Source organism: Pseudomonas sp. 22490, from assembly GCF_052044465.1.
Taxonomy (GTDB): Bacteria; Pseudomonadota; Gammaproteobacteria; order Pseudomonadales; family Pseudomonadaceae; genus Pseudomonas; species Pseudomonas aeruginosa.
This window is the reverse complement of the sequence record NZ_JBQENS010000027.1, coordinates 1-106166: the sequence shown is the minus strand read 5'-3', so window position 1 is coordinate 106166 and position 106166 is coordinate 1. Positions and strand designations below refer to the sequence as shown.

The following is a 106166-nucleotide window of genomic DNA, read 5'->3' as shown; positions in this document are numbered from 1 at the left end:
TGCGGATTCCACACCATCCGGCCACCCAGTCCACGCTCATCTGGCCAGGCATTCCACGGCCATCTGGCCACCTGTTCCACGGCCATCCGGCCGGGCAGTCGGAGCGCAGCGACGCAGGGGTGGCATTGTTAGTCTGAGGTGCCCGGCGTCGTCAATTTCTGCGTCCGTTTGCGCATTGATTCACCCTTCAGATTGATCCGATAAGCGTTGTGCACCAGGCGGTCGAGGATGGCGTCGGCCAGGGTCGGGTCGCCGATCAGCTCGTGCCAGTTGTCCACCGGCATCTGGCTGGTGACGATGGTCGAGCGCTGGCCGTAGCGGTCGTCCAGTAGCTCCAGCATGTCGCGCCGCTGTTCGGCGGTGAACGGGGCCAGGCCCCAGTCGTCGAGGATCAGCAGGTCGGTCTTGGCGTAGCTGCTCATCAGCTTGGCGAAGCGGCCGTCGCCATGGGCCAGACCCAGTTCTTCCAGCAAACGTGGCAGGCGCAGGTAGCGCACGCTGTAGCCCTCCCGGCAGGCCTGGTGGGCCAGGGCACAGGCCAGCCAGGTTTTACCGACACCGGTGGGGCCGCCGATGATCAGGTTGAGGCCGTCGCGCAGCCACTGGCCACTGCTCAGTTGCAGGATCAGCGCCTTATCCAGTCCGCGCGGGCTGCGGTAGTCGATGTCTTCGAGGCAGGCGTTGTGCTTGAGCCGGGCCTGGCGCAGGCGGCTGCTCAGGCGCTTGTCATCGCGTTCGGTCAGCTCGCGGTCGACCAGCAGGCCGAGGCGTTCTTCGAAGCTCAGGCTGTCGATGTCCGGGGTTTTCAGTTGTTCATTCAGCGCCTTGAGCATGCCGTGCAGGCGCAGGGTTTGCAGCTTGTCCAGGGTCGGATGGGGCAGCATGGTGGGATTCCTTGGGGTCAGTGGTAGTAGGCGGATCCGCGCAGGTTGGCGTGGTCGTCCGGCAGCAGCGGCAGGTTGGTTTGAGCTAGCGGCAGGTTTTCCAGCCCCTGGCGCAGGATCGATTCGAGGCTCTTGTAGCTGCACGTGCCGAGGCTGATGGCGCGACGGCAGGCCAACTCCAGACGCGCCTCACCGTGGGTTTTACCCAGGCGCAGGATGCCCAGGCAGGCCCGGTAGCCCTGCTGCGGATGGATGCGCCGTTCGAGGATGTGCCGGATCACGCCGGCGGTGTTCGGCCCGGTCTGCTCGGCCCAGCGGATCAGCCGTTGCGGCGTCCACTCGGCATGCTCGCGATGGCTCTTGGGCATGTGCTCGGCCTGCGTGCTGTGCCTGCCCTTGTGCATTGAGCGCAGGTGGCTGGCCACTCGCTGGTTGGCGTGGAAAAACTCGACGGTGCGCGCCGTCAGGCGCACCTCCAGCTGCTTCTTCACCAGTTGATACGGCACCGAGTAGTAATGCCCATCGACCTCGACGTGGTAGTCGATGTGCACCCGCGCCTTCTTCCACTCGGCGTAGACGTAGGGTTGCTCCGGCAGGGGGCGCAGCGCCGGACGATCCAGGCTGTCGAAGGCCGACTGCCGGGAGCCCGGCAGCTTCTTGAACGGGCGTTGGTTGAGCCGCTCCAGCAGCCCGGCGATGGCCGTGTTGAGTTCATCCAGGGAGAAGAACTGCCGATTCCTCAGTGCGGCGAGGATCCAACGCTCGACCACCTGCACGCCGACTTCGGCCTTGGCCTTGTCGCGCGGTTTGCGTGCCCGCGCCGGCACCACCGCCACGCCATAGTGCTCGGCCAGATCGCGGTAGCTGGGGTTGATGTCCGGCTCGTAGCGGTGACTCTTGCTCACCGCGCTGCGCAGGTTGTCCGGCACCACGATCTCCGGCACGCCGCCGAGGAAGGCGAAGCAGCGGGCATGGGAGCCTAGCCAGTCCGGCAGCTGCTGCGACCAGGTGGCTTCGGCGAAGGTGTAGCTGGACGCGCCGAGCACCGCGACGAACACCTGCGCCTGGCGGATCTCGCCGCTGTGGCGATCGATAACCGGCACCGTCTGGCCGGCATAGTCGACGAACAGCTTCTCGCCGACGCGGTGCTCCTGACGCATCACCACGTCCAACTTGCCCTGCCAGGCTCGGTAGTGCTCACAGAACCAGCTGTACTGAAAGCCCTGAGGCTGGCTCAGGCGGTACTCCTGCCAGAGCAGCGCCAGGGTCACCCCGGGGCGGCGCAGTTCGGCATGCACCCATGCCCAATCGGGTAAAGGCCGCTTCTCACTGGCAACCGCCGGGGCCGGCGGGAACAGTTGCTGCTCCAACTCGGCATCGGACAACGAACAGGGCCAACTGAGACCGCTGGCGGCAAAACGATTGAGGTAGTCGCCGACGGTGACACGACCGACCTGCACGCTGACCGCAATCTGGCGAGCCGATAGTCCGACCTCGAACTTGAGACGTAGTACTTCGCGAATCTTACGCATGGATAAACGCTCCACGACGACCTCTCTGCTTCGAAAAAGAGGTCGATGGTAGTGAAGAAATCCTGCGTTACTGCCTGCCCGGTTGAGTGGCCGGATGGCCGTGGAATCAGTGGCCGGATGCGCGTGGAATGGGTGGCCGGATCACCGTGGAATCGGTGGTCAGATGCTCATGGAATGGGTGGCCAGATGACCGTGGAATCCGCAATCGGCGATGACCAGGCCGCGCTCCTTGCCGGTGAACGCCGCGACGGCGTATTGCAGCGGCTGGCGCGAGCCGCAGTAGGCGTGCACGCATTCGGCGGGGATGCCGTTCTGCTTGGCGAACAGGCCGACCAGGGCGTCCTGCGCGTCGTAGTCGTAGCGACCGCAGAGCGCGGCCGCCCGCTGCATGGCGGCCCTGGCCTTGGCGGAGGGGCCGTAGGGGCTTTCGTTGAAATCCAGGAAGGTCTCTTGCGGCTTGCCGGCGGCGCTTGTCGCGCCGCTCCCGGCGAAGGCTCGCGGGCTCAGCAGGATGCTGCTGGAGGCCAGGGCGGTCAGGGTCACGAACGAACGACGACTCAAAGCGGGCATAGCTTCACCTCCGTGTACCGAATGGGATATGCGTGCGGTGGGTTCCTCTCGGGCGTGTGTCACCAGAGTGGATAACGAGGAGGGAGTCGGTCCGTTTATGGTGGCGTGATAATGGCGCCGGAATATCGGCGGTCGTTCTTCGGATTGCGCACGCGGCGCTCCCGGGCGGCGAACCGCCGGGGAGCGCCGTGTGGATTCAGAGCGTGAGGGTGAAGCGCCCGGTCAGCGCGCCCGGCAGGTGCATCGAGTCGGTCTGGCGTTCGCCGTAGGTATTGCTGGACAGGCGCAGTTCGCGCTCGTGGCTGAGGTCTTCCAGGTGGGCGCCGAGGAAGCTGTACAGGCTGTCGTCGAAGCGCATGGTGCTGACCGGCGCCCGGATCTGGCCGTTCTCCACCCAGAAGGTGGCGAAGCGGGTCATTCCGGTCAGGCGTGCGGCGGGCATGTCCGAGTAGTTCAGGTACCACAGGTTGCCGATGTACAGGCCGGTATCCAGGGCCTCGAGGATGCGCGCCTGTTCCAGGCTGCCGCCGGCCATGTCCAGCGCCGTGGGCGCCTCGTTGGCGCCGGCGCCATTGGCTACCAGGCCGTATTCGCGGGCGCTGCGCGAACTCACCAGGCGTCCGCTCAGGCGGCCGTTGCCGACCAGTTCGACCTCGGCGCGCGGCGAGCCTTCCGCGCTGAATGCCGGGGAGGGCGAGGTGGCAGGGCGCTCGGCGAGGTTCAGCAGCGGGCTGAGCAGGGCGTCGCCGTTCTGCAGGCGTTGCAGGGGGCTTTCGCCGGTAGCCAGGGCGCGCGCGGAGAAACCGCCCCAGCAGAGCATCTGCATGACTTCCTCGAGCGCCGCCGGCGCCAGGTAGGCGCGATAGTCGCCGGGGCGCAACTGGCGCAGCGGCTTGCCCAGGTGGCCGAGCTGCTCCCGGGCCTGTTCGAAGCGCCGGGCGAAGGCTTCGTCGTCCCAGCGCTGGCCGGCGTAGTCGGCCTTCACCGCCTGGCCGTTGCCATGGAACAGGCTCCAGTCGAAGTTGAAGCTGCTGCCGGCATGCCAGCCGAAGGCGCCCCAGGAGTTGGCGAAGCCACGGAACAGCGGTCCGGCGGCATAGATGCCGACCAGGTCGAGGTCGCGCGCCCGGCGTTCGAGGCTGGCCAGCAGCGCGCCGCTGTCGGGCGCTGCGCCGAGGTCCTGGTTCTCTCGCTGCCAGGCCGAGGTGTCGAGCAGCAGATAGGGATCGGCGGGAATCCAGGCCAGGCTCTGGCGCAGTTGCCGAAGGCCTTCGGCCAGACGCTGGCGGTCTTCTTCCGGCGCGCCGGAGAGCGTCAGGTCGAGGCTCGCCTGGCGTTCGTCGCGGATCAGCCGGAGCAGCGCGCTGGCCTGGCGCACCCGGCCGGCCTGGCGCACCCGCGCCCGGTTGAAGCGGATGAACTCGGAGTCCTCGGCGCTGTACCAGAGGGTGAAGTCCTCGCCCTCGGCCAGATGCCGGCGCAGGTCCTCGGCGAGGGCTTCGAAATGCTGTCTCTGGTGCATCAGGTATCTCCCCCGAATACGTCCACATCGCTGAATACGCAGGCCGGCGAGGCGTGGCCGACACGGATCACCTGGTTCGGCTCGCCCTTGCCGCAGTAGGGCGTGCCGAGCACCTCGAAGGTGCCGGCGTCGCCCACCGCGCTGAGGTTGCGCCAGAACTGCGCGGAGATGCCCCGGTAGTTGGGGTTCTTCACCACGCCCTTGAGTTCGCCGTCCTCGATCAACTGGCCCCATTCGCAGCCGAACTGGAACTTGTTGCGTGCGTCGTCGATCGACCAGGAGCGGTTGTAGGACATCAGCACCCCGCGCTCGATACCGGCCACCAGCTGCGCGAAGCTCTTGTCGCCGGGCTCCAGGTTGAGATTGGCCATGCGGTCGATGGGCGCGCGGTTCCAACTGCTGGCGCGGCTGCTGGCGACGCCCTCCAGGCCGCTGCGGTGTTGCGACAGGGCGCCGCCGAGCGGACGCAGCAGGCGGCCTTCGCGGATCAGGTATTCCTTGCGCGCGGGGCTGCCGTCGTCGTCCTGGCGGTAGCTGGCCAGCTCCTCGGGGATTTCCGGGTCGAAGCTGACGTTGAGCAGGCTGGAGCCGTACTGGTAGCGACCGAAGTCCTCGGTCTTGATGAAGCTGGTACCGGCGTAGTTGCGCTCGTCGCCGAGGATGCGATCCAGCTCCAGCGGGTGGCCGATCGACTCGTGGATCTGCAGGATCATCTGGTCCGGCATCAGCAGCAGGTCGCAGCGGCCGCTCGGGGTGTTCGGCGCCGCCAGCAGTTGCAGGGCCTGGTCGGCGATGCGCGGCGCGGCGCCGACCAGGCCGAGGCGCTCGATCACTTCGGCGCCGCCCTGCTGGCCGGCATGGTGGCCGCCGAAACTGCGGGTCTGGCTGTCATGGCCGTCGTAGGCGGTGACGCTGGCGCCGGGATAGACGAAGCGCTGCTCGTGGTATTGCTCGGCGCCGGCGCTGTTCAGGTAGAGCTGTTCCTGGCGGCTGACTTCGAGGAATACGCTCCAGTTCACCAGACGCTCGTCGCGCGGCACCTTGGCGGATTCCTCGGCGAGCAGTTCGTAGCACTCGGCGAGGGAGGGGAAAGGGGCGTCCTGGTTCGGCGAGCGATACTGCGAGCGGCCGCTTGCCGGCGGCAATCCGCGGACGTCGAACAGGGCGTGCCGGGCGATCCGCTCGGCTTGCCGCTCGGCCTGCTCCAGGGCGGCCTGCAGGCCGGCCGCGGAGAGATCGTTGGTGGCGGCGTAGGCTTCCACGCCGTTCAGCCGTACGCAGAGCATGGCGCCGCGGTCCTGGCTGAAGTGCGGCGGTTCGCTGACGTTGCGGCGCACCGAGAGGTACTCGCCGCTACGCTGGACGTAGCGCAAGGAGTGGAATTCGGCGCGGCTGCGGAGCGCCGCGAAGCGGTGTTTCAACGGGTCGATCATCTGTGCGTCCCTGGCCGATTGCGGAGTGGGCGAGTGCAGGACGCTCTATTTCAAGCCTTCGCCCGTAACGGAGCAAGCCGTTTGTTGTCATAGCCTGGTGCCAGGCTGCGGGTGGCTCGCCGAAGCATGCGGGCGGAATGCCTAACTATCGGTAAAGCAAGGGTAAATAGCGGGTAAAGAGGCTTTGCCTGGGCCCCCGCAATGCTTATCGTGCAGCCTGGAAAAAGCGCCTCCGTTCTAAGCCTGAAGAAGAACCATGACTCCAACGACCGGTAAATCCAAGTTCCGTACCCTGCGCCCGTGGCTGATCACCGCCCTGGCCTTCGCCGCCGTGATCGGCCTGGTGATGTGGCTGGCGGCGCCCGCCTCGGCACCGTCCTCCGACGGGCGACCCGGTCGCGGCGGCAAGCCGGGCGCCGCGCTGCCCAAGGCCAACGCGCTCACCGTCGGCGTGGCCAGGGTGGAGCAGGGCGACCTGGCGCTGCATTTCAACGCGCTTGGCACCGTCACCGCCTTCAACACGGTGAACGTCAAGCCGCGGGTCAACGGCGAGCTGGTCAAGGTGCTGTTCCAGGAGGGGCAGGAGGTCAAGGCCGGCGACCTGCTGGCGGTGGTCGACCCGCGTACCTACAAGGCGGCGCTGGCCCAGGCCGAGGGCACGCTGATGCAGAACCAGGCGCAACTGAAGAACGCCGAGATCGACCTGCAGCGCTACAAGGGGCTGTACGCCGAGGACTCGATCGCCAAGCAGACCCTGGATACCCAGGAAGCCCAGGTCCGCCAGTTGCAGGGCACCATCCGTACCAACCAGGGCCAGGTCGACGACGCCCGCCTCAACCTGACCTTCACCGAGGTCCGCGCACCGATTTCCGGGCGCCTCGGCCTGCGCCAGGTGGACATCGGCAACCTGGTCACCAGCGGCGATACCACGCCGCTGGTGGTGATCACCCAGGTCAAGCCGATCTCGGTGGTGTTCAGCCTGCCGCAGCAGCAGATCGGCACCGTCGTCGAGCAGATGAACGGCCCCGGCAAGCTGACGGTCACCGCGCTGGACCGCAACCAGGACAAGGTTCTCGCCGAAGGCACCCTGACCACCCTGGACAACCAGATCGACACCACCACCGGCACGGTCAAGCTCAAGGCGCGCTTCGAGAACGCCGACGGCAAGCTGTTCCCCAACCAGTTCGTCAACGTGCGCCTGCTGGCGCAGACCCTCAAGGGCGTGCTGACCATTCCGGCCAACGCCGTGCAGCGCGGCACCAACGGTATCTATGTCTACGTGGTCGGCGCCGACAACAAGGTCAGCCAGCGCAGCGTCGCCATCGGCACCAGCGAGAACGAGCGGGTGGTGGTGGAAAGCGGCCTGAAGGCCGGCGAGCAGGTGGTGGTGGAAGGCACCGACCGCCTGCGCGACGGTATGGAAGTGCGTGTCGCCGAGGCCTCCCCGCAGGTCCTCGAGGGCGAGCCGCAGAAACCGCAGACTGGCCGCCCCAGCGGCCTCCAGGGCGACTCGGTGGGTAGCGGGAGCGCTGAATGAACCCGTCCCGCCCGTTCATCCTGCGGCCGGTCGCGACCACCCTGCTGATGGTGGCGATCCTGCTCTCGGGCCTGATCGCCTACCGCTTCCTGCCGATCTCGGCGTTGCCGGAAGTGGACTACCCGACCATCCAGGTGGTCACCCTGTACCCCGGCGCCAGCCCGGAGATCATGACCTCGTCGATCACCGCGCCGCTGGAGAACCAGCTCGGGCAGATTCCGGGGCTCAACGAGATGTCTTCCAGCAGTTCCGGCGGCGCCTCGGTGATCACCCTGCAATTCAGCCTGCAGAGCAACCTCGATGTCGCCGAGCAGGAAGTCCAGGCGGCGATCAACGCCGCGCAGAGCCTGCTGCCCAACGACCTGCCGAACCAGCCGGTGTTCAGCAAGGTGAATCCGGCGGACGCACCGATCCTGACCCTGGCGGTGATGTCCGACGGCATGCCGCTGCCGCAGATCCAGGACCTGGTGGATACCCGCCTGGCACAGAAGATCTCGCAGATCTCCGGGGTCGGCCTGGTCAGCATCAGCGGCGGCCAGCGCCCGGCGGTGCGGGTGCGCGCCAACCCGACGGCGCTGGCGGCGGCGGGGCTGAGCCTGGAGGACCTGCGCAGCACGGTGACCAGCAACAACCTCAACGGCCCCAAGGGCAGCTTCGACGGCCCGACCCGTGCCTCGACCCTGGACGCCAACGACCAGTTGCGCTCGGCCGACGCCTACCGCGACCTGATCATCGCCTACAAGAACGGCTCGCCGCTGCGCATCCGCGACGTCGCCAGCGTCGAGGACGACGCCGAGAACGTGCGCCTGGCCGCCTGGGCCAACAACCTGCCGGCGGTGGTGCTGAACATCCAGCGCCAGCCGGGGGCCAACGTGATCGAGGTGGTCGACCGGATCAAGGCGCTGCTGCCGCAGCTGCAATCGACCCTGCCGGGCAATCTCGACGTGCAGGTGCTGACCGACCGCACCACCACCATCCGCGCCTCGGTCAAGGACGTGCAGTTCGAGCTGGCGCTGGCGGTGGCGCTGGTGGTGATGGTCACCTTCCTGTTCCTGCGCAACGTCTACGCCACCCTGATTCCCAGCTTCGCCGTGCCGCTGTCGCTGATCGGCACCTTCGGCGTGATGTACCTGTCCGGCTTCTCGATCAACAACCTGACCCTGATGGCGCTGACCATCGCCACCGGCTTCGTGGTCGACGACGCGATCGTCATGGTGGAGAACATCGCCCGCTACCTGGAGCAGGGCGACTCGCCGCTGGAAGCGGCGCTCAAGGGCTCGAAGCAGATCGGCTTCACCATCATCTCGCTGACCTTCTCGCTGATCGCCGTGCTGATCCCGCTGCTGTTCATGGGCGACGTCGCCGGGCGGCTGTTCCGCGAGTTCGCCATCACCCTGGCGGTGGCGATCCTGATTTCCGGCTTCGTCTCCCTGACCCTTACGCCGATGCTCAGCGCCAAGCTGCTGCGCCACATCGACGAGGACCAGCAGGGCCGCTTCGCGCGCGCCGCGGGGCGGGTCATCGATGGCCTGATCGCACAATACGCCAAGGCCCTGCGGGTGGTCCTGCGGCACCAGCCGCTGACCCTGCTGGTGGCCATCGCCACCCTGGCGCTGACCGCGCTGCTCTACCTGGCCATGCCCAAGGGCTTCTTCCCGGTGCAGGACACCGGGGTGATCCAGGGCGTCGCCGAAGCGCCGCAGTCGATCTCCTTCCAGGCCATGTCCGAGCGCCAGCGCGCCCTTGCCGAGGTGGTGCTGAAGGACCCGGCGGTGGCCAGCCTGTCCTCCTACATCGGCGTCGACGGCAGCAACCCGACCCTCAACACCGGCCGCCTGCTGATCAACCTCAAGCCGCACAGCGAGCGCGACGTCACCGCCAGCGAAGTGATCCAGCGCCTGCAGCCCGAACTCGACCACCTGCCCGGGATCAAGCTGTACATGCAGCCGGTGCAGGACCTGACCATCGAGGACCGGGTCGCCCGCACCCAGTACCAGTTCACCTTGCAGGACGCCGACCCGGACGTGCTCGCCGAGTGGGTGCCGAAGCTGGTGGCGCGGCTGCAGGAGTTGCCGCAGCTCGCCGACGTCGCCAGCGACTGGCAGGACAAGGGCTTGCAGGCCTACCTGAACATCGACCGCGACACCGCCTCGCGCCTCGGCGTGAAGCTCTCCGACATCGACAGCGTGCTCTACAACGCCTTCGGCCAGCGGCTGATCTCGACCATCTTCACCCAGGCCACCCAGTACCGCGTGGTGCTGGAGGTGGCGCCGCAGTTCCAGCTCGGCCCGCAGGCCCTGGAGCAGCTCTACGTGCCGTCCAGCGACGGCACCCAGGTGCGCCTGTCGAGCCTGGCGAAGGTGGAGGAGCGGCATACCCTGCTGGCGATCAACCATATCGCCCAGTTCCCCTCGGCGACCCTGTCGTTCAACCTGGCCAAGGGTTACTCCCTGGGCGAGGCGGTCGAGGCGATCCGTGGCGTCGAGGCCAGCCTGGAGCTGCCGCTGAGCATGCAGGGCAGCTTCCGCGGCGCGGCGCTGGCCTTCGAGGCCTCGCTGTCGAACACGCTGCTGCTGATCCTCGCCTCGGTGGTGACCATGTACATCGTCCTGGGCATCCTCTACGAGAGCTTCATCCATCCGGTGACCATCCTCTCGACCCTGCCCTCGGCCGGGGTCGGCGCGCTGCTGGCGCTGATGCTGGCGGGGCAGGAGATCGGCATCGTGGCGATCATCGGCATCATCCTGCTGATCGGCATCGTCAAGAAGAACGCGATCATGATGATCGACTTCGCCCTCGACGCCGAGCGCAACGAAGGCAAGCCGCCCCATGAGGCGATCTACCAGGCCTGCCTGCTGCGCTTCCGGCCGATCCTGATGACCACCATGGCCGCGCTGCTCGGCGCGCTGCCGCTGATGCTCGCCGGCGGCGCCGGCGCCGAGCTGCGCCAGCCGCTGGGCATCACCATGGTCGGTGGCCTGCTGCTGAGCCAGGTCCTGACCCTGTTCACCACCCCGGTGATCTATCTCTACTTCGACCGCCTGGCCCGTCGCTGGGCGGCCTGGCGCAAGCAGCGCGGGCTGGACCTGAACACCGAGGCCGGGTTCGACGGGGACGCCGGGCGATGAGTCTGTCCACGCCCTTCATCCGCCGCCCGGTCGCCACCACGCTGCTGACCCTGGCGTTGCTGCTGGCCGGCACCCTGTCGTTCGGCCTGCTGCCGGTGGCGCCGCTGCCCAACGTCGATTTTCCGGCCATCGTGGTCAGCGCCAGCCTGCCGGGCGCCAGCCCGGAAACCATGGCCTCGTCGGTGGCCACGCCGCTGGAGCGCTCGCTGGGACGGATCGCCGGGATCAGCGAGATGACCTCCAGCAGTTCGCTGGGCTCGACCACCGTGGTGCTCGTGTTCGACCTGGAGAAGGACATCGACGGCGCCGCCCGCGAGGTGCAGGCGGCGATCAACGGCGCGATGAGCCTGCTGCCCAGCGGTATGCCGAACAATCCCAGCTACCGCAAGGCCAACCCCTCGGACATGCCGATCATGGTCCTCACCCTGACCTCGGAGACCCAGAGTCGCGGCGAGATGTACGACCTCGCCTCGACCGTGCTGGCGCCGAAGCTGTCGCAGGTGCAGGGGGTAGGGCAGGTGAGCATCGGCGGCAGCTCGCTGCCGGCGGTGCGGGTCGACCTCAACCCGGATGCCATGAGCCAGTACGGGCTGTCCCTGGACAGCGTGCGCACGGCCATCGCCGCGGCCAACAGCAACGGCCCCAAGGGCGCCGTCGAGAAGGACGACAAGCACTGGCAGGTGGACGCCAACGACCAGTTGCGCAAGGCCCGCGAGTACGAGCCGCTGGTGATCCACTACAACGCCGACAACGGCGCCGCGGTGCGCCTCGGCGACGTGGCCAAGGTCAGCGACTCGGTGGAGGACGTGCGCAACGCCGGCTTTTCCGACGACCTGCCGGCGGTGCTGCTGATCGTCACCCGCCAGCCCGGCGCCAACATCATCGAGGCCACCGACGCCATCCACGCGCAACTGCCGGTGTTGCAGGAACTGCTCGGGCCGCAGGTCAAGCTGAACGTGATGGACGATCGCAGCCCGTCGATCCGTGCGTCGCTGGAAGAGGCCGAGCTGACCCTGCTGATCTCGGTGGCGCTGGTGATCCTGGTGGTCTTCCTGTTCCTGCGCAACGGCCGCGCCACGCTGATCCCCAGCCTGGCGGTGCCGGTCTCGCTGATCGGCACCTTCGCGGTCATGTACCTGTGCGACTTCAGCCTGAACAACCTGTCGCTGATGGCGCTGATCATCGCCACCGGCTTCGTGGTGGACGACGCCATCGTGGTGGTGGAGAACATCGCCCGACGCATCGAGGAGGGCGATCCGCCGATCCAGGCGGCGATCACCGGCGCCCGCCAGGTCGGTTTCACCGTGCTGTCGATGACGCTCTCGCTGGTCGCGGTGTTCATCCCGCTGCTGCTCATGGGCGGCCTCACCGGACGGCTGTTCCGCGAGTTCGCGGTGACTCTCTCGGCGGCGATCCTGGTGTCCCTGGTGGTATCCCTGACCCTCACGCCGATGCTCTGCGCGCGTCTGCTGCGTCCGCTGAAACGGCCCGAAGGCGCTTCCCTGGCGCGGCGCAGCGATCGCTTCTTCGCCGCCTTCATGCTGCGCTACCGCGCCAGCCTGGGCTGGGCGCTGGAGCACTCGCGGCTGATGGTGGTGATCATGCTGGCCTGCATCGCCATGAACCTCTGGTTGTTCGTGGTGGTGCCCAAGGGCTTCCTCCCGCAGCAGGACTCCGGGCGCCTGCGCGGCTACGCGGTGGCCGACCAGAGCATCTCGTTCCAGTCCCTGAGCGCGAAGATGGGCGAGTACCGCAAGATCCTCTCTTCCGATCCGGCGGTGGAAAACGTAGTCGGCTTCATCGGTGGCGGCCGTTGGCAGTCGAGCAACACCGGTTCGTTCTTCGTCACTCTCAAGCCGATCGGCGAGCGCGACCCGGTGGAGAAAGTCCTCACCCGGCTGCGCGAGCGGATCGCCAAGGTGCCCGGCGCGGCGCTCTATCTCAACGCCGGCCAGGACGTGCGCCTGGGCGGCCGCGACAGCAACGCGCAGTACGAATTCACCCTGCGCAGCGACGACCTGACCCTGCTCCGCGAATGGGCGCCGAAGGTCGAGGCGGCGATGCGCAAGCTGCCGCAGCTGGTGGACGTCAACAGCGACTCCCAGGACAAGGGCGTGCAGACCCGCCTGGTGATCGACCGCGACCGCGCGGCGACCCTGGGGATCAACGTGGAAATGGTCGACGCGGTGCTCAACGACTCTTTCGGCCAGCGCCAGGTGTCGACCATCTTCAACCCGCTGAACCAGTACCGGGTGGTGATGGAGGTCGACCAGCAGTACCAGCAGAGCCCGGAAATCCTCCGCCAGGTCCAGGTGATCGGCAACGACGGCCAGCGCGTGCCGCTGTCCGCGTTCAGCCACTACGAACCGAGCCGGGCACCGCTGGAGGTCAACCACCAGGGCCAGTTCGCCGCCACCACGCTGTCCTTCAACCTGGCACCGGGCGCGCAGATCGGCCCGACCCGCGAGGCCATCATGCAGGCCCTGGAGCCGCTGCACATCCCGGTGGACGTGCAGACCAGCTTCGAGGGCAACGCCGGCGCGGTGCAGGACACGCAGAACCAGATGCCCTGGCTGATCCTCCTGGCGCTGCTGGCGGTGTACATCGTCCTCGGCATCCTCTACGAGAGCTACGTGCACCCGCTGACCATCCTCTCGACCCTGCCTTCGGCCGGGGTCGGCGCGCTGCTCGCGCTGATCCTCTGCCGCAGCGAGCTGAGCCTGATCGCGCTGATCGGCATCATCCTGCTGATCGGCATCGTCAAGAAGAACGCGATCATGATGATCGACTTCGCCCTGGAGGCCGAGCGCAACCACGGCCTGAGCCCGCGCGAGGCGATCCTCGAGGCCTGCATGATGCGCTTCCGGCCGATCATGATGACCACCCTGGCCGCCTTGCTCGGCGCCTTGCCGCTGATCTTCGGCATCGGCGGCGACGCCGCGCTGCGCCGGCCGCTGGGCATCACCATCGTCGGCGGGCTGATCGGCAGCCAGTTGCTGACCCTGTACACCACCCCGGTGGTCTACCTCTATCTCGACCGCCTGCGCCACTGGGTCAACCAGAAACGCGGCGTACGCACGGACGGTGCGCTGGAGACACCCCTATGAAACACACCCCCTCGTTGCTTGCCCTGGCCCTGGTCGCCGCCCTCGGCGGCTGCGCCATCGGCCCCGACTACCAGCGACCGGACCTGGCGGTGCCCGCCGAATTCAAGGAAGCCGAAGGCTGGCGCCGCGCCGAGCCGCGCGACGTGTTCCAGCGCGGCGCCTGGTGGGAGCTGTACGGCGACCAGACCCTGAACGACCTGCAGATGCACCTGGAACGTTCCAACCAGACCCTGGCCCAGTCGGTGGCGCAGTTCCGCCAGGCCGAGGCGCTGGTGCGCGGCGCGCGGGCGGCGTTCTTCCCGTCGATCACCGGCAACGTGGGCAAGACCCGCAGCGGCCAGGGCGGCGGCGACAGCACCGTGTTGCTGCCGGGAGGCTCGACGGTGAGCAGCGGCGGCTCTGGCGCGATCAGCACCAGCTACTCGACCAACCTCAGTGTCAGCTGGGAGGTCGACCTCTGGGGCAAGCTGCGCCGGCAACTGGAGGCCAACCAGGCGAGCCTGCATGCCAGCGCCGCCGACCTCGCCGCGGTGCGCCTCAGCCAGCAGTCGCAACTGGCGCAGAACTACCTGCAACTGCGGGTGATGGACGAACAGATCCGCCTGCTCAACGACACGGTGACGGCCTACGAGCGTTCGCTGAAGGTGGCCGAGAACAAATACCGCGCCGGCATCGTCACCAGGGCCGACGTGGCCCAGGCCCGCACCCAGCTGAAAAGCACCCAGGCCCAGGCCATCGACCTGAAGTACCAGCGTGCCCAGCTGGAGCACGCCATCGCCGTGCTGGTCGGCCTGCCGCCGGCGCAATTCAACCTGCCGCCGGTGGCGAGCGTGCCGAAGCTGCCGGACCTGCCGGCAGTGGTGCCGTCGCAATTGCTCGAACGACGGCCGGACATCGCCTCGGCGGAACGCAAGGTGATTTCCGCCAACGCCCAGATCGGCGTGGCCAAGGCCGCCTATTTCCCCGACCTCACCCTGAGCGCCGCCGGCGGCTACCGCAGCGGCAGCCTGAGCAACTGGATCAGCACGCCGAACCGCTTCTGGTCGATCGGCCCGCAGTTCGCCATGACCCTGTTCGACGGCGGCCTGATCGGCTCCCAGGTGGACCAGGCCGAGGCGACCTACGACCAGACCGTGGCGACCTACCGGCAGACCGTGCTCGACGGTTTCCGCGAGGTGGAGGACTACCTGGTGCAATTGAGCGTCCTCGACGAGGAGAGCGGGGTGCAGCGCGAAGCCCTGGAGTCGGCCCGCGAGGCACTGCGCCTGGCCGAGAACCAGTACAAGGCCGGCACCGTCGACTACACCGACGTGGTCACCAACCAGGCCACCGCGCTGAGCAACGAACGCACCGTGCTGACCCTGCTCGGCAGCCGCCTGACCGCCAGCGTCCAGTTGATCGCGGCAATGGGCGGCGGCTGGGACAGCGCCGACATCGAGCGGACCGACGAGCGGCTCGGCCGGGTCGAAGAGGGCCTGCCGCCTTCGCCCTGAGTTCTTCTCGCTGCCTGTTCCTGACGAATGCCTTTCCCCGCTATTGCGCTTGCATGACACACCGCCGTCCGCGTCTCGGCTAGAGTACGGCGGCGGATGTGGAGGTGAATACGTGTCGGGGAAGTTTCCGGAAATGCCCTCGCGCCGAGGCTACTGGCTCGGCTGGTTGTGCCGCCTGGCCATGCTTGGCGGCGTCGCCGCGATGTTCTGGGCGCTGCTGCAATGCTTCGTCCTGCTGCACGGCGATCCGCCGCTCCAGCGCGCCCCGCTGCGGACGCCCTGGACCCTGCTGGCGCTCGGCCTGGCGCTGTTCCTCGCCGGTTTCTGCGGCGAGTACCGGCTGTGGCGGCGCCGCGCCGGTTGCTGAAACCGGCGTCAGGCAGCGCCCGTCGAAGGGAACAGCAGGCGCAGGTGGGTCTTCTGCTGCGGTACGCTTTCCGCTTCGGCGCGGCCGCCGTGGTAGGCCATGATCGATTGCACGATGGCCAGTCCCAGGCCGGTGCCGGCCTGGGCTCCAGTCTGGCGTCCGGCGCGGCGGTAGAAGCGCTCGAACAGGTGCGGCAGGTACTCCGGCGGGATGCCCGGGCCGTCGTTGCTGACCCTCACCTCGGTGTGCCCCGCGCGCTCCCCGATCCGCACGTCGATGCGCCCGCCTTGCGGGGTGTGGCGCACGGCGTTGGACACCAGGTTGGAAATGGCGCGCTGGATCATCAGGTTGTCGCCGTGGGCGAAGCCGCTGCCGGACAGGCGCAGTTCGACGCCCTTGTCCTCGGCGACCATCTCGTACAGGTCGATGACCTTGGCCGCCTGCTCGTGCAGGGCGACGCAGCCGAACTGGGCCTGGATCGCCGGGTTGTCCACCTGCACCAGGAACAGCATGTCGGTGACGATCCGCGACAGCCGCTCCAGTTCCTCGGCATTGGACTCCAGGGCTTCGCGGTATGCCGCGCTGTCGCGATGCTGGCTGAGCAGCACCTGGTTGCGCACCAGCAGGTTGCAGATCGGCGCGCGCAGTTCGTGGGCCAGGTCGTCGGAAAACTGCGAGAGCTGGCGTACGCCATCCTCGAGGCGGCCGAGCATGTGGTTGAAGCTGCGGGCCAGGCTGTCCAGCTCGCGCGGCAGGTTCTGCTCGGGGATGCGGTAGGAGAGATCCTGCGGGCTGACCTGGGCGGCCACCCGGCGGAAGCGGTTCAACGGTTCGAGGCCGGCACGCACCACCCACCAGGCGGCCAGGGCGATCAATGGCAGGAGGAAGGGCAGGGCCAGCAGGGTGGCGCGGAGGAAACCGTCGAGCAGGCGCTCGTCGGCGTTGCGCTCGCTGCTCAGCAACACCTGTACCGGGGTGCCGTTCTTCATGCGCATGGAAGCGCCGATGCTCAGCAGGCGCTGGTCGTTGCCGGTGCTCCAGCTCTGGAACACCGGCTGGCGGGCATCCGCCTGCAAGCGGGCGAGAAGCGCGCGGTTGGCCGCGACGCTGGCCGCGGCCTGGTCGCCGAAGCTCATCAGCGGCTGGCCGCTGCGGCTGTCGAGAATGCTCAGGTGCAGGCCGCTGTGGGCCACCAGTTGGTCCTGCAGGGCATGCGCCTGTACGGCCGGGTCGCTGCGCAGGTCGAGATCGTCTTCCAGGCTGTGGCGGATCTGCTCCAGCTTCAATTGCAGGTTTTCCCGCTCGCGGGCTTCCAGCTCGCGGCCGAGGTTCCAGTGCGCCATTGCGCCGAGCGCCAGGGCCAGCAGCGCGCCGAGGGCGCCGACCAGCAGGGCCAGGCGCAGCGACAGTCGGCCTGGTGGCGTCATCGGCGCGCTTCCAGGACGTAGCCGACGCCGCGAATGGTATGGATCAGCTTGAGGTCGAAGCCGTCGTCGATCTTCGCCCGCAGGCGGCAGATGGCGACTTCCACCACGTTGGAGTCGTTGTCGAAGTTCATGTCCCAGATCAGCGAGATGATCTGCGTCCGGGTGATGACGTCGCCGTTGCGCCGCATCAGCAGGTGCAGCAGGGCGAACTCCTTGGTCGTCAGGTTGATCCGCACCCGGCCGCGGAAGGCCCGGTGGCGGCTGGCGTCCAGCTCCAGGTCGGCGACCCGCAGGACGTCCTGCATCGGTGCCTGGTCGTGGCGGCGCAGCAGCGAGCGGACCCGCGCCAGCAGTTCGGGGAACTGGAACGGCTTGACCATGAAGTCGTCGGCGCCGAGATCGAGGCCGCGCACCTTGTCGGTCAGCCTGCCATGCCCGGTGAGCATCATCACCCGCGCGCTGCTGCGTTCGCGCAGGCGGCGGAGCAGGTCCCAGCCGTCGATGCCGGGCAGGTTGACGTCGAGGATCACCAGTTCGTAAGGGTGTTGCAAGGCCATGTGCAGGCCGTCGATGCCATCGTTGGCGCGGTCGACGATGTAGCCGCTTTCGGTCAGGCCCTGGTGCAGGTAGTCGGCAGTCTTGACTTCATCTTCGATAATAAGGATGCGCATGTTCGCCCCTATATAAAGTATGGATTCATTTGCAAGTAAATGTTTAAGTGCATTGCTATAAAGTTACATTGCGGGCGTTGCCTGGATAGAATCCTGGAAATGTAATTTCATATCGTTGCGCTGCTTCGATGATAATTATCGAATGACCGGGTAGTTCTCCCGGGAGTCCGCCTGAGAACTTTGGAAATGTCCGCGGCGCAAGCACCGCTGGGCGTGATGGGCAATGCCTTTTGTAAGCGCATGTTGCTTTTGTCCCTATGTTTCATCCAACTATTGCCAGTCTCTTCGAAGGTTGCCGAAGTGTAACCGCTAATTGTCCGTGGAGAATATTCATTACCGACTTGTAATTCTTCCGTCACCTTGCCGATAAGCCCCGCTACCTAACATCTGCCGCATCCCGGAAGTGCAACTTCGAATATCGCCGGCGAGATATCGCCGATGAACGGTTGCGTGGTTCCGGGCCGGTAATGGATCGCCGTCGCCGACGACGATCAGCAGACGAGGAGCGGAACATGCCGATACTTCGGCCACTGGCCAGCGCGGGGAAACGCGCCTGCTGGCTACTGATGGGACTCTGCCTGGGCCTGCCGGCCCTGGCGAACGAGGCGCCGGTGAGTTTCAACGGCACTTCGATCAGCCTCGAGCAGGCGTTGGAGCGGGCCCTGCGGAGCAACCCCGAGCTGGCGGCGGTGGGGCGCGAGACCGAGATTGCCAGCGGTGCGCGGCAGCAGGCCGGGCTGATCCCCAACCCGGATCTGTCCTGGAGCGTCGAGGACACCCGCCAGGGCAATCGCCAGACCAGCGTCAGCATCGCCCAGCCGCTGGAGCTGGGCGGCAAGCGCGGTGCGCGGGTGGAGGTGGCGAAACGCGGCAGCGAGATCGCCTGGACCCAACTGGAAGTCCGTCGCGCCGAACTGCGCGCCCAGGTCCGCGGCGCCTACTACGCGGCGCTGACCGCGCAGGAGCGGGTGCGCCTGGCGAAGACCTCCCTGGACCTGGCCAGGCGCGCGCTGCAGGCCGCCGACCGACGGGTCAAGGCCGGCAGCATCTCCTCGGTGGAACGGGTTCGCGCCCAGGTCCTGGCGGACAACGCCCAGCTCGACCTGAGCCAGGCGGAGCTGGAGCAGCAGCGCACCTATGTGCAGCTGTCGAGCACCTGGGACGAGCCGCAGCCAGGCTTCGCCAGGGTCGGCGGCGCGCTCGACGCGGTGCCGGCGAGCATCACCCGTGGCGCCTTGCTGCGCCATCTCGACGAGTCGCCGACCCTGCGCCTGGCGGCCCAGGAGGTAGCGCGCGGCGAGGCCCAGGTCGACCTGGAGAAGCGCCAGCGCATCCCCAACCTGACGGTCAGCATCGGCAGCAAGTACGACCAGACCGCCCGCGACGGACGTGGCGAACGGGTCAACCTGATCGGCCTGTCGATGCCGCTGCCGCTGTTCGACCGCAACCAGGGCAACATCTATGCCGCCCAGAGCCGCGCCGACCAGGCCCGCGACCTGCAGCGCGCGACCCTGCTGCGCCTGCGCAGCGAAGCGGTACAGGCCTACGACCAGTTGCGCACCTCGGAACAGGAGCTGGCGCTGGTCCGTCGCGACCTGCTGCCCGGCGCACAGAGCGCGCTGGACTCGATGACCCGCGGCTTCGAGATGGGCAAGTTCAACTTCCTCGACGTGCTCGATGCCCAGCGCACCCTGGTCGGCGTCCGTGCCCAGTACGTGCGCGCGCTGGACGCCGCGGCACAGGCGCGGGTGAGCATGGAGCGCCTGCTCGGCGAAGACATCGGCCACCTCGGCCAGTGAGATTTCCGGGGCGGGCCGCCGGCGCGCCCCCCGAACGGTTCGGGAGAACAGAATGGGCAAGAAGACGATTATCGCGGTGACCGCACTGGCACTGCTCGGCCTGGGCGGCGGCGCCTACCTGGAGCTGGGCGGGAAGGCGCCGGCCGGCGCCGGCGAAGCGGCCGCCGAGGGCGAGGGCAGCGGACCGCGCGGCGGCATGTTGTTGCGCCAGGGCGACCTGACCCTGGAACTGCTGGTGCCGGAGGACGGCAGCCCGCTCAAGGCCTGGGTCGAGCGCGGCGGCAAGGCGCTGGCGCCGCAGGAGGTGGTCCTCGGCGCCGACGTCGAGCGTGCCACCGGCGAGGTCGAGGACCTGCTGTTCAAGGCCAGCGGCGATGGCCTGGTGGCCAATGCCGGGATCGCCGAGCCGCATGCCTTCACCGCGCGCCTCAAGCTGATGGCCGGCAAGCAGGGTTACGACTTCGCCTTCACCCGCGAGGAGGGTAAGCTGGAGCTGGATGCCGAGCAGATCGAGGCCGCCGGCATCACCCTCGATACGGCGCGGACGATCAGCCTGGCCCAGGTGGTCTCGCTGCCCGGCGAGATCCGCTTCAACGAGGACCGCACCGCGCATATCGTCCCGCGCCTGCCGGGGATCGTCGACAGCGTGCCGGCCAATCTTGGCCAGGCGGTGAAGCAGGGCGAGCTGCTGGCGGTGATCAGCAGCCCGCAGTTGTCCGACCAGCGCAGCGAATTCGCCGCCGCCCAGCGCCGCCTGAGCCTGGCGCAGAGCACCTACAAGCGCGAGCAGCAGCTGTGGAAGGAGGGCATTTCCGCCGAGCAGGAATTCCTGCTCGCCCGCCAGGGTTTGCAGGAAGCCGAGATCGCGCTGAACAACGCGCGGGCGAAGATCGCCGCGCTCGGCGGCAATCCCAGCCTGCAGGGCGGCAACCGCTACGAGCTGCGCGCGCCGTTCGCCGGGGTGCTGGTGGAAAAGCACCTGACCCAGGGCGAGCCGGTGGACGGCACCGCCAACGTCTTCACCCTGTCCGACCTGTCCTCGGTCTGGGCCACCTTCAACGTGCCCGCGCAACTGCTCGGCCAGGTCCGCGTCGGCAGCAAGGTCAAGCTGCTCGCCCAGGCGCTGGATAGCGAGGTGGAGGGCACCGTGTCCTACATCGGCGACCTGCTCGGCGAGCAGACCCGCGCGGCCACCGCCCGGGTCACCCTGAGCAACCCCGAGAGCACCTGGCGCCCGGGCCTGTTCGTTTCCGTGCAGGTGGCCGAGGCGACCCGCAAGGAAGTCCTGACGGTCGCCGACGGCGCGGTGCAGAACGTCGACGGCGAGGACGTGGTGTTCGTCCGCGTGGCCGATGGCTTCGTGGTCCAGCCGGTCAAGCTGGGCATCAGCGACGGCCAGCGCGTCGAGGTCCTCGAGGGCCTGCGCGCCGGCAGCCAGGTCGCCGCCAGCGGCAGCTTCATCCTCAAATCCGAACTGGGCAAGGGCTCGGCGGAACACGGTCACTGAGTCCCGCTCCAGGAGTCTTCGCATGTTCGAACGCATCATCCAATTCGCCATCGAGCAACGCTGGCTGGTCCTGCTGGCGGTGCTGGGGATGGCCGGGGTCGGCATCGGCAGCTACCAGAAGCTGTCCATCGACGCGGTCCCGGACATCACCAACGTCCAGGTGCAGATCAATACCGCCGCCCCCGGCTACTCGCCGCTGGAAGTGGAGCAGCGGATCACCTACCCGGTGGAGACCGTCATGGCCGGCCTGCCGGGTTTGCAGGAAACCCGTTCGCTGTCGCGGCCGGGGATTTCCCAGGTGACGGTGATCTTCGAGGAGGGCACCGACATCTACTTCGCCCGCCAGCAGGTCAACGAACGCCTGAGCACGGCGCGCGAGCAACTGCCGGAAGACATCTCGCCGACCCTCGGGCCGATCTCCACCGGTCTCGGCGAGATCTACCTGTGGACGGTGGAGGCCGAGGAGGGCGCGACCAAGGAGGACGGCAGCGCCTACACGCCCACCGACCTGCGCACCATCCAGGACTGGATCATCCGTCCGCAGTTGCGCAACGTGAAGGGCGTGGCCGAGATCAACACCATCGGCGGCTACGCCAAGCAATTCCTCATCGCCCCGGATCCGAAGAAGCTCGCGGCCTACAAGCTGACCCTCGGCGACCTGCAGAACGCCGTGCTGCGCAACAACGAGAACGTCGGCGCCGGCTACATCGAGCGGCGCGGCGAGCAGTTGCTGATCCGCGCGCCGGGCCAGGTCAAGGACATGGACGATATCCGCGGGATCATCGTTTCCAACGTCGACGGCGTGCCGATCCGTATCCGCGACGTCGCCGAGGTCGGCCTGGGCAAGGAGCTGCGCACCGGCGCGGCCACCGAGAACGGCCGCGAAGTGGTGCTCGGCACGGTGTTCATGCTGATCGGCGAGAACAGCCGGGAAGTGGCCCAGGCGGTCGGCCAGCGCCTGGAGGAGATCAACCGGACCCTGCCCAAGGGGGTCAAGGCGATCACCGTCTACGACCGCACCACCCTGGTGGACAAGGCCGTGGCCACGGTGAAGAAGAACCTGGTGGAAGGCGCGGCGCTGGTGATCGCGGTGCTCTTCCTGTTCCTCGGCAACATCCGCGCGGCGTTGATCACCGCCACCATCATCCCGCTGTCGATGCTGTTCACCTTCACCGGGATGGTCGGCAACAGGGTCAGCGCCAACCTGATGAGCCTCGGCGCGCTGGACTTCGGCATCATCGTCGACGGCGCCGTGGTGATCGTCGAGAACGCCATCCGCCGCCTGGCCCACGCCCAGGCCCACCACGGCCGCCAGCTGACCCGCGCGGAACGTTTCCACGAGGTCTTCGCCGCGTCCAGGGAGGCGCGCCGGGCGCTGGTCTTCGGCCAGATCATCATCATGGTGGTGTACCTGCCGATCTTCGCCCTCACCGGGGTCGAGGGGAAGATGTTCCACCCGATGGCGTTCACCGTGGTCACCGCGCTGCTCGGCGCGATGATCCTCTCGGTGACCTTCGTCCCGGCGGCGATCGCGCTGTTCATCACCGGCAAGGTCAAGGAGGAGGAGAACTTCGTCATGCGCCGCGCGCGTCTGGCCTACGAACCGGCGCTGCGCTGGGTGCTCGGGCACCGCGCGCTGGTGGTCGGCGGCGCCCTCGGCGCGATCCTGCTCACCGGGCTGGTGGCCTCGCGGATGGGCAGCGAGTTCATTCCCAGCCTCAGCGAGGGCGACTTCGCCATGCAGGGCCTGCGGGTGCCGGGCACCAGCCTGACCCAGTCGGTCGAGATGCAGCAGACCCTGGAGAGGAAGCTGATGGGCAAGTTCCCGGAGATCGAGCGGGTCTTCGCCCGCACCGGGACCGCCGAGATCGCCTCCGACCTGATGCCGCCGAACGCCTCCGACAGCTACGTGATGCTCAAGCCGCAGAGCCAGTGGCCGGACCCGAAGAAGTCGCGGGAGGCGCTGCTGGAAGAATTGCAGGCCGCGGCCCTTGAGGTGCCGGGCAGCGTCTACGAGTTCTCCCAGCCGATCCAGTTGCGCTTCAACGAGCTGATCTCCGGGGTGCGCAGCGACGTCGCGGTGAAGGTCTTCGGCGACGACATGCAGGTGCTCAACGACACCGCGGAGAAGATCTCCAAGGTGCTGCAAGGCATCGACGGCGCCTCCGAGGTGAAGGTCGAGCAGACCACCGGCCTGCCGGTGCTGACGGTGGACATCGACCGCGACAAGGCGGCACGCTTCGGCCTCAATGTCGGCGACATCCAGGACACCGTGGCCACCGCCCTCGGCGGACGCAACGCCGGTACCCTGTTCGAGGGCGACCGCCGCTTCGACATCGTCATCCGCCTGCCGGAAACCCTGCGCGCCGACCTGCCGGCACTGTCCAACCTGCTGATCCCGCTGCCGCCGAACAACCTGGCGCGGATCGACTTCATCCCGCTGTCGGACGTGGCGCGCCTCGACCTCTCGCCGGGACCGAACCAGATCAGCCGGGAGAACGGCAAGCGGCGCATCGTGGTCAGCGCCAACGTGCGCGGCCGCGACATCGGCTCGTTCGTGCTGGAAGCGCAACAGAAGCTGCAGGACGGGGTGAAGATCCCGGCCGGCTACTGGACCACCTGGGGCGGCCAGTTCGAACAGTTGCAGTCCGCCGCCAAGCGCTTGCAGGTAGTGGTGCCGGTGGCGCTGCTGCTGGTGTTCACCTTGCTCTTCGCCATGTTCAACAACGTCAAGGACGGCCTGCTGGTGTTCACCGGCATCCCCTTCGCCCTCACCGGCGGGGTGCTGGCCCTGTGGCTGCGCGGGATACCGCTGTCGATCTCGGCGGCGGTGGGTTTCATCGCCCTGTCCGGGGTGGCGGTGCTCAACGGCCTGGTGATGATCTCCTTCATCCGCAACCTGTTGCAGGAAGGACGCAGCCTCGACCAGGCGGTGTGGGAGGGCGCCATCACCCGCCTGCGTCCGGTGCTGATGACCGCCCTGGTGGCGTCCCTCGGTTTCGTGCCGATGGCCCTGGCCACCGGCACCGGCGCCGAGGTGCAGCGGCCGCTGGCGACGGTGGTGATCGGCGGCATCCTGTCCTCGACCATGCTGACCCTGCTGGTGCTGCCGGTGCTCTATCGCTGGACCCACGGGCGCGACGCCGGACCGCGCGAGGAGACGCCGGCGGCCGGCTGAAGCGGGCGCGCAAGCGGGCCGGCAGGGGAAACCCTGGCGGCCCTTTTTCGTTGGCCGTTGGACGGATTCCGTTCGATTACCGCACGCGATTGCCGGCCCGGATTGTCGCCGGCGGAGGGCTTGCGTAGTGTGGGTGGACGTTCCGCGCCCGGCGCTTGGCGCCGCGCGGCGATAACAACAACGATAGCAGCCTGAGTGTCCTGCCCATGAATGCCTCCTTGCTCAGCGAGCGCAGCCGGGTGTTCGAACGTGCCGACCCCTATGCGGTGTCCGGCTATGTCAACCGGCACGTCGGTACGCACTGCATACGCCTGCCGGCCGCCGGCAGGCCGCAAGCCAGCCTCGACCACCGCACCTTCGCCAGCCTCGACCTGTGCCGGATCAGCTACGGCGCGGCGGTACGGGTCACCTCGCCGGCGCTGGAGAGCATCTTCCACCTGCAGATCCTCCTGCGCGGCCACTGCCTGTGGCGCGGCGGCGGGCAGGAACACGCCCTGGCGCCGGGCGAGCTGTTGCTGATCAACCCGGACGATCCGGTCGACCTGACCTATTCGGCGGACTGCGAGAAATTCATCGTCAAGCTGCCCTGCGCGCTGCTCGAAGCGATCTGCGCCGAGCAGCGCTGGAGCCATCCGGCGCGCGGCGTGCGTTTCCTCGAACATCGCTATCGCCTGGACCAGCTGGAAGGCTTCGTCGGCCTGCTCGCCCTGGTCTGCCGCGAGGCCGAGTCCGGCGAGCGGCTGGCGCGGGTCGACAGCCACTTCGAGCAGATCCTCGGCAGCAAGCTGCTGACCCTGCTGAAGACCAACGTCAGCCGCGAGGACCCCGGCGATGCGCAGGTCGTCTTCGCCCGCCTCGATGCCTACATCCGCCGCCATCTGCAGAGCGAGATCGAGGTCGCGGCGCTGGCCGAGCAGGCGCACATGAGCACCCGTTCGCTGTACGCGCTGTTCGAGCGCCAGCTTGGCGAGAGCCCTCGGCAATACATTCGCCGGCTGCGCCTGGAGCGCATCCGCGCCTGCCTGGAAGACCCCGGCTGCCGGGTACGCAACCTCACCGAACTGGCCCTGGACTTCGGTTTCGCCCACCTCGGCCGCTTCGCCGAGCAATATCGCCGGCAGTTCGGCGAGCTGCCTTCGGAAACCCTGCGCCGGCGCGCCTAGCGCCGACCGCCACGGCGTGCAGGAATCGGCCAGCGATCCGCAGGCAACGGATATCCCCAGCAGTACGCGCTACCTAACCTGACCGGGCCTGAACAATAACAACGGAGGCCCCGGCCATGTCCCTGGGTAGCGATTACTTGCGTTCTCTGCTCGAGGAAGACCCCGAGCGCGGCGTCTACCGCTGCAAGCGGGAGATGTTCACCGACCCACGCCTGTTCGAGCTGGAGATGAAGCACATCTTCGAGGGCAACTGGGTCTATCTCGCCCACGAAAGCCAGGTTGCCGGAATCAACGACTACCTGACCACCCAGATCGGCCGCCAGTCGATCGTCATCGCGCGCAACCGCGACGGCCAGCTCAACGCCTTCATCAACGCCTGCAGCCACCGTGGCGCGATGCTCTGCCGGCACAAGAGCGGCAATCGCAGCAGCTATACCTGTCCGTTCCACGGCTGGACCTTCAACAACTCCGGCAAGCTGCTCAAGGTCAAGGACCCGGCCGAGGCCGGCTACCCGCAGGGCTTCAACTGCGAGGGCTCGCACGACCTGACCCGGGTGGCGCGCTTCGAGTCCTACCGTGGCTTCCTGTTCGGCAGCCTCAACCCCGATGTCAGGCCGCTGGCCGAGCATCTGGGCGAGTCGGCGAAGATCATCGACATGATCGTCGACCAGTCGCCGGAAGGCCTCGAAGTGCTGCGCGGCTCTTCCAGCTATGTCTACGAAGGCAACTGGAAGCTTACCGCCGAGAACGGCGCCGACGGCTACCACGTCAGTTCGGTGCACTGGAACTACGCGGCGACCCAGAGCCAGCGCCAGCAACGCGACGCCGCGGACCCGCTGCGGACCATGAGCGCCGCCGGCTGGGCCCGGCAGGGCGGCGGCTTCTACTCGTTCGAGCATGGCCACATGCTGCTCTGGAGTCGCTGGGCCAACCCCGAGGACCGGCCGGCCTTCGAGCGCCGCGCCGAGCTTGCCCGCGACTTCGGCGAGGCCCGCGCCGACTGGATGATCGAGAACTCGCGCAACCTCTGCCTGTACCCCAATGTCTACCTGATGGACCAGTTCAGCTCGCAGATCCGCATCGCCCGGCCGCTGTCGGTGGACCGCACGGAAATCACCATCTACTGCATCGCGCCGAAAGGCGAGAGCGCCGAGGCGCGCGCCCGGCGCATCCGCCAGTACGAGGACTTCTTCAACGTCAGCGGCATGGCCACCCCGGACGACCTGGAGGAGTTCCGTTCCTGCCAGCAGGGCTACCAGGGCAGCGTGGTCGGCTGGAACGACCTGTCGCGCGGCGCCGAACACTGGATAGAGGGCGCCGACGCGGCGGCCGCGGCCATCGACCTGCGGCCGCGCCTGAGCGGCGTGCGCACCGAGGACGAAGGGCTGTTCGTATTGCAGCATCGCTACTGGCAGGAGGCGCTGCTCGCCGCCCTGGAGCGCGAACGGACGCAGCGCGTGGCGCTGCGGGAGGTGGCGTCATGAGCCTGGGCTACGACGCCCTGCGCGATTTCCTCTACCGCGAGGCGCGCTATCTCGACGACAAGGATTGGGACGCCTGGCTGGCGTTGTACGCCGCGGACGCCAGTTTCTGGATGCCGTCCTGGGACGACCGCGACCAGCTCACCGAGGACCCGCAGCGGGAAATCTCGCTGATCTGGTACGGCAACCGCGGCGGTCTGGAGGACCGGGTATTCCGCATCCGCACCGAGCGCTCCAGCGCGACCCTGCCGGACACCCGCACCTCGCACAACCTGAGCAACATCGAACTGCTCGGCGAGGACGACGGCATCTGCCGCGCGCGCTGCAACTGGCACACCCTGAGCTATCGCTACAAGACCGTGGACAGCTACTTCGGCACCACCTTCTACGACCTCGACGTACGCGGCGAGAGTCCGCTGATCAAGGCCAAGAAAGTGATCCTGAAGAACGACTACGTTCGCCAGCTGATCGACGTCTACCACGTCTGACGCCCGCGCCGGCGGGCTGTCGAGGGACATGCCATGAACCATCGGATCGCACTCAACTTCGAAGACGGGGTGACCCGCTTCATCCATGCCGCGCCCGGCGAGACCGTGGCCGACGCGGCCTACCGCCAGGGCATCAACATCCCCCTGGACTGCCGCGACGGCGCCTGCGGCACCTGCAAGTGCCTGGCCGAGGCCGGGCGCTATGCGCTGGGCCAGGACTACATCGACGATGCCCTCAGCGCCGAGGAAGCCGCCCGCGGCTACGTGCTGACCTGCCAGATGCGCGCCGAAAGCGACTGCGTGCTGCGCGTGCCGGCGTCCTCGACCCTGTGCAGGACCGGCCAGGCGCGCTACGAGGCGCGCATCAGCGAAGTCCGGCAACTGTCGCCGAGCACCATCGGCCTGTCGCTGCGCGGCGAGGCGCTGGCCAGCCTGGCGTTCCTGCCCGGGCAGTACGTCAACCTCCAGGTACCCGGCAGCGAGCAGCGCCGCGCCTACTCCTTCAGCTCGCTGGCGAAGGACGGCGAGGTCAGCTTCCTGATCCGCAACGTCCCCGGCGGGCTGATGAGCGGCTTCCTCAGTGGCACGGCCAGGGCCGGCGACAGCCTGGCGATGGACGGCCCGCTGGGCAGTTTCTACCTGCGCGAGATTCACCGGCCACTGCTGATGCTGGCCGGCGGCACCGGCCTGGCGCCGTTCACCGCGATGCTCGAACGGATCGCCGAGCAGGGCAGCGCGCACCCGCTGCACCTGGTCTACGGGGTGACCCACGACGTCGACCTGGTCGGGCTCGAGCGCCTGGAGGCGTTCGCCGAACGGATTCCCGGCTTCACCTGGAGCGCCTGCGTGGCCAGCGCCGACAGCGACTATCCGCGCAAGGGCTACGTGACCGAGCACATCGCCGCGCAGCACCTGCACGAGGGCGACGTCGACATCTACCTGTGCGGGCCGCCGCCGATGGTCGAGGCGGTCGAGCGCTACCTGCGCGAGCAGGGCGTGCGCCCGGCGAATTTCTACTACGAAAAGTTCGCTGCCAGCGCGGCCTGAACCCGAGCAGCCAAGGAGATTCCCATGAACGACAGATTCCGCGACAAGGTCGCCCTGGTCAGCGGCGCCGCCCAGGGCATCGGCCTGGGGGTGGCCCGGCGCCTGCTGGAGGAAGGCGCGCGGGTGGTGGCGGTGGACCGCTCCGAGCTGGTCCACGAACTGGCCGGCGACGCCTGCCTGTGCCTGACCGCCGACCTGGAGCGCTACGCCGAATGCCAGCGGGTACTGGAGCGGACCCTGGAGCGTTTCGGCCGGCTGGACATCCTGGTCAACAACGTCGGCGGCACCCTCTGGGCGAAGCCCTACCAACACTACGCCGAGGACGAGATCGAGGCCGAGCTGCGGCGTTCGCTGCTGCCCACCTTGTGGTGTTGCCGAGCGGCGCTGCCGGCGATGCTGGGGCAGGGCAGCGGGGCGATCGTCAACGTCTCGTCGGTTGCCACCCGCGGGGTCAACCGGGTGCCCTATGGCGCCGCCAAGGGCGGAGTGAACGCGCTGACCGCCTGCCTGGCGTTCGAGACCGCCGACCAGGGCATCCGCGTCAACGCGGTGGCGCCGGGCGGCACCGACGCGCCGCCGCGAAGGATTCCGCGCAACGCCGCGGCGCAGAGCGAGGAGGAGCGGCGCTGGTATCGACAGATCGTCGAGCAGACCCTCGACAGCAGCCTGATGAAGCGCTACGGCAGCATCGACGAGCAGGTCGCGGCGATCCTCTTCCTCGCCTCCGACGAGGCGTCCTACATTACCGGCGTGACCCTGCCGGTAGCTGGCGGCGACCTCGGCTGAGCGCTTCAGTCGCCGCTTTCGGTGAACTTCTCCAGGTACAGCCGCAGATGCTCCAGGGAGTGCTCGCGCAGCCACTGGCGGACCGCCTCGACCATCGGCGGAGGCCCGCACAGGTAGAGGTCGAAAGCTTCGTCGCGCAAGCGGGCGGCGTCGAAATGCTCGTGCAGGTAGCCGCGCCGGCCATCCCAGTCGGCGTCCGCCTCGCTGAGCACCGGGATGAAGCGGAAGCCGGGAAGCCGCTCGGCGTAGCCGGCGATCCGTTGCAATTCGCAGAGATCGGCGGCGCGGCGTACCCCGTAGTAGAGATGCACCGGCCGCTCGCAACCGCGCTCGGCCAGTTCGTCGAGCATGCCGAGGAACGCCGACAGGCCGGTGCCGCCGGCCACCAGCAGCAACGGGCGCTCCACCTGGCGCAGGTAGAAGGTGCCCAGCGGCGCCTCGAAGCGGATCTCGTCGCCGACCCGGCACCCTTGGCGCAGGTAGTCGCTCATGGCGCCGCCCGGGAGCAGGCGGATGAGGAATTGCAGGTGGTTCTGCGGATTCGGCCGGTTGGCGAAGGAGTAGGCGCGCCGGCAGTCGCTGCCGGGTACTTGCAGGCGCGCGTACTGGCCGGGCAGGAAGTCCAGCTGGCGGCCCGCGGCGCCGGCGTCGAGGCGGAGCAGCGCGGTGTCCTCGGAGAGCAGGCGCAGTTCGCGCACCACGCCGCTGTGCGCCTGGGCCGCGGCGGCATGGCAGAGGGTCGAGGCGAAGTCGAAGTAGAAGGCCGCGTCGGAGCGCACCCGGGTCTGGCAGGCGAGCACCTTGCGCTGCTCCAGGTCGGCGGCGGAGAGGGTGTCCTCGTCGGCGTAGTCCAGGCTGTAGCTGCCCGCCTCGCAGCGGCCCATGCAGGTGCCGCAGACCCCTTCGCGGCAGTCCAGCGGCAGGTTGATGCCGTGGCGCAGGGCGGCGTCGAGGAGCAGGTCGTCGTGGCCGACGGGCAGGAACAGGGTCTTGCCGTCGGCGAAGCTGAGGGCGACTTTGTGATTCATCGTGACGGGTCCCGCCGTTCAGAGGTGGTAGAAGTCGAGGACCGAGTCGATCCGGTCGTTGAGCAGGACGATGTGCTTGCGCGCGATCAGCCAGGCCTCTCCATGGGGTTTCAGGCGGTAGGTGGCATGGCCGAAGAAGCTGCCGGTCTGGTCCAGGCGCTGGAACAGGGTCTGCCAGTTGACCCGCACTCGCAGCAGGCCTTCGCCTTCCTCGGCGATGCGCACGTTGCCGATCTGGTGCAGGGTGCGCGGCATCGGCACGGTGGACGCGGCCTTGCCGGTGCGGATACGGAACACCCGGTCTTCCAGGCCGGCACGGCTGGGGTAGTAGATCAGCGACATCTCGCGCTTCGGATCGCGGGTGTAGCGCTGCTCGGACTCCCACTGCGGCAGGTGGAACTCGCACTGTTCGTCGAACTGCGCGAGGTAGCCGTCCCAGTCCTGGGCATCGCAGAGTTCGGCGTGGCGGTAGAGGAACTGTTCGACGCGGTACTGCAGTCCGGCGTTCATGGGGTCACCTCCTTCGCGCGCAGGGCCAGGCGCTCCAGGCCGTTGAGGAGGAAGCGCCGCCAATGCGCGTGCTGGTTGACGTAGAGGCCTTCGTGGGTGATCTCGGTGCCGGTCAGCAGCGGCGCGATACCCAGCGCCTGGCTGTTCGGCGTCGCGCCTTCGAGCCACTTGCCGTGGCCGCGGGAGATGTCGCTCCAGCGCTCCAGGCGGGCCTGGAAGCCACGCTGGGCTTCGCGGAACTCCACCAGGTCGTCGGGCGTGCCCATCCCGGAGACGTTGAAGAAGTCCTCGAACTGGCGGATCCGGTTCTCCCGGTCGGCGTCCGACTCGCCCTTGACGCCGATGCACTGGCTGACGATCTCGGTACGGTTCCAGGCCAGCGGGCGGACGATGCGCAGCTGCGAGCTGATCTGGTCGATGACGAACAGGCTGGGGTAGAGATTGAGGTTGCGCAGGCGATGCATCATCCACTCGGCGCGGGCCTGGCCGTATTCCGCCACCAGCCGCGGCATCACGCTGGCGTAGCCGGGGCGTACGGCGGGGTTGGGCATCTCGCTGAAGAGCACGCTGTGGCCGTTGGCGAAGGAGAACCAGCCGTCGTCGGTGGCCGCGTCGCCGGCGCCGAGCTTGCTGTAGTCGAGGGTGGCGGCCACGCCGCCGCGCTCGGCCTCGACCTGCTGGCGGTGCTGCACGGTGGCTACGTAGTTGTAGTGCACTGTGCTGACGTGATAGCCGTCCAGGCCATTCTCGTTCTGCAGCTTCCAGTTGCCTTCGTAGGTGTAGGTGGAGGTGCCGGGCAACACTTCCAGCTCGCCGCTGGGAGACTGCGCCACCAGCATGTCGAGGAACACCCGGGCGTCGCCGAGGAAGTCCACCAGGTCGTCCTCGCCGGCGACGTCCAGGCTGACGAAGACGAAGCCCCTGTAGCTCTGGATGCGCGCTTTCTTCAGGCCGCGGGTGGCCTTGTCGAAGCCTTCCGGGTATTCGCCCGGCGCCTTGACCTTCACCAGCCGGCCGTCGTTCTTGTAGCACCAGGCATGGAACGGACAGGTGAAGGTCGACTGGTTGCCCTTGCCGACCCGCACCAGGGTCGCGCCGCGATGCTGGCAGGCGTTGACCAGCGCGTGCAACTGGCCGTTGCCGTCGCGGGTGACGATCAGCGGCTGGCGTCCGGCGCGCAGGGTGACGAAGTCATGGGGCCTGGCCAGTTCGCTCTCGTGGCAGGCGTAGATCCAGTTCTTCTCGAAGATCAGCTCCATCTCCAGGTCGAACAGCTCCGGTTCGGTGAACATGTCCCGGGCGATGCGGAAGATGCCTTCCTCGGGACGGAAGTCGAGACAGCCGCCGACATAGTCGCGCCACTGTTCCAGGCTTCTGCGGGTAGCGTTCATGCGTTCTCACCCTTGTGCGTTGTCGTTATGGGTGAGCCATTCAACGGCCACGAGCGGGGGCGGGCTATCCGCTTAGTCGACGATGCGCATCCCGAAAATGTGCGGCCGCCGAGGAGCGGCCGAGGGCCTCGCGGAGGGCTCGTTCCGGGTTCGAGCGGCGCTTGCGGCGGACGCTTTGTCCGGAAAGTCGGCGAACGCTATCCGGATAGTGGAGGATGCGGGGAGCCGGCCTTGCGCCGGCATATGCCTTGCATTTTGCTGAAAACAGAGCGCCAGCAGAGCGCACCCCCAGCCTTGCCGTGTCGAGTGCCGAACCATGATGAGGACCCATCCCGTCGCCGATCGTGGCGATCTCCATGCCGACCACCTGGACCTGGCCGCCGCCCGTTCCTGGATGTCGAAGGTCTGCGGGCCGCACCGGCTCGAAGCGGCGAGCCCGGGACTGGTGCAGTTCGAGCACCACGGCAACGTGCTGAAGTCGATGTGCACCACCCTTGGCTACATCGGCTACGGTACCGACGTCACCATCACCGTCGAGGATGCCGCGGCGTTCAACGCCTACAGCCTGAGCCTGCCGCTCAGCGGCGAGCAGGAGCTGTGCCGGGGCGGGCTGCGCCTGCTCTCCGACGTCCGCCGCGGGGTGATCATCGCGCCCAACGAGCGCCAGGAGCTGAGCATCGCCGGGGACTGCCGCAAGCTGCAGGTGGTGATCGGCCGCACGGCGATGCGCAAGGTCCTGGAGGAGATGTTGCAGCGGCCGATCGATACGCCCTTGCGCTTCGATCCGGAGATGGATGCCCTGGATGGCGCCTCCGCGTCCTGGTGGCGCACCGTGCGGCACATCAGCGAGGAGATGGCGCGCAGCGAACTCTACGCCCAGGCGTTTTTCAGCAGCGACCTGGAACGCGCGCTGATCAAGGGACTGATCCTGGCCCAGCCGAACAACTACAGCGAGGCCCTGCAGCAGGGCCTTGGCGGGCGCCCGCCGCACTACCTGCTGCGCGCCCGCGAGTTTCTCCAGGCCAACGCCCGCGAGACCCTGAGCCTGGAGGACGTGGAACGCGCCGCCGGGGTCTCGCGGTTCAAGCTGTTCGAGGGCTTCCGTCGCTACTTCGGGGTGTCGCCGATGAGCTACCTGAAGCACTACCGGCTCGCCGCGGTGCGCGAGGAAATCCTCGCCAGCGGCGGCGCCCGCAGCATCTCGACGATCGCCCTGGGCTGGGGCTTCAGCCACCTCGGACGCTTCTCCGTGGACTACCGCAAGCGCTTCGAGGAAACCCCGAGCATGACCCAGCGCCGCGCTGCGCGGCGCTCCTGAGAGGGCGTTCAGGCGTCCTCGCGGCCGATCAGCGCCAGGCAGCGCCGCAGGTGCGGGGAGCCGTCGCCCTGGCGCCGGCTGACGATGATCGGCGAGGTCAGGGAGGCGTCGGCCAGGGCCTGGTAGGCGACGTCGTCGCGGTGCTGCAACTGCACCGAGGCCGGCACCAGGGTCGCGCCGAGTCCGGCGGCGACCAGGCCGATGGCGGTCTGCATCTCGTTGGCCCATTGCGTCACGCGCAGGCTCAGGCCGTGGGTGGCGAACAGCGCCAGCACGTGGTCGGCGTAGCTCGGCCGCGGCTGGCCGGGGTAGAGCACGAACGGCTCGCGCGACAGGCGCTCCAGGCTCAGCGGCTGGCCGAGCAACGTGTGCCCGGCGGGCAGGGCGGCGACCAGCGGCTCTTCGCTGAGCACGCTCTGGCGGATCGCCGGGTCGTCGATGCGGATGCGTCCGAAACCGATGTCGATACGCCCGCTCTTCAGCGCCTCGACCTGTTGCAGGGTGGTCATCTCCAGCAGGCCCAGCTCCAGCTCCGGGTCGCCGCGCAGGTGGCGGATCAGCTCCGGCAGCACGCCATACAGCGCCGAGGGCACGAAGCCGATGCCGAACCACTGGCGCTGGCCCTGGCCGATCCGCCGGGTGCTGTCGCAGATGCTTTCCAGTTGGTCCAGGAGCGTCGCGCTCTGTTCGTGGAAGAAGCGCCCGGCTTCGGTCAGGCGCAGCGGCCGGCCGCGCTCCAGCAGGGCCACCCCGAGCATTTCCTCGAGTTGCTGGATCTGCCGGCTCAGCGGTGGCTGGGCGATGTGCAACTGCTCGGCGGCGCGGGTGAAGTTGAGGGTCCGGGCCAGCGCCTGGAAGTAGCGCAGGTGACGAAGCTCCATGATACCTCCAGGGTATGGTTCGAGAGGAAGATGATATTGGACCCCAGTGAAGAAGGCGATGGATGCTTGGCCGAAACGACGGCGAAACCCGCTCGGTATCGAGCGAGCCTTGAGCAGCGAACCGTCGAAAACCCGACCGCAACCCTGGTGGACCCCCGAGAATGAGCCAAGCCGTGATCCAAAGCCTCGAGTCGATCATCGTCGACCTGCCGACCATCCGCCCGCACAAGCTGGCCATGCACACCATGAACCGGCAGACCCTGGTGATCCTCCGCCTGCGTTGCAGCGACGGCATCGAGGGCCTCGGCGAAGCCACCACCATCGGTGGCCTGGCCTACGGCAGCGAGAGCCCGGAGAGCATCAAGAGCAATCTCGACGCGCATTTCGCCCCGTTGCTGCTGGGCCAGCCGGCGGACAACGTGAATGCCGCGATGCAGCGCCTGGACCGACACATCAGGGGCAACACCTTCGCCCGCTCGGCGGTCGAGACCGCCTTGCTCGACGCCCATGGCAAGCGCCTCGGCCTGGCCGTCAGCGAACTGCTCGGCGGCCGCCTGCACGACAGCCTGGAGGTGGCCTGGACCCTGGCCAGCGGCGACACCGGCCGCGACATCGAGGAAGCCGAGCGGATGCTCGACCTGCGCCGCCACCGGCATTTCAAGCTGAAGATCGGCGCCGGTGAGGTGGATGCCGACGTGGCCCACGCGATCGCCATCAAGCGCGCCCTCGGCGAGCGCGCCAGCGTGCGGGTGGACGTCAACCAGGCCTGGGACGAAGGCGTTGCCCAGCGTGCCTGCGCGACGCTCGGCGACAACGGCATCGCCCTGATCGAACAGCCCATCGCCCGCCACAACCGCGTCGGCCTGGCGCGCCTGAGCAGCCGCGGCGGCGCGCCGATCATGGCCGACGAGGCCATCGAGAGCGTCGAGGATGCCTTCCACCTGGCTCGCGAGGGCGCCGCCCCGGTGTTCGCTCTGAAGATCGCCAAGAACGGCGGACCGCGCGCGGTGCTGCGTAGCGCGGCGATCGCCGAGGCGGCCGGGATTGGCCTGTACGGCGGGACCATGCTCGAGGGCGGCATCGGCACCCTGGCCGCCGCCCACGCCTTCGTCACCCTCGACCGCCTGGCCTGGCACAGCGAACTGTTCGGCCCGTTGCTGCTGACCGAGGACATCCTCCTCGAGTCGCCGCGCTACCAGGATTTCAACTTGCACGTGCCGCGTGCGCCGGGTCTCGGCCTGGCGCTCGACGAGGAGCGCCTGGCGCGCTTCCGCCGGCGCTGAAGCCGTCCCGCAGACAGAGGAGAAACGACCGATGCTGTTCCACGTGAAGATGACCGTGAAGTTGCCCGTCGACATGGACCCGCAACAGGCCGAGCGGCTCAAGGCCGAGGAGAAGGAAATGGCCCAGCGCCTCCAGCGCGAGGGCAGCTGGCGGCACCTCTGGCGGATCGCCGGGCACTACGCCAACTACAGCCTGTTCGACCTGCCCAGCGTCGAGGCGCTGCACGACACCCTGACCCGGTTGCCGCTGTTTCCCTACATGGACATCGAGATCGACGGGCTTTGCCGGCATCCCTCGTCGATCCATGCCGACGACCGCTGAGATTCCCTTCCCACGCCCGACAACAACAAGCAGAGGCAAACGCCATGACCGTGAAGATTTCCCAGACTGCCGATGTCCAGCGCTTCTTCGAAGAGGCCAGCGGCCAGCTCAACGAACGCGGCGATCCGCGCACCAAGGCCCTGGTGCGGCGCATCCTCGACGACACGGCGAAGCTGATCGAAGAGATGCAGGTCACGCCCGACGAATTCTGGAAAGCGGTGGACTACCTGAACCGCCTGGGCAGCCGCCAGGAAGCCGGCCTGCTGGCCGCCGGGCTGGGCCTGGAGCATTACCTGGACCTGCTGCTCGACGCCCAGGACGCCGAGGCCGGCCTCACCGGCGGCACGCCGCGCACCATCGAAGGGCCGCTGTACGTCGCCGGCGCGCCGCTGAGCGATGGCGAGGCACGGATGGACGACGGCCGCGACGCCGGCACCGTGATGTTCCTCCAGGGCCGCGTCAGCGGTCCCGACGGCCAGCCGCTGGCCGGGGCCATCGTCGATGTCTGGCACGCCAATACCCAAGGCACCTATTCCTACTTCGACAGCAGCCAGTCCGAATACAACCTGCGCCGGCGCATCCGCACCGACGCCGACGGCCGCTACCGTGCGCGCAGCGTCGTGCCGTCCGGCTACGGTTGCCCGAGCGACGGCCCGACCCAGGAACTGCTCGACCGCCTCGGCCGCCACGGCCAGCGGCCGGCGCACATTCACTTCTTCGTCTCGGCGCCCGGCCATCGCCACCTGACCACCCAGATCAACCTGGCGGGCGACCGCTACCTGTGGGACGACTTCGCCTATGCCACCCGCGATGGGCTGATCGGCGACCTGCGCTTCAACGACGACCCCGCCGCGGCCCGCGACCGCGGCGTGGAGGGCGGACGCTTCGCCGAACTGGATTTCGACTTCCAGCTCCAGTCCAGCCCGGCGCCCGCCGCCGAGCGCCGCAGCCAGCGGCCGCGGGCATTGCAGGAGTAAGGCGGGAAACGGGGAGGGCGGCTGGTCGCTGGCGACCATGCCGCCTTCTTCCGCCAGGCGCGACGGCGGATAAAAAAAGGCGCCATGACTGGCGCCTCAGGACTTGTCCAAAGGAGCAACCCAAAAAGGACAAGTGTATTGCTCGGTGAAAGGCTGCTCAGCCGTTGCCGTTCTTGCGCTCGGCGCATTTGCTGCGGTCGGTCTTCTGCGCTTGCGCTTCCAGTTGTTGCTTCTGCAGGCGCTTTTCGCGCAGTTCTTTCTGCGCGGCGCGGAATTCGGCGTTGTACTGCCAGGAGCGTTCGCTGCCGTCCTGGGCCTGGGCAGTGGCGGCGCCGGTCGCCAGCAGGGCGGCCAGCAGCATCGGGATGATCTTCATGGCAAACCTCTCGGGTTGGCTCGTCGCCGGGGCGAGGTATTCGTCCCGTTTGAGCAAAGAGTAAGAGCGGACGGATTACCCGAGGGTGAGTGGAAAATTACGTTTCCGATAACTTCGGCGATGCTCCGTTGCATGGCGGAGGAGTCTGCGCGAAGCGCATTAAGTGCGAATTAAGATTGCGGAAAAGTAATCCCCGCCTCATGTCTGCGTCATTTCCCCGGTTCCAGAATCAGCCCCACGGTCAATGCCGGTTGCGGCAGGACTGCGCGGGGGCGCGATCGACCAGAAGTTCACGCACAGCCAGCGCCGCAAGGCATGGCCGCAGAAGAAAAACAGACATGAACCGATCTGGAGCAATCGCCATGCAAGGGGATGGAAAGAAACGACTGTGGACGCTTCCACTGCTGCTGGGCGCCGGACTGATGGCCTCGGCCGTCGCCGAGGAGAACGCCGAGCGGAGCAAGGAAGGTTTCATCGAGGGCAGCGAGGTCAACCTGCTGCTGCGCAACTTCTACTTCAACCGCGACTTCCGCAAGGGCCAATCGAGCCCGGCGGGCGGCGGCTACACCGAGGAGTGGGTGCAGGGCTTCATGGCCAACTTTTCCTCGGGCTTCACCCAGGGCACGCTGGGCGTCGGCATCGACGCCTTCGCCCAGCTCGGCGTGCGCCTGGACAGCGGCGGCGGGCGTTCCGGCGCCGGCGGTAGCGTCGACCTGCTGCCCTATGACGACCAGGGGAGGCCGCAGGTCGACTATTCGCGAGCCGGCGGCGCGGTCAAGCTGCGCTGGTATGGCACCGTGCTGCGGGTCGGCGACGTGTTCCCGGAAACCCCGGTAATCCAGTACGGCAACAGCCGGCTGTTCCCCTCCAGCTTCCGTGGCTTCACCCTGGTCAACGACAGCCTGGCGAAGGGCCTGACCCTGCAGGCCGGCAAGCTGAACTCGATGACCCAACCGAACAGCACCAGCGGCAGCGACGACTTCTACAGCTTCTACACCGGCCGGCGCATCGACTCGCCGTGGGTCGCCTACGCCGGCGGCGACTACCAGGCCACCGAACACTGGAGCGTCAGCCTCTACGGCAGCCGCCAGAAGGACGCCTGGGACCAGTACTACGCCGGCACCAGCTTCAACTATCCGCTGGACGACAAGCTGTCCCTGCTCGGCGGCGCCAACTACTACAAGGTCAAGGACCAGGGCAGGCAGGTGATGGGCGAACTCGACAACGACATCTGGAGCGTGCGCGGCGGCTTCGCCTACGGTCCGCACCAGGTGCTGCTGTCGTACCAGCGCAACAACGGCGACGACGACTTCGACTACCTGCGCCAGACCGACTCCATCTACCTGGACAACTCGATCCAGTACAGCGACTTCAACTCGCCCAAGGAACGCTCGCTGATGCTCCGCTACGACCTCGACATGGCCGCCTTCGGCGTGCCGGGGCTGAGCTTCATGACCCGCTATGGCAAGGGCTGGGACGCCGATTATTCGAATGCCAACAGCGTCTACATGCGCACCGACGCCAACGGCAACCCGCTGACCAACCAGGGCCGCTGGGAACGCGACGTGGAGGTCAAGTACGTGGTGCAGGGTGGCGCGGCCAAGGACCTGGCGTTCCGCGTGCGCCAGGCCACCGTGCGCTCCGACAGCTTCGAGTCGGACCTCGACGAAGTCCGCCTGATCGTCGAATACCCGCTGCAAGTCCTCTGAAGGCGCGCCGCCGCCCCGTCCGGGGCGGCGCTCTGCGACAGCCCGTTGCTGGCGGCTGCGCGGCGGCGCTGCTACTTTCCTCTGGGTAGGCGGGCCGAAGGGCGGTTCCTGGCCGGGCATGGCTTCGACCTGCCGGTGGGCGCCGCGACCCGAACCTCGGCCACGCCATTCCACCCATGCCGCCCGGGCACCGGCGTGCCCGTGGCAGCCCAGGCTACGGGCGCCGCGTAGCCAGCCAAGCGGGAGTCGACATGGCCTCGTGGACCTTGGTGGACGCCAGTGCGATCGCTGTCCGCCATCCCTACACCTTCTACAAACCGGACGCGGAGACCATCGACCGGGTCGCCGCCGGGGAAAGCGTCAAGCTGATCTTCGCCTTCGATACCGACAACCCCGATGCGCCGCGCGCCGAGCGGCTCTGGGTGACGGTCGAGGGCATCGAGGCGGATGGCGCCTTCAGCGGCCGCCTGGACAACTATCCGCAATACATCCGCGACCTGTCGCTGGGCGAGCGCATCGTCTTCGAGGCGCGGCACATCATCAACACCGAGCACGACCCGCGGGAAACGCCGATCTCGCGCTATGCCCGGCGCTGCTTCGTGACGCGCCGGGTGATAGACGAGGGGAAGGCGGTCGGCTACCTCTACCGCGAGGCGCCGGAAGAGGAAAACGACAGCGGCTGGCGACTGATGGCCGGCGACGAGTCGGACGACTACATGAATACCGCCGGGACCACCGCCTACGTCAGCCTGGGCTCGGTGCTGAACGCCGACGACAGCATCCTGCCGCTGCTCGACGCGCCGCCGGGACGGGCGTTCGAGCGGCTGGCCGACGGTTCCTTCATCGAGGTGCAGGGACCGGAGGGTTGAGCCTCAGCCTGGCAGCTCGGCGAGGAAGCGCTCCAGGCGCTCGGCCAGGGCCAGGTAGTCGTCGGGACTGCGGTTGCTGCCCATCTTTCCCGACCTGACCCGCCTGGCGTCGCTGCGCTCGCGCTCGGCGCGGCTGGCGAGGGCCAGACGCAGGGCGCTGGCCCTCGCCGGCGACTCCTCCAGCAGCGGTCGCGCCATGATCCGCGCGGCGTCGGCGTCGCCGTATTGCAGGGCGAGGAGCACCGTATTCGGGTCGGAGATCGCGCCGAGCCGCAACAGGCGTTCGGCCAGGACCGCATCGAGGTGCGCGGCGCCAATCTGCAGGCTGTCCTGGTGCACCGCGACGCCCTGGTCGAGCAGCCATCCGGCGGCCTCCAGGCGCCCGCGGGCGAGGCAGGCCTCCAGCACACCGCCGCGTCCGCGCAAGGTTTCGGCGAAGTCGCAGCCGGCATCGCGCAGGCGTTGCAGCAGGTCGATGTCGCCGTCTTGCGCAGCTTCGGCCAGGGCCAGTTGACGCAGCCTTGGCTCGGCGGCCAGGCTGCCGTCGGCGAGGGCCGGCCGCCAGTCGAGGATGCGCTGGCGCAGCAGGACTTCCAGGCGGCCCTTCAGCGCCTTGCCGGGCTCCCCGGCGGCCTCCAGGGCGTCCAGCGCTTCCAGTAGCTCGTCGGCCACGCCGCAGGCGTTCTCGGCATCGAACGGATCCTGTTCGAAGGACAGCAGGCGGAACAGCCCGCCGACGTCGTCGGCCAGGCGCGTCACCGAATCCTGGTGCAGGCGTCCGGCCCAGGCCGGCGGCAGGCCGTGGCTCCAGGCGATTACCGCGCCATGCTCGGGGCCGGGTTCGACGCAGACGTAGAGCCGCTCCAGGTACTCGAAGCCACCGAACGGCAGGTAGGCCAGCTTGCCGTTCCAGTCGCGGCCTTCTTCTGCCGCGGCTTCCGCCGCCAGCTCGCGCTCGTGTTCGATCCAGCCCCAGAGGTCGTGGTAGCCGTCGCTGTCCGGATAGAACAGTTCGCTGAAAGAGAACGGGTGGCGGTGGCCGTCGTAGTCGACTTCCAGGTCATAGCCGAGGCGCCCGCCGAAACAGGTGCGCCAGAGGCGCAGCAGGTCTTCTGGAATCGGTCCGGCCAGGCCTTCGGCAAGACGCTGGACGTGTTCGGCGGACACCGGCGGTTGGGCGTCGTACACCACGCAGCCGTCGAACACGGCCAGGCGATGGGCCAGCAGGAGTTGGCGTTCGGCGGGGGAGAGTTCCATTCTCTGTGGTCCTGTCGATTCGGGGCGGCCACTCTAGCACGGCGAGGGTGCGCGTTCCGCAACGCCTTGGCTATCATGCGCGGCTTTCCATCCGCCCTGGCCGGAGTCCGTCGAACCATGCACACCTTGCAGCAACTGCGCAGCGGCGAACTGGCCGGCGCCACGCGCCTGGACCTGTCCTGCGGCCTGCGCGAGTTCCCCCGGGAAATCTTCGAGCTGGCCGACTCCCTGGAGGTGCTCAACCTCAGCGGCAACGCCCTGGACAGTCTGCCGGACGACCTCGGGCGGCTGCATCGTCTCAAGGTGCTGTTCTGTTCCGCCAACGACTTCGACGAATTGCCGGCGGCGGTGGGGGACTGTCCGGCGCTGAGCATGGTCGGCTTCAAGTCCAACCGCATCGAGCGGGTGCCGGCCGCGGCCCTGCCGCCAGCGCTGCGCTGGCTGATCCTCACCGACAACCGGATTGCCACGCTGCCCGAGGAATTGGGCCGCCGGCCGTTGCAGAAGCTGATGCTGGCCGGCAACCGCCTGGAGGCCTTGCCCGAGAGCATGGCCGCTTGCGAAGGCCTGGAACTGCTGCGGATCGCCGCCAACCGTTTCCAGCGCCTGCCGGCCTGGCTGGCGACGCTGCCGCGCCTGGCCTGGCTGGCCTACGCCGGCAACCCGTTGTGCCGTCTGCCGGCGCTGGCCGACAGCGGCATCGCTGCGCTGGACTGGAGCGAGCTGAGCCTGGACGGTTTGATCGGCGAAGGAGCCTCCGGGGTCATCCATCGCGCCGGCTGGCACCAGCCGGACGGCTCGACGCGCACGGTGGCGCTGAAGCTGTTCAAGGGCGAAGTGACCAGCGATGGCACCCCCGCCAGCGAGATGGCCGCCTGCCTGACGGCGGGGCGCCATGCGCAATTGATCGAGGTGCTCGGCCAGCTCGCCGGGCATCCGCAAGGGCGCGACGGGCTGGTGCTGGAGCTGCTCGACGACGCCTATCGCAACCTGGCGGGGCCGCCGAGCCTGGAGTCCTGTACCCGCGACGTCTATCCGCCGGGACTGCGCTTCGAGCTGGCCACGGCGCTGCACCTGGCGGCCTCGCTCGCCGCGTTGATGGCCCATCTGCATGGACGCGGCATCAGCCATGGCGACTTCTATGCGCATAACATCCTCTGGCGCGAGGATGGCGCCTGCCTGCTGGGCGATTTCGGCGCCGCGTCCTTTCTCCCGGACGACGCCGTGCTCGCCGGCGCCCTGCGGCGCCTGGAAGTACGTGCCTTCGCCTGCCTGCTGGAAGAGTTGCTCGAGCGCAGCGAGGCGCCGCCGGGGCAGGCCTCGCTACGTGCGGCGCTGGTCGAGTTGCAGCGACGTTGCGCGCTGCCACGGGTGAGCGAGCGGCCGGACTTCGGCGAGATCCAGGCGATCTTGCGCGACCTTGCCGCTCGCAGCCAGGCGTTTCCTCAAGTTCGATGAATTTGTCCGAAATTGACCGCAGGCTGATAAATATCAACGTAGTTCTAGCGGGCTTGGAGCTAGACTGACAAGTATGTCAGGAACGCGGCCAACGAGGGTAAACATGGATTCCTACGGCGTCACTTTCGCAATCATCGTGCTGGGCATGCTCTTCATCGGCACGGGTTTCACCAAGCGCGACACGCCGTTTGGCCTGTTCCTCATGTGGGTCGGGGTGATCTGCATGCTGGCCATCATCAGCTACCGCATCTATATCGCCACCCATTACTGAAGCGCCACCCGCGCCTGCAATGGCGGGCGCGGAGGTCCGCCGCTCAGTCGCGCGTCTCGCCCATGGCCCGGGCATAGCCGGACGGGGCGAAGCGCAGGGTCACCAGCAACATCGCCACCACGCTCGCCGCGAGCAGCAGCCAGGAGGCCTGGAAGCTGCCGGTGGCGTCGCGCAGCCAGCCGGTCAGGTAGGGCACGATGCCGGTGATGATGAAGCCGATGCCCTGCACGAAGGCCGCCAGGCTTCCCGCCGCACGCGGCTCGTGGAGGTGGTCGAGGGTCAGGGTCAGGCTGAGGGCGAAGCAGGCGCCCAGGCCGTAGCCGATCAACGCCACCCACAGCGCCGCGTGCTGCAGCGGCATCGACAGCAGGCCGCAGAAGCCGCCGAGCTGGACCAGCAGCGCGGCCAGCAGCCAGGGCCGGCGGTCGAGGCGGCGGCGAATCAGCAGCGGCACGCTGAGCGCGGCGAGCACCTGGAAGATGGTCATGATCCCGACCAGCCCGCCGCTGTCCTGGGCGCTCCAGCCGAGCTGGCGGTAGTACACCGGCAACCAGGCCACCATGCTGGTGTAGCCGCCGTTGATCAGCCCGAAATACACCGCCAGCAGCCAGCCACGGCGATTGCCGAAGAAGTGCCGGACCGGCCCCTCGCCAGCGCTCGGCAGCACCTCCCTTGGCCGCGCGAACATCCACAGCAGCAGCGCCAGCAGGGCCGGTACGGCCCAGGCGCCGAGGCCGGCCTGCCAGTTGGAGAAGTGTTCGGCGATCCGCGGGCTGAGCACCGCCGCGGTTCCGCCGCCGGCCATCAGCGAGGCCGAGTAGAGGCCCATCGCCGCCGGGACCCGCCTCGGGAACCAGCGCTTGACCACGCCCGGTACCAGCGCCTGGATGATCGCCACGCCGCTGCCGGCCAGCGCGGCGCTGGCGATCAGCGCCAGCCCGCTATCCAGTTCCAGGCGCCAGAGGCAGGCTGCGGCGATGGCCAGCAGTCCGCAGACGATGCCGCGGTGCTCGGCCAGCCAGCGCCCGAGCCAGGGCAGGAACAGCGCCACCAGGCCCATGCAGAGCACCGGCAACACCGTCAGCAGCGACGCGCCCTGGAAGCCGAGACCGGTGCCGGCGGTGATTTCCTCGAGCAGCGGGCCGATGCCGGTGAGGATCGGTCGCAGGTTGATGCCGAGGCAGAAGATCACCAGCAGGCCGACCCAACTGACCTCCGCCGCGCCGACGCCGGTGGCGGCCTGGCCGCCGGAAGGGATTCGCGCGCTCATGCCTGGCGTTGCCGCCATTGCCGGTACAGACCCTCTTCGCCGGCAGGACGCAGGGCGCGTAGCGGCAGGCTTTGCCGCTGTGGCGGGCGCGCCATCTCGGCGTAGAGCGTGGCCGTGGACAGGCCGAACGGTTCGCCGTCCTCGTTGGAATAGGCGAACCAGGCCGCCTGGATGCCGCAGAGATGCATGGCGGCCAGACACATCGGGCAGGGATGGCCGCTGGCGTAGATCACACAACCGTCCAGACGCGGGCTGCCGAGCGCCTGACTGGCCTGGCGGATCGCCTGCAGTTCGGCGTGGGCGCTGGGATCGTGGGTCTCGTGGATCTGGTTGACGCCGCGGGCCAGGACCCGCCCGTCGCGCACCAGCACGGCGCCGAACGGGCGGCCGCCGGCCTCGACGTTGGCGCGGGCGAGGGCGATGGCCTCGCGCATGAAGGTTTCATCGGACATGTCTTTCTCCTTCGCTTTCATTGGGCGCCGGCGGCCAGCAGCAGCCGCTCGATCCCGCCCTGGCCGCGCTGGCGGGCGTGGGCCAGCGGGCTGACGCCGTCGGCATCGGCCAGGTTGACGTCGGCGCCGGCGTCGATCAGCAGGCGCACGATCTCCTGGTGGCGCGGACCACCGTCACTCAGCAGGATCGCCTCGAGCAGCCCGGTCCAGCCGAGCTTGTTGACATGGTTGGGATCGACCCCGGCTTGCAGCAGCGTCTTCACCACTTCCACATGGCCGCGTTCGCAGGCCGGGATCAGCGCGGTGCCGCCATAGCGGTTGGTACTCTTCAGGTCGGCGCCGTGGAGCAGGGTCAGGCGCAGGATTTCCAGGCGGCCCTCGGCGCCGGCCAGCAGATACGGGCTGTCGAGCCGGCTGTTCTGCCGGTTGACGTCGGCGCCGGCCTCGATCAACTGGCGCGCCACCGCCAGGTGGTCGTTGGCGGTGGCCAGCAGCAGCGGGGTGCTACCGTCGGCGCTGGGCGCGTCGACCTCGACCTTGCGTTCGAGCAGGCTGGCGACCTGCGCGGTATCGCCGCGACGCGCGGCTTCGAGCAATGCTCCGGCGTCGCTCGCGCCGGCGCCTCCGCTGAATGCTGCGCAGACCAGCATGGCTCCGCTCCTGCATAGATTGGCCAGGGACATGTCGATGGGCTCCGATAGGCGTTGGCGAAAAGTATGGCGTCGATGTCATGTATGCTGAAATTAAATGATGTAATGCCTTTCAGTGGGAGTGTGCATGCTCGATCTGGTCCTGCTCCGTACCTTCGTCAGCGTTGTCGACACCGGCAACTTCACCCGCGCCGGCGAACACCTGCACCTGACCCAGTCCACCGTCAGCCAGCAGGTCATCCGCCTCGAACAGAACCTCGGTTGCCGCCTGCTCGACCGCAGCCAGCGGCAGGTTTTGCCGACCGAGGAAGGCGAGCGTCTGCTTGGCTACGCGCGGCGCCTGCTGCGGCTCTCGGACGAGGCCAGCGAGGCCCTCAGCCCGGCCCATGGCGACGGCGTGCTGCGCCTCGGCGTGCCGGAAGACCTCGCCGGCGAAGTGCTGATGCCGGTGCTGACGCGCTTCACCGAAGAGCGTCCGCGACTGCGCCTGGAGGTCGAGAGCGGTCTCAGCCATCACCTGCTGCGCCTCTATCGCAGCGGCGAGCTGGACCTGCTGCTGGTCAAGCAGTGGGGGGCCGACAGCGACTGCCATGCACGCTGGGCCGAGCCGCTGGGCTGGTTCGGCAGCGCCACGCGGCCGTTCGGCGAGGGTTCGCCGGAGGAGCCGGTGCCGCTGGTGGTGTTCCCGGTCGGCGCGCTGTATCGCCAGGAGATGATCCATGCCCTGGAGAGCATCGGGCGTCGCTGGCGCATCGGCTATTCCAGCGCCAGCCTGGCCAGCCTGGTGGCCGCGGTCGGCGCCGGACTGGGGGTCAGCCTGCTGCCGCTGGGCTGCGTCGGGCCCGAGCATCGCCTGCTTGGCGCGCAGGCCGGCTTCCCGCCCATTGCTGGCCTGGAGCTGGCGCTCTACGCGCGGCCCGAGCTGGACAGCGCCGGGCGCACCCTCCGCGACCGCCTGCGCGACCTCTGCGATGCACGCCTGGAAGGGTTGCAGGGCGAGCGCTGAGCGCTGTCTCCGGGCTATGATCCGGCTCCCTCAGCGAATGGACACGGAAGCCCGCCACATGTCCCGACCCACCCTGCAAGTCGACCTGCTGGTCGAGTCCTTCAATTACAAGGCCTGGTCCGACCGCCGCACCCTCGATGCCATCGCCCGGATCGACGCCGAGGCGTTCCCGGCCTCGCTGGCCTTCGCCTTGCAACAGCTCAATCACATGGCGATCGTCGAGGAACTGTTCAGGGCGCGCCTGCTGGGCGAGCCGGCGCCCCACCAACAGACCAACAGCGAGGTGGTGCCTGGCTACGACGTCCTGCGTCGCCGGCTGGAGGATTCGGCCGCCTGGTTCGCCGGCTATGTCGCCGAGCTGCCGCTGGAGCGTCGCGGCGAATGGCTGCGCTTCCGCTTCGCCGATGGCCGCGACGGCGGCATGACGCGCCAGGAGATCCTCTTCCATATCGTCAACCATGGCACCTACCATCGCGGCGCCATCGGTCATGCCCTCGACCTGGCGGGCGCGCCCCGGCCGGCGGATACCTACACCCTGTATATCCACTCCGCGCAGCCGGAGCGGCGGGAATAGCCCGCGGCAATGGCCGCCGAGCCTCTACGCCATCGCCGAGAAACGACGTGGGGCTCGACCGAGCCCCCGCGCTGCGCATAAAAAATGTCCGCTGTCAAGCCTATTGTGCGCCCGGACAGCAACGCTAAAGGCTATATAGGGCAATGAGTTAGGCTAAATCCCAGCCGTCACGCGCACTTGGTGCCTTGCGTGCCAAGTGCCACATAGGTGCATCGCGACAGCAAGCCTGAGAGCACTGCAGCGGAGGGGTGAGGTCATAACCCACTCACTTTTCGCCCGCTATCATATGCCCACATCCCTTCGTTGGTCGCCAAATGCGAAAGCGCAGCCATCGGCTGCGCTTTCGGGTGCGGCGGGCGAACTTTGTGCCGCTACTAGCTTGGTTTCTGAGGTGGCGACTTTGGGAAGCCTTTACTCCTGAATCCTCAATTCCCGCCATGAAGGCTTCCAGCATGCGCGGAATCAGCGTTGCCGCATCGACCATCTCACCATAGGTCTACGCATGCAGCTCAGTGTTGCAATCCGGTCTCAGGCTTTGATCGTCTGGCGAGTGGATGCGCCCTGAGCCGCATTCGACACTATTTCCCACTGCTCCCATTCAGCCAGACGCGCAGCGTAGGCTGCACGGGCACGGGACATCCCCTCGGTGCCGAGGAAGAAGCGCAGCGGTGGCTGGGCTGCATCGACGATTTGCAGCACGGCTTGTGCTGTCGCCTGTGGTTCGCCGAAGTCGATGTGAGCGCTCTGCGCAAATATCTGCTGACGCAGCGCTGTGTAGTCTTCCAGCTCTTCGGATATCTGCAATGACATTGGGCTTGAAAAGTCAGTCGCATAGGCGCCAGGCTCGATCAGAGTTACCTTAATTCCGAAGGCGGCAACTTCCTGTGCCAAGCTGTCATGTAGCGCTTCCAACGCCCACTTGGAGGCGTTGTAAAAACCTGTCATAGCGCCAGCCACGATGCCCGCGACGCTGGAGACGCCGAGAATGTGCCCGCTTTTCTGATTACGCAGGATCGGCAATGCCGCCTGGATGACCCGCAGTGCTCCGAAGAAGTTGGTCTCGAACTCGGCCTTCACGTCCTCCGGCCGGGCTTCTTCAATCGCACCGACGAGAGCATAACCGGCATTGTTCAGCACCACGTCGAGTTGACCGAAATGCCGGTGCGCTTGGGCGACTGCATCTCTGACCTGCTGTACATCGGTCACGTCCAAAACAAGAGGCAGAACCCGATCGCCATGGCGTTCGACGAGCCCATTCAGCGCATTCGTCTTCCTGGCCGTCGCGACGACCTTGTCACCTCGATCCAGGGCTGCCTCGGCCCACACACGCCCGAATCCGCGCGCAGCACCCGTGATGAACCACACTTTTGATGTCATCTTTGATACCTCTATGTTGTTTGGAAAAAATGCCTCGTTGGCAAGTCAGCGGGTCTGGCTAAGAATGATTCGGTCGAACATTCGGTCACCGAGCCACACGCGCATACGGATCAGCATCTTGGCGAACTTGCCGACCGCATAGCGCGTTCGTGGATTGCTGCTGGCGACAGCCTTGGCGACAACGTCTGCAATCACGCTTGGATCACTGCCCGTGCCGTGGCCGTAGGTCTGCTTGATCGACTTGGCGACCATTTTCACCATCCGGCCATAGGGGCCATCGACCGAACGCTTGACGATGCTTTCGGTGGCTCCATCGCCGAAACCCGTTTCGATCACGCCCGGCTCAACAATCACGACCTTGATGCCGAACTCCACAAGTTCCAGGCGTAGACAGTCCGACCAACCTTCCAGCGCATGCTTAGTCGCGTGATACCAGGCGCCCAGGGCGCTATACATCTTCCCGCCCATCGAAGTGATGTTGACGATGTACCCGGAACGTTTGGCGCGCATTGCCGGTAGCAGCAACTGGGTGAGTCGCGCCGCGCCGAATACATTCACTTCGAACTGGTAGCGCGCTTCGTCGATGCCGATTTCTTCCACCGGTCCGTACAGACCAAAGCCCGCGTTGTTGACCAGCACGTCCACACCACCCGTCTGGGCAAGGATGGTGTCAACGCCTGCGACAATCTCCTGATCGTTCGAGACGTCTATGCGCAAGGGCTGGGCACCCAGCTTGGCCAGATCAGACATCTTGTCGACGCTACGCGCAGCTACGTAGACTTGATAGCCATCCTGGATCAGTCGCTTGGCGATAGCCTTGCCCATGCCCGATGATGCGCCGGTGACCAGGGCGGTTTTCTTTCCTTTAATGAACATGGTGAACCTCGTCTGTTTGGATGGAGCCTATTTTCCGGATACAGCAGATAAGCTCACATGCAATACGCGCCAGAAGCCCCTCCTTTTGCGCCACCGGTTACAACCTTGACATTCGAGTCCCACGCTCCGCTATGTGCCACTGCACTGCATACCGTTATCCCCTGAAATGGAAGCAGGTCCTGCCTTCTCCCTCTGCTCGCGGGGACGGTGCCGGTTTCAATGGGCTCCCTGTAGATAGCCTCTCAGCGCCTTGAGCGTTCCGTAGGGTGTGTCCACCACGGTCTGGTTGGCCAGCCAGTTGGGAATGGAGCCGCCGGGGGACGCATGCATCTGGTAAGTAACGCTCACGCCGTCAGCACTGGGCACCAGCTTCCACTGGCCGTTCGCCTGAGGAATGCGCACCTTGCCTTCACGCAACGGCACGTAGTTGGGAACAGCCTCTACCCTGATGGTGACCGTGCCATCTCCAGCCTTCGAATAGGTGAAGTGGTAGACGCCGTCGCGATTGGATACCGGCCAGGGGGCCTTGTTGTCCAGATAGTGAAATTGCTCGGTGTCGGTAGCCTTAAGCAGTTCCGAGGCAGCCACATCCGGCATCCACTTGCGGAAGGCGTCAGCGTCCCGCAACACTTTGACCACGTCGTCAGGAGTCGCCTTCAGTTGAGTCTCGCCTCGGAATTCGCGCAGGGGCGAGCCCTCGACATTGCGCACATAGACCTTGATGCCTTCGGCATCCTTGGCTAGCGACCATGCCTCCTGTGCGAACGATGATTGACCCATGAGCAGGCCGACCGCCACGGTGGCGGAAAATACGTAGTGTTGGATATTCATGCAGAGCCTCGTCGTGTAGTGATAACACGATGACTTTAGAGGCGAGACTGCAGCAGTCCACTAGCATTACGCGCCACTGATGCGACGATCGGCGCCAACAAGTTTTGGGGCGTCAAGGCGCCGTGAAAGAAACCTGTCTCAGCGCTCGCCGCCGATTCTGGCGAGCACGTTGGAAGCCAGCACGACTACCCCGTTGGCGGTGGGCACGGTCTTGACCAGCGACTGGGCGACGGCCCTTGCACGCACCGGCCGATAGGTGCCGGGCAGGATGGGCGCCAGCAGTTTTGCAATCGGGATCGCGATCAACTCACCGATGCGTGTAGGCTGCTGCAGGCCGTCGCGGTAGTCCAGCAACAGCGAGGGCTGTGCGATCACCAACGCCGTCAGATTCATCGCCTTGAGGGCATCCTCCAACTCACCCTTGACGCGGTTGTAGAACACGGAGGACTTCGCATTCGCCGCCGCCGCGCTCACCAACCCGACCCGCCGGGCTCCCGCTGCATATGCAGCTTGAGCGACCGCCAAGTTGGCCTCCAGATCGGCGGCGCGAAACGCAGCTTGACTGCCCGCCACCTTGATCGTCGTGCCGATCGCCAGATAAACCTCGTCGACCTGCGGTAACACGGGCAAGCACCTGAAATCGACGATGTGAACCTGAAGCTTAGGGTGGCTGACACCCAAGGGCCGACGACTCACGACATGCACTTCCGAGACCGTCCGGTCTGCCAGCAGGGCCTGAAGCATCAGGCCTCCCACCAGTCCCGTGGCGCCGGCCAGCAGCACTTTTCGTTGATCTACCAGTATGGACAAGGTGTGCTCCTCCTCAATTCAGGCGCATGGCTTGACGGGCGCTGTCAGGCGTCTGCCCGGTCCAATCTAGGAATGCGCGATAAAAGGAATTGGGGTCTTCAAAGCCGAGCAAGAAGGCAATCTCTCCACCCGACATCGTGGTGTTTCCCAAATAGTGGCGCGCTAGGCTCTCGCGGGTAGCATTGACCAGGGTGCGAAAGTTCTCCCCCTCTTCTTCAAGACGACGCTGCAAAGTTCGCTTGCTCATGCCCAAGCGCTCAGCCGTCTTCTCAATGGTGGCCGAATTGCTTGGTAGTAGCTCCAGTAAGACGGCTCGCACGCGTTCCGCCGTCGTCGCAGCCGCATCGAGTTCGCTGAGCCTGCGGCGAAGATCAAGTTCGAACACGCGCCACATGCCTTCGTTGGCCGTAAGAAAGGGACGCAAGATGTCCGCTGCGGCGAACGTTATGCTTGGGTTCTCCCCGTGTTGCACGGGGGCGCCGAAGAAGTTCTCGTAACGCCTGGCATAGGCGCTGGGCGGAAGTTTCGGGAGTACAACCCGAAGCGCCTTGATGGGCTCGCGGGTCGCGAGTCTGGCTAATCGCAAAAAAAACGCGATCTCGGCAACTTGCAGCGAAAACGGCACATCGGTCTGTACCGACAGCCAGCGAGGTGACACGGTCAGTTCACCCGCCTTACCCACATCCACCTCCAGGCTCATGGGAGCCACGAGTTGCTTGTACTTGGCGAGGCGTTGTACCGCCTGCATCAAATTTGCACTGCACAAGGCTGCGAACAGGGGCGGATCAAAAGACTCGGCCGAGACCGTTTCGACGATGCGCAAGGGAAACATGACATCACCGGCCTCAGCCTCCAAGGCGCGCCAGAAACGGAAATAGTCTTCTGTGGAGAGTCCATGTCTTCCGCGGGAAAGCAAGTCTTCAGGAAGCCCGGCCCGACGCAACACATGACTAGGCTGAAGGCCAAAGTCCTTCAGCAAAGCTTGCCAGCCGATATCCACCGGAAAAGTTTTGTTTTGCATCACTTGAACTCCATCGTCATTCAAGGGAGCGCTATACCTCCCCATTCAAACCACACTCGGAGTATAGAGAGGTTGGGCGATTTTGTTAATTCAAAATGCGCCACAGCATCTGCAAACAGCGCCATTGTCGATGGTTGCGTTAGGCAGCAACGAGCAACCGAAAAATTGAGGTCAGCTACGTACTAATTTTCGCTGGCGCGGTTTGCATTATTGATGACGCCCATGGCTGGCTCATGTCTTGGTCTCGAACCATAAGCTTCCAGCAGTGGCCCAGGTACAGCGCATGCCTGGTGATGAGAAGCAGGCATTTTGAGATCTGAGGCAGACATGACTGATATCGATTTTCAATGCACCAAATGCGGTGAATGCTGCCGTGGATTCAGACTTCCGCTATCCGTCGAGGAAGCGGTGCATTGGCTACAAGACGGAAACTCAGTTGATATTCTTTGCGAAGCCATACCGTGGGTTGATGAACCTCCACCCTCAAATCTTGTTGCGGCATTCAAACGCGAACGATCATTCTCTGCGACTTCAGGAACGATGCCGATTCGCGTCATCGTGACGCTAGCGGCCCCGTTGGGAAGCGGCTGTCCTAATCTTTCCGAGGACAATCGGTGCAGAATCTATGAAAGACGCCCTGGAACTTGTCGAACGTACCCCGCCGAAGTTAACCCGTTCATCGAACTTGCGCCAAAGCAGCGCCGCTGCCCGCCAGAGGCTTGGCAACATGGGGGAGAGCCACTGATTCGAGAAGGCGCCTACGTCAACCCAGAACTAATTGCCCTCATCAGAAGCAAATTGACTCAGCCGATCCTCAATGCGCCAATACTTGAAGAACTATGTAGAAAGCTAGGGGTGGGTGTAGCGGCAATGGCGAATGAGGGATATGCGGCACATTCGCCTACCATCGCTGATCTACTGATGGCTTTGGCGTCTGAAAAGGTGCCACCATCTTCAGAATCAGATTGGACTTTCATTTCAAACAATGCCGAAACCGTTGAGGCAATAATTTCGTGCGGTGCCAGATGCATTTGCGAACCCAATTTCGACTCAGCGGGATTCACGTACCTAAGCCTATTTGATAAACCGACAACTTGAACCCAACTTCGCCAGCGGTAAGGGAGCCAAACGGGAGATTCCCCGTTGCCGCCCAACTTCACCCCAAGTAATTTGACTACCTCGTATCGTCACAGCGAGTTGTCGCTCCTACCGTTGCTACTTCTGTCTAAATCCCCGGTCTCGTGCCATGAAAGCCTCCAGCATGTACGGGATCAGCGTTGCCGCATCGACCGTCTCGCCATAGGTCTGCGCGTGTAGCGCGGCATAGCGGTCGAGGTCGGCCTTGAGTTCGACCGGGCACACGAAGGTCAGCTTGACGCTCTCGGTCTTGGGCAGCGGCCCCAGCCGCAGCTTGCGTGTCGCGCTCATTGTGAAGTCCCCCGATTGAAGAACAACGGCTGATAAGGGCGCAGCACCAGATCCCGGTTGACAATGATGCGTACCGGCAGGCCGGGCCGTTCCGTCAACGTAGGCTGGATATTGAGGTTTCGTCGGGTCATTTCTTGGCCGACCTGATTCACGCTGTCCTGTAAGCTGTTGCGCCCAGCGTTGATGACTCGATCACCGTTCTGGCGGTTCTCCGGCGCGGCCAGCTCCGCGCCCACGCCCAGCAGCGTCGTCAGCGCCGCTCCGGCAAAGATGCGATCCCAATGCCAATCGACGCCATCCTCCAGACCGGAGTTGCCAGCCGGGTCGGCGCCGGCCAGGTTGTCCAACGTCAGCGAGGACGTATCGGGCAGGATGACCCGGTTCCACACCACCTGCACCCGGCTTTGCCCGTAGCTCACTTGGCTGTTGTAGCGGCCGAGGATGCGCGAACCCTGCGGGATCAGTACAAACTTGCCCGTGGCCGTGTCGTAGACCGGCTCCGTCACCGTGGCGATCACGTCGCCCGGCAGGTCGGACTTAATGCCTGTGACTAGCGCGCCGGCGATTACTGTCCCGGCCATGACCTGATAGGGAGAAGCTGGCATTTTCAGATTCCCGGAATTGCGGGTTTCCGTAGGTCCGGCTTTCAGGAACGCCTCTTTCTGGTCCTGCCGGTTCTGCACGGCGGTCGGATCGGCCGGCTGCGCCGCAGTCGAGGCTGGCCCGGCAGCCATCGGATCGAAGCCCGCAAGACCAGACGCCGGAGTGGCAGTAGCCACCTGCGTCGGCACGGCAGCGGCGCGCTGGTTGCTGGAACGGAAGAACACCGACGCCCCCGCCGCCGCTTCCGCTTCTTTGCGCTGCGCATCGTGCTCGGCGTTAGCTGGAGCGTGGCCCGGCGGCGTATAGGTGGGTGTCGTCGGCTGCTGCGACTTCACGATGGCTGGTCCCAAGTCACCGGGCAGCGGCGGCCCCAGCTCGGGCACTTGGGGAGGCAAAGCCCGCGGCAGCTTGGAATAGTCGGTCGGAAGCTGGTCCAGTCCTTCCGAGCGTGAAACGCGATCCACGTTGTAAAGCTCGGCCTGTTCGCTTGTATTGCGCTTGCGCGGCTGCAGCGACCACATCGTGGCACCCAATACGGCTACGGCGAGGCCACCCGCCAGGATCGCCAATGTGCGCCGGTTCAGGCGCGTCACCGGACGCGGCTGGGCGCGCAGCGCCACGTTCTCTGGCGCGACTTTCGGGGCAGCGTCGGGAACGGGTATGTCCGGGATATCGTTCTGGCTCATGGTCAGTTCCTCCGCGTTGCGCCCACGACCCCATCCGTGCGCTCGATACGCACCACGTCGCCCCCATCGCTTCCTTTGCCGCCCAGGCGCAACTCCGCCGCGCCGAACAGCCGGTCGACGATGTAGTACGGCGAACGGAAACGGTAGTTCACCAGTTGCCCGTCACCCTGCGCGCCGATCACGAATAGCGGCGGCAGCTCGCCCTGCGCGATGCTCGGCGGGAACTGGATATAGACCTTCTCGCCGTCATCGAAGGCGCGCAGCGGCTTCCATGGCGGCGTGCTGCCGCTGATGGCGTAGCGGAAGCGAATCTTGTCCAGCGACAGGCCGGTATCCACCGGCGCCGTCGCCTGCGCGGCCTGGGCCTGGCGTTGCAGGGCCAGCATCCGATCCTTCGGGTATTCCCACGACACAGAAGCCATCCAGGCGCGTTCGGTCGAGGTCAGCTCGATCAGGTAGGTGCGGCGGCTGGTGGTGATGACCAGATTGGTCTTGAGACCTGAGCGGATCGGCTTGACCAGCACGCTGACGTGCAGCGCATCGCCCGTGCCGCTGGAGGTGTCACCAACAATCCAGCGCACCGTATCGCCAGCGGCCACCGTCACCAGCTCCTCGCCGGGTTGCAGAGAAATCACCGTCACCCGTCCCGGCGCCGCATAGACCTGATACAGCGCGCCATCGGTGAAGGGCCAGACCTGGATGGCGTTGACGTAGCCTTCACGCGTGGGCGCGATGCGCGCCTCGGCATTGGCACGCGATACCCGGAGCTTTTCGTCTGCGGGTTCCGGTGCAGCCTTGGCCTCAATGCTCTCGGGCAGAGGTTTCATCTGCGCTGGCATCGGCAGCACCTTCGGCACCTCGACCACTTCAACCGGCTTGGGCGGTTCGGGCAGCGGCTGGGCCTGTACCGGCTCATCGAGTGAGATGGTCGGCGGCGGCGCACCCTTCGTGGCGCAGCCCTGCAACGACAATGCAGATGCTGCAAGCATCAACACAAAAGCGTAAAAACGGAAAGGCTGGTTCATGGCTTGGCTCCTTCGGCAGCATCGAGTTCGCGGCTCCACGACAGACCGTTGACGTAGATGCCCAATGGGTTCTTGCGCAACCGCTGCTCGGTGCGCGGGGTTTGCAGGACGGTGGAAATCACAGCGTTCCAGCGCTCGGTGCCAGCCGGCGCACCGTTGACGAAGCGCTGCTCGGTCCAGCGCACGTTGAAAGACGCATCGCTGGCACGCACGACGCTGGTGATCTGCACCGTGACCGACTCCTTGCCGACGCGCGCGAACGGGTCATGGGTACGCGCGTACTCGTTGAGCACACCCGCACCCCGGTCGGTGGTGTAGTCGTAGGCATCGAGCCAGTTCTGCCGCACGACGATGGGATCGATGGACAGCGAACGAACCAGCACGACGAAGTGCGCCAAGTGGTAGGCGATCTGCGCATCGTTGGGCCGGTACGGCGTGGCGGCCTCGCCAACCGTCCGAACCTGACCAGCCTGATCCACTTCCACCACGTAGGGCGTGACGATGGACTGCGCCGAGCGCCAGACCAGGCCGCCCGCCATCAGCAACGCGAGCACTAGGCAGCCGAAGGCCATCAGCCGCCAGTTCTTGGCCTGCACGCGGGCCGAGCCAATGCGCTCGTCCCACACCTGGGCGGCCGATTGGTAGGGCGTGGCAGGCTGAGGCGTATCGGCATAGCGCACCTGCGGTCGTTTGAATCGCATGGTTTGTTCTCCTTATGAGTTGGAATCGTTCAAGCTCGGGCCGCTGCTTGAACCACCACCGTCACCCCCGCGCAACGTGTGAGCGGCTGTGGAAGCGGCATGACTGATCTGCTGGCGGCGGTGCAGGCGCTTGGCCCAGGCGGGTTGCGCCTGTTGCTGCGGGTCGGCAGCAGTGGAATTGGCTTCGTTGGTGGTGGATTGGCCTGATGCGGCGGCGGCGCCAGATGCCGGCCCCGCCTCGTCGGAGCGGAAGGCGGATGCCACTCGCTCCTTCATCGAGCGCATGCCATCTGCAGCCTTCTGGCCAACAGCCTGCGCGCCGGTCTTGGCGACGTTGCCCAAGCCTGCGGCAGCGCCCTTGATACCACCGCCTGCCGCTGCGGAACCCGCTTGATAAGCCGAGCGCGCGCTGCCCGCGGTCGAGGCCGCGGCACGCGCACCACTGGCGGCCATCTTGGCGGCGGCAGGAGCCATGCGCGCCCCAGCCGCCACCGCGCTACCCACGCCGGTTGCGGCAGCACCGACCGCGGCGGCGGTACCGGCTGCGCCCATCGCTGCACCCGCCATTGCACCCGCGCCAAGCTGCGGCGCACCGGACACCAGACCGGTGGCGATACCGGGGCCGAAGATGCCGAGTGCCAGCATGGCGAGCGAAGCCAGCATCACCACCAACGCATGGTCGATGGACGGCTCACTGGGCGAGACCTGGAATTCGGCGAACAGCCCCGTGCCAATGCCAACGATCACCGCCAGCACCAGCACCTTGATGCCCGAGGACACCACGTTTCCGAGCACTTTTTCGGCGAGGAAGGCGGTTTTGTTCCAGAGTGCGAACGGCACCAGCACGAAGCCGGCGAGCGTGGTCAGCTTGAATTCAATCAGCGTGACGAAGAGCTGCACCGCCAGCACGAAGAAGCTGATGATGACGATCAACCAGGCGAGGAACATCACCACGATGGGCGCGATGTTGATGAACACCTCCGGGAACCCGGCCATCTCGCTGATCTGTTGCAGGATGGGCGCCGCCGCGTCAATGCCGGTCTTGGCGAGGCGCCCCGGTTGCAGGAAGGTCGCCATGGTCAACGTCGAACCGGAAGCCGTCAGGCCAAGGCCGGCAAAGGACCGGAATACGATGCTCGCCAGCCAGTTGAAGTTGCCGATGATGTAGGCGAAGGCGCCGACGTAGAGCACCTTGCGCAGGAGCTTGGCCATCACGTCTTCGCCCTGGCCGGTGGCATGGCCCAGCGCCCAATAGAGCCCGGCCAGGGTCATGTCGATGGCTACCAGCGTCGCGGTCAGGAACGCGACTTCACCGTGCAGCAGACCGAACCCCGAATCGATGTACGTGGAGAAGACGTTGAGGAAGCGGTCGATGACGGAGACGTCGTTCATGGCCGTGCCCGTCAGTTGCCGTAGAAGTTCACGGACTGCGGCGTGTACGCCGTGCCGTTTCCGATGAAGCGGCGCGTCACCTCGCGTCCGCGTTCGACGGCGGCGGCTTGCCGCGCCAGTTCCAGCGAGGCTGCGCGGCCCTGCGTGAGCTGAAGTTGCTGGGTCTGGATGGACTGCTTGGCTTGCAGGGCCAGAAGCTGATTGGTGGCCTGCATGGCCTGCAAGGCACCTGTGGCCGACTGGCTCTGATCGACCAGATCGGCCAGCACACCCTCATCCTGATTCAGGTTCTGCGACACCTGCGCCTGCATGCGCATGGCGGTCTGCAAGCCTTGAAGCGTGTTCTGCCAGCGCTGGTGCGCATCCTGGAACATTTGGTTGCCGCTCACCGTGGCGGCGTATTGCTCCGGGTAGAGTTGTGCGAACTGCTGGTCCATGTTCTGGATATCGAAGGCCAGCCCACGCGCCTGGGTGATCAGTTGCCGCGTCGTATCGAGGTTGCTCCGCAGGCGATTGACCACGTTGAACGGAAGGCTTGCGAGGTTCCTGGCCTCGTTCATCAAGGACTGCGCCTCGTTCTGGAGCTGTCGGATCTGGTTGTTGATCTGCTCCAGCGTGTGCGCGGCAGTCAGGATGTTTTGGGCCAGATTCGTGGGGTCGATGACGACCCATTGCGCTTGTGCGACCGGTATGACACCGATCAAGGCAGCGGCAGCGACGGCAAGAAGACGTTTTTTCATGGTGAAACCTCCAGAGGTTGGGAAGCAAGGAAGGACGCGGCAGAGGGAGCGGACGGCAACAGGTCTGCCGCCCAATCGAGGCCGCGATGGCGCAGCCAGATGCCGGCAAAGCCCGGAGTTCCGGCATCGCGCAGCACGTTGTCGATCGCGCGTTGGTCTTGGGGCGTCGATGCGCCCGCAAAGGCGAGCGTGACCGGCCCGAGGTCCAAGTCGAACAGACGGTTGCCCAGACGCGACTGGTAGTAATAGTCGCGCTTGGGCTGGGCGGTGGCGATGATCTCGATCTGGCGGGCATTCAGCCCGAAGTCCTCATAGATGGTGCGAATCTGCGGCTCGGTGGCCTGCGGGTTGGGCAGGAAGATGCGACTGGCGCAGCTCTCGATGATCGCGGGCGCGATGGTCGAATCCTTGATGTCGGCCAGCGACTGCGTGGCGAAGATGACGCTGACGTTCTTCTTGCGCAGCGTCTTGAGCCACTGGCGAATGCGCGCCGCGAACACCGGGTCGTCGAGGAACAGCCAGGCCTCATCGAGAATCAGCAGCGTCGGCGCGCCGTCGAAACGCTCATCGAAGCGCGCGAAGAGATAGCCCAGCACGGCCAGCACCGCAGCCTTGCTGTGCATCAGTTCCTCCATCTCGAAACACTGCACGTCGCCCGCGCCCAGTCTGTCGCTGTCGGCATCCAGCAGCTTGCCGTGGGCGCCGCCGAGCACGTAGGGCGCGAGCGCCTGGCGCAATGCGTTGGATTGGAGCAGCACGGAGAACCCGGTCAGCGTGCGCTGCTCGACGGGTGCGCCGGCGAGGCTGTTGAGCGCCGACCAGATCGCCACCTTCTCTTCGGGGCCAATGGCCACGCCCTCGTGCCGGAACCGGCCTTCGATCCACTCAGCCGCCCAGGTGCGATAGCCCTCGCGGTCGATGCGCGCCAGCGGCTGGAAAGCAATCGCACCGTCAGCACCGAGGTCGTAGTGCTCGCCACCCAGGCCCAAGATGGTGGCGCGCATCGAGCGCCCCATGTCGAAGGCGAAGATGCGCGAGCCGGAATAGCGGCGGAACTGCATGACCAGCGTGGCGAGCAGGACCGACTTGCCCATGCCGGTCGGGCCGGCCACCAGCGTGTGCCCCACGTCGCCGATGTGCGTCACCAGCCGGAACGGCGTCGCGCCCTCGGTGCGGGTAACGATCAGCGGCGGGCCGTCGAGGTGGTCGTTCTTCTCCGGCCCGGCCCACACCGCCGACACTGGCATCAAATGCGCGAGGTTCAGCGTCGAGACGATGGGCTGGCGTACATTGGCGTAGGCATTGCCCGGCACCGACGACAGCCAGGCCTCCACAGCATTCAGGGTCTCCGGGATCGTCACGAACCCACGCCCCTGGATGACACGCTCCACCTGGCGCAGCTTCTCATCGGCCACGTCGCCGTCGGCATCGAATACCGTCACGGTCGCGGTGACATAGCCGAAGGCAACTTGATCGCTGCCCAGCTCCTGCAAAGCCGCATCGGCGTCGCCGGCCTTGTTGCTGGCATCGGTATCGACCAACGGGCTTTCCTGCTGGAAGATGGTTTCGCGTAGCAGTGCGAGGACGTTCTTGCGCTTGGCGAACCACTGCCGACGCAAGCGGCCCAGCTCCTTTTCGGCCTCGGCCTTGTCCATGCAGAGGAAGCGCGTGCTCCAGCGGTAGGCGAAACCGAGCCGGTTGAGGTCGTCCAGAATCCCCGGCCAGGTCGAGATCGGAAAGCCGCGCACGGTCGCCACGCGCAGGTGCTGGTCGCCCAGCATGGGTGCGAGGCCGCCGACCAGCGGCGCATCGGCCAGTAGCGCGTCAAGATGGAACGGCACTTCCGGCACACCGATTCGATAGCGCCGCGTCGAGACGGTCGCATGCAGGTAGGTCAGCGTCTGGCTGTCGTCGAGCCAGGCGATCTCCGGCATCACACCGTCGAGCAAGTCGTAGATGCGGTCGGTTTCCGCGACGAAGGCCGACAGGCGTTCGCGCCAGTCCACGCCTTGCGTGGGGGTGTTCTCGTAGAGCAGCTTGGCCGCACGTGCACGCGATTCTTCCGGCGGCAGGTATTGCAAGGTCAGGTGGTAGACGCTCTCGAAGTGGCTACCCGATTCCTCGAAGGTTGCACGTCGCTCCTCGTCCACCAGCCAGGACAGCGGCTCCGGGAAATCTGAGTGCGGATAGTCTGCGGCAGGTCGGCGTTCGGCTTCGATGAACAGCGCCCAGCCGCTGCCAAGCCGGCGCAGTGCGTTGTTCAGCCGCGCGGTGGTGGCGATCAGCTCGCCCTGCGTGGCGCTGTCCAGGTCAGGCCCGCGAAAGCGCGCTGTGCGCTGAAAGCCACCATCCTTGTTGAGCACCGCACCCGGTGCGACCAGACCGGCCCAAGGCAGCCAATCGGCAAGCAAGGCCGGGCGCTGGCGGTATTCGGAGAGGTTCAGCATGGCATGGTCCTCACACGTCCAGCAGCGGTTTGTGCTTCAGGTGCATGGCAAACACCTGCATGAACTGCGGATCGACGCGCGCCCCCCACATCGCCAGCGAGTGGCCGACGATCCAGAGCACCAACCCCGGAATCCACAGTTGAAGCCCTAAGCCCACGGCGGCGGCCAGCGTGCCGTTGGCGATCGCCACGGTGCGCGGTGCACCGCCCAACAAGATGGGCTCGGTGAGCGATCGATGCAGGGGAATCTCGAAGCCCGGCAGGTCGTTGGCCGTGCTCATATGACGGCCCCACCGGAGAAGCTGAAGAACGACAGGAAGAACGAAGATGCGGCGAACGCGATGGACAGACCGAACACGATCTGAATCAGCTTGCGAAAGCCTCCTGACGTGTCGCCGAAGGCCAGCGCCAGGCCCGTCGAAATGATGATGATGACGGCGATGATGCGGGCGACCGGCCCCTGGATGGAGTCGAGGATGGATTGCAGCGGCCCTTCCCAGGGCATCGAGGAACCGGCCGCCTTCGCGGTGCCAGCCATCATCAGCATCGCAGCGGCCAACAACAGGCCGCTATGCGCCGGCTCGGCCAGGCGCCGCAGGCGTGCAAGATGGGAAACCGGATTTACGGAAAAGCGGAAAGTATGGGCGTGCGTCATGGCAGTTCTCCAGAGTGGTTGAGGGACGGGGAAGGAACAGAGGAAGAAAGCGGTAGCAGCTCTGGAAACGGCGTTTCCAGTACGTCGGCCAGCCGATAGCCCGCGCCGTCGAAGCCGGCGACACGGGCGATGGTTTCGATGCGGCGCTTGCGGCCACGGCCGACGATGAATACGACGACATTCACCGCCTCAGCGATCAGGGCACGCGGCGGATTCACAGCGACTTCGAGGATCAATTGCTCCAGGCGCAGCAGCGCGCCCAGCGCGGAGCCGGCGTGGATTGTGGCGATGCCGCCAGGGTGGCCGGTGCCCCACACCTTGATGAGATCCAGGGCCTCGCCGCCTCGCACCTCGCCAACGACCACGCGGTCGGGGCGCAGGCGCATCGTGGCGCGCACCAGCTCGGTCATGGAGACGACGCCCGCGCGCGTGCGCAGCGGCACATGGTCGCGGGCGGCACATTGCAGCTCGATGGTGTCTTCGAGCACCAGCACGCGATCACCCGTGGCGGCGATCTCAGCGAGCAAGGCGTTTGCCAGCGTGGTCTTGCCAGTGCTGGTGCCGCCGGCGATCAGGATGTTCTGCCGCTCACGCACTGCGCGGCGCAGGAAATCGGCTTGCGCGGCGGACAGGATGCCGTCGGCGACGTAGCGATCCAGGCCGATGATGTTCACGGCCCGCTTGCGCAGCGCAAAGGCAGGCCCCGGTGCGGCGGGCGGCAGGATGCCCTCGAAGCGTTCGCCGGTCTCAGGCAGTTCTGCGGTCAAGAGCGGCTGGCCGCGATGGACCTCCGCGCCGACGTGCGCGGCGACCAGGCGGATGATGCGTTCGCCATCCGCTTCGGACAGCTCAACGCCCAGCGGTGCACGGCCGGAGGACAGGCGATCCACCCACAGCGACCGGTCGGGGTTGAGCATGATTTCCACCACGTCTGGGTCTTCCAGCGCGGCGGCGATCACTGGCCCCATGGCCGTGCGCAGCATGCGGATGCGCCGGTCGAGCGAGGTCGTGGCGAAGGACTCGGGTTGTGCGCTCATGAGGCACGCTCCTGGGCTTCGGCCAACGCTGCCGCTTCGTCCAGCCGTGCAGTGTCGGGTTGAAGTTCCTCCACCACGTCACGCACCAGGCTGCGCCCACGCAACAGGTGACGGCCGAGTTGTTCGACGAACTGCTCGAAGCGGGCCTTGCCCTGGGCGCGCGCGGCCTCTTGGTGGGCTTCGGGCACTGGCGTGCTGACAGTGAGGAAATAGCGAACGAACAGCGCCAGTGTCTCGATCTCGATGTTCTGGTCGCGCTCCAGCCGCTCGAACTGGCGAGATAGGCGGTCGAGCCGCTTGGCAATCGCCGCCTCGCGCTGGTCGCCGGCGTCCGGTGACAACCAGGACGCCAGTGCCGCCGCGACGATGGACGACTTGGACACGCCTTTCTTGGCGGCCAGTTCGTCCAGGCGCTTGGCGTGTTCGGGCGGGATGAACAGGTTGAGGCGGTATTGGCTCATAGCTGGATTCCGTCGTCGGGGTCGAGGGAAGCCAGCCGGGCCGTGCGCTGCATGGCCGGATCGAGCTGGCGGGGGAATGAGGCAAAGGCAGGCAGCGGCAAGTCGTCGTCATCGAGCAGCGCCAGGTCATTGGCGGGTGACTCTTGTTCGGGGCTGTACTCGGCGACCTCGGATAGCTCTGGCTGACGGCGCGGACCGCCGTCATCGGCAGTGCCTGTGTCGTTGCCGGTCAGGCCCACGGCAGCGGGCGCGGCGGGTACGGCGGGAATCACCAACCCGCTCCAGTCGTTGGGCCGAACCGGTGGCGCATCCAAGTAACGCCCGGCCGCAAGAACTGGCGGCGGCAGCACACGCCGCTTGAAATTGACGTCCGTGTAGTAGCGCAGTTTCTTGGCCTTGATCGGCGCCACGCTGGACACCATCACCACGGCCTCTTCAGGTGGGAGCTGCATCACTTCGCCGGGGGTGAGCAGCGGGCGCGCTGTTTCCTGGCGCGACACCATGAGATGCCCCAGCCACGGGGCCAGCCGATGGCCGGCATAGTTGCGCTGTGCGCGCAGCTCGGTAGCCGTGCCCAGCGTCTCGGAGATGCGCTTGGCGGTGCGTTCGTCGTTGGTGGCGAACGTCACGCGCACATGGCAGTTATCGAGAATCGAATGGTTCTGGCCGTAGGCTTTGTCGATCTGGTTGAGCGACTGTGCGATCAGGAAGCTGCGAATGCCGTAGCCGGCCATGAACGCCAAGGCCGTCTCGAAGAAATCGAGTCGGCCCAGCGCGGGAAACTCGTCGAGCATCAGCAGCAGCTTGTGGTGGCGAGCGATGCCGTCCGAGCCATCAAGCGATTCGGTGAGCCGCCGACCAATCTGGTTGAGGATCAAGCGCACCAGCGGTTTCGTGCGGCTGATGTCCGACGGCGGCACTACCAGATACAGCGACACCGGATGCGCGGACGAAATCAGGTCGGCGATGCGCCAGTCACAGCGAGAGGTGACTTCGGCCACCGTGGGATCGCGGTACAGGCCGAGGAAGGACATGGCCGTGGACAGCACGCCCGAGCGCTCGTTGTCGCTCTTGTTGAGCACTTCGCGCGCGGCTGACGCGACGACGGGATGTGGGGCGTCGCCCAGATGCCGAGTCGTCATCATCCGGTGCAACGTCAATTCGAAAGGACACGCCGGATCGGATAGGAAATTGGCCACGCCGCGCAGCGTCTTGTCTTCGCCGGCATAGAGCACGTGCAGAATGGCGCCGACCAGCAGCGCGTGCGAAGTCTTTTCCCAATGGTTGCGGCGTTCCAGCGCGCCTTCAGGATCGACCAGGATGTCGGCGATGTTCTGCACATCACGCACTTCATGCGCGCCGCGCCGAACCTCTAGCAGTGGGTTGTAGGCGGCCGACTTGGGATCTGTGGGGTTGAACAGCAGGCAGTGCGAGAAGCGCGAGCGCCAGCCCGCGGTGATAGTCCAGTTCTCGCCCTTGATGTCGTGGACGACGGCGGACGCAGGCCAGGACAGAAGTGTCGGCACCACGAGACCAACACCCTTTCCTGAGCGAGTCGGTGCGAAGGTCAGGACGTGTTCCGGTCCCTCATGCCGCAGGTACTGCCCGTCATGCAGGCCGAGAAAAACGCCGGCCGACTGATCCAGACCGGCTTTGCGAATATCGCTGGCATCAGCCCAACGCGCCGACCCATAGGTCGTGACCAGCTTCGATTGCCGCGAACGCCAGACCGACATGCCGATGGCAACCAGTACGGCAACCAGGCCGCTGGCGCCGGCAATCGCTCCGCCGATGTCGAAGACATGCGGCGCATAGGCATCGAAGAAGAACCACCACTCGAATAGGCGCCAGGGGTGATAAACCGGCGTGCCGAAGAAATCGAACCAAGGCGAGCCCAGGCGTAGTTGGTAGCCCAGGGCGGCGGCTGTCCATTGTGTGGCACTCCACACACCGGCGATTACGATGCTGAATACAGCAACGATCTGCCCGAACAGCACACCTTGACCTTGCATTCTGGCCTCCGATTTCTCCCATGTGGCAAGTGGCACGAAGACGTGCCGTTGTCATCAGGATCGGGGGCAGAACAACGCCGGTCAAAGACCGTTATCGGGACAAAGATGCCTTAAAAAGCATCAATTCATGTAGGGGCGAAACCAGTAAAAATGCCGCAAGCAAGAGCGCATTGCGGCATGGCGAGCAAATAAATGCAGTTTTGTGGTGAGCCGCCCCAAAATCAGAACTTGGGTTGTTCCTTCGGTGGTGTGTAGGGCGTTTTTCCATCGCCGAGAAAACGCCGATTCGTCGCTTCGGCCACTCGGTTGCAGAGTTCGTCGCCGAGCTTTTGGCGGTCAGTCTTGCACTGCTGGCGCAGTCCCTTCAATCGCTCCGGATTGGCCGCGAGCGAATCGACTGTTTCGGTCGGGCTGGACGGGCTGGTCGTCGCAGTCGGTTCGGGTTTTCCGCAGGCCACCAATGTCGCGGCAAGTAGAAGTGGGATGAACTTCTTCATGACTCGATTTCCTCCGATGGATCAGATTTCGTTCGTGCCGCAGAGGTTTTCCCTCTTGGGGGATCAATGGCGAATACTCGCTCGATGAAACGAGTCAACGCATCAGATGGCTCGCTGTCTATGCGCAACAGATACGTTGTAAGCATGTGTGAACGGCCTGCCAGTGGCCGGGCGACGACACTTGGTTCACGGCTGGAGGCAATCTGCGACGCACCCGCTAAACCCAGCGCGAAACCCGCCGACACCAGAGTCATCATCAGTTCGAACGACGCTACCCGCTCCGCGACCAGCGGCTCCAGACTCGATTGGCGCAAAGCGCGATCAATTTGGCGAGCATGTCCTTCGTATGCCTGCAAATCGCAGAGAGCCAAGGGATAGCGCAGCATCTCGTCCAAAGGTATGCGCTTGTGGGCGAGCAAGGGGTGACGTGCGGGCACTGCCACCATCAACGGATCGTGCCAGAGGGGCTCCACAATGAGTCCCTCGTCAACCTCCTCTGACTGAGCAAACCCTAAGTCATACAGATCGTCGTTCAACCCCTTGATCTGTTGTGATAAAGGCACCTCGGAGAGACGAATCTCAATTTCAGGCTCTTCCTGCCGACATAGTGCCAAGAGTGCGGAGAAGCACGATGGGGTGATGCCGTCAGACAAAGCAACTCGCAACTGCCCATGAAAACCATTGGCCGCAGCTTTCACGCTATCGCGTGCCTGTTGCATTGCTGCAAAAACTCGCGGGACATGTTCCAAGAACAGTAATCCCGCGCGCGTTAAGCGAGTGCTGCGCGTTGTGCGTACAAACAACTGCGCCCCCAGATCTTCCTCTAGTTCCTTAATTGCACGAGACAAGGGTGATTGTTCAATATGCAACCGTTCAGCCGCCCGCGCGAAATGAAGCTCTTCAGCGACCGCTAGGAAGCAACGAAGGTGTCGAATTTCCATAGTCCTCCTGGGCGGGATCCATCAAAGGACTCCTGGCATCACATTGATCGAGACCTGGGCATTCGCTCAGACCACCAGGACGACCGAGCCGCTGGTCTTGCCGGCCTCCAGATCACGGTGGGCCTGCTGGACATCTTTCAGTGCGTACTTCGTGGTCTTTGCGGGCTTGACCACGCCGGACGCGATGGCGTCGAACAAAACGTTGGCACCACCCACCAGCTCCTCACGCTTAGCGGTGTAGTGCGCGATCGACGGACGCGTCACGGACAAAGAGCCACGCGAACCCAGCTCTGCCAGATCGATCGGCGGCGTCGGGCCCGACACGGTCCCGAAGCTGACCAGCGTGCCGCGCGGACGCAGGCATTGCAGCGACTGGGCAATCGTGACTTTACCGATGGAGTCGTACACCACCGAAACGCCTGCACCGTTGGTGATCTCTTTGACCCGCTGGACCACGTCTTCGGTCTTGTAAAGAATGGGGTGGTCGCAGCCATTGGCCTTGGCGTAAGCAGCTTTGTCTTCGCCACCCACGGTACCGATGACGGTTGCCCCGAGGTGCTTGAGCCACTGACAGGCAATCGATCCGATGCCGCCCGCCGCTGCGTGGAACAGAACGACGTCACCCTGCTTGACCGGGTAGCAGCGACGGATCAGGTACTCCACCGTCAGGCCCTTGAAGGTGAGGCTGGCGGCCACGTCATCGGACACCCCTGCAGGCAGCTTCAAGGCACGCGCGGCGGGAACCAGGCGCTCTTCGGCATACGCACCGGGAGGGCCACCGGCGTACACGATCCGGTCACCCACCTTGAACTCGTCAGCGCCAGCACCCACGGCGACAACCACGCCGGCGGCCTCAACGCCCATGCCGCTGGGCAACGACAGGGGATACGCGCCGGTACGCTGGTAAACGTCGATGTAGTTGACGCCGATCACGGTGTGACGCACACGCAGCTCGCCGGGACCCGGCTCGGCCACTTTGACGTCTTCCCAGGTCAGGACCTCGGCACCGCCTACTTGATGGAATCGAATGGTTTGGGGCATTTTTTCTCCTAAGTTGAGTGGTTCAGCCGAAGACCAGAATCGGCCGCGACGGGTTGACTATTTCCGAATCCATGCGCACAGAAAAGGCCAAGCACGCCCATGCGCTGTGCATTGATCGAAATACGGGTTTTCCATAGGACGCCTATTTAACGACCAACTCGCGGCATGGCAAGACGCCAGAACATGCAGTCATGGACGTGGCTCCGCGAGCACATCAATACGAACGAAATTCCAAGCATGCCGCGGAGGATGAATGTGGATTGCTTACGTTAAGGCAGTGCTTGGTTACTTCGAAACGTAGGCCGTCGCTTCGAGAATTACCTTTGCCACCTCAGATGGTTGGGACAGGTGCGGCGCATGACTTGCTTGCAAAGTGGTAACCCGCGCCGAGATCTTCTTTGCCATCGCCGTCTGCAAAGCTGGTTGAAGCATGTAGTCTTGCTCACTCACCACATACCAAGACGGCTTCGTCTTCCATGCGGCTACGGTAACTTTCTCCTCGAAGTTCTTTCCGCGAGTAGGAGTTTGTGTGGCGAACATCACTTTGGTTTGCTCCGCCGAAACGTCCTGCGCAAGATGTTTTTGCACCCCTTCAAGGCTCAAGGTCAAGAACCCATCTTTGTCTGACACGATATGGCTGAAGCCTGACGGAGTCGGATAGTCCTTGGACAAGTCCACGACCGACTGCTCTTCAGACGGAGCGAAGGCGGCAATGTAGACCAGCGCTTTGACGTTCTCCTGCTGGCCTGCCTCGGTAACGGGAACTCCACCCCACGAATGTCCCACAAGAACGACGGGGCCTGTCTGCATATCCAGAACGCGTCGGGTAGCCGTAACGTCGTCAGCCAGCGAACTCAGCGGGTTCTGCACAGCTACAACCTTCAGTCCCTCTTCTTGGAGTAGTGAAATGACTTGCTTCCAGGTCGAACCGTCGGCGAACGCCCCATGCACCAGAACCACTGTAGGTTTCTCAACCTCAGCCGCGGCGAGGGGTGTGGTGGTCGAGACCGCCGTGATGCTTCCTGTTTTTGAGTTCGATTGCATGGGATTTCCTTTCAAATTGAGCTGGCGGAAGCCGAAGAGTAGTACTGCTTGTCATACTGTATCTTTGAAACCAAAATGCTACAATAGCCACATTTTTTCAACACTAGAAAACAGAAGTTTCTAATGGATAGACTGGCATGCATGAAGGTTTTTGTTAAAGCTGTTGAGGCGGGCTCTATCTCTTCGGCAGCGGACGAGCTGAACTTGTCGTCGCAGTTGGCGGGGAAACAAATACGCGCGCTTGAAGATGGGCTCGGCATTAAGCTGCTGAATAGAACGACGCGCAGGCAAAGCCTTACAGACAGCGGGCAACTTTTTTACGAGCGTGCGAAAAATATCCTCGCTGAGATGGAAGCTGCCGAAGCGTTGATGGCGGAAACCAGGTCAGAGCCGCGGGGAAGACTTCGTATCAGTGCACCGATAACATTTGGAAGTCACGGGCTTGCGCCGGAGATTCCAGAATACTTGAGACAGCATTCTGAGGTTTCCGTTGATCTCAGCCTTACCAATCACACCGTCGATTTGGTTGAGGAAGGTTTCGACGTTGTCTTCCGCACAGGGGACCTCCCCGACAGCAGCTTGATTGCGAGACGCCTTGCCTCATATCGCTTGGCGCTCTGCGCTGCGGCCAGCTATATGAAACTCGCGGAACCGTTGCAAACTCCTTTGGATCTGCTCAAACATGAATGCCTCGTTTTTTCTCACACCTCGCTACGCACCCAGTGGTCATTTGATGGTCCAGAGGGGCAAGTAACTGTGCCTATAAATGGGCGTTTCTATACCAACAGTGGGGAAGCGCTTCGTGCTGCCGCCGTTGCAGGTATGGGCATACTTCTGCAGCCCTATGAACTTGTGGCAGACGAGATAGAGGCGGGACGCCTAATACGGCTTCTGCCAGAGTACGAACCACCGGCTCGATCACTGCACGTGCTTTATGCATCGGACAGACGGATGACACCGAAACTACGAAGCTTCTTGGATTTTGCCGTCAAGAAGTTCAGCGACAAGCGATTCGAATCCTGAGTGCAAGGTCCCAAAAGTGTCAAAGCACTCTTGGTTTTAGCCAACGGCCCACGGATGAGTCCAATTTCCCACGACACGCCGCAGCCCCGCACTGGCGCGGCGAGTTGCTGCCCCGGTCGCTGCTTGATCTTCCACTGACATCATTGGCCCAGGAAAAGTCAGCACGATAGGCGCCCTTGACCACACGGTCGGCACGATCCTTGTGGACGCCTGCGAGGCCCCGATCTGCGCCCACGGCATGCGCGTGGCCAGCACGGCCAGCGCATGTCGATCATCGTCTCCAGGCGCGCGCGGAAGAAGTTGTCGGCGGCCATCAGCGGTGGTCTCCAAATTCCCGGAACTTGCGCGTCATTGCAACGGAAATCGGGAGTTCGGGCTATCGGCGATCATCCACAAAGCTAGTGCTCATGCGTGTTCGCGGGGTTATGCAGGCCCAACTAAGTAGCTTCACTCGATGGGGGCTTCAATCGCTCGAATCTGCATCTGCTCAACAGCCAACTGCGACTGCGACGCAAGTTCGCCCGCAGCAGCAGAGATTAATCCCAAGTCCACCCCCACAATCCATTGATTTGATCCATTTTGTTTCTATTGATGAAACAATGTCGGCATTTAATCATATTTATTTCATGTATACGATTACCTAGTCTGCTCGACATCATCAATCGCTGGCTTCGGTCAGCTCAATTCAAAGGAAATCTGATGCAATCCATTGCAAAGAACGCAATTGCTGCTGTAGCCCTTGGCGCTGCGGCCCTGACATCCACTGCGGCAAGCGCTGCCGACGCGGTCCCACAGAAGCCGACCGTCGTGCTCGTACACGGCGCGTTCTCGGATGGCTCCACCTGGAGCAAGGTCATTCCGCTCCTCCAGGCCAAGGGCTTGAAAGTGGTGACCGCCCAGAATCCTCTGACTTCGTTGGCTGACGACGTGGCCGCCACGCGCCGTGTTCTCAACAGGGAAACTGGTCCGGTGGTCCTGGTTGGTTGGTCCTATGGTGGAGTCGTCATCACCGAGGCAGGGCAACGGGACAACGTGAAGGCACTGGTCTATGTCGCGGCCTACGCCCCTTCCGAGAACCAGTCGATTGTCGACCTGAACAAGGACTACCCGACGCCTCCCGGCCTTACCCACCTCGCTGCGGACAAAGAGGGCTTCCTTACCCTCACGGAGGAGGGCGTGACCAAGTACCTGGCTCAGGACGTGCCGGCGGCGCAGACCAAGGTGATCGCCGCCACGCAGCATCTCACCCAGGGGCAGAATTTCGCAGACAAGGTGTCCGTCGCTGCATGGAAGAGCAAGCCCTCCTGGTACATCGTCAGCGAGCAAGACCAGCTGCTCCAGCCTGATCTCCAGCGTGCCCTGGCCAAGAAGATTCAAGCTACCACCGTAACTCTGCCGACCAGCCATGCCCCGCACTTGTCGCGACCTGATGACGTGGCTGCGGTGATCATCGCTGCGGCGGCAGCCGTTTCCCCGTAATCCGTCGGGCTTGTACAGAAAGCCTGTAGGAGTGATGCCTTTAGTCCTCAGGGTCGTGGACGCCCCTGAGGCCAGCGTCAATATGCCTTCGATACGGGCGAAAGTTTCGGCGGCATCAGCGAAGCTCATCCACCCGCGGCGTTTATCAATTTTGAGCCTGACAGCGATGGCTACCCGACTTCGGGCTCCGGAACCGGCTTGGCACCTTCAGGCAGCGGTAGGAATTGGGGCGCGGCCGATGGGGTCTGGGCTAGTGCTGCAACCGGCAGCAACATCAGCGCGGCAGTAACTGAAAGGGCTGCACGCACAGTCGGAACAAATGACATTTAGGCTTCTCCTTAATCAAGTAACCGGCCTCACAACAACATGAGGCCTTTGGTTTTTCACATGTTAGTGACGCGCGAACGATTCCGGAAGCGACAAAAATGAACACCCCCTCTTCATCAACAGATGCAGATCTAGGGAAACGCTTCACGAATCTCGATCACCTGTTCCAGTCTGACCTCGCGAGTCTGCAGAACGTCGTGAGCAAGTTGCGGAAGGCTTTACTGGACTTGGAGGCCTAGTAGTTTCGGCTGCACTTGCGTTACAGCGATATTTGCTAACCTATAGATGGACCTCGGGAATATCCAATCTCCCAAGATGCTCCGCCGCCGCGCACTGTCGCGGCAACTTGCTGCCCCAGCCGCTGCTCGATCACCGGCTTCCACGGAACCAGACTGAATCCCATGCCGTCATCGAGCATCGCATAGCGCCCGCTGGCGAGCATGACGCTGCGCCGATAGATGCCGGCCACCCGCTGCCCATCGGCCACCGGACGATGCTCCAGCCCAGTTTCGGCGGCGATGTCCTGCGCGGCTTTCGTCAACTCGTGTCCGCGCAGCGTTGTCAATAGATTGCGCGCCAGAACTACCCGTTGCCCATGTCGCTCAGCCAGCCCTTGCTCGATCAGGAAGTCAGTGCGTTGGCGCAGCGCGTCCTTGATCTCGGCACCAAAACCCAGGTCGCCCAGCCCTTTGCCGCCGCCGATCAACTGCTGGTCGAGCCATGTGGCTCCGATCACACGCGCCTGTCGCTCGATCGGCAGATGCGATTTCAATTCCACCGCCACCCCACCGCCGAGCCGCTGGGCGTCGTACTGTCGGCCTCGCTCGGCAAGGTCATCAGGCACGCGCCAAACACCTTCGGCTTCACGCTGCACGATGCCGGCGCGGCGAAGAGCTTCGAGCCGACGCACATGGGCGGCCACCACTTCGCGCGGGTCGCGGTTGGTCGTGCTCTGTCCCTGCGCGACGGCCAGGTGATGATCGGTGCGGTACACACCATCGACGGCCAGCTCGGCGATGTTCCGGTCGGCCGCACGCAAATCGGCCGAACCCTTTACCTCCAATACGGCGCCGGTCGGATACTGTTCCAGCTCCGAGCGCGGCGGCAGCGCAACGTAGTGCGCCTTGCCATCGATCCCGTCAATGACCAGATAGCCCTTGTCGTACAGCTCGTCGGCCAGTCCTTTGCCAACCACACGGCCCACGATGACACGGCCATCATCGCTGGGCTGAAACACGGCCAGCTCACGCTGCCGGCCACTCATGGCCCGCTGCATGGTGCGGATGATGTCGCCGCGTTCGCCGATCGCCCGCAATGTGGATTCGGCGTCAGCGTGGATGGCCCAGGTGCCAGGCTTCTGCTCGGTCGCTAGGCCCATGCGCTGCAAGTGCTGCAAACGACCAATCAGCATTTGCCGCTGGCGTTGCAACCGGGGTTCGGCCAGCGTCTCCGGTCGCACCAAACTGTCCACGGCTTCGCGTTGCAAGGTGCGATCCAAGCCCGTCCACCGTTCCTGATCGACTTCTCGCTGCATGGTGCGCTGGATATCCAGTTCGGTACGTGGCCCCAGCCATTCGGTCGCCAGTTCCGTCGCCCGGTGACGCATCCCCTCGGCGATGTAATCGCGGGAGATGATGAGGTCTTTGCCGGTGTCGTCCTTGCCGCGCAGCACGACGTGCGTATGTGGGTTGTTGGTGTTCCAGTGATCCACCGCCACCCAGTCCAGCCGCGTGCCCAGGTCGGCCTCCATGCGCGCCATCAGATGCCGGGTGTAGGTACGCAGGTCGTCGAGTTGTTCAGCGTCTTCCGGCGAGATGATGAAGCGGAACTGGTGCCGATCCCCGCGCCCTCGTTCCTCGAAGGTGGCGGTGTCCGCTGCATCGGTTGTCGGGCCGTAGGCATGGCCTGGCCCGCCTTGGCGATCGACTCCCTCGCGCTCGATGTAGCGTAGGTGCGCGGCGGTCGAACGCGGCCCGGCCTTGGACAGATTGACCAGCCGAGCCTTGATCGTCACGCGACGGGCGTTGGGCGTGAGCGAGGTCCCGGCGAAGCGCGCCGCGACGTGCCCGCGCCCCAGCCGGGAGCCGGGCCGATGGCCGACTTTGCCGACCGTCTTGCCGAGTTTGGCACCGGCCTTGTTGGTCTGGCGCATCACCTTGTTGATGAAGGCGTCGCTACGCTGTTTCGGCGTGCCGGGGCGGACGCGGAAGCGGTCGTCATCGTTGCGAGTCATTGGGCAGCTCCATCCAAGATCGGCGCAGTCCAGCGGACCAAGCACGCGCTTTCACCAATGCCGACGTGGCATTGAGCACTCTCGCGGCACGCTGCTGCCTCTTGGCGCGTGCCGCGCCACCCCCACGTGCAGACAGGGTTTTCAAGCGGCTGAGTGCCGCGACCTTTTATCTTGCCTTCCGCCTTTGCCTGTCGCTTCCGCTCCAGGCGTCGGCGGCCCGGCGGCGCTGCGCTGCTTGCCGCCCGCCCGCCGGGGAACGTGACCACGGCCATTGGCCGGGCACGTTCAAGGCAAGACGCCTGCACGTGGGAAGGCCGCACCGGATGTTGCGCGTCGTGCGGCGCACGATACGCAGGATCGGCGTCTGCATTGCACATGCAACGACACGGCGACAACCAGCAAAAGAACACGCCGGATGGCGCGATGGGATGCACGACAACGTGCAGCGAATCGGCGGCCATCATGGACGTTTCTCCAACCAGACCGGATGCGCAACACCGATCACGGTGGATGCAGCGACCGGCCCGAAATACCGGCTGTCGAACGACGCCGGATTCGTCTCACTCAACAGGAACAGCTCACCGGATTCAAGACGGCGGCACTGCTGCCACGATGGCAGCGGACGGCCCAGCCGGTCGGCTCGCAGCAAGGCGGCCGAAGGCACACCGTCGATGCGAACGATGCCACCAGCGATGCACACTTCCTGCGGTGCAATCGCGCCCACGCGCTTGAGCAATGGAACGCGCGTCGGCAGATAGCCGCGCTGCGCAGCCAAGGCGGCCGCCTCGGCTGGCAGCGGGACCAGCACGATGCTGTTCACGGACAACGGACTTGGCAGCGAGGCGGCGCGGTAGTTAAGCGGATCGACGCGATACCAGCCGACCGCTACGCTGTCGGACGGGTTGTAGGTCAGGCGCGGCAGTGGTGACACGAAAGATGCCCAGGCCAGTGCAGCGAAGCCGATGGCGGTCAGTGTTGCCACGGCGATGCGAGCGCGCCCGCGCGAGCGAGTATGTGGCGCGGTGCCGGATGTGGAAAGCGTGGTCATGGCAATGCCCTTCCAGCCAGCCAGGCGGCATGCCGCTCGGCGGTGTATTCCGGCAGTGGCAAGCGTGCAGCGAGCCGGTTGCCGAGCGTGCGCCAGTACGCGGGCGACACGGCGGTTGGCGTGATGCCAAGCGCCTCGATGGCGTCAATCTGAGCCAGCACGGCGCGCACGGCGGGTTCGCCTTCGGCGTGCAGCAGCAAGCGCGCACCAGGCAGCACGCCGGGGATGCGCTGCGCCGCATCCAGCGGTGTGCAAGCCTGCATGACCATGAGCTGCCATCGCACAGTGCCATAGTCGTTGGCTTGCCAGCGGATGCGGCAGAACATTGCGCCCGGCAAGAACACCGCAACGCGCCGCCAGCGGTCGAGCCGGACAGTGCGTGCCGGTTCGCCGAAGCGCAGGTAGATGTCGATGCGCTGCTCGATGTACGCCAGCGAAACGCGGGTAAGTCGTACGGCGCCGACTCTGCCGACGAGTTCCGCGAGTGAAGTTGGTGGTGCAGCCGTGCCTGGCAAGGCGTGAGCGTTCATGGTGTTCTCTCCGTCGATACGTCCGGGAATTCGCGTTCCAGCAATGCGCGCAGCAGTTCGGCCACCGTCACGCCCTGCGTGAAGGCCGACACCTTGATGCGCGCACGCATCGCGGGCGTGATGTCGAGGGTCAGGCGCGCGGTGTAGAGATCGCCTTTCTGCAGGGCATCGGCTTCGCCTTGGCGAACCCACGCCTCGGCGTGCGGGTTTGCCGGCGGACGCGTGCCGATGCCGACACGCTTGCCGCGCGCAGACCGTTCTGCGGTCATGTCGGCCACCGTAGTAATTCATCGACCAAAGTGGCAATCTCACGAGCTGCGGCACTGTCGGGCGCCGTCTCGCGAGCGAGCCGCCCGGCGGCCACGCTGTCAGCGAAGACGATGCGCTGATGCACTTCCGAACGCAGCGCGGGCAGCGGCTGGTCGGCCAGCGCCTGGCGTGCTTCGCGGCCAATGATGGTCGTGCTGACGCGCCGATTGATGGCGAAGGCCGCGCGCAGCGTCGGCCGGAACACCTGCGCCTCGCGGATCAGTGCCACCATCTCGGCGGATGCCCACAAATCGTAGGGACTGGGCTGCACCGGGATCAGCACGCGCTCGGCCGCCAGCAGCGCGGAGCGTGCCAAGGCGGCGATGCGCGGCGGGCCGTCGATGACGACGTGATCGGCCCGGCGTGCCAACTCGGGAGCTTCCTGGTGCAACGTCTCGCGTGCGAGGCCCACGGCGCTGAACAAACGCGGCAGGCCCTGTTGGGCGCGTCGCTGGGTCCAGTCCAGCGCCGAGCCTTGCGGGTCGGCATCGAGCAGGACGACCTGCTGGCCGCGCATTGCCAGCTCGCCGGCAATGTGTGTGGCCAGCGTGGTTTTGCCCACTCCGCCTTTTTGATTCAGCAAGGCGATGATCATGACGCGGCCCTCCTTGCTGGAAAGCCGGGTTTTCTTTGCCGTCTGAAATCCTGCGCGCTGTGCCGTTTGGCAGTTTTCCACCGAAACGGCGCGCTGTTTTTATTAGTTAAAGAATTTAAGTTAGGGAAGTTAGAGAGGCCGGTAACCCGCGCTGTTGTTGGCTTTGCGGCGGTTTCGCACGCCTGATAGCACGATAGGGACACGCCCGATAGCACGATACCCGCCACGCCTGATAGCACGAGGCCATTCACAGTTTGTCCCCGAGTTATCCCCGTGCCGTCCGCAGCACGGGCCGGAAGGTCAGCAGTTCGGCCCCATCGTCCGGCATCCGTTCGATGCCCAGGACGTAGCCGGGCATCGACTGCCGCGCCACCAGCGCACGCAGGTCGCAGGCGAAGTCGTAGGGCTTGGCCGTGCTGCCCGACTTGCGATGCAGGTGCTTGAAGTCGAACTGCCAGCCGCCCGGCTGCCTGCCACCGTGCTTGCGCACCAGGCGGTACAGCCAGCGTTCGATCCCGCCCGTCAGCTTGAAATAAGCGGGATCGATGGTCAGTACCAGCGCCGCGTCCAATACGCCCGCGTAGAACCAGTCCGGCAGGATCAGCTCGATGCCCAGCGGCGTGCCGCGGGCGTCGGCCAGTTCCTTCCATTCGTTGATCCACGAGAAGCGATGCAGGCGCCGTCCGGTCGTCTCGCGGATGGAGGTGGCCACCGTGGTCGATTGCAGGCGATCCAGGGCCGCCTTGAGGCGCTGGTAGTCGCGCAGCGACGTACCGCGTCCGATGAAGCGCAGGATCTCGTAGGGCGTGGCGCGCATGAGGCGCGACGGGCGAATGCCCGCGTCGCGCGCTTCCACAATCTGGCTCGCGGCCCAAATCAGGATGTCGGCATCCCAGATCGTGGCGATGCCGTGCTCTTGCGTTCCCTCCACGCGGATCGTCACACCACCGGCGCGGAAGTCGATCGGCTGGACACGCTTCGACTTCGCCAGAGAGAAGAACGGAAAGGCCATCAAATCCTGGCTGTCGCGCGGTGCCATGTCGCCCGGCAGCGCGCGGAACAGATCGAGCTGCTCGCGCTCCTGCGGTGATCGCTGCCCCGATGATCGGGGTGGCAGCGATGGGCTGGACACGGCTATGGCCACCGGCGAAGCGCCGATCAGCGCGCACGGCTGTCGGCCGAGTGATGCTCAGCGTATTCCGGATCGGACGTGGCCTCGAAGCTGCGCTGGTCGGCCCAGGCGTCGAGGTCGGCCACCGCGTACATGACGCGACGGCCGAACTTGCGGAACTTCGGTCCACCACCGATCACGCGTTGTTTTTCCAGCGTGCGCGGCGACAGGCGCAGGTATTCGGCGGCCTCGTCGTTGGTCAGGTAGCGTTGGGGTTGTGCAGCGGCAGCGGGTTGCTGCTGGGTAGCGTGTGCGGCAGCAGGCCGCAAGGGAGCGGGTCGCATCGGGTAAGCCTCCATCGGTCAGGAAAGCCCGGCCGCACCGCGCGGCCAGATGGAGACAGTCTCAAGAAAGCGATGCGCCCCGTTGAGGGTCGTTTTGCAGGGAAGGCAAAACGACCCTCCCCAAGCTATTTGAGTTGGGCCAGGCGGCGATAGCCGCCGCGCATCAGTGTCAGGCCGCGTCGTACCAGGCGGCGCACGCGGGAGCGGAGGCCTCCGTCGGCGTACCAGCCAGTTGCCACCGCATCGGTGCCGAAAACTCCTTCGGCGACTTCGCGCAAGGACGCTCCCGCCAAGCTGCCGTCGAGTGCCTGCAAGGTGTGCAGCTCCTGCAGCGCAGTCGGCGCAGGCCGCGGTCGTGTCACTGCTGCAGGCATGCCTTCGGAGGAAACGGCCAGCTTGTCCAGTTCGGCCCGCAGCATGCAATGGCGTGCGCAGGGCATGTCGCACGACCGGATGGCATAGACGTAGGCCATGCCATCCTCCAGGCTCGGTGCCAACGTCACGCGCATGCAGCAGCCGGGCCACTGCGTTGCGAGCATCAGGCGTCGACCATCATGAACCAGGTGCTTCTGGCCGGGAATGCGCCAGAACTCGAACGCCGTGGCGTCCTGTGGCGGGTCAATGTCTGGATGAAGCTGCGCCGTGCAAGGATGTCCAGGAAACCACGCCGGATGCGCATCGCGCGCGTCCAAGGCCGGGTCTTCCAGCATGCGCAGGCCCCAATGGTTGGCGGCGTCCGGCTGGCGACGACGGCGCAGCCAGTCGTGGCGGTAATCGGGATGGCGGCGCAAATACTCCCAGGCCAGCGCAAGGCCATCCAGATGCAGCACGTAGAGATACGCGGCAGTGGGATACCAAGACTCGGTGCTTCGATCAACCATGACACAGCCTCCCTTTGTACTGGGACCGCTGCCGCGGTTGTCGGTCGTCAAAGCTCGGCCATCAAAACCTCAACACGCCACCCATAAATCGATAAACTGTAACGAACGGTGTCAAGACCAATTGGCTCTGAAGACCTACGAGGATTGTCCGAATGCAACGGTTGCGCAGACCGAAATGGTGCGCGTTGCCGGACACCCTGACGGAAGTCTTGTTTTTCATCATGTCTCTTTCGGTCAGGACGCGCCGTCCTGGTGCAATAGCTTCGATTCAGACCGCCGCCGTCTTGAGTCAGACAGAGAAAGACACAATACCCTGCAATAGCCCGTGACTAGATGGCCCGCCGCAGCGGGGCCATGCGGTTCGATCAGTCGGGGATCGAGCCATCGCGCTGCGCCAGCCGGACATACTCCGACAACGGCTGCGATGCGCGGAAATACAGGTCGCGCATAACGGGTTTCTGAAGCGGCCCGACGATGGCCGCCAGGTCGGACAGCTTGACGGTCCCCAACTCCGGCATGCCGATGCCCAGATCAATGAGGCCCCAGGCCATATCGCCATCGGCCGGATCGAGTGCAGCCAATAGCCAGGTCACGTGCGCATCCGGCGTGAACAGCCGCACCACGGGCAGCGGGTCAATGCCCTGGCCAGCGGCGCGGGCCTCGCCGTTGACAAGCAGTTGCGCGCGCTGCTCGGCGGTGGTGAGTGGTTGGGTCATGGTCAGGAACCCCACGAATCTGAGGTTGCACGGATGCGCTTTTGCGCGAATGCGCAGAAGCACCGAACCGGCTGTGTGCTTTCGTGGGCAAGCACGGATACGCAAACCATCGAATCCGTACTGGCACAGAAGCGCAAAAGCGGAATTGTGAATGTCAGGAAAGACACGGATACGGTTCCCCGGTTCTGTCGAAATCCGCCGATACGGTTTTCCGTAAAAGCACGGAAGCGGACAAAACCGAACCAATGAGTTAAAGATAACGTGGTTTTAATTGTCCCGAAATTGGACGCTTCTGTCTATGCAGAAGCCATCCATACAACGCGGTCGGCCGACCGGTACTACCACCTTCGATGCCGAATTGGCGCAAGCCTTCGGCGCGGCGGTGCGCGCGCTGCGGGCGGAACGCGGGATCGCGCAAGAGTTGCTGGCGAATCTGGCGGGCATCGAGCGTTCCCACATGGGAAAGGTCGAGCGCGGCGAGCACATGCCCACGCTGGCGATCATCTTCAAGATCGCCGGCGCGCTTGAATGCAGCACCTCGGTGCTGATGACTGAAACCGAGAGCCAACTCGCAGCGGCCAGGTCGTAGGTTTGCCGTGCCGTGGCACGGCTGCCCCGCCGCAATGGGCGGGGCGCTGAGTGGCAGTCAGGCCGTCTGGGGCTTGCTGCGCGACCAGATCAGGTTGTGCGTGCCGTCCTCTTCTTCGATCAGGCGGGCGTAGATCGTCGCCGGGAACGTGGGATCGTCGAGGGTCACGGACACGTAGGGCCGTTCGGCCTTGCTGACTTTCTTCCACGCCGCGCCGATGTCGTAGCCGCCAGTCGCCTGGACGCGGAAGTCGGGGGCGTTCTCGCTTTCCTTCTCGTTGGGGATGAGCTTGACCTTGACGTTGAGCGTCAGGGTGCGGATCGTGCCGGTGAAGCCGTCTTTGTCTGCGGTGAAAGTGCCGATGGTGGCCATGATGTTTTCTCCTTGCGGTTTAACCAAGGTCGCGCCCATCGCGTCCTTGTTGTGATCCGTCAGGCGGGGGATGGGCGGGTCGCACCGCTTGCGGCCGAAACGCAGTGGAGGACCGGGAGGCGCAAAGAATTTGTCTCGCGAGGAATGCGCCGAACGCAGTGACCGCGCAGGGGAAATTGTTTGCGCCGGACGGTTGCGGCCATGAAGCCCAAGGCGCAGCCGTACCCCCGCCAGGATTCACGACAAGCCAAGGACGCATGGGCCGACTGCTCCGCAAGGAGACAGGGCCGACTCGGCATCCCCGCCGGACGGCTTCATCGGCTTGCCCCTCGATGCGGGCAAGGTCGACCACCTCAAAGGAATGCGCAAACGACCCCGCCGCATCCTGCGGCGGCATGCTTGAGGCGTGGTGTGGAAGCTCCATAGCGAGGCTGGGCGGCGTGTCCGTGAATCGTCGGTCGTGACGTTGTGGTGACGAACCGCCAGCATTGAGGACGGCGCGCATTTGCACAACCTGCCGCAGCAAGCCAGGGCGTAGCCTCGCGCTCCGCCCACTGCGGCGGGGCTCTATCAGGAAGGAACACTGGCGGCGTGTAACGCCGCCACATATTGGATGTGCCCGCACAAGGGGCACTTGTGTGTCGCCGCCTGATCAAAGGCGGCGACGTGGCGGTTTTGCCGTTGGCTCTTGAAACCGGGCGCGGCGAGTCATCGCCGCGCCCGGACTTTGAAAACGGCCCCGGCATGCTGTGCCGGGGCCGCTGTTGCTATTGCTTTGTCTCGATGATCCACCACACAGCATGCGGCAATGGCTTGCCGCTAATGGGGTGAATGTCCGTCAGGTCGGCGCGTGCCGTCCAGCCGCGAGGCGGACGGTAGCCGCGCACGTCACCTTCGCCGTGCCAGCGGCGGGCGCGTACCGTGCCGGGGGCATAGACCGCCGCCATGCGTGAGCGGCTGGTAGCGTGGTTCATGGGCGGCTCTCCTTTCAAGTGAAGCGCCCCGGTCAAGGCTGGGGCGCTTGTTTTCGGTGCGATTCAAGCAGCCAGCGCCTCGGCTATTTCAACCACAATGGCCTCAGCACCCTCCGGGGCGTCCTGCTCCGCGCCATCCTCCTTCGCCGCTTCCTGCACTGCCGAGCTTTCGGCCTTGAAGATGGCGGGCATCCAGCCCGTGCCATCGGCCAGCCGTTCGGCTTCGCTGGCAATGTCGGCCTTCTTGAGCTTCGCCAGCCGCGTGACGTGCTCCGGCGCGTACTCGCCCACGGCTTGCAGAATCGCGGCCTTCGGCACATGCCGGAAGTACCCCTCGGCAGTCGGCTGCCACCATGCGGCCATGTCGAGGCCCACAGCCTGCGCCAGTTCCGCGCCGGGCTGACGCGGCGTGGCGCGAGGCGTCACCACATCCACAGTGGAAGCCACGCACACGGCCAGCAGTTTGACCAGTTCGCCTTGCTCCATCGCCAGCAGCGCGGCGAACAGTTCGGCGCTGTCCTCGGGTATCTTGCCAGCCCATGCCTGTTGCAGCTCGTACAACGCCACGGCGGCGGACGATTCGGGCCAGTCCGGGGCCATCCCTTCCAGCCGGTCTTGCACGGTGAGGCGCACGCCCAGCGGTAAGTCGTGGCCGTATTGGCTTGCCTGCAAAACGGCCTGCACCATGCCATGCACCAGCGCGGCCAGCGCCACTTGCGGATGCCGGGCGACTTCGATTTGCAGCGCCGCCGTGCGGTGCCCGCTCAAGCGCTGCGCCAGCCGGTCGGACATGGCGGGGCCTTGCGTTTCGTCCGGCGTGTCGCCTTTGTCGTCGTTCTCGGCGTCCTCGCCGCTGAACCCTTGGCGCAACCGTTCCAACGTGCGCAGCGCCTTGGCCTCGGCCTCGCGCAGCAGCCCGCGATGAATCACGGCGTCGCCGTTGCGATCGATGGTGACGATGACTCCGGCTGCGGCCTTCATGTTCGGGCTGTAGCCCTGCAAGCCATCTTCCAGCGTCTGTAATTGTTCGCCCAGGGTTTCGCCTTCCTCTTGCAGTGCCTCAGCCTTTTCTTCGTCCTCCGTGTTCAGCGCGACATCGAGGGCTTCGCCGACTTCCTGCATCTTGGTTTGCAGCTTCTCGATGCGTTGCGCTTCACGCTTGGTCGGTTCGCGCCGTTCTCTCGGGGCACACTGGAAGGCGTGCAAGTCGGCATGGGTCACACCCGGCGTGGCATCCACCCATGCCCACCCCTCGGTGCGGACAGTGGCGGCGATGCCCGCCAGCTTGTCTTGCGCCAACCGTTCCAGCAGCACGGCATCGGTGAGATACACGCCTGCATCGCCTTCCGCGAACAGGTCGCGGCGAATACCGCCGCCCGCCTGCTCGTAGGCGTCCAGCCCGACGAAGCGCACCAGCGGATGCCGGTAGGCGTCGATTTCGCGCTCGGTGAGACGTTCGCGCAGGTTGGACGGGTGGCGCTGCCACGTCGGTGCATCGTAGAACGCGCCTTCTTGCGCGGCGTGGTCATCGGTGATGGCAAGCGCCATCAACTGATCGAGCGTGACAGCATCGGCGCGATAGTCGGCCATCAGGCGCGGTGAGACGTTCGCCAGCTTCAAGCGGCGCTGCACCACCAGCGGCGTGACGCTGAAATCCGCCGCAATGTCTTCGACGGGCCTACCTTCGGCCACCAGCGCGGCGAACGCCTCGAACTGGTCGGCCGGGTGCATGGCTTCGCGCTGCACGTTCTCGGTGAGGCTGGCGGTGCGGGCCGTGCCATCGGCCACCAGCAGGCAAGGCACTTCCCATTCCTTCGGGATGCGATGCTTCTTCGCCAGCAGCTTGAGGGCGGCAAGGCGACGGCCACCGGCCCCGACTTCGTAATGCTCTCCATCGGCGGCGGCGATCACGATCAAGTTTTGCAGCAGGCCCACGCGCTGAATGGACGCGGCCAGTTCGGGAATGGACATGCGCGAGGTCTTGCGCACATTGCGCCCCGTGGGGCGCAGCACCAGCCGCGATAGCGGAACCAGAATCAGGTTCTTGGTCGGGTCGGCGGCTTCCAGCGGAACAGCGGCGATGGTACTGACGGCGCTGGCTTCGGTTTGGGTAATGGCGTTCATGGTGGTTCTCCAATCAAGTTAAACAAGGAATGGAGGGGAAACCGCCCCTCCTGCGGGAAAACTCTCGGGAAGGGGTCAGGCTTTGAGCTGGCGCATGCCATCTGCCAGCAGCCACAGGGCGCGGTTCAGGCGCACATCGGAATCAATGCCCTGCACGGGGCGGGTGTGCTGGCGGCGTCCGTTGGCGCTACGCCCGGACAGCCCGCCCTTGGTCAAGTTCTCCTGCGTGCGGTTGAACACGCTCCACAGGTCGGGGCGGCGGTCATCGAACCGGCGCGGCATCAGGATTTGCGATTCGGTGATGGGCGCGGGCTTGTCCGGGTCGTCGTACTTGAGGGCCAGCGCGGCGCGGGCGAACACTTCGGATTCGCCATCGTTCAGCGTGATGCCGCGCATCAGGTCGCGGGATTCCTTCACCTGCTCAAAGCCGCTCAACACTTGATAAGCGCCTTCGATGACGTGCCCGGCCACGTTGCCTTTGTGGGGCACGCGCACATCGGCCACGGTGTCACCGCAGACAAGGCCATTGCTGCAAACGAAACGGAACATCCCGGCCAGCATCTGATAGCTGCTCGTCCCGTCATGGGAATTGAGCAACACGATTTCATTGGCTTCCGCGCCGTTGATCTGGCTGGCGTGGCGCAGCCGGATCATGTGCTTGGTGTGCTCGCGCTTGCCTTCATCGCGCACGCGGGTCTGCGTCACCATGAAGGGCTGAAAGCCTTCCTTGCGCAGTTCGGTCAGCACGGCGGCGGTGGGGATGTAGCTGTACCGCTCGGAACGGCTCTCATGCGGGGCGTCCGCGAAGATGGACGGGGCCACCCAGCGGATTTGGTCATCGGACAGCGGGGAATCGCTACGCAGCGACGGGGAACGGGAAGCGAAACGGGATGCGAGTTGCATGGTCTTTCTCCTGACGAAAAATGGGTTTGCTGTTCACTCCGCACACCGGATTCCAAGATTCGGAGCCCAGCCTTTCGGCTGTTCGGTGTGGTCGGCACGAGGAACCCGGTTGGCCTCGTTGCCACCGTCTTTCCTGAGTTCATCGCCCGCGACGGTCAGGAGCGCGCGGACGGGAGCCGTCAAGGAGACAAGCGCAGGGTTGGTGCGGCCCGCAGGCGCAGCCGAGGACACGGCCCTGCGCGCCTTGACGGCATTCGGCCGCGGGCTACAGTCGCGAGCAAGGTGATGGAATCAGGGGAGACGGCTGAACAAGGCAACGGCCGTCCCTGTGTGCTGACCGCACGGCAAGCGAAGCGCGCAGGCCCGGATCTGGAAGCCGGGCCAGAGGCGTTAGCCGAGCAGAGCGAGGGAACGATGGAAGCCCGAATGGGGTGAGACGCCGCAGGTGGCTCGATGCGCAGCACGACAGCGCGGCCCGGCTGTGCCGGGCGACGCCCAACAAATCGACCATGGATGTGCGTCGCTTGACGCCATTGGATATAAATGATCACCAAAAACCCTATGGAGGATTTTATGCAGTCCAGGTACCCATCCATCGACACCGTTGCTCTGCGACTGGCCGTTCTCCTGAAACGATCCGACAAGACACGCGCTCGCGTCAGTGAGAAGACCTTGCGCATCCTGTCTGGACGAAGCACCTTACGAGATGCTTTTGTGATCGACGTCCGCAATGCACTTGAAGATCTGAGTGTTGTATCGGTTCGCCTTGATCGTGGTGGCTTCGCCCTGATTGCTGCATCGGCCCTAGAAGGGGCGCCTCCCGCGCTCGTCAAAAACCTGATGCCCGACTTCAGAAAATTGCCCGACGACAAGCTCTGGAATGAACTGGACTTGCCCGATAACGAGGTTGATGAGTGACGCGGTGTCGTGACGCCGAAGTGCTGAGGTGATTCGGATGCAGGAAGGACACACACACCGGATCACCATAAATCCAAGGCACCCAATCGTTAGGCTGCCGACAACATTCAAATGAGGCTTTTGGGGAGAACCATGCGAAGCAATGCACTCTATTTCCCGTACATCGCGCTTCCACAAGACTCGTGGACTACCAAAGCGCTGCTTTACTGGGACAAACTGTCATCCATCGTGCCAATGGACCATCTGGACCACCCGGAGCAGATGAGCGCGTTCATGCGCACTTTGCTGACGGAAGGCCTGGTGGAGCCAGTGATCCCCGCGCAGTTCATCTATCAAGTGGAGCGATTCGACACAAGCTTCATCGAACTCATCGAGAACCGCCTGCGACGCACCCACCGAATCGGGAGCGGCCACGACGCCCCGCATCGGACTACGCGCATCCACGTGGAAAAGCTTGGCGAAATACCCCGTTTTCTCGTGGAATCCGGTCTCGCCAAACAGATCGATTGGGCCTGGTATGACGTCGAGGCGAGCATCGCCAACCAGTTCATGTCCTACCTTGCGGCATGCCTAGGAGCGATCCCCGCCGTCAATGCCACACCAGTGACCGACAGGGCCATCTTCGCTTCAAACCTGCGCCCACGTCGCCTGCAGCCAGCACGCCAACCGTTGCATCAACACAAGTCGCGAGAGGTCATCCTCCGTCATTTGCTGCCTACCCCTGTGGGTCCGGTGGAGATTGACAAGCTGCTGAGTTTCAAACAACGCCATGGCCATTTGCTGCCGCCACTGCGCGCAAGTGTCGAGGCCCATTGCACGCAGGTAGCCATGCTCCAGGATGAGAACGACCGTATAGAAGCCAACGAGGCGTTCCTGCTCGACAGTAAACAGAAGATTGCCGAGATCGAGGACGCCATGCGGCCCACCTTCGGCAAGGTGGTCTTTGGCTCGTTGGCGCCACTCTTTGGCGCAGGGCTGGCAGTCCAAGCAACAGACCCAGGCAACAAAGTAGGATACGCAGGCGCAGCGCTGTCTCTTTCGGGAGCCATCTACCAGGCCATTTCCAGTATTCGAGGGAGCCGGAGAGCCGTCGAGAATCGTCCCCTTGCCTACATTGCTCATGCGAGGCGCGAGTTCGGTCCAGTACGATAGTTGTCGTCTAGGCCGGCGTCGGCGTGCATTGAAGACGCCAAGCAACGCGCGGCGAGGATGGGGCGCTCGGCCTTCTCCCTGAAGGGCAAGCGCAGCGCCTTCGGCGCGAAGGAGTCGACGCAGGGCACAGCAAAAAAGGGGCCGAAGCCCCTCGGTTAAAGCAACCCACGCTCGGCGAATGACGTGGTGGCCACGCCGCCGACGACGATGTGATCCAGCGTGCGCACGTCCACCAGCGCCAGGGCTTCCTTTAAGCGCTGAGTCAGCAGCTTGTCGGCTTGGCTCGGCTCGGAATTTCCGCTTGGATGATTGTGCGAAAAAATCACGGCCGCTGCGTTGTGATGCAGTGCCGTTTTCACGACTTCGCGTGGATACACCGAGGCCTGGTCGATGGTGCCGCGGAACATCTCCACGTATTCGATCAGACGGTTCTGGCTATCGAGAAACAAGGCAGCGAAGACCTCGTGTTCGAAGCTGGCCAGCTTGGTGCGCAGGTAGTCCTTGACCAGCGCTGGCGAAGTGAACAGCGTCCCGCGCGGGATCTTCTGGTCGATGACGTACCTGGCTGCTTCCAGAATTTGGTCAGCGGTAGCTGGCAGATAACGCCCCTGGTTGTCACGCACCAGCAGCGAGGAATCGAGAGACAGAGAAAGTTGCGACATGATCGTGCTCCGGTTGCTCGGGCGGAATTGCCCGGAACCGGCTTCAGCACGGCGCAGCGCAAGCAGTCAGGGGGCAATGACGGCCGCCAGGACGCAAGCGCGCAAGGCGCGCGCAGCCCTTGACGGCGAGAACGCCGTGATACGGTGAAGGGAACAGCAAGACCGCCCACTCCCTCCCCGACGACACCACGGATGGGCAAGCGCAGCGCGCAGGCCAAGAACGTAGAGAGGGGCCGGAGGCGTCAGGGATCAAAGCCGAATTGCCATGACTCGACACGAGGCATGGGGCGTAGCCCGCGAGCCCGACGGCGGAATGCCGGGACGCCTGATCGTTGGCAATAAGCAAATGACATTGAGGCGCAAATGAGGCACAATGTAGCTACAAAACACCTTGAGGCAGGTAATGGCAAGTAGTGATGTTGTGCGCGCCCGGATTGACGGGCATATCAAAGAGGAAGCCACCAATGTGCTGGCCGGAATGGGCTTGTCCGTTTCGGATGCCATTCGGATGCTGCTCACCCGCATTGCGGCTGATAAAGCACTTCCCTTTGATATCAATCGTGCCCAATCCCAGTCCGATGCCAAGAGGCCGTGAGGTTTTGCCTAAAAACATTCAAGAACACTAAATCACGGGCATAAACCCATGGATCGCATACAGCAACTCAACTACGAAAAAGACTTCCGCATTGCCTTCTTGGAATCCAAGGGGGACGGGTTTCAACGTTTGTTCGAGAAGCTGATGTCGAAAGCCCATCCCAACGATTTCATGGCCTGCCGGCCCTGGGGGAATGTTGGCGATCGAAAAAACGATGGATATCTGCCATCGGCGCGAATCCTGTATCAGAGTTACGCTCCCAATGAATTGAGTGCCGCTGACGCCATCAAGAAGATCAACGAGGATTTCGAAGGCGCCAAAGAGCATTGGGAGAAATATTTCGATGAGTGGACCTTCGTCCATAACGCACCGGATGGTCGCCTGGGCCCCCACATCATCGAAGTCCTGGCCAAACTCAGGCAGGACAATCCAAAGATCAGAATCAGTCACTGCGGGTACGAAGAGATGCTGGCGAAGTTTCGCCAGTTGAGCCTGCAGGATCTTGAATCCTGGTTTGGCCCGTCGCTGACAATGGAAGCGAACGTCAATCTGGGCTATGGCGATCTGATCGCCGTGCTTACCCACATCAGCATCACGCCCGTGCCCACGACGAGTGAAGTGAAGGACGTGTCGCGCGGGAAGATTGAGGCCAACCTTCTGTCTCAGGCCGTCGCCGACTTCCTGAAGATCGGGATGCAAAAGTCGGCGCTCGTTGCGCAGTTTTTTAATAACTGGAAAAACCCTACCTACGGCGAACAAATCGCGCAGGCTTTCAAAAGCGAATACGTGGCGCTGCGGGACGGGGAGCCCCCACTTCACCCTGATGAAATTTTCGGCCGCCTTGAAGCGTGGGCTGGAGGCACTGCGAATACCACGCCCACGCATAAGGCGGCGGTATTGGCCGTCATGGCGTACCTGTTTGACAAGTGCGAGATTTTTGAAGACGCACAAGCGGTGGGGGCAGCATGATTCTGCCATCTAAGCATCTTCCGCAGGATCGCGCGCTGCTGACTGTTGGCGCGCATGTTTTGACCTTTCTCGCACGCCCCAAGACTGTCTCAGCGCTGTGGGAGGAGTTGAACAGACCTGACTCCAGCCTCACCGCTGCAATGCCCCGGCGAATTTCCTACGACTGGTTCTTGCTCGCTCTGGATCTTCTGTTCGCCCTTGGAACCATCGAACTCGAAAGCGGCCTTGTGGCACGGAGGACAGCTTGATTCATCATATTTTCAGTACGCTGCCCAGTTTTAAGAATCTCGGTGATCTGAAGCTCGGCCTGAATGTACTGCTGGCCCAAAAAACCGAGGGTGCGACTACCAAGCAAACGCGTAATCGCGCCGGAAAAACCAGTTTCGTTGAGCTGGTGCATTTTCTGCTTGGTGCCGACGCTGGCCCGGAATCGATTTTCCGCACCCCGGAACTGGCAGAACACACCTTCGGCATGGACTTCGATCTGAAGTCGGAACGCACGGTCGTTGAGCGCAGCGGCAGTTCCAAAGCCAAAATCTTCGTGACAGCGCCGCCTGCAGCGAAGGTCAAGTTTTCGGCCACCGAATGGTGTACGTTCCTCGGCGAACAAATGTTTGGTCTGAGCAGCCTTGAAACCGCAGGCAGCAAGCCGCCTTCATTCAGGTCGTTATTTGCCTACTTTGTGCGCCGACAGGCGAGCGGTGCCTTCATGACGCCGGAAAAGCAGGCCACGATGCAGGGCACTGGCGATATGCAGATGGCGCTGATGTTCCTGCTCGGATTGGACTGGCAGATTGCCCGGGATTGGCAAGCTGTTCGGGATCGGGAAAAGACCCTCGAAGAACTGAAAAAGGCGGCCGGGAACGGTGCGTTCGGTTCAATCATCGGCAAGGCTGCCGACTTGCGTACGGAGCTGACCATTCAGGAAGCTCGTCTCAAGAAGCTTCACACAGAAGTTGAGACCTTTCAGGTTTTGCCGGAATACCGGGAACTGGAAGTCGAAAGCGCCACATTGACTCGCCAGCTCAACGAGCTGGCCAATGCCAACACCATCGACTTCTCGGCTATCCGCGATCTGGAAAGTGCGCTCGCCTCCGAGGTTCCTCCTGACCTTGAAGACCTCCAGGCTGTCTATCAAGAAGCCGGCATTGTGCTTCCCGGCTTGGTGAAGCGCCGCTATGAGGACGTGAAGAGCTTTCACGAATCTGTGGTGCGCAATCGCAAGGACTATCTGTCCAGCGAACTTGAAGCGGCCAAGCTGCGTATCGAACTGCGCGATAGTAAAAAGGCGCAGCTCGACCAGCGTCGCGGCGAAATCCTGGGCATTCTTAAGAGCCATGGTGCGCTGGAACAGTTCCTCAAGCTGCAAGGAGAACTGGGCCGACTGGAATCCGAAGTGGAAGCGTTGCGGCAACGCTTCGAAGCTGCCGAGCAACTCGAAGGCACCAAGAACGAACTGGAGATTGAGCGCAATCGCCTTACGATCCGCCTGCGACGTGATTTTTCCGAGCAGAAGGACCGACTGGCGGAAGCCATCGTCGCCTTTGAGGAAACCTCACAACGCTTGTATGAATCGGCCGGCAGCATGACGGTCGATGAAACCTCGAATGGACCTATCTTCAAGTTCCCGATGCAGGGCGAACGCAGCAAGGGCATCAAGAACATGCAGATCTTCTGCTTCGACATGATGCTTATGCGCCTGTGCGCCAAGCGGCAGATGGGGCCGGGATTTCTGATCCATGACAGCCATCTGTTCGATGGTGTTGATGGGCGCCAGGTCATTAGCGCATTGCGTCTTGGCTCAGAGATTGCGCAGGAGCTTGGTTTTCAGTACATCGTGACGATGAATGAAGACGACGCCTTCAAGGAAACCATCGAAGGCTTCGATCTTAATGACCATGTGCTTCCCACGCGTTTGACGGATGCCACTGAGGACGGTGGGCTGTTTGGTATTCGGTTTGGCTGAGCGGAGCATTCTTGAAAAAACCTTCGATCATCCACCCCATTTCGTCGCCGTCGACGAACTATTCCCCATTCTAAGGAATCACGGCCAATGGCATCGCTCAGACCTTCAGCATTCAACCAACGGGAGCGCGCGGATGGCGGCCCCTTTTTGGTGATTGCGTCGGCTGAGCCGGAAGATGATGGCGTCAATGTTTTTTTCACGGACATTGCCCCTGCGCAGCGCAAACCTGATTCGCCGATGGGGCGATTACTCCATGTGCTTCCTGACAGGTTGACTATCTGGCCCCTCAACGTCCGCGTGGATAGAGATGACTATCTTCAGCCAAAGTACGACACCCTTGAACGCATCGTCGTCGCTCGTCCGGTTGCCGATCCCTATCTCTTACCGGCGACCACCGATGATGTTGTGGAACTGCTTGAGCAATTGCCAGAAGGATTCGCGAAAGACTTTCGATTTGGTTTAGGCCTTCTCTGGGAGTACCGACAAATCTGCGAGACAGCCGCAGGCGTGAATGGCATCAGCATGCTGCTTGTTCACAAGGGAAATGAAGCCAAGATTGACCCTCCGTTCTTCATTCTCGGTATAACCAGATTCCATGCGCTGCGAAAGGAACTGAACCGCATTGCATCTCGCTACCAAAGAGACGCGCGCAAGGAAAAGCAATTTCGCACCTACCAGACCTTATTGCATGCAGCGGATGCGAAGCAATTTCCAGCCTTCAAGAAGAAAATCAGGCCCGACACCATTGCAGAAATAACCAATGGGGGCCGAGACCACGCGACCCTATCCAAACAAGATCGGCGAGCCGTCGTCCGGATGGTGCAGGACAATGTGGAGGCGTTAGCCGAGACTGAGCCCCAGGCTCTGTCGGCTTTGAAAAGCGATATCGAGCTTGTTACCCTAAATCAACTGATAGAGCGCTATCAGGAAATGCTTGGAAAGGGGCTTGCTGAAGGTAAGTGGCAGAGTTTTTTCTTGGAAAATCCCTTTATCCTCAGTCTGGCTTTTGCCGTTCCAGCCCTGATGGTTCAGGGGCAAGCATATGCAGGCGGCAAGCGGCTAAACGGAAGCGGAGGAAAAATTGCCGACTTTCTGTATGCGTCCGCATCTACGGGAAACCTTGCTCTTATTGAGATCAAAAAGCCGGGGACCGAACTGCTGAGTAAAAATCCGTACCGAGGGGACGATGTCTATGCACCCTCTACAGATTTGGGAGGGGCCATTGCCCAAGTTCTGGATCAGCGCTTCAAGCTCCAAAGCGAATTGCCCGTCATAAAGAACAACATGAATCGTAACGACATTCATAGTTATGCGGTACGTTGCATAGTGATCGTCGGCATGACGCCGCCGGAACACTCACAGAAAAAATCATTTGAACTTGTCAGGAACGCTTTATCTGACGTCATCGTTGTGACTTTCGACGAACTTCTTCAACGGCTGATCGAAATTGGAAAAGCGCTTCAGCCACCGGAATCAGACCAGTGTGTGCCTTTTTGAGCCCGGCATGCTTGTCAGTAGCTGTCGGGCTCCTGTCGTGTTGTCCTTGCGCGTGACTCCTCATACTTCGTCACATCGTTCGACAACAAAGGAGCCACGAAATGAATGCTACAGAAAACACGCAAACCCGCCTGTTGACGCCCGCTGAACTGGCCGTTTGCATCAAAATGTTCCGCGAGATGCGGCAATGGTCGCAGGAGCAATTGGCTGACATCTCTGGCCTCAACGTGAGAACGATTCAGCGGGTGGAGCAAGGCCTGTCCGCCAGCCTCGACACCCGCCGCGCTCTTGCCAGTGCGTTCGAATTCGAGGACATCGACGCGCTCAACAAGCCGTTCACCATTCCCTCGGAGGAAGAACTCAAGGCAGCGAAAGAAAAGTTCGATCGGGAGCACGTCACCTTGACGGCTATCCCGCTGACCACTGGCAAGCAGTTGGCCAAGCTCGCAGAGGCCTGCACTATGGACTTGTCCGAGCCCGCCTTCGATCTGACCCGCGAAGCGGACGAGACCTTCGCCGTACTGGTGGACTATTTCCGAGACTACAGGGATTGCGCGGATGCTTACTCTGAAACGCAGAAGTTCGAGGTGTACGACGAGATGCAATCCCACATCGATGCGCTCAGGACGCTCGGCGTTTCGCTGCGCTACGCCGAGCGCAAGATGCAGATGAAATGGGGTTCGGGGCCAGACAGCAAGCCGATGCCCGTCAATGTGCTGTACGTGGTCGGCTTTCCGCTTGGCAAGGAACCCGAGCAATTCGCAACGCCAAAGTCTGGCGGTATTCGCCTATAAGGAGCGCTGCGGTCTCCTAATAGAGAGGGAAAAGACAACAGTGAAGACATACCCATTTACTCGCGCCACCATAGTTGCCGCGGTCGAATTTCTCGGGGAAATGCTGACGCAGGCGAAGTTCGATCAACTCGCGGTTCGGCTAGGGCTGGACGATGAAATTCCCCAGGGACCGGCAAAGAGCGTGACAGCAAAGAGTGCTTTGCTGGCGCGGATCGTCAACCAACGCGCGACGCAGGTCGTCAGCACCTTAGACGGGCCTGTAACTTTGGCCGAAGCTGCGGTGCGCGAGGCCGTTGGAGTAACCGTGCCGCAGTACGCGAAGGCCGAGCAGGAGCGATTTCTGCGAGGACTTGCGCTCGATGGTTACGTTGTCTCCTGGGAGGAAGACGCACGAATGCCATTGCTGCGCGCAGCGTTGCCTGGCGAAGTGGATCTTCCCACGGCTGATGACGAGGTTCATCAACTGCTGAAACAGTTCGGGTTCAACGTGCCGCTGGGGCATCTGGACCAGGCTATCGACGCGCACACGCGCGGCGACTGGGCTGCTGCAAACAGTCAGATGCGCACGTTCCTGGAAGGCTTGCTCAGCGACATTGCCTCACACATTGATCCGCAGAAGTCTGCCGAGCTGACTTCGAGCGAGAACCGCCGCGCCTGGCTTGCCGAGCGCGGATTCTTGTCGAGCAAGCGAAACGAATGGACCAGTGATGGAAAGAACTTTCTGAACGGCTTGTTCAAGATGCTGCATACCGATGGATCGCATCCCGGCCTCTCGGACGAGGACCACAGCACGTTCCGATTGCATCTTGGCCTCATCACTGGCCGGACGTTGCTTCGTCGTCTTAGCAACGGTCGCTAAAAGGGCAAAGCCGGAAGGCTGTGATTCGGTACGAGGCGTGGGGCGCAGCCCGTGAGCCCGACGGCGAACTGTCGAGGTGCAAGTGCCCATCAGTAAACTGACTCATATACCTTTAAGAGAAGTCACATTGCCATGACAAATGTAACGACGAATGCTGCTATGGAGTGGCTATTCAGGATGGCCCAGAGATCACCACTCAACATTGCACCGGAGAGAGGTGAGGAGTTGGCTTCGGAGATATTCGGTGCTGAGAAGTGGACTATTGCCCTGAGCAACGAACCGGCCAACTTCTTTGCGATACCTCAAGACAAGGCCATCTATCTCACTGCAGCCGGCCAGGCCAGCTTGTGGTGCCTGGCTTATGTGGCATTTCATGTCATGGACGTTGCTTCGCGGAGTCAGCGCGCCATCGATCACGAGAATCAGTCCTATGTGGACATAGGCCAATATAGCGGCGCACTTCACCTCGGTGAGTACGTCGCGTTTTCAAGGTCACTTTTTCACGCGGACCGTCCGTGGCCGAGCAACTTGGAAACGCCAACGAACGATCCAAAAGAAAGCTCGAACGAATGGCGCGTCAACAACGTCTACTTGGGAGCACTGAGTTGGATATTGCTCCATGAGATTGGGCATGTTTACCACGGCGACCAGAAATTCGTTCCGAATGACATACGAATACGCCAGGAATATTTGGCGGACGACTTCGCCACGAAATGGATTCTGAATAGCGCCGGGCGAGGACTCGAACGCGAGTTTCGTATTCTTATGATTGCTGTCGCGCTGACATGGCTGTTCTTGAACGAGTCCGAAATTGGAAAAGGTACGACTCATCCGGCTGCCATACTTCGATTCCGAGAAGCGGCTGCACAGTTCAAGGCGGGGGAAAGAAGCGTTGGGCTGGAAAACGCCTCATATTTACTAAAGGCTGTTCTTGATCCGGCGACACAGCCGCCAGTACATGAAACGCCTATGGAGGCATTCGAGTGGATTTCAGGGCGTCTGGAAGATTTGTTCCCCGGTTGATGCTCGCCATCATGGCGAGCATCGTCCTTCAGTCTGGCGCGTCCTGTTGAATCTGTAACTGCGCACGTCGCGTTGCCTGTTGCAGCCGCTCTACTAGCACGCCCCTCGGCGGCAAGGCGGTCAGGTACTCGGCGACGTGGATGCCCGACTTGTCTAGCTCCAGCAATTCGATCTGCTCACGCTTCTTGCCGGTGCAAAGGATGACTCCCAGCGGCGAGGCCTCCTCCGGCTCCCGTTCGTGCTTGTCCAGCCAGCGAAGGTAAAGTTCCATCTGCCCCTTGTATGCCGCCTTGAAGTCACCGACCTTCAACTCCACCGCCACCAGCCGCCGCAGCTTGCGGTTGTAGAACAGCAGATCAAGGTGGAAATCCTCGTCGTCAATCGGGATGCGCTTCTGTCGGGCCACGAAGCTGAAACCCGCGCCCAACTCCAGCAGAAAGGATTCCATTTCGCGGATGATCGCCGCTTCCAAATCGTTTTCCTGCCAGGTATCCCGCAGCCCCAGGAAATCAAGGATGTATGGGTCGCGCATGATCAAGGCGGGCGACATGCGCTGCGCATCGCGCATCGTCGCCAGCTCCTGCGCGATCGTCTCGCCCGGTTTCTTGGACAGCGCCGTGCGCTCGTACAGCATCGAGTCGATGCGCTCGCGCAGCGTCCGCACGCTCCACCGTTCGGCACTCGCCATCTGCGCGTAGTAGTCCCGCTGGAGCGGGTCTTTCAGCGGGATCAGCGCGATGAAGTGCGTCCAGCTCAATTCTCGTATCAGTGATACGAGAATCTGCTCATCGGGGAAGGTGGCCGCGAACTGCACCATGCGGCGCAGGTTCTGCTCGGCAAAGCTGCCGCCGTACTCCTTCACCAACTGCGCCGCCAGGGTGGGTAGGACTTCCTTGCCATAGGCGCCCCGGCGCCCGTCCAAGACCTGCGTGCGGATGCGCTGGCCGATGCGCCAGTAGAGCATCGTCAGTTCGCTATTCACCGTCGAGGCAGCGAGCTTGCGCGCCGCCTCGATCAGTGTCCGAATATCGCCCAGCAGCGCAGAAGGCGCTGCGGACGAAGGAGCGGCGACTTTGCGCTTGGTCATGCCGTCGCCTCCGCAGGTTGCTGCTTGGCACCGGTGATTGCCTTGCGTCGATTCGCCACCAACTCGGCAGCTTCCCGCACCGGCTTATCCTCGGTGTGGACGTAGCGCATGAACATCACCACAGTCTTGTGCGCCGTCAGAGCCATTCCGACCTTGACCGGGATGCCCGAATTGGCAATGTCGGTCGCCGAGCGGTGGCGGATGCCGTGCGTCCCCACATGTGTCGCCCCCGCCGCTTTGAGCGCACGGCTCCAGCCACCGTAATACTCGCCCGTGGTCAGGTGTTGCCCTGGATGGCGCGGCGACGGCAGTACGTAGGGACTGCCTTCCTGCCTCTGTGCCGTCGAAAGCAGCCGGTAGGCTTCCTCGCTTATGGGCTTGGACATGCCACCGGTCTTGCTGTCGGGCCAGACGACGCGGCGGTTTTCCAGATCAATCCATTCCCATTCGAGCGAGACGATTTCGCCACGGCGACCGGCAAACTCGAATTGCAGGCGGATCGCCAACGGGATGACGTAGTTCTCCAGTCCTTCGGCCTCGATCTTGTCGAGCTGCCGGAACAGCTTGCCCATGTCCTCGTCGCTGATGAGGTGGGTGGATTTGCCGGCGGGGAACATCGGGACATGGCGGCAAGGATTGGTGCCGTCAGGCCGATAGCCCCATACCTCGGCTAAGTTGAACATCTTGCGCAGGATACTGAACGCCTTGTTCGCCTCGGTCTGCTTGTACGAAAGTTTTTCCATCAGTCCAGCAATGTCAGGGCGCTTCACGTCGTGGACCTTCTTGCGGCCCAGCAGCGGGATGATGCAGCGGTCGATGACGCCTTGATACCCGACGCGGGTGCTGGGCTTGTTGCGCTTTTGGGAGTGATCCTCCATGAACTTCTTGCACAACTCCTCGACGGTGGGCGCTTTGCGGGCTTCCGCCTTAGCTGCGCCGGGATCACCACCCCGGCGTACCTGGGCCAGCCATTCCTGCGCGAGCGAGCGGGCCTGTTCGACGGTCAGTTCCCCGTACTGGCCCAAGGCGGGCTTGCGGCGCTCGCCAGCGTTCGTCCGGTACTGGAGCATGAACACCTTGCGGCCCGACGGGGTAATCTTGCACAAGAAGCCGGGCACCAGCGTATCCCGGAGTTCGACGGCCTGCGCCTGTGGTTGTGCCGCATCGACAGCGGACTTGGTGAGCTTGATTTTTGCCATGATGACTCCTCGGAAAGACCCGGTTCCCAGGAGCCTTCTAGGGGCCAGCAGAGGGGAAGTCGGGTCAAGTTTCAGAAAGCACCGGCATATGATGAACTCGCCTAAGTTATTGATAAACCTGCTGTATCGAGCCTTGGCGTAGTCCAGCGAAGTGCCGGGCTGGAGTCATGGTGAAATAAAAAAGCCCCGCGACCAGGAGCTGCAATCGCGGGGCTGGAGTGGCCGATTTCCATCGGCCGGGGGATAGCCGGTTCAGGCGCTGGGTTGCCAGCCACCGCCGAGGGAGCGGTAGATCGCCACGATGCCGCGGTACAGCTCGACCTCGGCCTGGGCCTGGGCATCTTCGGCGGAGAGTTGCTCGCGTTCGGCGTCCAGCAGCACCAGGAAATCGGTGGTGCCTTCGCGGTAGCGGATCGCCGCCTGTTGCGCGGCGGCGCGGCTGGCTTCCGACTGGCGGACCAGCGAGACCAGGCGCTCCTGGCGCTTGCCATAGTCGCTGAAGGCATTCGCCGATTCTTCCAGGGCCAGCAGCACCTGCTGTTCGTAGCTGGCCAGCGCGGCGTCGGCGTCGGCCTTGGCGCCTCGCAGACGGGCACGCACGCTGCCGAGGTCGAAGGCGGCCCAACTGATGCTCGGGCCGACGCTCCAGGCGCGGGCGGCGCTTGAGCCGATCTGCGAGCCCCGCCCGGCGGTGAAGCCGAGGAAGCCGCTGAGGCTGACCCGCGGGAACAGATCGGCGGTGGCCACGCCGACGTCGGCGGTGCTGGCGGCCAGGCGCCGTTCGGCGGCGCGGATGTCCGGCCGGCGGCGCAGCAGTTCGCCGGGATCGCCGATCGGCAGGGCCTTGGTGATCGCCGGCAGGTCGCGCGGCGAAAGGTCCACTGTCAACTCTTCCGGCCGTTGGCCGAGGAGGGTGGCGATACGGTGCCTGGCGCGCTCGGCTTCCGCCTGCAGTTGCGGCACGCTGGCGGCGGTGGCCGCCAGGCGCGCATCGGCGCGCAGTACGTCGAGTTCGGCACCGACCCCGGCGTCGCGCAGTTGCTCGGTGAGCTGGCGCGACTCCTTCTGGTTCTCCAGGTTGCTCAGGGCAATCTTCTCGCGCAGTTGCGCGCCGCGCAGTTGGCCGTAGGCGTCCACCAGCTCGGCGATCAGGCTGACCTGCAGTTGCTGCAGGTCGGCCTCGGCCGCTTCGCTGAGGGCGTCGCTGGACTCCAGCTGACGGCGGATGCGCCCGAACAGGTCAAGCTCCCAGGCGCTATCCAGGCCAAGGTCGTAGCGCTCGCTGTTGACCCGGTCCTCGGTCACTCCCGGTTGCTGGCCCTTGCCGATGTCGGCGCTGGCGCGGCTGGTGACCACCGGGAAGCGATCGTTGGCCACGTCGTCGCGCAGGGCGCGGGCGGCGCGCAGGCGGGCGAAGGCCACGCGCAGGTCGCGGTTGCCGCTCAGCGACTGTTCGACCAACTGGTTCAGGGTCGGATCGTCGAACTGTTTCCACCACAGGCTTTCGAAGCGGCTGCGGTCGTAGGGCTTGCTCGCCGTGGCGTCGATCTTCGCCGCCGCGGTGTCGGGGGTCCGGTAGTCCGGACCCACCGTGCAGGCGCTGAGCGCCAGCAGACTGAACAGACCCAGGGCGGACGCGAGCCCGCTCCGGATCGACTGCGCGTGAATCATGCATGCACCTCTGGCAGGCCTTTGTCGTTGGCGGCGCGGCGCGCTTCGCGGTTCTCCACGAAGCGGCGGATGAGGACGTAGAACACCGGCGTCAGCAGCAGGCCGAAGAAGGTCACCCCGATCATCCCGGAGAACACCGCCACGCCCATCGCATGGCGCATCTCGGCGCCGGCGCCGGTGGAGATCACCAGCGGCACCACGCCCATGATGAAGGCGATGGACGTCATCAGGATCGGCCGCAGGCGCAGGCGGCAGGCTTCCAGCACCGCGGCGACGCGGTCCATGCCTTCCTCCTGCTTGTCCTTGGCGAACTCGACGATCAGGATCGCGTTCTTGCACGCCAGCCCCACCAGAACGATCAGGCCGATCTGGGTAAAGATGTTGTTGTCGCTGCCGGCCAGGATCACCCCGGTGATCGCCGACAGCAGGGTCATCGGCACGATCAGGATCACCGCCAGCGGCAGGCTCCAGCTCTCGTACTGGGCGGCCAGCACGAGGAAGGCCAGCAGCACGCAGAGCGGGAAGACGAACAGCGCGGTATTGCCGGCGAGGATCTGCTGGTAGGTCAGCTCGGTCCACTCGTAGGTCATGCCGTTGGGCAGTTCCTCCTTCAGCAGCTTCTCGATCGCCGCCTGCGCCTGGCCGGAGCTGTAGCCCGCGGCCGGGGCGCCGTTGAGTTCGGCGGTGATGAAGCCGTTGTAGTGCATCACACGGTCCGGACCGGAGGTGTCGCTGACCTTGATGAAGGACGCCAGCGGGACCATCTCGCCGAGGTTGTTGCGCACCTTCAGCTGGCCGATCTGCTCGGGTTCGAGGCGGAACTGCTGCTCGGCCTGGACGTTAACCTGATAGGTACGGCCGAAGCGGTTGAAGTCGTTCGCGTACAGCGAGCCGAGGTAGACCTGCAGGGTGTCGAAGATGTCGCTGATCGCCACGCCGTGGGTCTTGGCCTTCTCGCGGTCGATGTCGGCGTCGATCTGCGGCACGTTGACCTGGTAGCTGGAGAACACCGAGCTGGGTTCCAGCTCAGGCAGCGCACGGGCCTTGGTGATGATGTTCTGGGTCTGCTTGAACAGCTCCTCGTAGCCCTGGTTGCCACGGTCCTCGATCTGCAGGCGGAAGCCGCCGATGGTCCCCAGCCCCTGTACCGGCGGCGGCGGGAAGATCGCGATGTAGGCGTCCTGGATGTCGGCGTACTTGGCGTTCAGCGCGGCGGCGATGGCCCCGGCCGACTGGCTCGGGTCCTTGCGCTCGTCGAACGGCTTCAACGGGGTGAACACGATGCCGCTGTTCGGGCTGTTGGTGAAGCCGTTGATCGACAGGCCGGGGAAGGCCACCGAGTCCGCCACGCCGGGCTGCGCCAGGGCGATCTCGGACATCTGCTTGATCACCGCCTCGGTACGGTCCAGGCTGGCCGCGTCGGGCAACTGGGCGAAGGCCACCAGGTACTGCTTGTCCTGCTGCGGGACGAAACCGGTCGGCGTGCTGGAGAAGCCGAAGTAGGTCAGCACCATCAGTCCGCCGTAGACCAGCAGGGCGATCGAACTGCCGCGCAGGACCCGGTTCACCGTGCCGACGTAGCCATGGCTGGCGCGGTCGAAGAAACGGTTGAACGGACGGAACAGCCAACTGCCGAGGAGCTTGTCGAGGAACACCGAGAAGCGGTCCTTCGGCTCGTGGTGGCCCTTGAGCAGGACCGCCGCCAGCGCTGGCGACAGGGTCAGCGAGTTGAACGCCGAGATCACCGTGGAGATCGCGATGGTCAGGGCGAACTGGCGGTAGAACTGCCCGGTGAGGCCGGAGATGAACGCGGTCGGGATGAACACCGCGCAGAGCACCAGCGCCGTGGCGATGATCGGCCCGGTCACCTCGCGCATGGCACGCTTGGTGGCTTCCACCGGCTTGAGGCCGAGGCCGATGTTGCGCTCGACGTTCTCCACCACCACGATGGCGTCGTCCACCACGATGCCGATGGCCAGCACCAGGCCGAACAGCGACAGCGCGTTGAGCGAGAAGCCGAGCATGTGCATCACCGCGAAGGTGCCGATCAGCGACACCGGCACCGCGGCCAGCGGGATGATCGAGGCGCGCCAGGTCTGCAGGAACAGGATCACCACCAGCACCACCAGCACCAGGGCTTCGAACAGGGTGTGCACCACCGCCTCGATGGAGCCGCGGACGAAGATGGTCGGGTCGTAGACGATGGAGTAGTCCATGCCCTGCGGGAAGCTGTGCTTCAGCTCGGCCATCTTCTCCCGCACCAGGTTGGAGATCTCGATGGCGTTCGAGCCGGGACGCTGGAAGATCGGGATCGCCACCGCCGGCTTGTTGTTCAGCAGCGAACGCAGGGCGTACTGGTTGGAGCCCAGCTCGACCCGGGCGATGTCGCGCAGACGGGTGATCTCGCCGTTGGCGCCGGCGCGGATGATGATGTTCTCGAACTCTTCCTCGGTGACCAGGCGACCCTGGGTGTTGATCGACAACTGGAAGCTGGTATCGCTCGGCGCCGGCGGCGCGCCCAGGGTGCCGGCGGCGACCTGGCGGTTCTGCTCGCGGATGGCGTTGACCACGTCGGTGGCGGTGAGGTTGCGCGAGGCGACCTTGTTCGGGTCCAGCCAGACGCGCAGCGAATAGTCGCCGAGGCCGAACAACTGGACGTCGCCGACGCCGTCGAGGCGGGCCAGTTCGTCCTTCACGTTGAGCACCGCGTAGTTCGACAGGTAGAGCATGTCGTAGCGGTTATCCGGCGAGGTCAGGTGCACGACCATGGTCAGGTCGGGCGAGGCCTTGTCGACGGTGATGCCGAGCCGGGTCACTTCTTCCGGGAGCTTCGGCTCGGTCCGGGTGACGCGGTTCTGCACCTGCACCTGGGCGTTGTCCAGGTCGGTGCCGAGGGCGAAGGTGATGGTCAGGGTCAGCTTGCCGTCGGAGGTCGACTGGGAGGACATGTAGAGCATGTTCTCCACCCCGGTGATCGCCTGTTCAAGGGGAGAGGCGACGGTCTCGCCGATGACTTTCGGGTTGGCGCCGGGGAAGTTGGCGCGGACCACGACGGTCGGCGGCACCACTTCCGGGTATTCGCTGATGGGTAGCTGGAACAGGGAGATGGCGCCGCCAATCAGGATCAGCAGCGACAGCACCGCGGCGAAGATCGGCCGCTGGATGAAGAATTGGGAGAAATTCATCGGTTCTTCCTATCGCCGCGCTCAGCCGCGCGGCTCGTTGCGAGTGGCGTTGTCCTTGGACGCCGCCACCTTCGGTGGTTCGCTGTCGCCGACCGACTGCCGCAGGCGCGCGAGGGTGGCCAGGGTGTCGGCGCTGGCCATCTCGACCTTCTGCGGATCCACCTGCATGCCCGGGCGGACCCGCTGCAGGCCATTCACGACGATCCGGTCGCCCTTGCTCAGGCCGCTGCGGACGATGCGCAGGCCCTCCAGCTTCGGTCCCATCTCGACGGTGCGGTAGACGGTCTTGTTGTCGCCATCCAGGACCAGCACGAACTTCTTGCCCAGGTCGGTGCCGACCGCTTCGTCCTTGATCAGGGTGGCGGCGTAGGTCTTGCTGCCGACCAGCTTCAGGCGCACGTAGAGGCCCGGGGTGAACTCGCCCTTGGCGTTGTCGAACACGGCGCGGCCGCGGATGGTGCCGGTACGCGGGTTGACCTGGTTGTCGAGGAAGTCCAGCCGGCCCAGGTGCGGGTTGCCGTCCTCGCTGCTCAGGCCGAGGTACACCGGGCTCTCGCTGCGCGTGTCGCGACCGGCCTGGCGGGCCAGCTCGACGTACTTGAGGAACACGCGCTCGTCGGCGTCGAAGTAGGCGTAGACCTTGTCGGTGCTGACCAGGGTGGTGAGCAGGGTCTCCCCGGAGTTGACCAGGTTGCCGGCGGTGACCTCGGCGCGGCTGACGCGACCGTCGATCGGCGCGGTGATCCGGGTGAAGCTCAGGTTCAGGCGCGCCGCGTCCAGTTGCGCCTGGGTCGCGGCGACCGCCGCCTTGGCTTCCTGGGCGGCGGTGGTGCGGGCGTCGGCGAGTTCCGCGGAGATCGCGTTGCTGGCGCGCAGGCGTTCGCCGCGCTGGGCTTCGTTGACGCTCCGCGCCTGGGCCGCGCGGGCCTGTTGCAGCTGGGCTTCGAGGCGCTTGACCTCGGCCTCGAACGGGCGCGGGTCGATCTGGAACAGCAGGTCGCCTTTCTTCACCAGTGCGCCTTCATGGAAGGCCACGCGGTCGATGTAGCCCGACACCCGCGGGCGCAGCTCCACCGACTCCGGGGCCTCCAGGCGGCCGGTGAATTCGTCCCACTCGTTCAGCGGTTGTTCGATGACTTCGGCGACGCTGACCTTGGGCGCCGCCATGCCTTGGGTGGTTTCCGGGGCCTTGCCGCAGGCGCTCAGGACCAGTACGGCCGCGAGTGCGAGGGGGTAGCGCCAGGAGAAGTGGGATGACTGTTCCATGCTTGACTCCGCCAGTCGGTTTTTCGGGATTGGCGAAGTCTGCGGGCTGCTCCGGCAGGGAACTAATCGAACGACGAGATTTTGATTATCACGAACAGTGATACATGGTTTTTCGTTTTCTGTAACAGTCGATGGTTATGGACAGTGCTTTCGATGGAATAAGCCGCACACCCGCGGCGCGCGATCGATTTTCCCGTTGCGACGCCTCGTGCGGGTAGCTGCCGGAGGGCTCAGAGACTGTCCGGATCGCCGATGAACATGCTGATCCGCGAGCGCAGCCAGCGTTCGGCCGGATCGTTGTCCTGGGCGCCGCGCCAAGCCATCGACAGTTCGAAGGCGCGGGTCTCGAACGGTGGGTCCTCGGCGCGTAGGCCGCCGGCGGCGATCAGCGCCTGGGCGGCGTAGTCGGGCACGGTGGCGATGATGTCGGTGCCGGCCAGGAGGGTGCCGAGGCCGTTGAACTGCGGCACCGCCAGGACCACCTTGCGCTTGCGGCCGAATTTTTCCAGCTCCTCGTCGACGAAGCCGCTGAGGTCGCCGGCGAAGGACACCAGCGCGTGCGGTCGCGCGCAATAGTCGTCGAGGGTCAGCTGGCCGGGCGCGGAGTCGGCGCGGAGGATCTTCGGCTTGCTGCGGCGCACGGTCTTGCGCTTGGCGTTGGCCGGCAGTTCGTCGGTGTAGCTGACGCCCACCGAGATCTCCCCCGAGGCCAGCAGGTTCGGCATCAATAGATAGTTGGCGCGGCGCACGACGAGGACGATCCCCGGCGCCTCCGCGCGCAGGCGGCGGAGCAGGGGCGGCAACAGGCCGAACTCGACGTCGTCGGAAAGGCCGATGCGGAACACCGCGGTGCTGGTCGCCGGATCGAACTCGCTGGCGCGACTCATGGCGGTGGAGATGGAATCCAGCGCCGGCGACAGGTGGGCGAAGATTTCCTGGGCTCGCGCGGTGGGCTCCATGCTGCGTCCGGTACGGACGAACAGCGGGTCGTCGAACAGCGTGCGCAGGCGCGACAGCGCGGCGCTGATGGCCGGCTGGCCGAGGAACAGTTTCTCTGCGGCGCGGGTCACGCTGCGTTCGTGCATCAGGGTCTCGAACACGATCAGCAGGTTCAGATCGACGCGGCGCAGGTCGTTTCGGTTCATGGCGTTCCTCGTTTCCAGGGGCTAGAGGCTGCAACCGCGGGGGCTCGCCGTCAAGCCTTGCGTGCGAGACGGGGCGGGGCCTGGCGAGGTGCCGGAGGGGCATAGGATCACTGACAGGCATAGCCATTATCAATAACGACGGGTGGTTTTGTCAGGCATGGGCGGATACAGTCACAACCCATGAGGTTATTCACCCCGTGATGCACTGCAGAGGTTTGCGATGTCCCGAGTGATCCGTTTTCATCAGTTTGGCCCGCCAGAGGTCCTCAAATGCGAAGAGCTGCCGACCCCGGCGCCGGCCGCAGGGGAAGTCCTGGTGCGTGTCCAGGCGATCGGCGTGAGCTGGAAGGATGTGCTCTGGCGTCAGAACCTGGCCCCGGAGCAGGCTGCGCTGCCGTCCGGTCTCGGCTTCGAACTGGCCGGCGAGGTGCTGGCGGTCGGCGCCGGCGTCGGCGACCTGCCGCTGGGTTCCCGCGTGGCCAGTTTCCCCGCCCATACCCCCGATCATTATCCGGCCTATGGCGACGTGGTGCTGATGCCGCGCGCGGCCCTGGCGGTCTACCCCGAGGTACTCACCCCGGTGGAGGCCAGCGTCTACTACACCGGCCTGCTGGTGGCCTATTTCGGCCTGGTCGACCTGGCCGGGTTGAAGGCCGGGCAGACCGTGCTGATCACCGAGGCGGCGCGCATGTACGGGCCGGTCTCGATCCAGTTGGCCAAGGCTCTCGGCGCGCGGGTGATCGCTTCCACCAAGTCCGCCGAGGAGCGCGAGTTCCTCCGCGAGCAGGGCGCCGACAAGGTGGTGGTGACCGACGAGCAGGACCTGGTCCTGGAAGTCGAGCGCTTCACCGAGGGCAAGGGCGTCAATGTCATCCTCGACGAATTGGGCGGCCCGCAGATGACCCTGCTCGGCGATGTCTCCGCCACCCGCGGCAAGCTGGTGCTGTATGGCTGCAACGGCGGCAACGAGTCGGCGTTCCCGGCCTGCGCCGCGTTCAAGAAGCACCTGCAGTTCTACCGCCACTGCCTGATGGATTTCACCGGTCATCCAGAGATGGGCCTGGAACGCAACGACGAGTCGGTGAGCAAGGCCCTCGCGCACATCGAGCAACTGACCCGCGATCGCCTGCTCAAGCCGGTGGTCGACCGGGTATTCGAGTTCGACCAGGTGGTCGAGGCGCACCGCTACATGGAAACCTGTCCGAAGCGCGGCCGGGTGGTGATCCACGTCGCCGATTGAGGACGACCCGCAGCGAAAGAGCCCGGCCATCGAGCCGGGCTTTTTCGTGGGGGACAGAGGTCTCTGGGTTCTGGTCGCCAGCGCGTTAGGAGAGCAAAGGGACAGTTCGACTCTTCTTGAAAATATCTGTAATCCGGCTTCAGATCATTTGAAGCCCCAAGCGACCGAGGCTCGCCGCCAGTCGCAGGCGCGAGGTCTGCCAGTTGCCGAGGGCGCGGATGTGCTGGTCCTCGGCGCTGGCGTAGGCGGTCAGGGCGTTGAGCAGCTCGATCATGCTGCCGACCCCTGAGCGGTAGCGGCCCTGCACCACCTCCAGGCTTTGCCGCGACTGCTCGACCAGTTCGCGGGTGCGCGCCAGGCTGCGGGTCTCGACGCTGAGCGACTGGTAGTTGTTCCACACCTCCAGCGAAACCTGCTGCTCGGTGTCGGCCAGCTCCGCTTCGCTGGCTTCGCGGCGGGCCAGGGCGTTGCGGACCTGGTAGGTGCGTTCGAAGCCTTCGAACAACGGGATGTTCAGTTGCAGGCCGATGCTGCGGTCGCGTTCGCGGGTATCGCCGTTGAACGCCATCGCCTGGTCGCTATGGCTGCGTGCCAGGTTGGCGCTCAGCGCCAGGCTCGGCCGGCCGGCGGCGCGGCTTTCCTCCACCGAGGCGGCGGCGGCTTTCAGCCGCGCCTGGGCGGCGAGCAGCGCCGGATGCTCGCGGCGGGCTTCGGCGAGCATCTCGTCGATGGCCTTGACGAAGCCGGTGTCGGGTTGCGCCTCCAGCTCGCCGGAGAGGCGCAGCGGGGTATCCGGCGCCAGGCCCATGCGCAGGGCGATGACGCCGAGGGCGTTGCTCAGGGCGCCTTCGTCGCGGACCTGGGCGAGGCTCGCCTGGGACAGCGCGGTCTGCGCCTGCAGGCGATCGGAAAGGGCGGCGGCGCCGGCCCGGTACTTGGCGTCGGCGGCTTCCAGGTTCTGCGCCGCCAGCTCCGCGACCTGCCGCGAGGCGGCCAGGCTGCGCTGGGCGGCGAGGGCGTCGTAGTAGGCCTGG

General features: G+C 64.7%; 95 protein-coding genes and 1 pseudogene. 38 read left to right on the top strand and 58 right to left on the bottom strand.

What is annotated here, in order from left to right; genetic code table 11:
- Positions 1-128: 128 nt before the first annotated feature.
- From istB to ACTJJX_RS25805, 5 genes and pseudogenes are all read right to left on the bottom strand, one after another.
- On the bottom strand, positions 129-884 hold the full coding sequence (gene istB / locus ACTJJX_RS25825) for an IS21-like element ISPpu7 family helper ATPase IstB (protein WP_045107743.1): 756 nt from the start codon (positions 882-884) through the stop codon (positions 129-131).
- A 17-nt stretch (positions 885-901) separates the two neighbouring features.
- Complete coding sequence (gene istA / locus ACTJJX_RS25820) at positions 902-2416, bottom strand: IS21 family transposase (protein ID WP_146537839.1); 1515 nt, start codon at positions 2414-2416, stop codon at positions 902-904.
- 204 nt (positions 2417-2620) lie between these two features.
- Positions 2621-2986, bottom strand: a pseudogene (locus tag ACTJJX_RS25815) (aminotransferase); the annotation flags it as partial.
- Positions 2987-3182: 196 nt separating this feature from the next.
- Positions 3183-4508: a TldD/PmbA family protein gene (locus ACTJJX_RS25810; RefSeq protein WP_003113322.1), complete on the bottom strand. Its 1326-nt coding sequence runs from the start codon at positions 4506-4508 to the stop codon at positions 3183-3185.
- Entirely contained in the window at positions 4508-5941 is a 1434-nt protein-coding gene (locus ACTJJX_RS25805) for a TldD/PmbA family protein (protein ID WP_003116857.1), read from the bottom strand. Before ACTJJX_RS25805 ends, ACTJJX_RS25810 begins: the two co-directional genes overlap by 1 nt.
- A gap of 256 nt (positions 5942-6197) precedes the next feature.
- Between ACTJJX_RS25805 and muxA the strand changes: the two genes are divergently transcribed.
- From muxA to ACTJJX_RS25780, 5 genes are all read left to right on the top strand, one after another.
- Positions 6198-7478 (top strand): multidrug efflux RND transporter periplasmic adaptor subunit MuxA, encoded by a 1281-nt coding sequence (muxA, locus tag ACTJJX_RS25800; protein WP_003113320.1) that lies wholly within the window; start codon positions 6198-6200, stop codon positions 7476-7478.
- Positions 7475-10606: a multidrug efflux RND transporter permease subunit MuxB gene (muxB, locus tag ACTJJX_RS25795; protein WP_003089920.1), complete on the top strand. Its 3132-nt coding sequence runs from the start codon at positions 7475-7477 to the stop codon at positions 10604-10606. The genes muxA and muxB overlap by 4 nt, the downstream gene beginning before the upstream one ends.
- Positions 10603-13713, top strand: a complete 3111-nt coding sequence (gene muxC, locus ACTJJX_RS25790; RefSeq protein ID WP_003089914.1) for a multidrug efflux RND transporter permease subunit MuxC — start codon at positions 10603-10605, stop codon at positions 13711-13713. Before muxB ends, muxC begins: the two co-directional genes overlap by 4 nt.
- Positions 13710-15206: a multidrug efflux RND transporter outer membrane subunit OpmB gene (gene opmB / locus ACTJJX_RS25785; RefSeq protein WP_003089909.1), complete on the top strand. Its 1497-nt coding sequence runs from the start codon at positions 13710-13712 to the stop codon at positions 15204-15206. Before muxC ends, opmB begins: the two co-directional genes overlap by 4 nt.
- A 133-nt stretch (positions 15207-15339) precedes the next feature.
- Positions 15340-15573 carry a hypothetical protein gene (locus tag ACTJJX_RS25780; RefSeq protein ID WP_016561952.1) on the top strand — a complete coding sequence of 78 codons (234 nt, stop codon included), beginning with the start codon at positions 15340-15342 and terminating at the stop codon, positions 15571-15573.
- A gap of 8 nt (positions 15574-15581) precedes the next feature.
- Here ACTJJX_RS25780 and ACTJJX_RS25775 read toward each other — a convergent pair whose 3' ends face one another.
- The gene (locus tag ACTJJX_RS25775; protein ID WP_003089902.1) at positions 15582-17000 is read right to left on the bottom strand and encodes a sensor histidine kinase; all 1419 of its coding nucleotides are present in this window, start codon (positions 16998-17000) and stop codon (positions 15582-15584) included.
- Positions 16997-17671 (bottom strand): heavy metal response regulator transcription factor, encoded by a 675-nt coding sequence (locus ACTJJX_RS25770; protein ID WP_003089900.1) that lies wholly within the window; start codon positions 17669-17671, stop codon positions 16997-16999. Before ACTJJX_RS25770 ends, ACTJJX_RS25775 begins: the two co-directional genes overlap by 4 nt.
- 512 nt (positions 17672-18183) lie before the next feature.
- On the opposite strand from ACTJJX_RS25770, the gene ACTJJX_RS25765 reads away from it, so the two are divergent.
- From ACTJJX_RS25765 to ACTJJX_RS25730, 8 genes are all read left to right on the top strand, one after another.
- Positions 18184-19470, top strand: coding sequence for a TolC family protein (locus tag ACTJJX_RS25765; protein ID WP_003113317.1), 1287 nt, complete (start codon positions 18184-18186; stop codon positions 19468-19470).
- Between the two features lie 52 nt (positions 19471-19522).
- Positions 19523-20977: an efflux RND transporter periplasmic adaptor subunit gene (locus ACTJJX_RS25760; RefSeq protein WP_016852828.1), complete on the top strand. Its 1455-nt coding sequence runs from the start codon at positions 19523-19525 to the stop codon at positions 20975-20977.
- 22 nt (positions 20978-20999) lie between these two features.
- Entirely contained in the window at positions 21000-24155 is a 3156-nt protein-coding gene (locus ACTJJX_RS25755; RefSeq protein WP_003115707.1) for a CusA/CzcA family heavy metal efflux RND transporter, read from the top strand.
- A 206-nt stretch (positions 24156-24361) separates the two neighbouring features.
- Positions 24362-25318, top strand: a complete 957-nt coding sequence (locus tag ACTJJX_RS25750) for an AraC family transcriptional regulator (protein WP_003109534.1) — start codon at positions 24362-24364, stop codon at positions 25316-25318.
- Between the two features lie 116 nt (positions 25319-25434).
- On the top strand, positions 25435-26802 hold the full coding sequence (gene benA / locus ACTJJX_RS25745; protein ID WP_016852829.1) for a benzoate 1,2-dioxygenase large subunit: 1368 nt from the start codon (positions 25435-25437) through the stop codon (positions 26800-26802).
- A complete protein-coding gene (gene benB, locus ACTJJX_RS25740) occupies positions 26799-27287 on the top strand; it encodes a benzoate 1,2-dioxygenase small subunit (protein ID WP_003120077.1) in 489 nt (162 codons plus the stop codon). Before benA ends, benB begins: the two co-directional genes overlap by 4 nt.
- A 33-nt stretch (positions 27288-27320) precedes the next feature.
- Entirely contained in the window at positions 27321-28334 is a 1014-nt protein-coding gene (gene benC / locus ACTJJX_RS25735; protein WP_003109537.1) for a benzoate 1,2-dioxygenase electron transfer component BenC, read from the top strand.
- 24 nt (positions 28335-28358) lie between these two features.
- Positions 28359-29120, top strand: a complete 762-nt coding sequence (locus ACTJJX_RS25730; RefSeq protein ID WP_003113313.1) for a 1,6-dihydroxycyclohexa-2,4-diene-1-carboxylate dehydrogenase — start codon at positions 28359-28361, stop codon at positions 29118-29120.
- Between the two features lie 5 nt (positions 29121-29125).
- Here the strand turns inward: ACTJJX_RS25730 and antC are convergent, their stop codons facing one another.
- From antC to antA, 3 genes are read right to left on the bottom strand one after another with little or no spacing between them, the layout of a single operon-like run.
- Positions 29126-30148 (bottom strand): anthranilate 1,2-dioxygenase electron transfer component AntC, encoded by a 1023-nt coding sequence (gene antC, locus ACTJJX_RS25725; protein ID WP_016852830.1) that lies wholly within the window; start codon positions 30146-30148, stop codon positions 29126-29128.
- 18 nt (positions 30149-30166) lie between these two features.
- Positions 30167-30658 carry an anthranilate 1,2-dioxygenase small subunit gene (gene antB / locus ACTJJX_RS25720; protein ID WP_003116865.1) on the bottom strand — a complete coding sequence of 164 codons (492 nt, stop codon included), beginning with the start codon at positions 30656-30658 and terminating at the stop codon, positions 30167-30169.
- Entirely contained in the window at positions 30655-32049 is a 1395-nt protein-coding gene (antA, locus tag ACTJJX_RS25715; protein WP_016852831.1) for an anthranilate 1,2-dioxygenase large subunit, read from the bottom strand. The genes antB and antA overlap by 4 nt, the downstream gene beginning before the upstream one ends.
- A gap of 316 nt (positions 32050-32365) precedes the next feature.
- Here antA and ACTJJX_RS25710 point away from each other — a divergent pair, with 316 nt between their 5' ends.
- Positions 32366-33367, top strand: a complete 1002-nt coding sequence (locus ACTJJX_RS25710) for an AraC family transcriptional regulator (protein WP_003116868.1) — start codon at positions 32366-32368, stop codon at positions 33365-33367.
- Between the two features lie 8 nt (positions 33368-33375).
- Here ACTJJX_RS25710 and ACTJJX_RS25705 read toward each other — a convergent pair whose 3' ends face one another.
- A complete protein-coding gene (locus ACTJJX_RS25705; protein WP_003116869.1) occupies positions 33376-34248 on the bottom strand; it encodes a LysR family transcriptional regulator in 873 nt (290 codons plus the stop codon).
- Between the two features lie 161 nt (positions 34249-34409).
- On the opposite strand from ACTJJX_RS25705, the gene ACTJJX_RS25700 reads away from it, so the two are divergent.
- From ACTJJX_RS25700 to catA, 3 genes are read left to right on the top strand one after another with little or no spacing between them, the layout of a single operon-like run.
- Positions 34410-35531 carry a muconate cycloisomerase family protein gene (locus ACTJJX_RS25700; protein ID WP_016852832.1) on the top strand — a complete coding sequence of 374 codons (1122 nt, stop codon included), beginning with the start codon at positions 34410-34412 and terminating at the stop codon, positions 35529-35531.
- A 31-nt stretch (positions 35532-35562) separates the two neighbouring features.
- The gene (catC, locus tag ACTJJX_RS25695; protein ID WP_003089864.1) at positions 35563-35853 is read left to right on the top strand and encodes a muconolactone Delta-isomerase; all 291 of its coding nucleotides are present in this window, start codon (positions 35563-35565) and stop codon (positions 35851-35853) included.
- Positions 35854-35897: 44 nt separating this feature from the next.
- Positions 35898-36830, top strand: a complete 933-nt coding sequence (catA, locus tag ACTJJX_RS25690) for a catechol 1,2-dioxygenase (RefSeq protein ID WP_016852833.1) — start codon at positions 35898-35900, stop codon at positions 36828-36830.
- Between the two features lie 157 nt (positions 36831-36987).
- On the opposite strand, the gene ACTJJX_RS25685 is transcribed toward catA, so the two are convergent.
- Complete coding sequence (locus tag ACTJJX_RS25685) at positions 36988-37206, bottom strand: hypothetical protein (RefSeq protein ID WP_003089862.1); 219 nt, start codon at positions 37204-37206, stop codon at positions 36988-36990.
- A 362-nt stretch (positions 37207-37568) separates the two neighbouring features.
- On the opposite strand from ACTJJX_RS25685, the gene ACTJJX_RS25680 reads away from it, so the two are divergent.
- Both ACTJJX_RS25680 and ACTJJX_RS25675 read left to right on the top strand, forming a co-directional pair.
- Entirely contained in the window at positions 37569-38915 is a 1347-nt protein-coding gene (locus tag ACTJJX_RS25680) for an OprD family porin (protein ID WP_016852834.1), read from the top strand.
- Between the two features lie 251 nt (positions 38916-39166).
- Positions 39167-39784 carry an immunity protein Imm33 domain-containing protein gene (locus ACTJJX_RS25675; protein ID WP_003089860.1) on the top strand — a complete coding sequence of 206 codons (618 nt, stop codon included), beginning with the start codon at positions 39167-39169 and terminating at the stop codon, positions 39782-39784.
- 3 nt (positions 39785-39787) lie between these two features.
- On the opposite strand, the gene ACTJJX_RS25670 is transcribed toward ACTJJX_RS25675, so the two are convergent.
- Positions 39788-41041 (bottom strand): SMI1/KNR4 family protein, encoded by a 1254-nt coding sequence (locus ACTJJX_RS25670; RefSeq protein ID WP_023082401.1) that lies wholly within the window; start codon positions 41039-41041, stop codon positions 39788-39790.
- A 117-nt stretch (positions 41042-41158) separates the two neighbouring features.
- On the opposite strand from ACTJJX_RS25670, the gene ACTJJX_RS25665 reads away from it, so the two are divergent.
- Together ACTJJX_RS25665 and ACTJJX_RS25660 are read left to right on the top strand one after the other, a co-directional pair.
- Positions 41159-42499 (top strand): leucine-rich repeat-containing protein kinase family protein, encoded by a 1341-nt coding sequence (locus tag ACTJJX_RS25665; RefSeq protein ID WP_023082402.1) that lies wholly within the window; start codon positions 41159-41161, stop codon positions 42497-42499.
- A gap of 103 nt (positions 42500-42602) precedes the next feature.
- On the top strand, positions 42603-42770 hold the full coding sequence (locus ACTJJX_RS25660) for a hypothetical protein (RefSeq protein WP_003089849.1): 168 nt from the start codon (positions 42603-42605) through the stop codon (positions 42768-42770).
- Between the two features lie 43 nt (positions 42771-42813).
- On the opposite strand, the gene ACTJJX_RS25655 is transcribed toward ACTJJX_RS25660, so the two are convergent.
- From ACTJJX_RS25655 to ACTJJX_RS25645, 3 genes are read right to left on the bottom strand one after another with little or no spacing between them, the layout of a single operon-like run.
- Complete coding sequence (locus ACTJJX_RS25655) at positions 42814-44040, bottom strand: CynX/NimT family MFS transporter (protein WP_003109547.1); 1227 nt, start codon at positions 44038-44040, stop codon at positions 42814-42816.
- Positions 44037-44492 carry a nucleoside deaminase gene (locus tag ACTJJX_RS25650; RefSeq protein WP_003089844.1) on the bottom strand — a complete coding sequence of 152 codons (456 nt, stop codon included), beginning with the start codon at positions 44490-44492 and terminating at the stop codon, positions 44037-44039. The genes ACTJJX_RS25655 and ACTJJX_RS25650 overlap by 4 nt, the downstream gene beginning before the upstream one ends.
- A gap of 17 nt (positions 44493-44509) precedes the next feature.
- Positions 44510-45142 carry an ankyrin repeat domain-containing protein gene (locus tag ACTJJX_RS25645; RefSeq protein WP_003109549.1) on the bottom strand — a complete coding sequence of 211 codons (633 nt, stop codon included), beginning with the start codon at positions 45140-45142 and terminating at the stop codon, positions 44510-44512.
- Between the two features lie 127 nt (positions 45143-45269).
- Here ACTJJX_RS25645 and ACTJJX_RS25640 point away from each other — a divergent pair, with 127 nt between their 5' ends.
- Both ACTJJX_RS25640 and ACTJJX_RS25635 read left to right on the top strand, forming a co-directional pair.
- Positions 45270-46148 carry a LysR substrate-binding domain-containing protein gene (locus ACTJJX_RS25640; RefSeq protein ID WP_003122653.1) on the top strand — a complete coding sequence of 293 codons (879 nt, stop codon included), beginning with the start codon at positions 45270-45272 and terminating at the stop codon, positions 46146-46148.
- Between the two features lie 58 nt (positions 46149-46206).
- The gene (locus ACTJJX_RS25635; RefSeq protein WP_003089838.1) at positions 46207-46722 is read left to right on the top strand and encodes a DinB family protein; all 516 of its coding nucleotides are present in this window, start codon (positions 46207-46209) and stop codon (positions 46720-46722) included.
- A gap of 528 nt (positions 46723-47250) precedes the next feature.
- On the opposite strand, the gene ACTJJX_RS25630 is transcribed toward ACTJJX_RS25635, so the two are convergent.
- The 5 genes from ACTJJX_RS25630 to ACTJJX_RS25610 all read right to left on the bottom strand — a co-directional run bounded on the left by ACTJJX_RS25630 (position 47251) and on the right by ACTJJX_RS25610 (position 51637).
- A complete protein-coding gene (locus tag ACTJJX_RS25630; protein WP_047748467.1) occupies positions 47251-48099 on the bottom strand; it encodes an SDR family NAD(P)-dependent oxidoreductase in 849 nt (282 codons plus the stop codon).
- 45 nt (positions 48100-48144) lie between these two features.
- Positions 48145-48975 (bottom strand): oxidoreductase, encoded by an 831-nt coding sequence (locus ACTJJX_RS25625; protein ID WP_047748468.1) that lies wholly within the window; start codon positions 48973-48975, stop codon positions 48145-48147.
- A 216-nt stretch (positions 48976-49191) separates the two neighbouring features.
- Positions 49192-49806: an START domain-containing protein gene (locus tag ACTJJX_RS25620; RefSeq protein WP_047748469.1), complete on the bottom strand. Its 615-nt coding sequence runs from the start codon at positions 49804-49806 to the stop codon at positions 49192-49194.
- Positions 49807-49944: 138 nt separating this feature from the next.
- Positions 49945-50616, bottom strand: coding sequence for an NAD-dependent epimerase/dehydratase family protein (locus tag ACTJJX_RS25615; protein WP_047748470.1), 672 nt, complete (start codon positions 50614-50616; stop codon positions 49945-49947).
- 13 nt (positions 50617-50629) lie between these two features.
- Positions 50630-51637: an AraC family transcriptional regulator gene (locus ACTJJX_RS25610; protein ID WP_047748471.1), complete on the bottom strand. Its 1008-nt coding sequence runs from the start codon at positions 51635-51637 to the stop codon at positions 50630-50632.
- Positions 51638-51964: 327 nt separating this feature from the next.
- Between ACTJJX_RS25610 and ACTJJX_RS25605 the strand changes: the two genes are divergently transcribed.
- Positions 51965-52735, top strand: coding sequence for a YkgJ family cysteine cluster protein (locus tag ACTJJX_RS25605; RefSeq protein ID WP_072058557.1), 771 nt, complete (start codon positions 51965-51967; stop codon positions 52733-52735).
- Positions 52736-52852: 117 nt separating this feature from the next.
- Here ACTJJX_RS25605 and ACTJJX_RS25600 read toward each other — a convergent pair whose 3' ends face one another.
- The 16 genes from ACTJJX_RS25600 to ACTJJX_RS25525 all read right to left on the bottom strand — a co-directional run bounded on the left by ACTJJX_RS25600 (position 52853) and on the right by ACTJJX_RS25525 (position 68346).
- Positions 52853-53065: a DUF2274 domain-containing protein gene (locus ACTJJX_RS25600; protein ID WP_047748472.1), complete on the bottom strand. Its 213-nt coding sequence runs from the start codon at positions 53063-53065 to the stop codon at positions 52853-52855.
- Complete coding sequence (locus ACTJJX_RS25595; protein WP_047748473.1) at positions 53062-54354, bottom strand: TrbI/VirB10 family protein; 1293 nt, start codon at positions 54352-54354, stop codon at positions 53062-53064. Before ACTJJX_RS25595 ends, ACTJJX_RS25600 begins: the two co-directional genes overlap by 4 nt.
- Before the next feature lie 2 nt (positions 54355-54356).
- Positions 54357-55379: a P-type conjugative transfer protein TrbG gene (trbG, locus tag ACTJJX_RS25590; RefSeq protein WP_047748474.1), complete on the bottom strand. Its 1023-nt coding sequence runs from the start codon at positions 55377-55379 to the stop codon at positions 54357-54359.
- On the bottom strand, positions 55376-56080 hold the full coding sequence (trbF, locus tag ACTJJX_RS25585; RefSeq protein ID WP_047748475.1) for a conjugal transfer protein TrbF: 705 nt from the start codon (positions 56078-56080) through the stop codon (positions 55376-55378). Before trbF ends, trbG begins: the two co-directional genes overlap by 4 nt.
- 12 nt (positions 56081-56092) lie before the next feature.
- Entirely contained in the window at positions 56093-57472 is a 1380-nt protein-coding gene (gene trbL, locus ACTJJX_RS25580; RefSeq protein ID WP_087824445.1) for a P-type conjugative transfer protein TrbL, read from the bottom strand.
- Between the two features lie 11 nt (positions 57473-57483).
- Complete coding sequence (gene trbJ, locus ACTJJX_RS25575; protein WP_047748477.1) at positions 57484-58212, bottom strand: P-type conjugative transfer protein TrbJ; 729 nt, start codon at positions 58210-58212, stop codon at positions 57484-57486.
- Positions 58209-60659: a conjugal transfer protein TrbE gene (gene trbE, locus ACTJJX_RS25570; protein ID WP_047748478.1), complete on the bottom strand. Its 2451-nt coding sequence runs from the start codon at positions 60657-60659 to the stop codon at positions 58209-58211. The genes trbJ and trbE overlap by 4 nt, the downstream gene beginning before the upstream one ends.
- 10 nt (positions 60660-60669) lie before the next feature.
- Positions 60670-60939, bottom strand: coding sequence for a VirB3 family type IV secretion system protein (locus ACTJJX_RS25565; protein ID WP_047748479.1), 270 nt, complete (start codon positions 60937-60939; stop codon positions 60670-60672).
- On the bottom strand, positions 60936-61313 hold the full coding sequence (locus tag ACTJJX_RS25560; RefSeq protein WP_047748480.1) for a TrbC/VirB2 family protein: 378 nt from the start codon (positions 61311-61313) through the stop codon (positions 60936-60938). The genes ACTJJX_RS25565 and ACTJJX_RS25560 overlap by 4 nt, the downstream gene beginning before the upstream one ends.
- The gene (gene trbB, locus ACTJJX_RS25555) at positions 61310-62350 is read right to left on the bottom strand and encodes a P-type conjugative transfer ATPase TrbB (protein WP_047748481.1); all 1041 of its coding nucleotides are present in this window, start codon (positions 62348-62350) and stop codon (positions 61310-61312) included. Before trbB ends, ACTJJX_RS25560 begins: the two co-directional genes overlap by 4 nt.
- Positions 62347-62811, bottom strand: coding sequence for a ribbon-helix-helix protein, CopG family (locus ACTJJX_RS25550; protein ID WP_047748482.1), 465 nt, complete (start codon positions 62809-62811; stop codon positions 62347-62349). The genes trbB and ACTJJX_RS25550 overlap by 4 nt, the downstream gene beginning before the upstream one ends.
- Positions 62808-64823 (bottom strand): conjugal transfer protein TraG, encoded by a 2016-nt coding sequence (locus ACTJJX_RS25545; RefSeq protein WP_047748483.1) that lies wholly within the window; start codon positions 64821-64823, stop codon positions 62808-62810. The genes ACTJJX_RS25550 and ACTJJX_RS25545 overlap by 4 nt, the downstream gene beginning before the upstream one ends.
- Before the next feature lie 221 nt (positions 64824-65044).
- Positions 65045-65320 carry an EexN family lipoprotein gene (locus ACTJJX_RS25540; RefSeq protein WP_047748484.1) on the bottom strand — a complete coding sequence of 92 codons (276 nt, stop codon included), beginning with the start codon at positions 65318-65320 and terminating at the stop codon, positions 65045-65047.
- Positions 65317-66261: a LysR family transcriptional regulator gene (locus ACTJJX_RS25535; RefSeq protein ID WP_047748485.1), complete on the bottom strand. Its 945-nt coding sequence runs from the start codon at positions 66259-66261 to the stop codon at positions 65317-65319. Before ACTJJX_RS25535 ends, ACTJJX_RS25540 begins: the two co-directional genes overlap by 4 nt.
- A gap of 66 nt (positions 66262-66327) precedes the next feature.
- Positions 66328-67302, bottom strand: coding sequence for a quinone oxidoreductase family protein (locus ACTJJX_RS25530; RefSeq protein WP_047748486.1), 975 nt, complete (start codon positions 67300-67302; stop codon positions 66328-66330).
- Positions 67303-67587: 285 nt separating this feature from the next.
- Positions 67588-68346 carry an alpha/beta fold hydrolase gene (locus ACTJJX_RS25525; protein ID WP_047748487.1) on the bottom strand — a complete coding sequence of 253 codons (759 nt, stop codon included), beginning with the start codon at positions 68344-68346 and terminating at the stop codon, positions 67588-67590.
- 123 nt (positions 68347-68469) lie between these two features.
- Here ACTJJX_RS25525 and ACTJJX_RS25520 point away from each other — a divergent pair, with 123 nt between their 5' ends.
- Together ACTJJX_RS25520 and ACTJJX_RS25515 are read left to right on the top strand one after the other, a co-directional pair.
- Positions 68470-69369 carry a LysR family transcriptional regulator gene (locus ACTJJX_RS25520; protein ID WP_047748488.1) on the top strand — a complete coding sequence of 300 codons (900 nt, stop codon included), beginning with the start codon at positions 68470-68472 and terminating at the stop codon, positions 69367-69369.
- A 699-nt stretch (positions 69370-70068) separates the two neighbouring features.
- Positions 70069-70848 (top strand): alpha/beta fold hydrolase, encoded by a 780-nt coding sequence (locus tag ACTJJX_RS25515; protein WP_047748489.1) that lies wholly within the window; start codon positions 70069-70071, stop codon positions 70846-70848.
- Positions 70849-71449: 601 nt separating this feature from the next.
- Here the strand turns inward: ACTJJX_RS25515 and ACTJJX_RS25510 are convergent.
- The 9 genes from ACTJJX_RS25510 to ACTJJX_RS25470 all read right to left on the bottom strand — a co-directional run bounded on the left by ACTJJX_RS25510 (position 71450) and on the right by ACTJJX_RS25470 (position 78942).
- A complete protein-coding gene (locus tag ACTJJX_RS25510; protein ID WP_047748490.1) occupies positions 71450-73408 on the bottom strand; it encodes a relaxase/mobilization nuclease and DUF3363 domain-containing protein in 1959 nt (652 codons plus the stop codon).
- Between the two features lie 460 nt (positions 73409-73868).
- Positions 73869-74456 carry a S26 family signal peptidase gene (locus tag ACTJJX_RS25505; protein ID WP_087824443.1) on the bottom strand — a complete coding sequence of 196 codons (588 nt, stop codon included), beginning with the start codon at positions 74454-74456 and terminating at the stop codon, positions 73869-73871.
- Positions 74453-74986: a DUF2840 domain-containing protein gene (locus ACTJJX_RS25500; RefSeq protein WP_087824442.1), complete on the bottom strand. Its 534-nt coding sequence runs from the start codon at positions 74984-74986 to the stop codon at positions 74453-74455. Before ACTJJX_RS25500 ends, ACTJJX_RS25505 begins: the two co-directional genes overlap by 4 nt.
- Positions 74983-75255: a chromosome partitioning protein ParB gene (locus tag ACTJJX_RS25495; RefSeq protein ID WP_087824441.1), complete on the bottom strand. Its 273-nt coding sequence runs from the start codon at positions 75253-75255 to the stop codon at positions 74983-74985. Before ACTJJX_RS25495 ends, ACTJJX_RS25500 begins: the two co-directional genes overlap by 4 nt.
- Complete coding sequence (gene parA / locus ACTJJX_RS25490; protein ID WP_087824440.1) at positions 75252-75890, bottom strand: ParA family partition ATPase; 639 nt, start codon at positions 75888-75890, stop codon at positions 75252-75254. The genes ACTJJX_RS25495 and parA overlap by 4 nt, the downstream gene beginning before the upstream one ends.
- 265 nt (positions 75891-76155) lie before the next feature.
- Entirely contained in the window at positions 76156-77022 is an 867-nt protein-coding gene (locus ACTJJX_RS25485; RefSeq protein WP_221176676.1) for a replication initiator protein A, read from the bottom strand.
- Positions 77023-77048: 26 nt separating this feature from the next.
- A complete protein-coding gene (locus ACTJJX_RS25480; protein ID WP_440782027.1) occupies positions 77049-77330 on the bottom strand; it encodes a helix-turn-helix transcriptional regulator in 282 nt (93 codons plus the stop codon).
- A 140-nt stretch (positions 77331-77470) separates the two neighbouring features.
- Complete coding sequence (locus ACTJJX_RS25475; RefSeq protein ID WP_087824437.1) at positions 77471-78226, bottom strand: DUF2285 domain-containing protein; 756 nt, start codon at positions 78224-78226, stop codon at positions 77471-77473.
- A gap of 365 nt (positions 78227-78591) precedes the next feature.
- The gene (locus tag ACTJJX_RS25470; protein ID WP_087824451.1) at positions 78592-78942 is read right to left on the bottom strand and encodes a DUF2958 domain-containing protein; all 351 of its coding nucleotides are present in this window, start codon (positions 78940-78942) and stop codon (positions 78592-78594) included.
- Between the two features lie 298 nt (positions 78943-79240).
- On the opposite strand from ACTJJX_RS25470, the gene ACTJJX_RS25465 reads away from it, so the two are divergent.
- Complete coding sequence (locus tag ACTJJX_RS25465; protein ID WP_087824436.1) at positions 79241-79531, top strand: helix-turn-helix domain-containing protein; 291 nt, start codon at positions 79241-79243, stop codon at positions 79529-79531.
- Positions 79532-79588: 57 nt separating this feature from the next.
- Here ACTJJX_RS25465 and ACTJJX_RS25460 read toward each other — a convergent pair whose 3' ends face one another.
- The 4 genes from ACTJJX_RS25460 to ACTJJX_RS25445 all read right to left on the bottom strand — a co-directional run bounded on the left by ACTJJX_RS25460 (position 79589) and on the right by ACTJJX_RS25445 (position 83904).
- On the bottom strand, positions 79589-79903 hold the full coding sequence (locus tag ACTJJX_RS25460) for a DUF736 domain-containing protein (protein WP_087824449.1): 315 nt from the start codon (positions 79901-79903) through the stop codon (positions 79589-79591).
- Positions 79904-80670: 767 nt separating this feature from the next.
- On the bottom strand, positions 80671-80877 hold the full coding sequence (locus ACTJJX_RS25455) for a hypothetical protein (protein WP_087824435.1): 207 nt from the start codon (positions 80875-80877) through the stop codon (positions 80671-80673).
- A gap of 63 nt (positions 80878-80940) precedes the next feature.
- The gene (locus tag ACTJJX_RS25450; RefSeq protein ID WP_087824434.1) at positions 80941-83001 is read right to left on the bottom strand and encodes a ParB/RepB/Spo0J family partition protein; all 2061 of its coding nucleotides are present in this window, start codon (positions 82999-83001) and stop codon (positions 80941-80943) included.
- 75 nt (positions 83002-83076) lie between these two features.
- The gene (locus ACTJJX_RS25445; protein WP_087824433.1) at positions 83077-83904 is read right to left on the bottom strand and encodes a DUF932 domain-containing protein; all 828 of its coding nucleotides are present in this window, start codon (positions 83902-83904) and stop codon (positions 83077-83079) included.
- A gap of 543 nt (positions 83905-84447) precedes the next feature.
- Here ACTJJX_RS25445 and ACTJJX_RS25440 point away from each other — a divergent pair.
- Positions 84448-84822: a hypothetical protein gene (locus ACTJJX_RS25440; RefSeq protein ID WP_087824431.1), complete on the top strand. Its 375-nt coding sequence runs from the start codon at positions 84448-84450 to the stop codon at positions 84820-84822.
- 132 nt (positions 84823-84954) lie between these two features.
- Positions 84955-85974, top strand: coding sequence for a hypothetical protein (locus tag ACTJJX_RS25435; RefSeq protein ID WP_440782026.1), 1020 nt, complete (start codon positions 84955-84957; stop codon positions 85972-85974).
- A 155-nt stretch (positions 85975-86129) separates the two neighbouring features.
- Here the strand turns inward: ACTJJX_RS25435 and radC are convergent, their stop codons facing one another.
- The gene (gene radC, locus ACTJJX_RS25430) at positions 86130-86636 is read right to left on the bottom strand and encodes a RadC family protein (protein ID WP_440782025.1); all 507 of its coding nucleotides are present in this window, start codon (positions 86634-86636) and stop codon (positions 86130-86132) included.
- A 403-nt stretch (positions 86637-87039) separates the two neighbouring features.
- Here radC and ACTJJX_RS25425 point away from each other — a divergent pair, with 403 nt between their 5' ends.
- From ACTJJX_RS25425 to ACTJJX_RS25390, 8 genes are all read left to right on the top strand, one after another.
- Positions 87040-87231, top strand: coding sequence for a type II toxin-antitoxin system RelB/DinJ family antitoxin (locus ACTJJX_RS25425; RefSeq protein ID WP_087824428.1), 192 nt, complete (start codon positions 87040-87042; stop codon positions 87229-87231).
- A gap of 48 nt (positions 87232-87279) precedes the next feature.
- Positions 87280-88200 (top strand): ABC-three component system protein, encoded by a 921-nt coding sequence (locus tag ACTJJX_RS25420; protein ID WP_087824427.1) that lies wholly within the window; start codon positions 87280-87282, stop codon positions 88198-88200.
- Complete coding sequence (locus ACTJJX_RS25415) at positions 88197-88448, top strand: ABC-three component system middle component 6 (RefSeq protein ID WP_087824426.1); 252 nt, start codon at positions 88197-88199, stop codon at positions 88446-88448. Before ACTJJX_RS25420 ends, ACTJJX_RS25415 begins: the two co-directional genes overlap by 4 nt.
- Positions 88445-90166: an ABC-three component system protein gene (locus ACTJJX_RS25410; RefSeq protein ID WP_087824425.1), complete on the top strand. Its 1722-nt coding sequence runs from the start codon at positions 88445-88447 to the stop codon at positions 90164-90166. The genes ACTJJX_RS25415 and ACTJJX_RS25410 overlap by 4 nt, the downstream gene beginning before the upstream one ends.
- A gap of 87 nt (positions 90167-90253) precedes the next feature.
- Positions 90254-91663: a Shedu immune nuclease family protein gene (locus ACTJJX_RS25405; protein ID WP_087824424.1), complete on the top strand. Its 1410-nt coding sequence runs from the start codon at positions 90254-90256 to the stop codon at positions 91661-91663.
- Positions 91664-91764: 101 nt separating this feature from the next.
- Entirely contained in the window at positions 91765-92457 is a 693-nt protein-coding gene (locus ACTJJX_RS25400; RefSeq protein ID WP_087824423.1) for a helix-turn-helix domain-containing protein, read from the top strand.
- 40 nt (positions 92458-92497) lie between these two features.
- Entirely contained in the window at positions 92498-93316 is an 819-nt protein-coding gene (locus ACTJJX_RS25395) for a hypothetical protein (RefSeq protein ID WP_087824422.1), read from the top strand.
- Positions 93317-93448: 132 nt separating this feature from the next.
- Positions 93449-94339 (top strand): phage exclusion protein Lit family protein, encoded by an 891-nt coding sequence (locus tag ACTJJX_RS25390; RefSeq protein ID WP_087824421.1) that lies wholly within the window; start codon positions 93449-93451, stop codon positions 94337-94339.
- Between the two features lie 28 nt (positions 94340-94367).
- Here ACTJJX_RS25390 and ACTJJX_RS25385 read toward each other — a convergent pair whose 3' ends face one another.
- The 6 genes from ACTJJX_RS25385 to mexT form a co-directional block, all read right to left on the bottom strand.
- Positions 94368-95426: a PDDEXK nuclease domain-containing protein gene (locus ACTJJX_RS25385; RefSeq protein ID WP_087824420.1), complete on the bottom strand. Its 1059-nt coding sequence runs from the start codon at positions 95424-95426 to the stop codon at positions 94368-94370.
- Positions 95423-96625, bottom strand: a complete 1203-nt coding sequence (locus ACTJJX_RS25380) for a tyrosine-type recombinase/integrase (protein WP_087824419.1) — start codon at positions 96623-96625, stop codon at positions 95423-95425. Before ACTJJX_RS25380 ends, ACTJJX_RS25385 begins: the two co-directional genes overlap by 4 nt.
- 252 nt (positions 96626-96877) lie before the next feature.
- On the bottom strand, positions 96878-98296 hold the full coding sequence (gene oprN, locus ACTJJX_RS25375; RefSeq protein ID WP_003113303.1) for a multidrug efflux RND transporter outer membrane subunit OprN: 1419 nt from the start codon (positions 98294-98296) through the stop codon (positions 96878-96880).
- Positions 98293-101481: a multidrug efflux RND transporter permease subunit MexF gene (mexF, locus tag ACTJJX_RS25370; RefSeq protein WP_003089834.1), complete on the bottom strand. Its 3189-nt coding sequence runs from the start codon at positions 101479-101481 to the stop codon at positions 98293-98295. Before mexF ends, oprN begins: the two co-directional genes overlap by 4 nt.
- Positions 101482-101502: 21 nt before the next feature.
- Positions 101503-102747 carry a multidrug efflux RND transporter periplasmic adaptor subunit MexE gene (gene mexE / locus ACTJJX_RS25365; protein ID WP_003103549.1) on the bottom strand — a complete coding sequence of 415 codons (1245 nt, stop codon included), beginning with the start codon at positions 102745-102747 and terminating at the stop codon, positions 101503-101505.
- A gap of 230 nt (positions 102748-102977) precedes the next feature.
- A complete protein-coding gene (gene mexT, locus ACTJJX_RS25360) occupies positions 102978-103892 on the bottom strand; it encodes a multidrug efflux system transcriptional regulator MexT (RefSeq protein WP_003089829.1) in 915 nt (304 codons plus the stop codon).
- A gap of 220 nt (positions 103893-104112) precedes the next feature.
- On the opposite strand from mexT, the gene mexS reads away from it, so the two are divergent.
- Positions 104113-105132: an oxidoreductase MexS gene (gene mexS / locus ACTJJX_RS25355; RefSeq protein WP_003103552.1), complete on the top strand. Its 1020-nt coding sequence runs from the start codon at positions 104113-104115 to the stop codon at positions 105130-105132.
- A gap of 139 nt (positions 105133-105271) precedes the next feature.
- On the opposite strand, the gene ACTJJX_RS25350 is transcribed toward mexS, so the two are convergent.
- Positions 105272-106166: TolC family protein (locus tag ACTJJX_RS25350; protein ID WP_047947899.1), on the bottom strand; the 895-nt coding region annotated here is incomplete at its 5' end.

Excerpts from the sequence above, each read along its gene's own strand:
- istB (WP_045107743.1), bottom strand. The coding sequence starts at position 884 with ATGCTGCCCCATCCGACCCTGGACAAGCTGCAAACCCTGCGCCTGCAC.
- istA (WP_146537839.1), bottom strand. The coding sequence starts at position 2,416 with ATGCGTAAGATTCGCGAAGTACTACGTCTCAAGTTCGAGGTCGGACTA.
- ACTJJX_RS25810 (WP_003113322.1), bottom strand. The coding sequence starts at position 4,508 with ATGCACCAGAGACAGCATTTCGAAGCCCTCGCCGAGGACCTGCGCCGG.
- ACTJJX_RS25805 (WP_003116857.1), bottom strand. The coding sequence starts at position 5,941 with ATGATCGACCCGTTGAAACACCGCTTCGCGGCGCTCCGCAGCCGCGCC.
- muxA (WP_003113320.1), top strand. The coding sequence starts at position 6,198 with ATGACTCCAACGACCGGTAAATCCAAGTTCCGTACCCTGCGCCCGTGG.
- muxB (WP_003089920.1), top strand. The coding sequence starts at position 7,475 with ATGAACCCGTCCCGCCCGTTCATCCTGCGGCCGGTCGCGACCACCCTG.
- muxC (WP_003089914.1), top strand. The coding sequence starts at position 10,603 with ATGAGTCTGTCCACGCCCTTCATCCGCCGCCCGGTCGCCACCACGCTG.
- opmB (WP_003089909.1), top strand. The coding sequence starts at position 13,710 with ATGAAACACACCCCCTCGTTGCTTGCCCTGGCCCTGGTCGCCGCCCTC.
- ACTJJX_RS25780 (WP_016561952.1), top strand. The coding sequence starts at position 15,340 with ATGCCCTCGCGCCGAGGCTACTGGCTCGGCTGGTTGTGCCGCCTGGCC.
- ACTJJX_RS25775 (WP_003089902.1), bottom strand. The coding sequence starts at position 17,000 with ATGACGCCACCAGGCCGACTGTCGCTGCGCCTGGCCCTGCTGGTCGGC.
- ACTJJX_RS25770 (WP_003089900.1), bottom strand. The coding sequence starts at position 17,671 with ATGCGCATCCTTATTATCGAAGATGAAGTCAAGACTGCCGACTACCTG.
- ACTJJX_RS25765 (WP_003113317.1), top strand. The coding sequence starts at position 18,184 with ATGCCGATACTTCGGCCACTGGCCAGCGCGGGGAAACGCGCCTGCTGG.
- ACTJJX_RS25760 (WP_016852828.1), top strand. The coding sequence starts at position 19,523 with ATGGGCAAGAAGACGATTATCGCGGTGACCGCACTGGCACTGCTCGGC.
- ACTJJX_RS25755 (WP_003115707.1), top strand. The coding sequence starts at position 21,000 with ATGTTCGAACGCATCATCCAATTCGCCATCGAGCAACGCTGGCTGGTC.
- ACTJJX_RS25750 (WP_003109534.1), top strand. The coding sequence starts at position 24,362 with ATGAATGCCTCCTTGCTCAGCGAGCGCAGCCGGGTGTTCGAACGTGCC.
- benA (WP_016852829.1), top strand. The coding sequence starts at position 25,435 with ATGTCCCTGGGTAGCGATTACTTGCGTTCTCTGCTCGAGGAAGACCCC.
- benB (WP_003120077.1), top strand. The coding sequence starts at position 26,799 with ATGAGCCTGGGCTACGACGCCCTGCGCGATTTCCTCTACCGCGAGGCG.
- benC (WP_003109537.1), top strand. The coding sequence starts at position 27,321 with ATGAACCATCGGATCGCACTCAACTTCGAAGACGGGGTGACCCGCTTC.
- ACTJJX_RS25730 (WP_003113313.1), top strand. The coding sequence starts at position 28,359 with ATGAACGACAGATTCCGCGACAAGGTCGCCCTGGTCAGCGGCGCCGCC.
- antC (WP_016852830.1), bottom strand. The coding sequence starts at position 30,148 with ATGAATCACAAAGTCGCCCTCAGCTTCGCCGACGGCAAGACCCTGTTC.
- antB (WP_003116865.1), bottom strand. The coding sequence starts at position 30,658 with ATGAACGCCGGACTGCAGTACCGCGTCGAACAGTTCCTCTACCGCCAC.
- antA (WP_016852831.1), bottom strand. The coding sequence starts at position 32,049 with ATGAACGCTACCCGCAGAAGCCTGGAACAGTGGCGCGACTATGTCGGC.
- ACTJJX_RS25710 (WP_003116868.1), top strand. The coding sequence starts at position 32,366 with ATGATGAGGACCCATCCCGTCGCCGATCGTGGCGATCTCCATGCCGAC.
- ACTJJX_RS25705 (WP_003116869.1), bottom strand. The coding sequence starts at position 34,248 with ATGGAGCTTCGTCACCTGCGCTACTTCCAGGCGCTGGCCCGGACCCTC.
- ACTJJX_RS25700 (WP_016852832.1), top strand. The coding sequence starts at position 34,410 with ATGAGCCAAGCCGTGATCCAAAGCCTCGAGTCGATCATCGTCGACCTG.
- catC (WP_003089864.1), top strand. The coding sequence starts at position 35,563 with ATGCTGTTCCACGTGAAGATGACCGTGAAGTTGCCCGTCGACATGGAC.
- catA (WP_016852833.1), top strand. The coding sequence starts at position 35,898 with ATGACCGTGAAGATTTCCCAGACTGCCGATGTCCAGCGCTTCTTCGAA.
- ACTJJX_RS25685 (WP_003089862.1), bottom strand. The coding sequence starts at position 37,206 with ATGAAGATCATCCCGATGCTGCTGGCCGCCCTGCTGGCGACCGGCGCC.
- ACTJJX_RS25680 (WP_016852834.1), top strand. The coding sequence starts at position 37,569 with ATGCAAGGGGATGGAAAGAAACGACTGTGGACGCTTCCACTGCTGCTG.
- ACTJJX_RS25675 (WP_003089860.1), top strand. The coding sequence starts at position 39,167 with ATGGCCTCGTGGACCTTGGTGGACGCCAGTGCGATCGCTGTCCGCCAT.
- ACTJJX_RS25670 (WP_023082401.1), bottom strand. The coding sequence starts at position 41,041 with ATGGAACTCTCCCCCGCCGAACGCCAACTCCTGCTGGCCCATCGCCTG.
- ACTJJX_RS25665 (WP_023082402.1), top strand. The coding sequence starts at position 41,159 with ATGCACACCTTGCAGCAACTGCGCAGCGGCGAACTGGCCGGCGCCACG.
- ACTJJX_RS25660 (WP_003089849.1), top strand. The coding sequence starts at position 42,603 with ATGGATTCCTACGGCGTCACTTTCGCAATCATCGTGCTGGGCATGCTC.
- ACTJJX_RS25655 (WP_003109547.1), bottom strand. The coding sequence starts at position 44,040 with ATGAGCGCGCGAATCCCTTCCGGCGGCCAGGCCGCCACCGGCGTCGGC.
- ACTJJX_RS25650 (WP_003089844.1), bottom strand. The coding sequence starts at position 44,492 with ATGTCCGATGAAACCTTCATGCGCGAGGCCATCGCCCTCGCCCGCGCC.
- ACTJJX_RS25645 (WP_003109549.1), bottom strand. The coding sequence starts at position 45,142 with ATGCTGGTCTGCGCAGCATTCAGCGGAGGCGCCGGCGCGAGCGACGCC.
- ACTJJX_RS25640 (WP_003122653.1), top strand. The coding sequence starts at position 45,270 with ATGCTCGATCTGGTCCTGCTCCGTACCTTCGTCAGCGTTGTCGACACC.
- ACTJJX_RS25635 (WP_003089838.1), top strand. The coding sequence starts at position 46,207 with ATGTCCCGACCCACCCTGCAAGTCGACCTGCTGGTCGAGTCCTTCAAT.
- ACTJJX_RS25630 (WP_047748467.1), bottom strand. The coding sequence starts at position 48,099 with ATGACATCAAAAGTGTGGTTCATCACGGGTGCTGCGCGCGGATTCGGG.
- ACTJJX_RS25625 (WP_047748468.1), bottom strand. The coding sequence starts at position 48,975 with ATGTTCATTAAAGGAAAGAAAACCGCCCTGGTCACCGGCGCATCATCG.
- ACTJJX_RS25620 (WP_047748469.1), bottom strand. The coding sequence starts at position 49,806 with ATGAATATCCAACACTACGTATTTTCCGCCACCGTGGCGGTCGGCCTG.
- ACTJJX_RS25610 (WP_047748471.1), bottom strand. The coding sequence starts at position 51,637 with ATGCAAAACAAAACTTTTCCGGTGGATATCGGCTGGCAAGCTTTGCTG.
- ACTJJX_RS25605 (WP_072058557.1), top strand. The coding sequence starts at position 51,965 with ATGACTGATATCGATTTTCAATGCACCAAATGCGGTGAATGCTGCCGT.
- ACTJJX_RS25600 (WP_047748472.1), bottom strand. The coding sequence starts at position 53,065 with ATGAGCGCGACACGCAAGCTGCGGCTGGGGCCGCTGCCCAAGACCGAG.
- ACTJJX_RS25595 (WP_047748473.1), bottom strand. The coding sequence starts at position 54,354 with ATGAGCCAGAACGATATCCCGGACATACCCGTTCCCGACGCTGCCCCG.
- trbG (WP_047748474.1), bottom strand. The coding sequence starts at position 55,379 with ATGAACCAGCCTTTCCGTTTTTACGCTTTTGTGTTGATGCTTGCAGCA.
- trbF (WP_047748475.1), bottom strand. The coding sequence starts at position 56,080 with ATGCGATTCAAACGACCGCAGGTGCGCTATGCCGATACGCCTCAGCCT.
- trbL (WP_087824445.1), bottom strand. The coding sequence starts at position 57,472 with ATGAACGACGTCTCCGTCATCGACCGCTTCCTCAACGTCTTCTCCACG.
- trbJ (WP_047748477.1), bottom strand. The coding sequence starts at position 58,212 with ATGAAAAAACGTCTTCTTGCCGTCGCTGCCGCTGCCTTGATCGGTGTC.
- trbE (WP_047748478.1), bottom strand. The coding sequence starts at position 60,659 with ATGCTGAACCTCTCCGAATACCGCCAGCGCCCGGCCTTGCTTGCCGAT.
- ACTJJX_RS25565 (WP_047748479.1), bottom strand. The coding sequence starts at position 60,939 with ATGAGCACGGCCAACGACCTGCCGGGCTTCGAGATTCCCCTGCATCGA.
- ACTJJX_RS25560 (WP_047748480.1), bottom strand. The coding sequence starts at position 61,313 with ATGACGCACGCCCATACTTTCCGCTTTTCCGTAAATCCGGTTTCCCAT.
- trbB (WP_047748481.1), bottom strand. The coding sequence starts at position 62,350 with ATGAGCGCACAACCCGAGTCCTTCGCCACGACCTCGCTCGACCGGCGC.
- ACTJJX_RS25550 (WP_047748482.1), bottom strand. The coding sequence starts at position 62,811 with ATGAGCCAATACCGCCTCAACCTGTTCATCCCGCCCGAACACGCCAAG.
- ACTJJX_RS25545 (WP_047748483.1), bottom strand. The coding sequence starts at position 64,823 with ATGCAAGGTCAAGGTGTGCTGTTCGGGCAGATCGTTGCTGTATTCAGC.
- ACTJJX_RS25540 (WP_047748484.1), bottom strand. The coding sequence starts at position 65,320 with ATGAAGAAGTTCATCCCACTTCTACTTGCCGCGACATTGGTGGCCTGC.
- ACTJJX_RS25535 (WP_047748485.1), bottom strand. The coding sequence starts at position 66,261 with ATGGAAATTCGACACCTTCGTTGCTTCCTAGCGGTCGCTGAAGAGCTT.
- ACTJJX_RS25530 (WP_047748486.1), bottom strand. The coding sequence starts at position 67,302 with ATGCCCCAAACCATTCGATTCCATCAAGTAGGCGGTGCCGAGGTCCTG.
- ACTJJX_RS25525 (WP_047748487.1), bottom strand. The coding sequence starts at position 68,346 with ATGCAATCGAACTCAAAAACAGGAAGCATCACGGCGGTCTCGACCACC.
- ACTJJX_RS25520 (WP_047748488.1), top strand. The coding sequence starts at position 68,470 with ATGGATAGACTGGCATGCATGAAGGTTTTTGTTAAAGCTGTTGAGGCG.
- ACTJJX_RS25515 (WP_047748489.1), top strand. The coding sequence starts at position 70,069 with ATGCAATCCATTGCAAAGAACGCAATTGCTGCTGTAGCCCTTGGCGCT.
- ACTJJX_RS25510 (WP_047748490.1), bottom strand. The coding sequence starts at position 73,408 with ATGACTCGCAACGATGACGACCGCTTCCGCGTCCGCCCCGGCACGCCG.
- ACTJJX_RS25505 (WP_087824443.1), bottom strand. The coding sequence starts at position 74,456 with ATGACCACGCTTTCCACATCCGGCACCGCGCCACATACTCGCTCGCGC.
- ACTJJX_RS25500 (WP_087824442.1), bottom strand. The coding sequence starts at position 74,986 with ATGAACGCTCACGCCTTGCCAGGCACGGCTGCACCACCAACTTCACTC.
- ACTJJX_RS25495 (WP_087824441.1), bottom strand. The coding sequence starts at position 75,255 with ATGACCGCAGAACGGTCTGCGCGCGGCAAGCGTGTCGGCATCGGCACG.
- parA (WP_087824440.1), bottom strand. The coding sequence starts at position 75,890 with ATGATCATCGCCTTGCTGAATCAAAAAGGCGGAGTGGGCAAAACCACG.
- ACTJJX_RS25475 (WP_087824437.1), bottom strand. The coding sequence starts at position 78,226 with ATGGTTGATCGAAGCACCGAGTCTTGGTATCCCACTGCCGCGTATCTC.
- ACTJJX_RS25470 (WP_087824451.1), bottom strand. The coding sequence starts at position 78,942 with ATGACCCAACCACTCACCACCGCCGAGCAGCGCGCGCAACTGCTTGTC.
- ACTJJX_RS25465 (WP_087824436.1), top strand. The coding sequence starts at position 79,241 with ATGCAGAAGCCATCCATACAACGCGGTCGGCCGACCGGTACTACCACC.
- ACTJJX_RS25460 (WP_087824449.1), bottom strand. The coding sequence starts at position 79,903 with ATGGCCACCATCGGCACTTTCACCGCAGACAAAGACGGCTTCACCGGC.
- ACTJJX_RS25455 (WP_087824435.1), bottom strand. The coding sequence starts at position 80,877 with ATGAACCACGCTACCAGCCGCTCACGCATGGCGGCGGTCTATGCCCCC.
- ACTJJX_RS25450 (WP_087824434.1), bottom strand. The coding sequence starts at position 83,001 with ATGAACGCCATTACCCAAACCGAAGCCAGCGCCGTCAGTACCATCGCC.
- ACTJJX_RS25445 (WP_087824433.1), bottom strand. The coding sequence starts at position 83,904 with ATGCAACTCGCATCCCGTTTCGCTTCCCGTTCCCCGTCGCTGCGTAGC.
- ACTJJX_RS25440 (WP_087824431.1), top strand. The coding sequence starts at position 84,448 with ATGATCACCAAAAACCCTATGGAGGATTTTATGCAGTCCAGGTACCCA.
- ACTJJX_RS25435 (WP_440782026.1), top strand. The coding sequence starts at position 84,955 with ATGCGAAGCAATGCACTCTATTTCCCGTACATCGCGCTTCCACAAGAC.
- radC (WP_440782025.1), bottom strand. The coding sequence starts at position 86,636 with ATGTCGCAACTTTCTCTGTCTCTCGATTCCTCGCTGCTGGTGCGTGAC.
- ACTJJX_RS25425 (WP_087824428.1), top strand. The coding sequence starts at position 87,040 with ATGGCAAGTAGTGATGTTGTGCGCGCCCGGATTGACGGGCATATCAAA.
- ACTJJX_RS25420 (WP_087824427.1), top strand. The coding sequence starts at position 87,280 with ATGGATCGCATACAGCAACTCAACTACGAAAAAGACTTCCGCATTGCC.
- ACTJJX_RS25415 (WP_087824426.1), top strand. The coding sequence starts at position 88,197 with ATGATTCTGCCATCTAAGCATCTTCCGCAGGATCGCGCGCTGCTGACT.
- ACTJJX_RS25405 (WP_087824424.1), top strand. The coding sequence starts at position 90,254 with ATGGCATCGCTCAGACCTTCAGCATTCAACCAACGGGAGCGCGCGGAT.
- ACTJJX_RS25400 (WP_087824423.1), top strand. The coding sequence starts at position 91,765 with ATGAATGCTACAGAAAACACGCAAACCCGCCTGTTGACGCCCGCTGAA.
- ACTJJX_RS25390 (WP_087824421.1), top strand. The coding sequence starts at position 93,449 with ATGACAAATGTAACGACGAATGCTGCTATGGAGTGGCTATTCAGGATG.
- ACTJJX_RS25385 (WP_087824420.1), bottom strand. The coding sequence starts at position 95,426 with ATGACCAAGCGCAAAGTCGCCGCTCCTTCGTCCGCAGCGCCTTCTGCG.
- ACTJJX_RS25380 (WP_087824419.1), bottom strand. The coding sequence starts at position 96,625 with ATGGCAAAAATCAAGCTCACCAAGTCCGCTGTCGATGCGGCACAACCA.
- oprN (WP_003113303.1), bottom strand. The coding sequence starts at position 98,296 with ATGATTCACGCGCAGTCGATCCGGAGCGGGCTCGCGTCCGCCCTGGGT.
- mexF (WP_003089834.1), bottom strand. The coding sequence starts at position 101,481 with ATGAATTTCTCCCAATTCTTCATCCAGCGGCCGATCTTCGCCGCGGTG.
- mexE (WP_003103549.1), bottom strand. The coding sequence starts at position 102,747 with ATGGAACAGTCATCCCACTTCTCCTGGCGCTACCCCCTCGCACTCGCG.
- mexT (WP_003089829.1), bottom strand. The coding sequence starts at position 103,892 with ATGAACCGAAACGACCTGCGCCGCGTCGATCTGAACCTGCTGATCGTG.
- mexS (WP_003103552.1), top strand. The coding sequence starts at position 104,113 with ATGTCCCGAGTGATCCGTTTTCATCAGTTTGGCCCGCCAGAGGTCCTC.